Below are 115,343 nucleotides of genomic sequence, written 5' to 3'. Positions count from 1 at the left end.
ACTCCTTTTGCTTGATTGCTTCTTCTAGGCTTCCCATATCTTTTGTCGCTGTATTTAATGTACATACATTTAAATATAGCATAAGGTTTCTGAGGATGAAAACTTTATTGCAATAATTGGAAAAAGGCCATAAATGAGGCCTTGGCATTTGAAAAAATAATTAGAAATAGAAGAATCAACTCTGCTCAATCAACCAATCTCCAATGAGTCGGTTGATTTCTTTGGGCTTCTCTATACAACTGCTATGACCAGCGCCTGGAACCCGGTGCAATTTGGACTTTGCTATTCCCATCTGTATAAACTTTGCTTTCACAGGAGTAGTCGCCACATCTTCGTCTCCTACTATGATCATGGTTGGACAACTGATATACCCCAATTCATTTTCAATACCCTTTCTATATATCACTCCTTCTACTGCTCCCGTAATGTTTTTCTTATTTGATTTCAATTTAGATTTCCAGTAGTCAATTTTCTCTGCATTTATCGGATCACTGAGCCAACTTTCGGCAAACATGATCTTCATTACCTTATTGGCAACTGGCGGAATTAAACCAAACCATTTTACTATGCCATTTAATGTTTTGTATTTGGGCAGATTTTCAACTGGCTCAGCATTTGCCGAAGTCTCCAATAAAATCAGGCTCTTGATCAAGTCTGGATGTCTGGCGGCAAGTCTCATCCCAACAAAGCCTCCCATCGATAGCCCAGCAAAATGCACTGGCCCCTCGCACAATTCTTTGATCAAGGCAGCGGTATCCTCTTCGAGCGTGTCCATATCAAATGGCCCTGTCACCTCACTTTGCCCCTGTCCTCTATGATCATAGGCAATCACACGAAATCGGGTCTGAAGGAATTCGACCTGATCTGAGAACATCTGATGACTCCAAAGTAAACCATGAGAAAAAATGATTGTTTCTTCTCCATTTCCTTGATCTGTGTAGAAAATATCAACTCCATTTACATTGATCTGAGGCATTCTATTCCTAATTTTTGAGTTTTCAGTTTAAAAAGAATTCAACCTGAAAAACTTTATGCTAAATTCAATTTATGCTTACCAATCCAGTCCAGGCTGGGTGATTACAAATCCTTCTTCCACCTTTTTCTTCTCCACCATCACTTTTACATCCTCCAGAAGCTTTTTAGCATCATAGACTATTCCATCCTTCACGGTGTACTTTACGCCACCTACTCGTATTGGTTTATTATTCTCATCTATTCTGATGGCTCCTGTGCCGTACAGGACTTTTAGGTTTTGCAGTGGATTCTCTTCAAGAATGACAAAGTCTGCCAATTTCCCAACTTCTACAGAGCCGATCTCCTTTTCCATTCCCAGCAACTCCGCTCCATAAAGTGTAGCCGAACGGAGCACTTCCAAAGGATGAAAGCCAGCCTCTCTGAGCAATTCCAGTTCACGGATATAAGCAAAACCATAGAGTTGATAGATAAAGCCAGAATCAGATCCTGCAGTCACTCGTCCTCCCTTGTTTTTGTACTCATTGACGAAAGTCATCCATAGCTTATAATTCTCCTTCCACTGCACTTCTTCTTCGGTAGTCCAGTCAAACCAATACGAACCGTGAGACTGCCGACTAGGGGCGTAGAATCTCCAGAGTGAAGGGAGTGTATACACCTCATGCCACTCAGCCGTACGGGCTCGCATCATGTCGCGATTAGCTTCATAGATATTAAAAGTTGGATCAAGGGTGAAATCCAATGCTAGCAATTCATTCATCACAGCATTCCAATGCTCAGAACCTGGCTGTGCAGCTTGCTTCCACAGCTTACCTGCTTCACCAAAACGATGCTGCTCATTCTGATAATTGTAATCCAATCTAAAATCCTGAATGGTGCGATCTTCGAAAAGTGCTTCAGGCAATCCGTACCAATGTTCCATGGAAGTCAATCCTGCTCTGGCAGAATTCATCACATTCCATCTAGCCACATCCAACTGCTGATGGTGCATGGCAGAGCGAAGTCCAATTCTTTTGTTTTCGGATATCGCAGCTTCCATCACATCTGGATTAGCTCCAAAAAACTTAATCCCATCTGCACCTCTATTAGCGTTCTCATTTACCCAAGCTTTTGCTTGCTCAGCATTGGTAATTGGGGCTTTTGCTCCTTGTCCAAAACTGGTGTAAGCCAAAATCCTAGGCGCAGTAATTTCATTTGCAGCGGATCTTTTCTTTTGATCCAGCACCCAATCCAGACCATTGCCCGCGGAAGGGTCACGAATCGTCGTGATTCCATGTGCCATCCAAAGCTTATATACATATTCAGCAGGAGTTCCTTGTCCACGACCACCGATGTGCCCATGAGAATCCACAAATCCAGGAAGTAAATAGTGACCTTCCAATTCATAGACCTTATCATCTGGACCAGCTTTTGGTCTGCGATTTTCATTAATCGGCATCCCTGGATAGCCTACCACCTGAATTTGGGCAATTCTATTATTCTCCACTACTATATCCACTGGACCTACGGGAGGCGCGCCAGTACCATCTATCAGAATCACTCCTCTCAATATTAGCCGTCCATATTGCCCGTCTCCTTCATCTCGGTCTGGAGCAGATTCTATTTGGGAAAAAGAAGAAAAGGAAAGGAAAAAGCCAAAAATGGCAAGGAGTAAAAGTCTTTTTTTCATACAGTGGGGTCTTTTTTCAGTCCAATAAGTTAAGCCAAAAAGTCACAACAAAAAACCGAAACAGGATGAATAGTAGACACAAAAAAGCCCTAAGGGATTTCCAAAGGGCATTTTCAAGGATTGTTGGTGGTTATTACAAATCTTTAAACTTCTCCATGATCTCTTCAGAGACCCCTGTAAAGGAATATCCTCCATCATGAAAGAGGTTTTGCATAGTTACTAATCTAGTGTAGTCGGAAAACATCGTGACGATATATTCTGCACAAGCCTCTGCTGATGCGTTACCCAAAGGAGAAAGCGCGTCTGCAAAGTTGTAAAAGGAATCAAATCCGCCAATTCCTGTACCTGCCGTAGTTTTGGTAGGAGACTGAGAAATTGTGTTTACCCTTACTTTTTTCAGTTTTCCAAATCTATAACCATATCCACGAGCAATGCTTTCAAGCAAAGCTTTTGCATCGGCCATGTCTGTGTAAAAAGGAAAAACTTGCTGTGCAGCGATATAAGAAAGGCCTACGATAGATCCCCACTCGTTCATCACATCTTTCTGCTCAGCTACCTGCATCATCTTATGAAAAGACACAGCAGATACATCATATGATTTCATTGCCCAATCATAATTCAGATCACCATACGATCTTCCTTTCCTGATATTTGGCGACATCCCTATGGAATGCAAAATAAAGTCAAAATTTCCTCCAAGATACTCTTTGGCTTCTGCATAGAGTTTCTCGATATCTTCGGTGCTGGTAGCATCTGCAGGGATTACAATGGTATCACATTCCTTTGCAAGGTCATTGATAGCGCCCATACGCATGGCGATAGGAGCATTGGTCAATACAAATCTTGCTCCTTGCTCTTTAGCTTTAAGCGCTGTTTTCCACGCAATTGAGTTCTCGTCAAGAGCACCGGTAATGATTCCCAGTTTTCCTTTTAGCAAATTATCTGGCATATAGCTCGGGGGTTATTTTCAAAAATATTGCCCAAAAATAGGAAAAAATAATCATTCAAGCCCCTAAATTGATGTAATGCACGAATTACCGACGTAGCAACTCTTTTGCACTTTCTATCGCAGATGCAGATGGTGAGGCCCCGGAGATCATTTTTGCCAACTCCAACACCCGTTCTTCTTCATCCAGCAGCTTGATTTTACTGACTGTCTTCGCCAAAGAATTATCCTTGTAAACATAATAATGTAGATCTCCCTGCCCTGCAACCTGCGGCAAATGTGTGATGCAGATCACCTGATGTTTTTTCGAAATATCCTGCATCATCCCTACCATCTTCAAGGCAACTTCTCCAGAGATCCCTGTATCAATCTCATCAAAAATCAACGTAGGCATAGCCATTTTATCTGCCATTAGGTATTTGATGGCAAAAAGCAACCTAGAAAATTCGCCTCCAGAGGCTACTTTTTTCAAGGGTTGAGGCGCCGAGCCTTTGTTTGCAGAAAAAAGCAATTCGATTTCGTCCATGCCATTAGCAGCTGGTTCAATAGCTTTGTGCTCCATCACTACCTTGGAATTCTCCATGCCTAATCCAGCAAGCAATTTTTCTAAAGAACTCTGGAAATCTTTGAAGCTTCCTTGTCTTTTCTTGCGTAGCAGCTTGCCTGAATCGGTCACTTTTGTCCTACTTTCATCAAGCTCTTGTTTCGCTTTGGAAAGCGTTTCATCCAGATTCTGAACTTGGAAAACTTTATCCGCCAAGTCCTTTTCCAAGTCCATCAGCTCTTCCACAGAAGCCAGCCCATGCTTTTTCTGAAGTTGATAGATTTTACTAAGTCGATCTCTGATTTCATCCAATCGCTCAAAGTCAACTTCCACCCTACTTCCTTCATCTGCCAGACTTTCCTCTATATCTTTCAACTCAATATTCACTGCCTGAAAACGCTCCTTCAAGGCAGCAAACACATGTGCCAAGCGCTCCAAAGATTGCATACCATGCTGAATTTGTGCCATACCATGACTGATCCCAAATTGCTCATCTTGGAAAAGATTAAGCATTTCATTGATCTTCAAATTGATTTCTTCAGCATTCTCAAGAATCTCCTGTGTGGATTCCAGCTCCTCTTGTTCGTTTGCCTTCAAGCCCAAAACACTCAGCTCCTCTAATTGAAATTGATTAAAATCAGCTTCTTTTTGTAATTCTACTGCTCTTTTACTGAGCTCATCAAAAGTCTTTTGTGTCTGTCGAAAAGTTTTGAAATCTGCTTTATAATTTTTGATTTCCTGCTGTGTCTGCGCAAATGCATCTATCAAGCGAAGTTGATAGCTTCCTTCTCCCAACTGAAGCGTGTCATGCTGCGAATGAACATCCATCAAAAATCCTCCCAATGTCTTCAAAGCGTCTAAAAGCACAGGGGTATCATTCACAAAGGAACGGGATTTTCCGGCTGGGCTAATCTCTCTTCGTATGATGCAAGTAGCTTCGTAATCTAACTCAGCCTGGTCAAAGAACTCTTTTAAACCATAATTAGCCACATCAAAAACGCCTTCGATGACGCACTTTCTATCTTCATGCAGCAAAGCCTTGGTATCCGATCTATTGCCCAAAAGCAAGCCGACAGCACCAAGCATAATGGATTTCCCCGCGCCAGTTTCGCCGGTAATCATACTGAGTCCTGAACTAGGCTGCATATGCAGTTGGTCGATCAGAGCATAATTAGAAATGCTAAGGGATTTGAGCATGGGTAAAGATTTCGTTTGGGCAAAACTAAAAAATCGAGCTTAGCTTTTCAGTAGCTCATTGTACTTTCTCGCATTATTCGGATCAACTTCCAGTAATAATTCGACAGCTTCTGTCCGGATCTCCAAAGAAGCATTTTTCAAAACTGCGGCAAGCTCATCACTTTTGGCGTCCATAAATGAAATAGTGAATATCCCATTTGGCTGAGTTTTATTTGCTTCTGCCAAAATCTTCAGTGCTTCGAGAATATTACCATATGCTTCTTCTGGACGAATCAAAAGAATATCCATTCCCTGACGATGATACAAATAATAGGCATCACGAATGACAGAGAATACCGAAGAAATATAAATGTCATTATTTAAGGCATATCGATTTCGGCGATCTGAGGTGCTCTGCGCCCATCCAGGACGTCCAGATTGCTGCGCATTGTTGACGATATCATTGGCTGCAGCAAAGAAATCAGAGCCTCCACGACTTTCGTAGGAATCGTAATCCAAACCCAATGCGATCTGCGCATAAAATGCCAGCAAGGAACTTATGTTATTCAAATATGTAAACCTGTTGAATTCCAAAGGCTGAGATTCTATATAGTTAAAACTCCAGTTCCTATCGGCAAAATTGAAGAGTAAGCTTTCATAATTTGTACCATAAACAGGTCTCACAGTCTGGATCTGCACAGTTGCATTATAAGTCCCAACCTGTGGCACATCATTGATCGTAATTAGCAAATTCCCCTTGATTCTTTCTTCAGGACGAAATTCATCGGTAGTCCAGGATCTACCATTGAGAAATTGCTCAAAACTGGTCTTCATTTGACTAAATATATCAGTATTCTGAATTCGTGCTCGCTCGCTATTGATGGTCACCGTAAAGTTCAGCTCTTGCGAGAAGCTCAGAAAGGAATAGCACAGGAAGAATAATAAGAAAAGTGCCTTTTTCATGTGCCTGAATCTACCATGCAATGGGCCCATAGCCTTTCGCTCCCATACAGCTATCGGGATTAAGTCGGGAGAATCTCGCAAACGACTATTCATCTCTCCACCTGTTGCTTTGGACTTGCTCAATTTCATAGACTTAAAAATAATGAAATATCTAGGTTCAAACCCAAACTGGAAGATTTTTGATTTGATCCAGGATCAGTTCAGCTATTTGATTTTTTGGAGCAAGCTCAGATTGCACCGATAATCCAGCGGCATCAAAAATGTGCACTTTATTGGTATCCAACTGAAATCCAGCTCCAGATTCCTTCATTGAATTGAGTACAATTATGTCGAAGTTCTTCTTTGAAAGCTTCTTTTGCGCATTTTCCGCTTCATTCTCAGTTTCCAGAGCAAAGCCAACATGTACTTGGTTTGGCTTTTTCTTAGCTCCTAAACTTGCGGCAATATCCACGTTCTTTACCAATGAAAGAGATAGTGTGGCATCACTTTTTTTGATTTTCTCTGGAGAAACATCCGCTGGAGCGTAGTCTGACACAGCTGCTGCAAAAACACAAATATCCATTTGAGCATGAATTCTGGAAGCAGCCTCATACATTTCCTTTGCTGATTTGACATCTACCCAATGGAAATCATCCTTGTTCACTTTCAATGATATCGGACCCGCAACTATATAAACCTCCGCTCCTCTTGAAAGAAATGTATTTGCCAATGCAAGACCCATTTTACCACTAGAGTGATTGCTGATGTACCTCACAGGATCTAGCGCCTCTTGCGTTGGGCCCATGGTAATCAAGACTTTTTTACCAGAAAAATCTGTCTTGGCAGTGAAAAACTCCTCAAGCTTGGAGAGGATATGTTCAGGCTCCATCATCCGGCCTTGACCAGATAGGCCACTCGCCAATTCTCCTGATTCGGCGTCAAGAATTACATTACCGAAGGAGGCTAACTTTTGAATATTTGATACAACAGATGGATGCTTATACATGTCTAGGTCCATCGCTGGAGCCAGCATCACTGGACATCTGGCAGACAGATAGACAGCAGAAAGTAGATTGTCGCAGATCCCATTCGCAAATTTAGCTAGGCTATTTGCAGAGATAGGTGCTATCAAAAGTAGATCCGCCCAAAGCCCCAGCTCCACATGATTATTCCAAGCCCCAGTTTCATCCTTTTGGAACTGGCTTAAAACAGGTCTTTTGGAAAGAGTGGCTAAGGTGAGCGGGGTAATAAAATCAAAAGCAGAAGCGCTCATAATGATTTGCACTTCTGCTCCTGATTTAACTAATAAACGAGTAAGAAAGGCGGACTTATAAGCAGCAATGCTACCTGTCACCCCTAATATGATTTTCTTACCCTTGAGGCTCATAGATTATTCGCCCGCTGGTTCTTCTGGAAGTCTGTGATATACTTTGCCTTCCATGAATTCTTCCATCGCAAGCGTGCTTGGCTTTGGCATTCTTTCGTAAAACTTAGAGATCTCGATCTGCTCTTTGTTTTCAAATACCTCTTCCAAATTATCAACCGTAGAAGCAAATTCGGAAAGCTTAATATTCAACTCCTCTTTCAAGGTATTGGAGATTTGCTTTGCTCTCTGCCCTACTACATGAAGAGACTCATAGATATTACCGGTTTTATCGGCGATTTTATCAAGGTCTCTTGTAATGATGGATGGATTAACTGCCATATTCTTATTTGATTATGTTTCTAATTATTTTCTATTTTTTCTAAAGGCTTATTCTCTAAAGCTCTTGCTTTCTGCTCTTCTACTCGAGCAGCATATTCTTTTTGAAGGTCAGTATGCGCCTCTAACTCTTCAGTAGCTTTCTGTTCAATCTCTTTAACCTTTCCTGTGTAAGCACTATCTGGGTACCTTCGGTAAAAGGAAGTAGCATAGCCAAGCGCATCCTTTAATCGTTCTTCCTTTTTAGCGTATGCACTATTCTCTGCATATCCCGTACTCACCTCTACTAACTTGTATGCAAGTTCTTCATTATGCTCACTCTCAGGATAGTCCTTGGCAAAATTCTGAAAGTTTATAATGCAAGCACGATAGTAATCTCCAGGATACAAGCCATCTTTCAATCTATAGTACATGGATGATTCCATGTAGGCTTTCAGCTCAAATCTTTCCTGTAGATCGACTAACATATCCATCGCCCGCTCATAGCTAGCTGAAGCTGGAAATTTGGTCACAAATTGCTGAATAGCAGCTACTGCTTCCTGCGAACTTTGCTGATCAAGATTAGCATCTGGAGCATCCAAGTAAAGTGCATAGGCATTCATAAATAATGCTTCTTCTGCTAATGGACTCCTATTATATGTTCTATAGAACGTGCTGAAATATCCAGCTGCTTCGATATATCTTTTTGTCTTGAAATGGCAATTGGCATAATTATAATCGGCCAATTCTGCCTTCTCAGATCCTCTTATTACCGGTAAAACCTTATCGTAAAGGATAATAGCTTTATTATATTCCCCTTCCTGATAATATTTGTTTGCACCAGCATACAACTCCTCCCAGTTCGTGCTCTTCTCAAGCTTATTGAATGGGCCACAGGAACTTGCAGCAAGTATAATAATCAGTAACAGAATGGATTGTACGCGCATTTTCATTTTCAAGACCGCAAATATACGGGATAATTATTCGGATTCAAATGGATGATGGGTGGATAGTCAAGTCTTACTTCTTGACAACGAGCTTCTTGGTCACTATATTCTTATTATCTAAGAAAAGAGTGTAGAAATATATCCCAGGATTGAAATCAGACACATTAATTGGTAATGTGTTTCTTTCTGGATCAAGTTCAAAATCAGCTATGGGATTACCAATGAAGCTATTTATTGCAATTCTAGCTTTAACAGCCTGATTTTTGATATTATAATCAAATTGTGCGATTCTCACACTAGGGTTTGGATACACATCGCTTAAAACGATATCCTTGTAATCAAACTCATCCACCTTGATAGCTGGATCATTGACTTCGTATCTAGCTTCAACGACAAACAGGTCTCTCAAATTGCTCTCATTTACAAATGATAAGTCAAAAGAGCCTCGGGTCTCAGCTATACCCATTTCAAAATCCAGATACAAATCTGTCAATATTTCACCTGGCTCTAATGTCAATTTGATTTTTGCGATTTCTTTTTTGGGATCGTAACAATCCTCTCCAATACAAATTCTTACTTTTTGGGAAGAACCAATATTACCTCGAAGGCTTTTGAGAATGTAAGTTTTGACTTGGTCTGTCTCGTTCTGAAGGATTACTGTCTTGCGTTTGGTAGCACCTAAATCTCCTCTGAATTCTAAGCCCTCACTCAACACACGCACCTGTTGCGCGTCCGTCAATACCGGAACCGACAGCCAAAGCCATGTAAAAAGTATGAGTAATCGTTTCATGTAGAGTTTTAATCGATACGCCTTCAGTTGTTGTAACTGTATTCAATATACGGACAAAATTAAGCCAATGGCTATCTAATCGAAGAAAAATGCGGTTAAAATCTGTTAACCTCTATAAAATTTTTTCACAGTCAGCACGTTACCTGTTTTCCTCAGGCTCTAAAAATGGCAATAAATCGTTTTTTTTTGGCTTCCAACCGCGTTTTTCTAGTGATTTTAGGATTTCTTCATCAGTAGGCAAAACCAATTTCACATCAGGATCATTAAATAAATTATCTGCATCAAGATCAATTTCTTCTGGTTTTCTCCAAGCAATTATATCATCCATAGTCGGCCGTTCCTCATACCTCCAAATAAACCCTTCAAGCCTAGAATTCTCCTCGTTGATCAGTTGAAAAGGCGTGAATTTCCCATCTGGTTTTATCCCGTAGGTAACACGCTGAATAGCACCATCTTTAAACCTGAGTTTGATATTAGCACTCAGCGTTTTATTGATTCCTTGGGAAAGCGTATCAGCTTGGACAGCAAAGTATAATGACTCTCCATTGCCATCGATGTCGATCTTATCCATTTGCCCAGCTACAAAATAACCGATCATGGTTCGGCCTTTCATTTGATTGAAATTTTTCAAGGTATCCTGGGTGATCACAAACACCTTATCCTTCATAAACACTCGGTCAAGTTCCTCATTGGCCAAGTAAAAAACCATGCTATCTGCAGTGATCTGACTTTTTTGGTTCCACATCACGGGATCTTTGAAAAGCTGTATGGAAGAATCAGGGTAATTGTAAACTAATGAATCCGCCACCCCAGCCAAGTCAGACTTTACCAATTTAATAGAACGAAAGGCTAGCAGATATTTCATGGAATCTGCTTCACCATCTTGAGAGATCAAGGTATCTGCAGCCATAAATAAGGTATCTGTTTCAAAGTATTTTCTAACCAAGGCATTTCCATGAACCAAACTATACTTGCGCTCGTCCCAATACTCCCCTACATCACCAAAAATCTCAACCTCCCTTTCCTTGTTCAACACACTTACATCTTCCTTCCCCTCATAATAAGCCTCTAACTCAGAGTAGTATAATTCTTTTGCTTTTATTCTACTCGTTTCTGTTTCTACCACCCCTTCATAAAACCTAAACTTTTTAGCTTGGGTATCATAAAAACTACCCTCCTGGGCATCTAAGGTATTTCCTTCTTTGGAAATTAGATTGGTCAATCCTATGGTTTCTGCCGTCTTGGGAATCGTCATATAAACCAAGTCATTGGTCTTCATGGTGTAATCCGGATTCACAAGCACCACATCTTTTTTGAATGTAATCTTCTCGATATTCACTTCATAAGTGCCGCGCTCGCTGGTGAGAACATTGACGGAATCAACAACCTTCCCATCGTTATAGTAATAGGCTATATTTCCCAAACGGTCATAATCCAAGTATTCAGTGGTAAGGGTAGTTTCTTTATTAGTGAAAACAACATGATTTCTAAGCTTTGCAAGCTGGGTATTCCCATCGTACTCGGCATAGGCACTGGTGGTCTGTACAGGATCATTCACATCCACTATCCGCACGTTCCCAAATAGTCGTGCTTTATTATCTGCCCTAAAAAAATGTGCCGAATCACAATAAATCAAGGTATTCTGATGCTTCATTTCTACATCACCCAGCAAGCGCTCAAAACCATCAGAACCAATCAAATCATCAGCCATATTAATCTCTAACACAGATTTATCCTGTGAGAAAGCAGGCGTCGCAATTCCCAAAAAGCCCAGAAGAAGAATAAAACTTGTAAGTACTGTAAATCTCATATTGGATCGAATGTGGGCAAAATTAGCAGAAAATGATATTTTTGATCAATGGTTGAAGCTTTTATCCGGCATATCCGGAACAAAACAATTTTAGATCCCTCCAAAACCTACCTATTGGCAAGCAGTGGCGGAATGGATAGCATGTGCTTAGGCAATCTTCTTATCCAAGCAGAAATCCCTTTTGAAATAGCTCATGTCAATTTCCGCTTGCGAGCAAAGGAAAGTGATGAAGATGAAGATTTTCTTGGGATATGGGCGAAAACTAATGGTAAAACATTCCATGTTCATCATGCAGATACTTACGCATTCGCATCAGAACGAAATATCTCTACGCAAATGGCAGCTCGAGAGATTCGCTATGATTGGTTTGAGAGGTTAAGAGCCGAGCGAAAATTAGATGGAATCATCCTGGCACATCATGAAGATGATCAGATTGAGACTATTTTTCTGAATCTGCTTCGAGGTACCGGCATCGAAGGGATATATGGCATGGCCGAGCGAAGAGGCTGGTTGATTCGTCCCCTACTACCCTTTGGGCGACAAGAAATTCAAGACTTTGTTCTGGCAAATCAAATCGAATGGCGAGAAGATTCTACCAATGAAAAAACTGATTACAAGCGAAACAAGCTTCGGCATATCTCTCTACCCGCACTTTACTCCAGCGCTGAGGACGCTAAGTCAAATTTGCTAAACAGTTTTGCGAGATTAAAAGATACAGGGAAGGCTTTTACCGCGCTTTTTGAAAGTTGGAAAAAGGATAAGGTCAAAGAAACTGACGGACTTCAGATTCTCTCCCTAAAAGATATTTTGAGAATAACAGGAGCTGCCTCCTTACTTTATTTTTGGCTTCGTCCCTACGGCTTCAATTCCGATCAGTCACAGGATATTTTAGAATGCTGCCAATCCGGTGACTCGGGCAAATTATTTGAAAGCCCTAGTCATCTACTCAATCTGGATAGGAATCAGCTTATTTTGGCTCCAATTCCGCAGGATTTTGATTCCATATCCATTTCTAAAAACGACATTGACTTTATCTTGCCAGAGGGGAAATACGAAATTCTGAAACTGGAAGGAAAGGAAGATCTGGACAAGACTAGGCAAAACGCAATGCTTGATCTGGAGCGACTAACTTTCCCTTTAGAAATTCGAACTTGGCAAGAAGGTGATCGATTTATACCTCTTGGCATGAAGAATGCAAAGAAAATCTCTGACTTTTTGATAGATTTGAAGGTGCCTGTGGTAAAAAAACACGCGGTAAAAGTATTACTTTCGGAAGGGCAAATTGCCTGGGTTATAGGTTTTAGAATCGCTGATTGGGCAAAATCAACAGCTGCCACCCGAAAATTACTTTATCTAAAAAAACGATAAGAAATGCGCAATCCATTTTCTAAAACATACACTGAGTCAGAAGAACAAATGTTCAGCTTTCTGGGACAGATCAAATTCTTTGAGCGCTTGAAAAACAAGGAAATGTCACGATTCATTCCCGCCATGCATCATCGGAAATATGTGAAGGATGAGGTAGTTTTCTTCAGCAAAGACCCGAGTCAGGCGCTCTATTTAGTCAAAAGCGGAGACATTTGCCTCACCATAGATATCAAGGACAGTTTCGAAACAATCCTCGAAGTGAAGAGAGGTGAAGCATTTGGAGAAAACTCTTTGCTCGAAAATGCTAAAAGGACATACACGGCACTTATTGTATCTGATGAAGCAGAATTATTAGTGATTCCTCATTTTGCGATGCATGAGATTTTTGACAGCAACCCAAAGATCAAAGCAAAGATGATGACATCCCTCACAGAATACTATAATCAGAACAATCAGCGCCTTTTCCGTTCTTACCGAGAATCCTTTGGCTTCTTCTCTCTCCGCCAAATGTTTGAATAGCATCATTTAAACACCTTATTTCGCATTTGTCAAAAAACCTTAATTACTTCCAAAGTATTCGGAGCTCTGTTTCGAATCCTAGGCATTGTTTAATAACTTAGCGCCGCTTTTTAACGCAAAATATTCATATTAAAATCTATAAATCTAATGAGCAAAGTAACCGTAGTAGGAGCTGGCAATGTAGGCGCAACATGTGCTGACGTATTAGCTTATCGCGAAATCGCTGAGGAAATTGTACTAATTGACATCAAAGAAGGTGTAGCTGAAGGTAAAGCACTTGATATTTTCCAAAAGGCGCCTATCAACCAATACGATAGCCGTACCACTGGAAGCACTAATGATTATAGCAAAACTGCAAATTCAGATGTAGTGGTAATCACTTCTGGTCTTCCTCGTAAGCCAGGCATGACTCGTGACGATTTGATCGAAACCAATGCTGGTATCGTGAAGTCTGTGACTGAAAATGTAATCAAGCATTCTCCAAACGCGATCATTATTGTGGTTTCCAACCCACTTGACGTAATGACTTACCAAGCGCATATTACTGCTGGTACTTCTAGAAACAAGGTGATCGGTATGGCTGGTATCTTGGATACAGCGCGCTACAGAGCTTTCCTTGCTGAGGAGTTGAACGTATCTCCAAAAGAAATCCAGGCTATCCTTATGGGCGGTCATGGTGACACCATGGTTCCTCTTCCTCGCTATACTACAGTAGCTGGTATTCCGGTGACTGAGTTGGTAGCTAAAGATAAGCTTGACGCGATCATCGAAAGAACTAAATTCGGTGGTGGTGAGCTAGTGAAGCTTATGGGTACTTCTGCTTGGTATGCTCCAGGAGCTGCAGCTGCGCAAATGGTAGAAGCTATCTTGAAAAATCAAAGAAGAGTATTCCCAGTTTGTATCAAATTAGAATGTGAATATGGAATCGACGATTGCTACCTAGGTGTACCAGTTATTCTTGGCAAAAACGGTGTTGAGAAAGTATTGGAACTAGACCTAAATGCTGAAGAAAAAGCACTTCTTGAGACTTCTAGAGGTCATGTGAAAGAAGTAATGGAAGTTTTGAACAAGCTAGGTAAGTAATTCTAGCAATTTTATACAACAGACCTTAGATTCTCTTGCTTTAGTAAGGGTTTCTTAGGTCTGTTTTTCGTAATATGCCGTCTGAATCATCCTTGAGCCTGTGAAGATCTGGAAAAGCCTACTTATACTTTTTATTACCATTCTCCTAGCTGGAGGTGGATTTTGGATCTACAAATCATACTTTTCTTCCCGTCAAGTCAATAGCTTGGAGGTTATTAGCCAAAATGCAGTTTTCGTCTTCGAAACTTATGAAGGTGCTGCACAATGGAATACCCTAGTCAATGATCCCGTATGGGAAATCTTAAAAGCATTCCCAGCTTTTCAACGATTATCTGATCAACTAATCACCTTGGACAGTCTGAATGGTGGATCGGGGGAAATCGCCAAAACTATAAATGGCCAACAAGCCACGATCAGTCTTCACTCTACTGGTATTGAGACTTTCGAATTGCTATTTACAGTAAATCTCAAGCCATCGACTGCTACAGATTTCATAGACGAAATCAAATCCCGCATCCCCTCGGGCTCCCGGTTTCAAACAAGAAAATACACTGAGCAGGATGTGTTGGAATATTACGATTCTGAGAACAATCGACTTTGGAGCATTGCTTTACTTGGCGATCTAGCCGTAATTTCACCCTCCTCTTTTTTGGTGGAAGAAGCCATCCGCTTTTATGTCAATGAAGATCAACAAAGTCTATTCACTTTGGTAAAATCCATTCCTTATAACACAGAAGCACAAGGAAGACTATTGCTAGAAGGCAAAGGATTGGCTAGCCTCCTCAAAGGAATCGGAGGACAACGAGAGAGCGCTGCTATAGCAGGCTTGGAAATAATGCCAGGGGTGGTTGCCATGGATTTAATGCTATTGGAAAATCAGATGGTTTTCAAAGGACCGGTGGTTTATGACGAGGAAGTGAACTTCACTCCTTCTATTCAAGCTAACCTTGCTGCTTTCGAAGAAGTCATCTCTAATCGTACACTCGCACTCACGCAAATCAATGTGGGTAGCATTTACGAGACACAAAAAATCACCAATCGTGCGTTTACAGCACGGGCAACTTTTAGCGGAGACATTCAGCGAAAACTTCTAGACAAGGGATTTCTAGATAGTTTCACTGGAGAATTATACCTACTCGATCTAGAAAATGCTGGTGGAGTTGACCAGAATCTTGCGCTTCTCGCCAGAACTAGAGATGCCCAACTTGCCATCCAGCAACTCAAAGAGTTTCAAGAAAGCGAAAGTGATGAGGGTTCCGATTTCTACTCAGGACATGAGATACTGTACTTTTCTGAGGAGGATTTTCCTGCGCATTTATTTGAGGGGAAATTCCCAGGATTTGGACAAACCTTCATTACCTCAGAAAATGAGGTACTGATTTTCACTAATTCCCAGCAAGCCATGAAGCTAGTGCTGGATGATATAAATGCTGGAAACACCTGGGGAAAATCCTCCAGAGCTCCAGCTGCTAAAAAGGACTTGAGTCCAACCTCAGGCTACAGCAGAATGTATTTCACTAATCAGATTTGGGACTCCTGGATTAAAAAAGCAAATCCTTCATGGAGTTCTTTCCTACAGAAGTACGCCGAAGCTTTCCAATCTTTCCCATGGGTATCTTTCAAAATCAACCAACTCCAAGACAGAACTGAGGCGACCTTAAGCTTTCCCTATGATGGAGAAGCCAAACCTAACATTGAGACTACAGATGCGATCTCCTTACAGCCAAGCAATCGAATCTCCTTTGATCAGCGCTTAATCTATGGACCAAAGTCCATCATTAATTATCAAGACAATACAGAAGATCTGCTAGTGCAAGATCAAAATAATGTCCTCCACTTGATCAATTCTGCTGGTCAGGAAGTTTACTCCGAGCAACTTACTGGCCCTATTGTATCAGAAGCATACCAAATAGATTACTACAAAAACGGCAAACTACAATTGCTAATTGCTACTGAACAAAAGATCTATGGTATTGACAGACTAGGCAATCCACTCTCTGGTTACCCATTCAGTGTTGATGGTGAAAAGATCAATCAGCTCAACCTGGTCGACTACAGCAATTCGAAAGACTATCGCTATTTCATTAGCACGGCAGAAGGCAATTTGTTTTTGACTGATAAGACAGGGCAAAAACTGGAAGGATGGGACCCAAATCGAATAGGAGCGCAGACTATCGGAGCTCCTGCGCATTACCGAGTTCCTGGCAAGGGAGATTATATGGTGGCTTTGACTGATAACGGCAAACTCCAAATTTTCAATAGAAGAGGTGAAAGTCAATCAGGCTCTTCCGTAAAACTGGGTGAATCCTTTAATTCTGGGTTAGTTTCTTGGAGAGATCCTAGATCCCGATCTACTCAACTCGTAGGAATCACCAAAAATGGAGAGGTAATTCATGTGAATTTCAACGGAGAAATCGGGTATAGGAACCAGTTGATTAAAAATGATCGAGATAGTGAATTCCTACTTGTCCCAGATCAAAAGCAAAATGATTTTGTATATATCTCTCGTCAATTCAACGAGGTAAGTGTATTGGACCGAGAGGAAAAACCGCTGTTCAGCACACGAGTTTCGGATGAGAATCTGATTTATCAATATTATGATTTCGGCTCTGAACGGCAATTATTCGCAATTACAGACCTCAATCAAGGATTTTGCTATCTCTATGATCTCAAAGGTAATCTACAGACCACGATGCCATTGGAAAGCACAGGCAAAATCCAAATCAGCTATCAGTCTTCACTGGGACAGTATCTCATCAGAACTGTAAGTGGATCTACCTTGACCGAATTCCAGTTGGCAGATTAGTCATATTCTTGATTCGCTTGGGCATGGTCTTACGAATGGCTAACTTGCGAAAAATCCCCACAACTTATGCTAAAAAAGTGCTTCCTGCTAGTAACCTTACTTATTTGGATTAGCAGCCATTCTTTTGCTCAGCTGATTTCAGACAATCAGGATAGGTATAAGCCGGGCAGTTCAGTCAACCTGAGTTCTCCTTATCATACTTCCCTTTCATTTTTCTATAATCTAGAGGAAGAACATTACCAGCCTGAAAACGCAGCCAAAACCCTCGACCTATCTGAAATCAGAGATCAAAATGGACAGCGTCTTGCAGTAAAACTTAAGCAGATTTTTGAGGGAAATGGAATTTTAATTCGGACAAACGAAATCCCAAACGAACAAAACTACGCTGATAGCACCTCGACTACAGAAGGGAATATCTATTATTTCGACAAACTCAAATTGCCTGGAATCCTTCTGCAAAAGACTGGAGATAATTGGAAATTTTCTGCATTCACAGTAAGTCGCATTGATGAACTTCATTCAGACACCTATCCTTATGGCACGGCAAAGCTGCTAAACATCTTACCGAAGATTGGCAATCAGGAGTATTTAGGACTTCATCTTTGGCAGTTGGTAGGTTTATTTATCCTGTTGTTGCTGGTATTCCTCTCACATTGGATCTTTACTTTATTGGTAGATAAATTCCTGCTGTACATATTCCAGAGGTATGGTTATGGAAAAGTAGGTGAAGATTACATCCTGCCTGTAGCACGTGTGGTCAGCATCTATTTGATCGTAGTGTTGCTTTCTCTTTTTATTCGGGTTCTGCAGCTGCCTATAGAAATTTGGTCTTGGATTTTGATCGTGCTTCGCACCTTAAAACCATTCTTGATCACCATCATTTTCTACAAGTTGGCTAATGTCGTCGCCGCTTACTTCACCAAGCTTGCGACTAAAACGGAATCTACACTCGATGACCAATTGGTGCCATTGATGCGAAAGACGCTCAAGGCTTTTGTGATTATCGTAGGAACCTTATTTATCCTCAGAGACGGCCTCAATCTAGATATTATTCCATTCCTGACAGGTCTTTCTATAGGTGGTGTTGCTATTGCTTTGGCGGCACAAGACACCATTAAGAATTTCTTTGGCTCGGTTATGATTTTTATCGATCGCCCTTTCCAGGTGGGTGATTGGATCACTTCCGGAGATATAGATGGAACAGTAGAGGAGGTAGGATTTCGATCCACGCGTATCCGGACTTTCAGGAATTCTCTGATGTATGTGCCAAATGGGAAAATAGCTGATTCTATTCTCGACAATCATGGTTTACGCCAGTACAGAAGGTTCTACACGACACTGACTATCACCTACGACACGCCTCCGGAATTGGTCGATGAGTTCGTGAAAGGATTGCGAGAAATCGTATTAGCCCACCCAGACACACGAAAAGACGGATTCCATGTCTATTTCAATAATCTATCATCCTTCAGCCAAGACGTTATGTTTTATATTTTCTTCGAAGTCTCTACCTGGGCCGAAGAATTGAGATGTAAACATGAGATTTTGATCCAGATCGTGAAGCTAGCTAACTCCATCGGGGTACGTTTTGCCTTCCCTACGCAGACCTTGCATATGGAATCTTTCCCTGAGAAAAAGACACTTGTGCCAGACTACGACGGTGGATATGAAGCGAAAGTAACAGACTTCGTCCAGCGAGAATTAAAACGTAAGGGCAAGTAAAAAGTAAGATTCTATTTCACCTCAAAGCTCCGTAAGTAAATCGATTCTCCTTGTGCTGAGATCGTTTTTACTTTTATCTGATATTTCCCTTTTAGATCGGGAACTACGATTTCAATAGCATTAGCTATTGAAGTTTCAGGAATTTTAGACCAATATAGGACTGTCCTCCAATCCATTATATTTTGGTCAGAATTAGGCGCGTTAAAGAGCGATTCAGTTGACACTACTTTGGGTTGAATCCCTTCGTAATCCAAATAGATCGCATTGGAAGGTATTGAAAACCCACCAAAATCGTTCTTATAAGAACTAAAACTCATGACTCCAGGGAATCGCTCCTCATTCAGGTAAAACTCCCTTGTCAGCACATCAAGTTTTTCGAAGCCTGCAGGGTTAAATGCGGCAAGTCTATCCGAATCGAAAATGGGTAATGCATCAACCAGCATCAATGGATTGGAATCAAAACTAGCATTTAAGACATCGTCTAATGCTCGAAATTCTTTCTTCTTTTTGATAGTTTTCACCGATATCTCCTGAATATATTCTTTGATCACCGTCTCTACTGTCTCGAATCTGGTGTAATCATCCAATAGGTAAGTGCGATCTTCCACAAAACCAGTGACAACAGGGGATAAACTTGAATCAAACTCATTAACAAAATAGCCTTCCACTTGCCCACCCTTCAGCAAGTCTTTCAGTAGATCCTGATCAGCAGGACTTATTTCAAGCTCAGGAAAAATAAAACTGCTTTTGAAATGAGTAATGGGAGCCGGTGATATTATTCCAAAATCTAATAAACTTCCATTTTGGTTAGCTTGAGCAACCAGATATTTCCAGTTTTTCATCCCTCCTGCATCAAAGAACATACTACCATCCGCATCAGGCCTGTCTGTGAAGAGTGCAGATTTTTCACCGTGAAGCGACAGGTAGTACAATTGTGTAGTGTCTACAGATGCGCCCTCCACTTGAGCTTCTATTACATGCCCAAATAGCTCAGGAACCAAGCTATGCTCATCTATAGACTCATAAGCCCTCGCTGAGGAAATCATACCTTGTTCACTCAAAAATGGGTTTTCTGCAGCTATACTGACCTCAGCTATCTCACCCTGTGGTAAATCTATTTTCAATAAAGCCCCTGGCTTAGCATCTTCTCGAGACAAATTTATTTGAGTGGACTCTTCGCTGGTAGGAACACTATTTCTCTCCGCAACTACCGTAGGTGGTATTGTTCTATTGAAAACGGTAATGAATTGCTGTACGAGTCCTTCTTCCAAATTTTGGTATGGGCTAACTCTGGTAAAAACACGCAGCAGGTAATTATCCGATGGTAAATTCGTTGGAAGCAGAAGAAAGTTGAAACTCCTTCCTTCTTCCAAAGGCATTTTAGCAATGGCAACAGATTCATTATATCGATTGACCAACTCTGCGTAGATGACCTTAGACTCCGCTGGAGAACTGTCCTTCAAGGCCTCAGCTGACAACCAAACCCGTTCGCCTCCAAAATAAATTGTCTTGGGAGTCGAAAAACTAATGCGCTCAGCATCTTGCCCCTGTGCAGATGATACCTGACAAAAGCTAAAAATGAGTAAGAAGGACCCGAAAATCTTATACGTTAAGCTCATATCAATCTTCCCAAAAGTCAGGTTTTATATTAGTTCCTCGCAAGGTACAGTCCGTACAGCGCCGCAATGCTCCTCGATAACCTATCGGATCATAGGCCCCCTCAAGTACAATAGAAACTACCGGCACAAAAGAACCTGTCCCAAATGCTTGGCGATACCTATCTATCAGAACAGTGTCTTGATCTATGAAGCAGTCAAAATAATCTGGCTCTTGCGCCCTCCATGGGATCACCTCTCTTACATCTATAAATAAACGCTTTTGTTTCACAGTCCCCAGGCTCACATGTCCTATGACCGGTTCACTCGAGTCCTGATCGCTTCTGATGTTCCCTCTGATATTGGATGGTAAGGGACTAAAAATCGAACCTAAGTCATTTGTGTTTTTACGAAGAATCTCCCAAAACTCTGAAGCTTCTTTGTCCAGCGCTTTCTGGGAAATCAAAATACTATAACGGACAGAAAGTCTCTCTTCATCCTGCAATATCTGGGTGATGGACTGTCTAAAAACATACTGATTTTCAAATCGCGAAGATGTTTCCAAAATCAAGTCAGGACTCACTCCTCCCCTATAGCACAAATTAGTTCGTTCATCTTCCTTCCTAATCACTACATCATCAAGCTCTTCATCATACCTATAGGATGATGATATTTTAGGGCGAAAAGCATAGGTCTCTTCATAGGTCCAAAGAAAATCATCAGCATTCTCATCTCCTTTAGTAGTCAAATATACCTCTGCTCCTAGTTCGTTTTTTTCAAAACCTACCTCAATAATATCAGGAGTGAGAATCGGCTTAATCAAATCAGAAGTGTAGCTTTTGCCTTCATTAGTTGAAATATAAAGCCTGTAGTTCTCATCTTCAGGGATATCATAAGCAAATTCAAAGATGCCTAATCCTTTATTAGTTAAAGGATATTCTGCTCCTGCTTCTGATCTGAGGTAAACATCCGCCTCTGGATAAGTAGGTGAAAAAGAATCGTCAGGCTGAATATTCCGAGTATAACTAAGCTTCAATTCACTTGGTATTCCTTGCGTATCCAGATACCCCTCCACTACCAACACAGATAGGTCTGTAGGATCAATGTCGGGATTGAATGGCTCTCTGCATCCGTTGAGGAGTATGACACAGAGCAATGAAATATAAACTAGTCTGTTCATTAGAAACGGAAGTTGTATGTAATAAATGGAATAGGCTGAGCGAAAATCGACAATTGATATCCTCTCAACTGACCTTCCACCGGAGTGTAATACACAGAATAAGGATTACTTCTACCCAGCAGGTTATAAACCCCAAGTGACCAAGAAGAATGAGCAAGCTTTTTAACCTTGTGACTCCCCTCAATATTAATTGACCAATCTATTCTGAAATAATCAGGAATTCTATAGGCATTTCGTTCTGAAAAATAAACACGTTCAGAGCCTGCATAATCGAATTTAGAAAGCGGCAAAGTGATCGGTCTCCCCGTACTGTAGTTTAGATTGAGAGAAGTATTTACACGTTTACTCAACTCATAATTGGCTGTAAGCACCAAGTGGTGAGGCTGATCAAAATTGCTGGAATAAAAATCTCCATTATTGATTTTCTCTACACTCGGCTCATCGGAAGTCTTCATCAGAGATCTAGAATAAGTATAGGCCAATGAACCTTTAAGTAAACCTGTACTTTTCTTCAGCAATATCTCTATCCCATACGCTTTACCATCCGAATTCAATACATCCTGTTCTATATTTTCGTTGAGGATAATATTCGCTCCAGAGCGATAATCCAGCAAATTGGCCATGTATCGATAATATACCTCGGTTGAAAACTCGAGCTTATTTTTGGCAAGACTACGGTAGTAACCTACGGAGGCCTGTCCTCCAGTTTGTGGTTTGAGGTAGGTATCACTCAGCTTCCAAGAATCAGTGGGAGCAATCGCAGCGGTGTTTGACAGCAAATGTATATTCTGTCTCATGGTATTAAAACCAGCTTTCACAGAAGACTTATTGTCTAAGGTATAGCGCGCCGAAAAACGAAATTCTGGCCCACTGTAAGTTTTGACGGTGCTGCCTTTATCGTAAGTTTCCTGACCTATCAAATTGCCTTCAGTAATTGGAGCATCTGGCACATATTGGTTTACTGTCATAGGGCCTACTAATTGGTATAGCATATACCTACCTCCATAACTCACCGATAATTCATCACTAATAGTAAATTCATCTCCGAAATAGATGGAAATTTCTCGAGCATTTTCTGGATCCAACACCTTCTCTATTACGATAGATTCAGACCCATAGGGTTTATTACTCCCCGGGTTCAAAGAATATTGAATCCCATGAACACCAAACGTCATAATATGCTTCTCGTTTTTTCGATATTCAAAATCCGCCTTTAAAAAAAGCTGATTGACATCAAATCCAAAATCGAAGGAATTTAAAGGATTATCCTGCCCTATTATCCCAAATTGATAGCTATCACTTCCTGCAGAAAATCTCCCTTCCAATTCATCATTGAAAAAGTGTTTCCAACTTAAAGCAAAATTTAGATTTTGATAGGAATAAGTAGTGTCTGGGTCAAAACGAAAATCATCTTGACTTAGATATGCTGTAAACTCTAATGAGTTTTTATCATTGAATCTATGCTCGATATTCGCATTGATATCATAAAAAGTTATTTTACTATCATTTAAATCTGCCTCATCTTCCAAAAGATTCAATGCCCAATCAGAGTAAGTTGTCCTTCCCCCTATCATAAAGTTTGTTTTGTCCCCAATAGGTCCATCTAAACTCAATCTGCTCGTTAAGATTCCTATGCCTCCAGAGCCTCCGATTTTCTCTGATCTTCCAAAATTTGGGTCCACCTGCAATACAGAAGAAAGTCTTCCTCCATAGTTCACCGGGATAGAACCCTTATATAGCTCTACACCATTGACGATATCAGCATTGAATGCGGAAAAGAAACCAAACGCATGTGTAGGATTAAAAATTGTGGAATTCCCCAACAAAATCAAATTCTGATCCGCTGCTCCCCCACGCACATTGAATCCAGAGGTAGCCTCACCTACAGTATTCACCCCAGGCATTGTCAAAACCCCCTTGAGTACATCCACCTCGCCCATCACTGCAGGAAGTCTCTTCACCTCTGCAATGGTGATGGACTGCACGCCCATGTCAAGTTTGTTGACATTGGACAAGGCTCCTGAACTCACCACAACTTCATCTAGTGAGAGTATGGTCTCCTCAATACTCATGTTCAAAACGCCGTCTCCTTTCAGATCTATTTGACGCTGCTCTTGAAAACCTCCAATATTTTGTACCCAAATAGTATGTCTCCCCTTGGCCAGTGTCAGCTGGTACTTCCCATTTTGGTCTGTTGATACTTGGTTGTAATCAACTTTTTCCAACACGATAGCGCCATTCATAGGCTTACCGGACTCTATGCTCGTCACCACACCACTCAATACCGCAGTTTTAGATTGAGGATTATCCGATGATTTCCCTATTACAAATCGCTTATTCTTGTCAAAAGCAGACAAGGAATCACCGGCATTTGCCTGCATATCCTGCCTCTCCTGCACCAGGAAATAATCGGATGGAAAGTCTATTTGAATTTTACGGGTTTTGCTGACCCAAATCCGATTAGATGAGTCGATAGAATAGGTCAAGTCTGTCTTAGCAAATACCTGAGAGAGTATCATCTTGATGTCAGAATCAGTCGCCTGGAGGTTGACTTGCAGATTTTCTACATCTTTCTCCTTGAAGTAAAATTTGAAATCCGTTTCAGATTCTACCCTTTCAGCAAATCTTTCAAAAGACATCCCCAGATACATCCCCGTTAGTTTGGGACTTTTTGTCTGAGCATTTACTTCAGCAAAAAAGCAAATAACGAATATCAATAGTAGGATTTTTTTCATTGGACAAAACCGTTAAAACTGTCAGCCTTGCTTTCCCTGATGGCAGCCAATGCTAAAATGAATTTTTCCTTGTCAGTTGAGAAATAGAGTGACTTTCCTTTTAGATATTTTTTCACCTCTTTATTACTTAATCCCAAACTTTTAATGGCTTGCTTTTTCTTTCTGATCAATACAAATTCATTTTCATACCAATAAAAATAATCCGTTTTCTCCTCAAAAAAATGGGTGTATTTGCCCACCTCTCTAGTTGGCTCTTTTGTTTTGTAGTATTTGACAAGAACTTTAATCTTCCCATCATTAATCTCTCGGTAAAATTTATTTTTATCGTGAGCATAGGAATCATTTCCTACGTATCTGCCAAACAAGCTTCCATCTTTAAGTTGAAAAGCTTCAATTTTTTCAGGCTTAATTAGGATTTTTTGACGGTGAATCGGATGAAATGTAATCACTAGGTCTGCATTTTCATCGTATAGTAGCGGGACCTCTGTGTATTTAATCTTATTAATAGACAAGCTTCCTTCACCAAAAACCTTATCAAAATAATATGGATTTCCCTCATAATTTAAAGGTGGCTCTTGATAACGTCCCCCAGTGATTATCTCCTGAAAATAGGGCAATTGCTCCTTGTATAAAGACAAATAAGTCTGTGACTGCCCAAACGAGTTGGCAGATATCAATAAAAACAGAAGAAAAGGTGTAAAAAAGTTTATTTTTAGCATATGTTCGGTACTATACTAGATCAGATTCATCTCTGTTTTATATGGAATAATTTGAACGGCAATAACGGTATTTGAATGGATCACAACTCCAAAGTTTGAATAAACCTAAACTATAGGCTCTGGATAAAAGAGTGTATCGCGCAACCATCACCACATAGGGGGATGATTATATCACAAAAGAGAATCCATAGGGCTCCTAAATAACAAATTATTAATTCATGAAAAGAAGAAATTTACTAAAATCTATTGCAGTAGGAGCAGCAGCTCTCCCTTTAGTTCCCGCATTTGCGTCAAGTACAGAGAAAATCAAGGAATCAACAATCAAGTTCTCCCTAAATACCAGCACCCTACGTGGTCAAAAAGTGGATTTACCTCAACTCATAGAAATCGCTGCTAAAGCAGGATACGATGGGATAGAACTTTGGATATCTGAGATGGAAACCTATCTCAAAACAGGCAAATCTCTGGCTTCCCTCAAGAAACATTTTTCTGATGTTGGAATAATTCCTGTCAATGCTATTGGGTTTGCTCCATGGATGGCTCAGGATGTCGCAAAAAGTAAGGCAGGATTTGAGCAGATGGAAAGGGAAATGAGAATGCTAGAAGAGATTGGATGTGCGAGAGTAGCAGCTCCAGCTATAGGAGCTACTGATCCTGTAGATCTCCTGGCCGCAGGTGAGCAATACGCTCAGCTAATCGCACTGGGAAGAAAAATGGGCGTAATGCCTCAGTTAGAATTTTGGGGATCTTTTGCACCTTTCCATCATCTAGGCCAGGCACTGGCTACTGCCGCAGCAGCAAATGATGCAGATGCTAGAATTCTTCCAGATATCTATCATTTATTCCGTGGTGGATCTGGGTTTGAGGGTTTGAAATTGCTTAACGGAAATGCCATCGAGGTTTTTCACATGAATGACTTCACTGCCGACAAACCAAGGCTAGAGCAAAAAGATAGTGATCGTGTTTATCCTGGTGATGGCATTGCTCCTTTGAAGGAAATCGCGGCCACCTTGAAAGCCATGGGCGGTACTAAATACATGTCACTGGAACTGTTCAATGAAGCGGTTTGGGCTCAGGATGCGCAGGAAGTTGCCAATACTGGTCTAAAGAAAATGCAGCAGTTTTTTTAAGTAAATCTGCAATTACTATCAAACCAAAAAGCAGGAAAGATATCCCTTTCCTGCTTTTTTCATTTTTTTAGACTTCTGATTTCAACCTTCAGATTTTTATACTTTCTCTATCCAATCCACTCCAGTATCCTTCCAGGCTCTTTCATTAGCTGAGTCAATCACAGCTTCGCAAACTTTCTGAGTCTCAAAAGCATCACGGAATGTAGGGTGACAAGCTTCTCCAGTCTCAAGGCTCTTGAAGAAATCAGCCACTTGATGCACAAATGAATGCTCATAACCAATGGAAGTACCAGGAATCCACCATCTATCCATGTAAGGGTGATCTCCGTCAGTCACGTGAATGGATCTCCAACCACGAACCTGACTTTCATCTGCATGATCGAAATACTCCAAACGAGTCAAATCATGTAGATCCCAACGAATGGAGGCATGCTCACCATTGATTTCAAATGTATAAAGAGCCTTATGACCTCTAGCGTATCGAGTGGCCTCAAATAAGCCCAAAGAACCATTATCAAAATGACAGTGGAATACGCAAGCATCATCGATAGTTACTTTTTTCTTCTCACCGGTGCCTTGATGAACTCTTTCCTTGATGAAGGTTTCGGTCATGGCAGAAACGTCCGTGATACCGCCATTCAGCCACATCGCAGTATCTATGCAATGTGCCAGCAAATCTCCAGTCACACCAGATCCTGCCGCATCAGCATCCAATCTCCATAGTGCATCTCCTCCTTGTGGCAAGTCTGGGCTGATAGTCCAATCCTGTAGGAAATTAGCTCGATAATGGAAAATCTTACCCAGTTTTCCCGAGGCTACAATCTGCTTAGCCAAAGTCACTGCCGGCACTCTTCGGTAGTTATACCAAACTGTGTTTTTCACCCCAGCTTTCTCGACTGCTTCCACCATTCCTTGGGCTTCTTTGATAGATCGCGCCAATGGCTTCTCACAAAGGATCATTTTACCGGCTGCTGCTGCAGCAATGGAAATCTCAGCATGTGTATCATTTGGAGTACAAATATCCACCGCGTCGATATCATCACGCTTCAGCAATTCTCTCCAATCGGTTTCTACAGATTTGTATCCCCACTGATCCGCGAAAGCCTGCGCCTTCTCCTCTCTCCTAGAGCAGCATGCCTGCAAAACAGGAACGTATTCGTGCTCTGGAAAAAAGTCTGGAACTCTCTTGTAACCGTTAGTATGTATGCGGCCCATCAGACCTGTTCCGATGAGTCCGATTCTTATATGTTTTTTTTCTTTCATTATCTAAGTTTTTGATTTCTATAATTCACTTCGGAGTTCAATATTCTACATTCTAAATTCATCATTAAATCATTTAAATCCCCTATATATTTAATTTCGAGTGATAAATGGTAAATGTTGAATAATGAAATTTTAAGACTTCCATCCATGAGCATTTCTCACTTTCACGAGGGCAGCAAGAATGTCATTCCAGGTTTGCTGATTGTTCATCACTTCATTTGGGAACATGCATCCATCCCAGCAGATATGCTTGAACGCTTTGGTCAACTCACCCTTTTCATCACGTAGCCAGTAGCCTGCATCATGCGCGATATCCAAAACACCGTTCGGATCGGTAGCTTGACAGTGTCTACCTGTCTTATCGTGAGAACCTTGACCGAATACTGATCCGTCATTTTGAGCGACGTGGAAATCGATGGTCCAAGGTCTAAGCGCGTCAGTTACTATTTTCAAAGCAGCTTTGACAGCTTCACGATCATTTAGATCTGCATCTTTTGGAAGGATTCTATGCTCGGGAGCATTGTATCCCATCGTGTAAAGGAAGGTATGGGACATATCAGCCTGGAAACCAATGTTTGGTCTATCTACCATTTCCAATAGCTCCACCATATATTTCCAGCTGTGCATCGCACCCCAGCATATCTCACCTTCTGTAGCTAGTTTTTCGCCGTAGCCAGCAGCCACGTCACAAGCTTCACGGAATGTCTCCGCAATAATCTTGGTGTTTCCAGCAGGATCTTTTGCCCAATCTTCTACTCCAGCAGCCGAATCGATCCTGATTACTCCATAAGGACGAACTCCTTGGTCTCTCAGCTTTTTACCGAATTCACATGCCTTGCGAACCATATCTACGAAAGTAGCACGCTGATCAGCAGTTCCCATCGCTGATCCTGCCCAGATTGGGGCGACTAGAGATCCAGCAACTAGGTTATTCTTTTGAAGTTTTTCTGCCAAGATTTTAGTCTCATCAGAATCATCCAATTTAAAGTGAGGCTCAAGTAGCCCTAAATCTAATCCATCAAATTTCACTCCGTCCACTTCAGCTGCAGCTGTCATCGCCAGAAGCGTATCGAAAGGAATTACAGGTTCAGAGTCTGCTCCTTTGCCCACGATTCCAGGCCAGGTAGCATTATGTAGTTTCGGAAAATTATTTTGACTCATTGTTATGTGGGTTATTGGTTATTAAAGTTAGAATACCGAAGACTGGAGACAGGAGACGGAAGTCCCCCCTCATTTTATCCACAGTTCACGATGTTCAATAGTTCTTTATTTTAATACAGAAATAGCTGTCTGCCTTTGTAAATATTGATTTCTAATTTGATGATCAACTCTGGTTTGATGTCGTAAATCAAAAATCGTAAATCCGAATTCATTCAACCACTTTCAAATCCGGATTATCAGGCCCAAAGTGTTTCAACATTACGATAGGATCAGTTTTGGAATGGTTGGTAATTTTCACACCAGCTTGAGCAGCTTTTTCAGAGACAAAATACTCATCATGTGTCAACTGGCCAAAGCGGATAAGCGCAGGAGTTTCTATGTCCCAATTATTCATTTTGCCATATCCCTGCATCATGATCATGCCATAGGCAGCGGCATCTGTGATCGTCACTGTTTGGCCAGGGAAAATAGTCAGTTCTTTTGCACTGTAGTCATGAGAACGGTAGCAAATCCACTTGTCATCATATCCCTTAGCATTCATCTCAGCTCTATCTTCTACTGGAATTGGCTCCATATAGTGATTATCCATGATGTTAGGATTCACATTCAATTCCCAATCAATCATTTCAACCAAAAGATCGAAGTCTCCTACTCTATCTTTTGGCGTAGCATTCCAAAGTAATTCATCTGGAATAATTGCTTCGTTCACCAAAGACTGGTACATCGCAAAAATATCCGATGCCTTTTGAGGCTCATAAGTACACAAGGAACCTGGAGCATGAAGCATTCCTGGAGGCACATTCCAACCTGTTCCTGGCTGAAGTCTGAAAGCCTGAGAATAGTTAGTGATTTTATTATCTCCTTTATTGAAATTCTTCAGACATTCCAAGATTGTCTCTTTGGAAGTTCCAGGAGCGATTCCAAAGAAAGTATAAGGGAAATCGCCACCATGATTATTGACTTGAGGAGGGAAATAGTAAGCCTCCGGCTTACCGTTTTGACCGGTTAATTTCCCGAATTCATCGCTTGGGTGAATGTGGTGCGGAAGTGGCCCCATGTTGTCAAAAAACTTAGAGTACATAGGCCAGGACTTATACTTGTCCCAAAGACGGCTACCGATGATTTCAGCACCCAATTCATCAATGGCATCCTTCAATAGAAAGAGCTCCGTCTTATCACCATCTTCAAGTGCGATGTGACTTAAGCCTTCATTCTTGCTAGTTAGCGGGCCGTTTTCAGCTGGTGTAGTAGAAGAGAACCAACGCTCGTCAATTCCTCCACGCTCACCACCTAGGCTATAATAATCATCTGGATGAAGTTTGATTCTTCTTCCCGGCACGCAAAACGACCGAGGCACCCAGGTAGGTGTTAATCTAAGTATTCCTTCTCCTTGTTCGAGAGCTTTTTTTGCTAAACTCATGGGTTTATTAATTTGAAATTTGAGATTCTTTATTTGATTGAATTGGAAAATTGAAATATTGAAAAATTTGAAAAATTGAAAATTCTTCAACCTTTTTCAATTTTAAATTATTTGTCATTTTAAATTTTAAATTCCTTCACTGCTTCTCCTTTTAGAACTTTTAGTTTGATTTCGTAGGTCCTGCTTTCTCCAGGCTCAAGCAAAATCAAGGTTCCGTTTTCACGAGCTGCTGCTTGACCGATGGGAGGATTCGTAGCTGGCTCTAGCGCTGTCACGTATTCATTTTTGCCCCAATGCTGCCAGTTGATGAGCCAAGGCATCTGTTTTTTAGAAAATGAAATACTTAAACCAAGCTCTAAGTTATCATTCATATATCCACAAGTGACCTGATTATTTTCATCCGTAGATGGAACTATGAAAGCCACATCTTCACCAAAAGCAGAGTGCTCATCTAATGGCCCTGCGCACTTAGTAAAACTGTTTTTCTTGTTGAAATCCGACATAGAATCGTCCGATTCTCTTTTCTGAATTTCTCCATTCCAAACTATCCTAGTTTCCTCATCGATCAGCGGCCAACCGCAATTGATATGATATAAAACCATATGAGGTGCAGGTGAATTACCGCGATTGAATACCTCATCTTTGATGTTGATTTCAGCAGAGCCAATAGTTCCTGAGATAGTTCTTTTCAGTTCCAAACTTGGTCCGAAAGTCGTCGTCTCACGGATTATCCCTACGATTTCAAACCCCAGATCTCCTGAATAAATATCTGGCTGCTTAATAGAAATCAGTTCCGCAGGAGTATTGCTGTAGTTGCCATGCAAGCCCCGACTTCCAGTCTCATCGGCATTAGGTGGGCCCATGGATGAAATCCCGCAAGTAGTCAGTAAACCACCACCGAATGTTCTTAGCCAATCAATACCTTGATTGGAAAAAGGCTGTGAAGCCACATGGCCAACATTGCTAATCCAAGAAAGACTATGCTCATTATGAAATGCATCCAAAATATCCATTCCACGATCCAAGACGACTTTGTATCTAAGGCCAGTTCCAGTATTTATCCAGGCTATGCGGGTGCCGCGACCTGCTCCATTATCTAGGATGGAAGTTTCTATTCCCCCAAGCTGGCGGGAATTGGATAATTTATCTTTCCAATTGGATGGATCTGAGAGGTTCATTCTGAGGTTTGGGACTAGCTTGTAATCTATAAAAAAGGGCTCCTGACACTGTCCTGCCCTATATGGGTTGGCTGTAAAAGCTCGGGAATAAGTTATGCAACTTATAAGAGAGAAATATGCCATTGGTAAAAAAATGGCACAAGTTTTTTAACAAGTGCCATTTGCATACTTTATATGGTTCAACATCTTTAGACTTGGACCTAAAACATTGCAAGCTTCAGACTGCTTTTCAAGACAAGTGAAAATCACACTGAGATCAAACTATCACATTGAATGAAAACTTATACTTTGTCAATTAGTTATTTTCACAATCATATCTGAAGACTTGATTTTGAGCAGGAATTCACCTTAGGGATTTCAATCCTCATTCTCATCCTCTTCAAATAGAATCACCTCTGCATCAAACTCTGCCTCTACAAATTCTTCTCTTCCCATCCAGTATTCCGAGGTGGTCAACTCATATTGGTTTTCGCCTTTGCTACTCAAATCCCAAATAATCGAATCTGCTTCTTCGAATTTGACCTCGCCTTTTAAATGATCTGAAAAAAGCCGTTTGATCAAACTTCTTTCATTTAATGCATACTGCAGTGCCTTAAGCGCTACTTCCTTTGTAATTGCTTCTGCGTCAGGATCCTCAGAACTGATCTCAAATTCTACTATCGTTGCTTTGGCAGATGGAAATTTACCATTGTAAGCTTTGTGTAATAACTGATTGATATTGAAAAGTTGATGATGTAGCCCGATTTGAGGATATTCCTCAGAGATTTTATCCAAAAGCATGTCATGTGACATTTGGTCAATCTGACCTTCATTGAGCGCATCCGAGAGTCTATAATCCAACAGAATAGCGGCAGCCTCAGCAGGCTCAAAGTCAGAGATAGCCATATTTAGCAATTCCTTCAGCTCAGCCGGATTTGATTGTTCCGCATCGGAAAAACCGAATCTGTCGAGTAGTTGGATCATATCTTCATTGCTCCAACTTCCTGGCAATTCATCTACTGTTTTTACATTATTGATGATGATATGGTAGTTCATAAGTATTGGTTGTGGTTTTAAAATAAAATTGATTTCTGATTCGCTAGAAAAAGGTAATGCTAGCTCACTTTACTATAGTTTTCTTAACGCAGGTTTATGGCTAGCGTTCGGAGAGGAAGGAGGTCGATAATCTTAAACTAGTAAATCAACTGCTAACTGACTCATTACAAGCGTGGGATTCACATATGTTAATGTTTGTGAGGTCAAGGTTCTCTTGCATTTGGTTTAAGTCTCATGACTTGAACCAAAATCACTGCAGTCTTCAGACTGCCTTTTAAGGAGCGATGTTTTCTATGCGGCTATATTGAAAAAATGATTAACCACATAGAATCGTAGATTTTCATCGTATTGAAATGATAAGATTATACCTCAATAGGAACATCATTTCCTTTGTTCTTATGACTTTTATGGTTCAAAAATTTTCTACCACTAAGTAAAAAAAATGGCCCATGCTTTTCAACAAGGGCCATTTGAATAATGGGTCTAAGCCTAAAGACTTTGAACCAGTTTTCTTTTTACTGCTTCAGCATAACATCCTTATACTGAACTTTCATTGGAGGACCAACATGCACCTGAACACCGAGATAGCCTGATTCCATTCTGTTCTTTGAATCTTCATCATGCACCTCAGACATCAACTTACCATTCACATAATGCTTCAGCACATTCCCTTTAGCGACAATATGAATGCTATTCCATTCTCCTGCTTTGATCAAAGCTCCTAACTCAGCTCGATCTCCAATTTCCTTTTCCAGGTTGAGACCTTTCCAAGCATTTTTTTCTACAAACTCTCGTACACCTACTCCATCAGGTTGAGAAGTAATCTTGGTTTTCTGCCCTCTGTAAGCCAAGGTCGCACGCTTTCTCTCCTCATAGTTTTGTCCAGTGTAATTATTCTTCCCATCAATATCAGCTTGGTAGCCTTTCAAAGCAAAGGGCACATCCTCCACCATTTCACTTCTGTAATTGATTCCAGAATTTCCACTTTCAGAGATTTTAAACTCAGCTTTCAACTCAAAATCGCCTGGTTGCCCATCTTGCCAAATCAGGAAAGTATTGGCTTTCAAAAGCGTCTCAGGAGTGATTTCACCTGTGATTGCCCCATCTTTCACGGACCAGTATACTGGATCTCCTTCCCATCCTGCTAGTGTTTTTCCATCAAAAATAGATTTAAAACTAGCTTCGGTCTCAGTCATCGCCTGAATATCGGTGGAGCTTTTCTCAGCAGACTGCTGGGAATTCACCAATCCAATCACCATCATGGCGCCGACACTGAAGGCTCCAATTTTAAGCCATTTAGATATTACTTGATTTTTCATTCTTCTGCTTGTGCTTTAGTTGAATACACTTCGTGATTTGGATTACCACCTGAAATCAAGTAGGCCATCAAATCTTTAAGTTCTTCTGGATTTAATCTATTGATCATACCAGGCATCATGATGGATATCTTAGAATCCTTGATAGTAGCCACATTGCTTTTGGCAACTTTACGAAGCACTTCTGGAGAGAATGGATTTTGAGAAACTGAATAACTTGTTTCATCTTCATTTACCACTCTACCCATCACAGAGCTACCGTCTTTCAACTCAAGAACAGATGCTACATATTGCTCAGATATTTCATCACTAGGGTTGATCGTAGCCTCTAAGATATCTTTAGCAGAAAAACGTGTTCCTAATTGAGACAAGTCAGGACCTATTATCCCGCCTTGACCACCAATGGTATGACATGAAAGACACTGAGAAGCCGCAAACATTGCTTTGCCCTTGGCTAAATCTCTTCCATGTAAATCTGCCATCAAAGGCTCAGCTTCCTCTACTGTCCATCTCTTGCCTGGGCCTTCTGGTTGAATATCAGTATTCACCAAATCGTTACCGTTTCCAGTTAGCATAGCTGCACCAGATAGCTCATTGTATTTATCAAAATCGCTTTTAGCTACATGTGTAAGTGCCATTTTCCTTGCTCTGTCGATGAAACCAACATAGCTACGACCACCTTTGTACTTAAATGCATCCTGTATCCAAGTGAAGTATTTCTCATGTAGCTCTGGAGTCCAACCAGTAGTCGCTCCACCAAGAACTGTCGCAAGATAAGTCTGCTGTGCTGGAGGAACGTTTGCTAGCATATTAGCAATATCCAATCCGTATTGTGGGTTTCTCATGATCAAATCAGAAGAAGAAGTAAAGGTCTTCTGATAGTCAGGATCATCTTTGGCATTCTCAAGAAGTGCCAAGGTCTTTTCTACTGCATCTGGAGCATCCAGGTAAACCAAAAGAACTGCTAGTGCACGATCTAGGTTATTGTTATTCGCAGGAAAATTCGAATCCAAATAAACTACTAAATCAGACTTCAAAGAACCTGTAGGCTCTCCTTGTCTTGACAAAATCAGCTCAAAAGCTCTAAGTAAATCCTGCTTACCTTTTTCATTCAAGCTCTTGTAATCTATACCCATCAAAGCTTGAATCATAGGAGTTCCAGCACCTTTGGCTGAATGTCGAGACAAAGCGATCATCGCTTGAGTCAAAACAGTTGGGTCCTTTTCTGCCAATGCTTTTGCTTTCCAAGAACTAACTGGCTGATGCTCTACCGCAATTCTTGCAGCATACTGTACATATCTATCCTTGTTATTCAAATTCTCCCAAGCTAGATCAAGTCCAGAAGCAGGAGCTCCATCTACATGAAGCGCTTCTAACTCTCTTCTCAACTTAGCTTCAGCTGGCAAATCAGCTATTTGTAAAGGCTTCTTATCAGAAGCGTTTATGTCTCCATCATAATAAACACGATAAACATCCGACTCCAGTCTTCTTCCTCCAGTCATAAAGTACATCGCTCCATCAGGCCCAATGACTCCATCAGTTAATGGCAGTGGAGATCCTGAAATAAACTCTTCCGCTGTAGCCTCATATGTTCCGCCCTTTGGTGTAAGAGTCATGGAATAAATGATCCCAAAGCTCCAATCAAATGCAAAAAGTGAGGTTCTGTACTTCTCAGGGAAATTAGCTCCCGTTCCAAACATCACGTTGGTCGGAGAACCCTGACCAATATTAAGAACCGCAGGAAGGTTGTCAGGATAATTTGGCGACCACTTTTGGTTACCAGTTCTCCAACCGTACTCACTACCTGAAGTCACATGACAGATCCTGGTTGGGCGATACCATGGCATTCCAAAGTCCCACTCCATATCTGAATCATAGGTAAATAGATCCCCTACTTCATTGAAAGCTATATCAAATGGATTTCTATAACCCGCAGAAATTAGCTCCCAGTCCTTTCCTTCTGGATCAATGTTAGCTACCCATCCACCTGGTGCCATTCTACTATTCGCATGTCCCCTTGGATCCTTGATCTCTGGAAACAAATTATCTTCCTGCCAAACTTTTGGCAGTCTGTATGAATTCATTTCTGGTACATCTGTATGATTTCCCGCTACTATATAAAGCGACTTTCCATCTGGAGAAAGCTTGATACTATGTGGACCGTGTTCGCCAGGCTGTCCTGTGAAACCCTTGATTTTGGTTACGGACTCATACTGATCATCTCCATCCAGATCCTGGATTCTATACAGACCTGTGCTTTCCTCAAAAGTCTCATTACCATTGTGATTTACCATCACATAGATACTATTGAAAGCATAGAGTAGACCTTGGGCATAGCCCATACCTACCTGCGGCTCCGCCACATTACCTATAATTAGTTTTTCTACTTTGGGAGTTAGGTCTGCAGCTCCTATCTCAGGGATTTCCAGTCGATAGAGAAAACCATATTGATCAGCAGTGATCAATCGATTTTTGTCATCGAAAGTCATAGCAACCCATGATCCTTCGTCATTTTCACCAGGGCTTAAAATATGCTCTGCCACAAAACCATCCGGGAGCTTGAGCTTGTCTAACTTCGGGTTTCCGGTGAGCTTTCTTGTTGGGCTTTCTTTCTCTCCTTCTGGCGTGCAGGATACCGAAAAAAGTATCAGCGCAGATAAGAGAAATAAATTCCTTATTGAGTAGTTGAGTCGCATAGGTTAAATGTTAATTGATAACAGTATTAAGGGTTTTAAATTGGGAATTAATTATTCTATTATAAAGCCATCCATGAATTATAATCACTTTCCATCACAAACATTTTGACAACGACTATATTTCTATGAAGCCAAAATTACCCAATGCTAGTAGATGTGAAATCTATAGCACTGGGCATATTTGCATTAGAGAGGTTTAGAAATAAGGACTTAAAGCAGATTCATCTGCTGGTAGTGCATAGAACTTGTTAAGGTTAGTGAACACATTCGGTCTTGGTACCGCTCCTTCCAATGGTGGGTAATAATAATCCAAAGGATTAGCGACTATGCGCTGACCATAAGGAACAATAATCTCCTGGATACGATCTGTTCTCTGAATATCAAACCAACGCTTATTTTCAAAGGCTAGCTCTACTCTTCTCTCCTTGAAAATGGCTTCACCAAGTGCAGTACCAGAACCAGATACTGGATCCAACTCTGCTCTATCCCGAACTTGATTCAGAAAGACAAGTGCCTCACCATCTTTTCCTTGCTCGTTGAGTGCTTCTGCCATAAACAGCAATACCTCAGCATATCTATAGATAGGCCAGTTTGTACCCGTATTGTTATGCTGAGAGTGCTTCTTAGCGTACTTCTTAATATAAGGATAAGTCTTGTCATCCCTGAAACTATTGGATGCGAAAATATATCCTATAGAAGCTTCTTCCCTTGCATCACCATCCTCGTAAGCAGCTATGATATCAGGAGTAGGAATATTATTCCCTTCGCCATCGATAGGCTGTGGGTTGCTAGTACCAGTTATAGTTTCTAATTCCGATGCAAGAAGTGGCCTTGGCAGAAATTGATAAATAAAATTACCATTCAAACCTGCTGCCCCTTCAAGAAACTGTACCTCGAAAACTGACTCAGAATTATTCTTATTACTGTTGTTGTCAGAAAAAGCCATATCATAACTTGGCATCAACATATACTCTCCACTGGCTACCACAGGTCTTAATACTGTTTCCGCATCTGACCACTGCTCCAAATTTATGTATACGTTCCCTAATAAGGTTCGCGCAGCACCAGAGGTTGCACGCCCAGGCTGTTGTTGAGATTTAGGAAGTAAAACAGGAATAGCTGCTTGCAAATCTTGCACAATTTGAGCATAAATCTCCGCTTCAGTAGAAAGTGGCAATGCAGCTTCTTCACGAGTGGCAACTGGAGCAAGATGTAATGGAACAGAACCGAAATATCTTACCAATTCAAAGTAGGCATAGGCACGCAAGAAAAGCGCTTGACCTTTAAGATTTCCTTTAGCATCTTGGTCAAAATCAGCATCATCGATTAAATCAAGAATTTGATTTGTTCGGGCAATGATCTGATAATCCTGTCTGTATTGCTGGAGAACATTACCATTAGCAGTGACTCCATTTGCCTCTGGCACAGAGAAATCCGCCAAATCTTCCTGTGGATCTACCGCACCGAAAAGCACATTTCGAGCATAATAAGTGTTGTCAGAATGCATTTCTCCTAGCTTCCACGCTCTATCATTGACGATAGTTCTGAGTGGTACGTAAGCGGCATTTACCGCCTGTTCAAAGTCAGTCTCGGTTTTAAAGAAAGTAGCCGAGCTCAATTGTGTCTCTGGGACCACCGTGAGAAAATCATCACAGCTGGTAAGCCCCATGCACGCTGATAATAATACGATTATATATTTTTTCATTTTAAATACAGTTTGAGTTGAATAATGTGTATACAGTCTCAGCAAAATCAAAAATTGATATTTGCACCAAAAGTGATTGTACGTGGAACTGGATACGCCGACAGATCTACTCCTTGGCTTAGGTTACCACCGTCGCCTTGACCGTTATTTTGCATACTCACCTCAGGATTTGATCCTCCCCAATAATCGGTGAACACCCACATATTCTGTCCAGAAGCATAAAGTCTAAGTGACTTGATGGTCTTAGGTAGTTTGGTGAAAGTATAGCCAATCGTAATGTTTCTTATAGTCAAATAAGAGGCATCCCATACAAAGTTGCTATTGTTCCAGTCACGCTCTACTCCTGTGACATTTCCTCCCCCTACAGTCGTACCGAAAATACCCTCTCCTGGATCCTCCGGAGATTTGAATCTATCTGAAGCTTTGGCTACCATGTTAAATACACCATCCAAATTGGCAGTAGAATACAAGTGCCTCATATACAACTGATTTCCTTGGGATCCTGAAATAGCAACACTTGCATCAAAACCTTTCCAAGCGAAATTGTTAATCAAGCCATAAGTGAAATCAGGGAATGGGTTACCAATGATAGCTCTATCATCATTGTCACCTCCATAAGTAATCACCCCATCTCCATTTACATCTTTAAGTTTGATGCTACCAACTGTGGAGCGACCTGGAATGATAGGTGAATTAGCCAAATCTTCTGCATTTGCATAGTTTCCTTCCTTTACCAATCCATAGAATTGACCGAATGGCTGACCCACTTGCGTAATATGGTAAGAACCATATACTCTATCAATTCCTTCTGCCAAGTCAACTACCATATTTCTATTGATAGATAAGTTGGCATTGGTAGTCCAGCGGAAAGAACCCGTAGTATTTACCGAGTTTATACCAAACTCATGACCCCAGAAATGGATCTCGCCAATGTTATCATTGTAGTTAGAAAACCCTGACTCTTGAGGAATCTGCACAGCATACAGCAAATTGGTCGTGTTTTTAGTATAAAAATCATAGGTAAATAGCAACCTATCTTCCCAGAGTCCTAAATCCAAACCTACATCAAACTGAGCGGTAGTTTCCCATCCCAGATTCGTATTACTTAATGAAGTAACACCAGCACCAGGCACTACAGTTTCACCAAAAACCGCATTGATCGTGTTATTAACCAAGGCATAGGAAGTGTAGTTACCAATGTTATTATTTCCTGTAATACCGTAGCTAGCACGTAGCTTGGTAAAGGAAATCGTAGAGCTAGTATTCAAGAATCCTTCGTCAGAAAGTACCCATCCCACAGATGCAGAAGGGAAAACTCCCCAGCGATTGTCAGAGCCAAATCTAGAAGAACCATCTCCTCTTACTGAAGCAGTAAAGAGATATTTGCCTTGGAAATTATATGTCAACCTAGAAAACAAGGAAGTTAGAGACCACTCTCCTACACCCGAGTTAGTTCCTCCTCTATTTACATTAATAGCTCCTTGTATAGTCGGAATACGATCATCGGCATAAGTATCCGCTTGAATTCGAGTGCTTTCACTTCTAAATTTTTGATTAGAAAAACCTGCTAACAACTGGAAGTTGTGATCACCAATACTTTTAGTATAAGTAGCAATGTTTTCATTCAACCATGACAAGCGCTCATCCATATCTCGGATTGAAACCGCTACCGTTGGAATAGTAGTGTTGATATTTGCTGTTGCCGTAGAAGGGTTGAACCAGAAATACTTTGAGCTTCCCAGCTCTGCATTAAAAGTAGATTTCAGCGAAAGACCTGGAATTGGCTTCCATTCTATATAGGCATTTGTCAATACATTCAATTGCTTCGTTTCATTCGTAATCTCCTGAGCTGATCTTACCCAGTTTGGATAGGCGAAAATATTACCTGTATTCGAAGGAAGCTGATTAAAAGAGGTTAGCTCTCCATTTTCCTCATAGATAGGCATAATTGGCCAAGTGTGTAGTGCATTAAATAAGATACCCGTACCTCTGGTACCATCAGTTCGTGGAGTATTATCCACTACATAAGAAGGTGCTACATTTACACCAATATTCACTTTATCAGACACTTGATAGTCCGTATTCATTCTCAAGGAAAACCTAGTATAATCAGAGTTGACTACTACTCCATCCTGATCAAAAACACCAGCTATAATTGCCGTATTAACTTTCTCCTTATTTGAAGTAACTGTAAGATTATAGGAAGTGATCGGAGCAGTCTGAAGCATCGCATCATACCAGTCATTAGATTTTCCTCTATACTGAGAAGCATTTTGAAAAACCTCCGGAACGTCCTGACCTGCTGCTGTATAATATTCTTGCTTAAAAATCGCAAATTCCTCAGCATCCATCATTTCCAAACGACCGTTCTCCGGAACTTTCTGGAAACCTGTGTACACATTCAAGTTCACATTCGTCTGTCCTACTTTACCCTTTTTGGTGGTGATCAGGACCACGCCATTTGCCGCTCTTGACCCATAAAGTGAGGTTGATGCCGCATCTTTCAATACTGTAATTTCTTGAATTTCATCTGGGTTGAGCGTGTTGATATCCCCAGTGATCGGAAAACCATCCACTACATATAAAGGGTTACTTCCTCCAGATACAGATAATTGACCTCTTATACGGACACTCATTCCTTGCCCAGGCTTACCAGTGGTTTGATTGATCTGCACACCAGCTAATCGTCCTTGAAGCTTCTGAGCCATGGAGGACACAGGCAAATCCTTCAACTCCGCCTCGTTGACAGATTGTACAGCCCCTGTAACTTCTCGTTTGACTTGACTACCATAACCAACTACTACTACTTCAGATAAATCCGAGGTAGAATAGGCCAGCGTCACCAGAATTTCACCATTGATATTAGTAATGACAACTTCATTTGAAGTAAATCCAACAAAGCTTACCACTAAGGTTTCGCCTACCGAGGCATCGAGTGAGAACTTTCCATCAATATCGGTCACAGTTCCTTTCTGTGTACCCTTAATAGAAACCAAAGCTCCAGGAACTGGCTCATTATCTCCCTCGGAGACGACAGTTCCTTTTACTGTAACAGTCTGCGCATATAAAGGCACAGAAAGTACAAACAACATGAGTAAAAATCCTATAAATCGGATTTTCACATTTTTTTGATAATAGTTTTGCATAGGAATGGGTTTAATGTTAATGATTAAAAATCTCCTCTAATTAACTATTATTAAGACTCAGCCCTATCCTGTACCATCCTGAATAATATCCACTTATATATTTTTACAAAAATTTAAATATAACAGGACACTACAGGATAGTAATATAAAATAAAAGTTATATAACCAGTATTTAAAATAGCTAACCCACCTATTAAACACATTTTCTGTACACCATAGTTGAATATTACCACCCAACCCAATGGAAGCTTTAGCTTAAACTTCATTAATTGATTATCCCATGCTTTATCCCTAATATTAGAGCTCATTTGACAGTAATCAAGAAAATGCTTAAAAAATCCCCCCAACAGCTCCTGGTCCTTGTTATTCTAGGACTCCTTACTTTTCAATGCACTCAAAAGGAAACTATCGAATTAAAACCAAACATGAGAATTGCTCTGATTGGGGATAATTTGGGATCCAGAATGATGGATTATGGAACCTTCGAAACAGAGATGCAGCTCAGAAATCCTGAAAAAAACCTGTTTATCCGAAACATGGCTGATCCTGGAGATACGCCAGGCTTTAGGCCAAGATCTGGAACTAATGACCCATGGGCTTTCCCTGGAGCAGAGGACTTCCAAGTTGAATACGCCACTCCTTCAAACAGTATTGGCCATTTCGAAAAGCCTGACGAATGGCTAACTAGGCTACAAACAGACCTTATTATTTCATTTTTCGGATACAGCGAATCCTTTCAAGGAGTAGATGGTGTGGAAAATTATAAGGCGGAACTTGATGCATTTATCAAGCATACACTTCGTCAAAAATACCACGACACACTTTCTCCTAAACTAGTGATTGTTTCGCCTATAGCTTTCGAAGATCTATCGGCAAAAATCGATGTGCCTGACGGAAAAACAGAGAATGAAAATCTCAATCTCTACACTGTAGCGATGAAGGAAGTAGCTGAAAAAAACAAGGTGCTTTTTGTAGATGCCTTCAACCCAAGTAAAGATTGGTACCTGGAAACGGAGGAGGATCTAACTATTGATGGGTCTCAATTGAATGAAGCTGGATATCAAAAACTAGCGGTACTTCTTGCAGATGAGATTTTTGGAAAACAAAAAATCGCCAGTGGAGCTAACCGTGAGTTGGTACACGATGCAGTACAGGAGAAGAACTGGTTTTGGAGAAATGACTACAAAATCCCGAATGGCGTACACGTATTCGGTAGAAGATATGATCCTTTCGGTCCAGACAATTATCCTTTCGAGTTGGAGAAAATCCGTGAGCTGACTGCCATCAGGGATACGGCTATCTGGATGGCAAATAAAGGCGAGAAAAAAGACCTTGCTGCGGCAGATGCCAATACCAAAAAACTCCCTGAAGTACAAACCAATTACAACCCCGAGAAAAACGGAAACCTAGAGTATCTCTACGGGGAAGAAGCACTTGCCAAATTGAATGTACCTGCAGGATATAAAGTTGAGCTTTTCGCCTCTGAAGAAGACTGGCCAAACCTAGCTAATCCAGTTCAGCTTTCATTTGACAACAAAGGCAGGCTTTGGGTAGCTGTGATGCCGAGTTATCCTCACTACAAACCTGGAGATTCCCGCCCTGCAGATAAGCTTTTGATTTACGAAGACACAGATAATGATGGTAAAGCAGATAAGGAAACTGTCTTTGCGGATGATCTACACCTTCCTATTGGCTTTGAACTAGCCGCAGAAGGAGTCTATGTATCACAAGGCAACAACTTGGTCATCCTTTACGATGACAACAATGACGACAAATACGACAGAAAAGAAATTCTTCTGAGCGGATTTGACGATCACGATACACACCATGCCATTTCAGCGTTCACCACAGATGAATCAGGGTCCATTTATATGGGCGAAGGTGTATTCTTGCATACCAACGTGGAAACTTCTTACGGTACTGTAAGAGCAACCAATGGTGGTTTTTACAGATACACACCTAGCAGACATAAGCTGGAAAGAGTAGCACAGGTAAGCATTCCAAATCCTTGGGGTATTGCCTTTGACGAATGGGGACAAAACTTCTACGCAGAAACTTCTGGACCTAATGTCAACTGGATGGAACCGGGCTCTGTTTTACCTCGCTACGGAAATGCTACTAATAAAGGGTCAAACCTGATTCAACAAGAACAAAAAGTAAGACCTACTTCAGGTTTGGAATTTATTTCCAGCCGTCATTTCCCAGACGATATTCAGGGAGATATGATTATCAATAACACCATTGGTTTCTTGGGTACGAAGCAGCATCAGATGATCGATGAGGGTACTGGCTTCTCTACCAAATGGAGACAAGATTTACTTACTTCTACCGACAGAAATTTCCGTCCTGTTGACATGGAGTTTGCGCCAGACGGCTCACTTTACGTAGTCGATTGGCACAATATCCTAATCGGGCACATGCAACACAATGCGCGTGATCCTTTGAGAGATCATCAGCATGGAAGAATCTACAGAATCACTTATCCTTCCAGACCTTTAGTTACACCAGCCAAAATCGATGGCGCGAGTATTCCTGAACTGTTGGAAAACCTAAAACTTCCAGAATACAGATCTCGATATAGAACCCGTCGTGAGCTTAGAGGCCGTGACCAGCAGGAAGTCTATGATGCAGTGGCGGATTGGGCAGGAAAACTGGACAAAAATGATCCAAGATATGAGCATCACTTACTAGAAGCACTTTGGGTCACTTGGGGCATCAACAAGGTGAACACAGACATCCTTGAGCAAATGCTAAACGCAAAAGACTATAGAGCTAGAGCAGCAGCTGTACGTGTACTGCGCTACACAGGTCACCAAGTTTCTAATCAGAAGGAATTGATGACTGCAGCTGTACAGGATGAAAATGGACGTGTACGCCTTGAAGCTATCGTAGCTGCGTCATGGATGCCACGCCAAGAAGGTCTTGAAGTACTTTCAGCAGCTGAAGACACCGAAATGGAAGAATGGATCACGCCAGCTTATGAAGCAGCAGTGGCCCATATTTCTGGGCTTTCTGTAAAAGAGAAAAAAGAAGAGGATATCAAATCCTCCTTAACTGGTTCAGATAGAGAGCTATTCATTCTAGGCAAGGAAATCTATGCAAGAGAAGGATATTGCGAGACTTGCCATCAGCCAAATGGTCAAGGGCTAACTGCCTCAGGCTTTCCTCCACTTGCAGATACCCCTTGGGTGACTGGCGATGAAGAGCGTTTGATCAAAATAGTTTTGAAAGGCGTAATGGGACCAATTACTGTAAAAGGAAAAGACTACCCAGGTCAAGTTCCGATGACTCCTTTCGAAGGAATGCTTGACGACTCAGAAGTAGCAGCAGTACTGACTTTCGTAAGAAACTCTTTTGGAAATCAGGCTTCAGCCATTTCTCCTGACTTGGTAAAAAAGATAAGAGAAGAAATCAAAGATCACACTGGATTCTACCAGCCTGCGGATTTGCTGAAAGCGCATCCTATGGAGAAATAGTTGTTAGTTGTCAATTGTCAGTTGAATAAAATTTGGGTCAAAAGGAGCTAGTTCCTTTTGACCCATTTTCTTATAGGAATCCCTTACCTGCATCTAACTAGTTGTCAAATCCCTCCTCCACAAGAGCGGCAAGAGAGGGGCTCAGTGGTAGGTCTCAACCTTAGAAAAATCCATAGGCTTAATCAATCCATTAGGACTGAATTTGAGTCCAGGAAAAAGCCGTAGGCTTGATCCATTTTGTAAGGCTGAACTTCAGTCCAGTCAAAACAGATCTAGGCATCACCAAAGTACCATCGGCACGAAGCATTAGAAGATATGCACCGAGCCGATGGCTCTCTCGTTTACTTTTATTACTACTATCCCATGGACTGAAGTCCATGGTTACAATATTGGCCGAGTCTACGACTCTTTCTAAAAAACCCAGTATTCGCTTTCAACCACTTAGCTTACAAAAACCCAAAGCTGGACTCGATCATTAGCGCTAGACTCCAGGCCCAGAAAAAACCATAGGCTAATACTATTCTTCGGGAGAATTTGAGTACTTCAAAAAGCCGTAGGCTTGATCCATTTTGTAAGACTGGACTTCAGTCCAGTTAAAATAGGCCTTGACATCACCAAAGTGCCATCGGCACGATGCATCTATTCACCCATCCGCCCAAGCGAGTGTCCTCACTCGCTTCAACCACCTATCATAAGATTCTCTGGGATTGCCAACTTTGGTAAAGTGTGCCATTGGCACGTTAGTAGTCTCATCGGTCAACACACTTCGAACTGAAAACTGCGACTGACCACTTTACCTCTTAATCCTCCTCAATCAACCTTATCAGCTTCCAATCTCCTCGCATTCTGTTCAAACAACTCACGCATCAAATCTAATTGTTCGGTATAGCCCTTCTTGCCAGCTAGATTCTTTTTCTCCAAAGGATCTTTTTTCAGATTGTACAATTCCTCATGATCCAGATCATCTTGATACCTGAAGTATTTCCAATCTTTCGTTCTTAGTCCCTCGCTCGCAGGTATAATGTCCACCTTCCAAAGATGCTCTGCCACAAATTCCTTTCTGTGAATTGCTGGATTTTCTCCAATTACATAATCTGCCAAACTCAGCCCCTGATATTCCTCTGGAAGCCTTCCATTCGCAAATTCAACTATGGTCGGCGCAATATCGATATTTAAGGCAAAGTCTGTGATCTCTCTATGCCCAGGATTTCTAGGGTCATAGATAATCATAGGCACTCGAAGTGAATTATCATACATCAGCCATTTCCCCGCAAGTTGTCGCTCGCCTTGGAAGTAGCCATTATCGCCCATGAAGATGATCACTGTGTTTTTATCCATTCCTTGTTCAGCCAAAGTTTTCCGGATTTTACCGATTTCCTGATCCACTTCTGAGATCATTCTGTAATAGCCCTTCATACTCTTCTGATATTTTTCAGGGGTATCGTATCTCCAGAACCAACGTGTGCGATTCTCTCCTTTTTGCACATATTCTGGCTGCTGATCGAAATATTTCTGCTGGGACAAAAGTGGCTTCGGGAACTTCATACCTTCATACAAATGATCCATATCGGCTGACCAGAAATACTGATCCTCGGCAGAGTCATGGGCGTGTGGGGCAGAAAAGCTAAGTGAAAGCATAAATGGCTTTTCGCTAGATTGATTCTTGATGAATTCCTGCGCTTGGTGAGAAGTGTACTTAGTCAGGTGAACAGTGTCCCCATCGATTGTTTTATAGAAATATCCACGTCTATCAGCGAATTTACCATTTCTATCGTAGCTATCGCCTACGTCAAATAGACCTGAAAATCCAGGATAATTCACACCAAACTTCCCAAAAAACCCTGTTTCATAACCCAAACTTCTTAACTGAGCAGGATAGGAATTTTGTGCATAAGCTTCGTTTAGCACTTGCCCAAAGGTATACCCATGAGTTCTTTCGTAAAGCCCCGTCAATACACTGGCCCGACTTGCTGCGCAAATAGGCGTGGTAACAAAGGCATTTTTGAAATATATCCCCTGCTCCGCCAACTTGTCCATTTCGGGGGTTTGAATAATGTCATTGCCTGAGTATCCCAGCGCATCCCAACGCTGATCGTCTGTGAGGATAAAGATGATATTCGGTTTTTCCTGCTGCGCAATAGCTGTAGTATTTAACAGCATTAAAAGGCAAAAAAGCAGTTTCGCAAAGGGTAGGTTATTCTTCATAGGTTCTAAAATAGCTAGAAAAGCCCAACGATCGTATCCTGTAGAGTCCTAGTATGACTGATTTTTTAGACTATCCAAGACCAAAAAAAACAGGAATGCTCTACAAGAAGATTACTAAATTACTCTCAGTTTAGGCAACTCAAACCCACCATAAAATGCATTTTATCAACGTATTATTTATTTCTCTTTTCCTTTTTTCCACACATGACAAAGAGAGTAAGTATGATTATCTGAATGAGCTAAAAACTGAACTTCAGCAAAAATGGCCAGAAAACAGAACCATCAACTTGGTTTTCCATGGTCATTCTGTTCCAGCAGGATATTTCAGAACGCCAATTGTCAAAACCCTAGATGCCTACCCCTACCTAGTAATGCAAGAATTGACTTCCCAGTATCCTTACGCGGTAGTTAATATTATCAATACATCGATTGGTGGTGAGGATTCCAAAAGCGGTGCGCAGCGCTTTGAAGCGGAGGTATTAACTCACCAACCCGACGTGCTTTTCATAGACTATGCCCTCAACGATAAGAGAATTGGTCTGGATAGTGCCAAAATAGCTTGGGAAAACATGATCCAACTGGCATTAGAAAAGGACATCAAAGTCATTCTGCTCACGCCTTCTCCAGATAAAAAACTGCCTTTAACAGAGGATGACACCCTATTGGGCCAGCATGCCATTCAGATTCGTGGATTAGCTGAGAAATATGAGATAGGACTTGTGGATAGTTACGAACTGTTCAAAAAGGAGACAGCAGCCGGCGTCAGTCTTGCCTCTCTTATGGCCCAAGGAAATCACCCGAATAAAAATGGCCATACTTTGATTGCCAAAGGGATAATGGAGTATTTCTATTAGTAGAAATAAAGAATATGCCCGGAGCCTACGGCTCTCTAGTTGATTTTGGTCACCACTACACCACGGACTAAAGTCCATGGTTACAATATTGACCGAGCCGATGGCTCTCTTTGCTAGAAGCCATTGCACACAAGCTCAATTAGGCAGTATATTGACTGAGCGTATAGTTCTCTATGTTTGCGTATCTAATGCCCATTCCCAACAGGCCTTCATACTAAAGCCGTAGGCTTGGCTCATGTTGTAAGGCTGGACTTCAGTCCAGTTCAAACATGCTTACTCTATCCAAATAGTGCCATAGGCACGGTGCATATCCTTAGTCAGTACATCATCTACTATATCAAATCCTGAAAGACATATCGTTCATCATACTCCACTTTAAACTGTTTAAGTAACTCCAGATACTCCTCCTTAAAGGTCTGGTTCTTATGATGTTCCTCTTGATTTGAGATGTATTTATATACACTGTCAATCTGCGATTGACCATAGGAAAAAACTCCATAACCAATCTGCCACTCAAAGTGACTACTCGTCAATTGATGATCATTGATGTCTTTAGATGACTTTGCCTTCACTGTTTTCATTAATTCTGAGACTGAGATTACTGGTTTCAATCCCAAGAAACAATGTATATGATCTTCAACCCCATTGACAATAAGGGTCTTGCAACCAGTTTCATTGATTAGATTACCTAAAACTCCTTGGAGTTTAGTGCGCCATGATTCGTGCAATACTGCATTTCTATATTTTACTGCGAACACTGCTTGGAGGTAGATTTGATGATAAGTATTTGCCATGATTTTATAGTTTATATGTTCCGAGCCTACGGCTCTCAAGTTGATTTTGATTCCCACTACACCACGGACTAAAGTCCATGGTTACAATATTGGCCGAGCCGATGGCTCTCTTTGCTAGTAGCCATTGCACCAAGCTCAAATGGGCACTATATTGACCGAGCCGCTGGCTCTTCACTTTTCAAGCCCAAGCTATTTATAAAAGCCGTAGGCTTGAACCATTTTGTAAGGCTGGACTTCAGTCCAGTTTAGATATGCTTGCCCCGCAACATAGTGCCATCGGCACGGTACATATCCTTTGCAAATACTTCCAAAATCCCCCGAGCCTACGGCTCTCTAATGGATCTTTCACGGTCTATCTCATGGACTAAAGTCCATGGTTACAATATTGACCGAGCCGCTGGCTCTCTTTGCTAGATGCCATTGCACACAAGCTCAAATGGGCACTATATTGACCTAGCCGCTGGCTCTTCGCTTTTCGAACCCAAGCTATTTATAAAAGCCGTAGGCTTGACTCATTTTGTAAGGCTGGACTTCAGGCCAGTGCAAACATGCTTACCTTATCCTAATAGTGCCATAGGCACGGTACATGTCTATATCCGAACTCTTAACTAATATAATAACATTAAGTGCTATTCAGATAGACAAACATCTAGTATTTTACCAGTCCAAAACCTCACAAAATGAAAGCACATAAGCTCGCAATCTTACTCCTTTGCCTGATAAGCCTTGGTTGTTCTGCTAAAAAAAATATTGCTTCAAAAAACCCACATAGCATGAGCTCAAAAGAAAACCTCCACCTCTATCTACTTATGGGGCAATCCAATATGGCTGGCAGAGGAAAAATAGGAGCACTTGACACCTTAACTCATCCTAGAGTTTTTATGCTGGACAAGGCAGAAAACTGGGTACCCGCCCAAGACCCAATGCATTTCGATAAACCTGTCGCGGGTGTTGGTCTAGGTTTGACCTTTGGGAAAATCATGGCTAATGCTGATAATGACATAAAAATTGGTTTGATCCCAACCGCTGTAGGTGGCAGCTCTATCAATTACTGGTTTGCTGATTCTCTTTTCCATCAGACCAATACTTACCCGTATGACGACATGATTCGTAGAGCCAAAAAGGCGATGGAATCAGGTACATTGAAAGGAATACTGTGGCATCAGGGTGAATCTGACTCCAATACTGAATCCTCTGTAAACGAGTACAGGCAAAAATTCGAAGCCATGCTCACTGCTCTCAAAACTGATTTAGGGATAGAATCCATACCGATTGTCATGGGAGAAATTGGCTACTTTTTCTACCCAAAAGCCCCTTATGCTGAACGACTAAATGAAATATTCTTCGAAATCGCAGCTTCTCAAAAATGCATTGGCTTAGTAAGTTCGGAAGACCTAAATCACAAAGGAGATGAAACGCATTTCGACTCGAACTCTTATCATGCTTTAGGCATTAGATATGCTGCCAAAATGCAAGAAATTCAAACCGAATGTACGGTAATTTTGAACAGGTAAATTCACTGGTTAAAAAGTAAAACACTTATACACACTCAAACTTTTTCCTCCACACAATAAGATAACAAGATGGACAAATGGCTTAATAATTTAACGCTTGATGGCGACTTAGTGAGATTGGAACCACTGACACTAAATCACATTAATGACCTAACTGACGCCGTAAAGGATGGCAAACTTTGGGAGCTATGGTACACTTCTGCCCCGAAACCCGAAAACGTAGAAGCTTATATATCTAAAGCTATTCAGGAGTACGAAGCAGACATCTCCATGCCCTTTGTGATACTTGATAAAAAGAGTAACAAAGTAATTGGCACTACACGCTATATGAATGCCGTAGCGGCAAATAGGCATATAGAGATCGGGACTACCTGGTATTCCAAATCATATCAACGGACTGGAGCAAACACAGAGTGCAAGTATCTATTACTGAAATATGCCTTTGAAAATCTGAACTGCATTGCCGTAGAATTCAGAACTAATTGGCACAATATGCAATCTCGGAATGCTATACTTCGACTTGGAGCCAAACAAGATGGCGTATTGAGAAATCACATAATCGACAGTACTGGCTGCCTGAGAGATACAGTTGTCTTTTCCATTTTAAACTCCGAATGGCAAATGGTGAAAAAATCACTGGAGTTTAAAATGAGCAGAAAGTACGACAACTAACAAAGTGATAGTAACAGACCAGTAATTGAGATATTATCTAATCTACTTGAAACTAATTGCTCAATAAAATGCTCAAGACAAGAACTCCATCCTCAAATACCTTTTGGGTGCAAAGCTGCATGATCTTGATATGTATGCTAAGTTTTTCTTGCGATGCACAGCAGCAGCAGCGCGTCATTATTTCCACAGATATCGGTGGAAGCGATCCTGATGATTACCAGTCCTTGGTTCATTTGCTACTCTACGCAGACACCTTGGATATTGTGGGACTGGTTTCCTCTCCTCCTTACGAAGGCAGAAAAGAACACATTCTGGAAGTGATAGATGCCTATGAGCAGGACTATCCTGAGTTGAAACTTAGATCGAAAAAATATCCATCAGCTGATTACCTCCGGTCCATCACTGCGCAAGGTGCACTTGATTCACAACAATCAAAATTACCTGATGATGAAATCTCTGAAGGCGCACAGTTGATAATTGATGAGGCCAAAAAAGAGGACAACAGGCCACTTTACATTCTGGTCTGGGGCTCGATTACTGATATCGCACAAGCATTGAACGCCGCGCCGGAAATAAAACCAAATATCAGAGTTTATTCCATCGGATCCTGGAATACTACCCAAGACACAAGTGCTCGAAATTATGTTTATAATGAACATTCAGACCTCTGGTTTATAGAATCGAACAGCACTTTCCGAGGCATGTATATGGGAGGATTTCAGGATGAGGATTATGGCAATCTGAGCTTTGTAAATTCTCATGTAAAAGGCTTTGGCGCACTAGGAGAGTTATTCTATCAAAAGAAAACTGACATTAAAATGGGCGATACACCTTCGTTTTTGTATCTACTGAATGGAAATCCATCAGATCCTGAGTCGGAAAGTTGGGGAGGACAATTTGAAAAAACTGATCATGGACGAAATTACTGGACAGATATCCAAGATCCAGCATTTTCTGAGAATAACAGGCAGGGAGCAAAAACGGTAAATAAGTGGCGGAAAGACTTTTTGAATGATTGGAAACTTCGGATGAGTTACTTGAAATGAGGCAAATTTTGAATCGAAAATTCCTTTACGAGCTCAATCATTCAAGCCTTTCCCATCAAGTATCTGTGGGATATATTTCTCAACTCTGCCCTCTCTAGTTTTGCTTTGCTTAGCTGATGCAAAATGTAATAGATAAGCCCGCTGTCGCCCGGGTGTCAATGCTTCAAAAGCAGTTTTCAACTTCGAATTGTTTTCCAGTTTTACCTGAAATTCATCTGGAACAGCATACTCCTTGGTCTTTTTCAATTCCACTTTCAACCCTGCTTTTTCCACCTCAATAGCCTCAAAAATATAGGCTTTCAAAACAGCCTGCAATGCTACTATTTCCTGAAGATTTCTAAAACGGATCTGCCGCGCTGCCTGCACATTTTCTGTTTGCTGAATCAAAATCCCTTCCCGATCATTGAGCAAAACCCCTTTGTGGAACAACAGCGCACAGTATTCTTTGAAGCCATGTATCAACACCACATTACTCCCCTGATAAGTATAGCAAGGCACTCCCCATTTCAATTCTTCAGTCAGCCCACAATCCAGCACTAGCGCTCTTAATTGCTTATATTCCTTCTGCCAAAACGAGGGTTTATCAAAGTAGAAATCAACTTTAGAATTCATCTGTTTGATGGTTTTAATAACAATAAAGTCTACTACACGATAATAAAAAAGAATCTCATTCTCTACAAGCCTAGCATAGGTAATTGCTTCACTTGATGATAGCATAAGGCTGCTTTGATACAGTTCTTCAATGCTGCTTCTGGGATTTCATCATCCAATTTGAAGATGATCGCTCGGTTTCCTTCGTAATCAAAAATCTCATCATAAGCTAAGCGGAAACTAGGGACTAGTTTGCTGGTACACTTGAAATACATCGCATATTGATCTGGGCTCTTTGCCTTCCAATCCATCCGAATAGTACTCCCTTTTTTGGCTAAGAAGCTTGGCTCACCCCACTTGAGCGTTTCCTCCAAACTGGACAATCCAATTTCTGTTGCAACCTCTAGCACCAACTTGCGAAGGTGAAGCATTTTATCTTTTACGAAGTCAGGGTATTTCGCGAAAACTGATGCGACTTCAGAACTTGTATTCAAATCCATATTCAGATGGTTTCACTCATTACTTAATATCAATAATCTATTTACAGCTTGATTCTAGGTCAGTTCAGTCCTGCCTCTCTAAATATTTCTTTGATATCTTCTGATATTTCAAAGGATTTTAGGGACGGAACATTTGCTCCTCCAGGATTTCCTACCGGTACTTTACCCACAAATGATTTTACACCACCCACCAACAACCTTGGAATTTGGCCGATGATTTCATTGCTGCTCTTGATCCGAATACCAAACAAGAGCATCTTCCAATGCACATAACTATGGGCAAATGGGTAGCGCTGTCCAATTATATGCGCTCGTTCCAAATGACCCCAAGCCTTTTGAAGTTCGCCCAATGCATAGTTATCCCTATACTTTTGAAGCTCTAGTTGAAAATAGACACTGAGAGAATCAGGGATTTTCGTGTAAAAATTCATAAACATGTATTATAGCTAACAAGCATCTCAATTCACTACTTTTATCAAACTCAAACACAGGTCTCTAATAAGGCTGAATATGCTCTAAAATCAAGGGATTGGAGTTAATCATAATTAATTAAATCCAAGTTAATTACAATTCAAAAACATCCCTAATTCTGGCGATTCGAAACCCTTTGGAAAGTACCATTTTAGACTCCTCGCTAGTCGGATCAATCACAGGGTTAGTATGGTTGAAATGAATGAAAACCACCTTTGCTTTATCCTCCGCAGACAAGGTTTTAAATTTTTCCATGCTTTCTAAAATGAAAGGATGGGGAATCTCAGCCATATCACGATTATTCAATTCTTTCCCACTAAAGAATGTAGCATCTACAAAAGCATAATCTACCCTCTTAATCTCATCAATGATATCGCGCTCCCACTTTTCCCATTTGTCAATATCAGGGATGAAAAGCGCCGTCTTACTCGGACCAATTATCTTGTAACCTACCGTTTCAGAGTACTCATCACGATGAGGAACTCGAATCGGAATCACGGTTAACTCCGCAGAAAGCCTTATAGGCACCTCATTTTCCAATGGGACCAAGTCAATATTCTCATTGCTGACCAACTGTGCCCAAGGCCCATTGTTAGTTAGAAATTCTCTCATTTTCGGCATGGCAAAAACCGGAACCTTATTCGCTCCACGAGCCTCTTTCCCTAGAAACATCAAGCCCGCATAATGTCCAATATGTGCATGTGTCAGAAAAATCCCATCGGGCATTTCGGCTGTACTTTCTGTGCCAAAATGGTTTAGTTCTTTACTTTGTCTGCTGATGTCAGGAGTTGCCTCGAATAGGTATTTCTTCTTGCTTTCAGCATCAAATAAGCCCAAAGAAACCACTTGTCTATCCTTGTCTGGATTTTCAAAAAGATCCCTGCAACATTCCTTATCACAACCGATATGGGGCGAACCTCCATCTTGAATCGTACCGAGAACGATTAGCGAAGTTTTCCCAGCAGCTGACTTCTGAGCATCGGCAACTTGGTTTACAGAAGAATTATCGGAGCATGCATTTAAAAAAAGTAGGATTAAAATAACTGGAAAAAGGGTTTTCATGTGTGAAAAGAAAATTTGTGCAGGTGAAGACTGTCTAGGATTGGAGATTAATTAACAAATTTATAAGAATATCCCTTCTGCCACTTCCCATTCAAACATCCTCCCAAAATCGGATATTCCCTTGGGAGCTTCCTTTATTTTTATGGAAGTGTTAGATTCATTTTCACCTGAAATATTACCGGATCGAGACATTATTATTCCTTTATAGAAATCAAATTCCTGGTAATGAGAATCACCACTTCCTGCACTTATACCATTTGTCTTTGCACCTACAATTTGCATATCTGCATCAAAGAACTTGAAATAGTAGGATACTTCCGACCTAACAAACTCATAGCTGATTTCCAGTATTCCGCCATCAATTTTTAGTTCAGGTATCAGATTAGAAATCATTCCTCCCTCATCTGAGCGTGCAATAAATTCATTATTTTGAAGTATTACTTCTTGTTGACCGTCCATATCTAAAAGAATAAGTAAGACTCTTGGTTTACTTTTCGTCGCCAAGCATTCCTCACATCGCCCTTCGGTCATATCTTCAGTTGACTCTAGCACAATAGCCAAATCAAGCTTTTGATCTGCGTTCAAATCACCAGAAACACTAAGCAGTTCCTCCCAACCTGATACCAGCCTGAGAGTCTCAATAGTTTGCCCTCTGAAATCTGGTAAAGCACCACCTATATTTTGAGACATACCCTGATCATAAATCAAGGTAAAAATCAAGAGTAACACATTGAATTTCATAAATTCTAGCATTGAATTATAAAACAAATTTTTTTGATTCAAGATACAAGTCAGGAAGATATCTAGACGCTATAGAATAAGTTTAAAGCTAGTACAAAGAACCTAGTAAAAAATGGAACCCTCCACAATTACATGTAGTTTTGACTACAGTTCGCATCCGTGAATCAAAGATTTAAATTAACCTCATCATGAATAATTCAGAATCAATCATCAATTCTATCAAGGAAACTTCAGGGGATATCAACTGGAAAGAATTGCTAGAAAGCATCATTTCGGCATTTGATTGTTCCACAGGAACCCTCCACAGGCTTGACACTGAATCCAATCTTTTGATGCTCAAATCCCAAGTAGGCATACCGGATTTCCTTTTACCAAAAATGTCTTCTATTCCAATCGGAAAGGGAATGGCTGGTATAGCCGCTGAGCGAAAGAAGCCTGTGGAAATGTGTAATCTGCAGACCGATGATTCGGGTGTAGCTCGGCCGGCCGCCAAAGAAACTAAGGTAGAAGGGTCCATCGCCGTTCCTATGTTGTTGGAAGGCAAACTTTATGGGGTTTTGGGTATTGCCAAGTCGGTACCTTATGATTTCACTGAGTCAGAAAGTGAGGAATTATTGAAAATTGGAGAAGAGATTGCCAGAAGTATTAGCTCATCTTAAGGCAAATCAATACAACCACCCGACAGACACTGACAGAATCTATCTGCAGTCCCACGATACAGCAAGCCTATACCCACTATTCATGGATTTCACTTATGCAATTCTAAATGTAAAATTGGATAAGGTTTGCCTGTACCATCCAGTTCAGATCGGCCGAGGATTTCAAAACCATTTTTCAAGTAGAACTTGATTGCTTTAGGATTCTGCTCATTCACATCCACTTTGGTGACAAGTTGATGCTTAATAGCATGATGTAGGAGGGTTTTGCCTATTCCCTTCCCCGCAAAATCAGGATGCACAAAAAGCATTTCCAAGTTTCCCTCTGCCACACCAGAAAACCCTAGAATCTGCCCAGAATCAGCTCTTACACTGTTCAGCTCCACTGCATTCAAATACACATTTAAAATCAATGGCTTGAAAAAGGCTATATCTTCTTCCTTTAAAAAACCATGCGTAGCCCGGACAGAGAGTTCCCAGAGATCTACGACTTCGGGATATTCTGTAACCTGGATTTGATCAAGGTGATAGTTCATAGAATATAAAAATGTAGGTTTTAGCAAAGTCTGCCAAATGCAGAGTCAAAATACCTATCCTCAAAAATAGTCTAAATCAATCTCCTTCGGCAGACACCACACCAACCATACTATCTGCAGTCCCATAATACAGCAACCATTTACCTTTGAAATACACCAAGCCCTCTAGAAAAGTCGTTCCTTCAGGATATTGCCCTGATTTTTCAAAGGCTAATGTGGGTTGAATAAAAGGCTTTTCTACTCGATCTAAAAGTTTCCAAGGCTCCGTAGCTGAGAAAAGTGCCTGTCCACCAGTGTAAACGCGATTACCAAGGTTCTTAACTCCTACCTGCTGGGAATTGCCAGCATTATAGAGCACAACGATTCCATCTTCGGTCAACACAGGTGGAGGACCAGCCTCTACCAACCAAGAATCAAAGTATCCTGCACGAGGGCTCAAGACAGGCACCCGATTTCCCTCATGATTTTCTACTGGTTGCCAATGGATCAAGTCATCTGAAGTAGCTAGCCAAATGTGCGGCACTCCATAATACATCCAATATTTGCCAGCTATTTTGGCAGCTATCAACTTTCCATCCTTCAATTCGGTCACAATAGCACCAGATTTGGATTCTGTGTTATGGTATTTTCCATCCTTCCAATCTTTGAAAATCGGCCCATGCTTCTCCCAATGGCGAAGATCCTTAGAAATGGCCACGGCAAGTCTAGGAACATCCCTATTCCACTGTGTGTAAGTCATAACATACACCCCATCCTTAGTTTCTATGATTCTAGGATCCTCGGTGCCGCCAGTCCATTCAAATTCCTTTTGATTATCATCTTTGGGATAAAAGATCGGTTCTGACTCTCGTACAAACGCAAATCCATCTGCAGATTTTGCCAATCCTATTCTCGAAGTATGTCCACCAATCCCCGTATCACCCAATTTTTCCTCCGCTCGATAGAGCACATATACTTCGCCATTTCGAGCGATAGCTGCAGGATTAAAGGTGGCCATAGACTCCCAAGCCACAGTCCTAGCTGTCATGGGATCTTCGAAAGTACTACCAGCCTGAGGAGAAATTATAGGCTTGGCCGCTTCAGGTCTTTGAAAAGGCCCGAGCATCCAGGTTTTATCCTGTGCTGTTACAGTCAAAAAAGAAAATATCAGCAGGATAAATGATAGGGACTTCTTCATGGGAGCAGGGTTTATTCACATAAGGTAGACTCTCGAACGCTGAGAAAAAAAGATATGTGCAGCATAGACACTAAAGAATTTAAAATCGACCCTAAACCCATCTCAGTTCTTCACAATACACCAAAAAAGAATGAAGATTTTTGATGGGAATAACAGCTTGATAACTTGGAAGTAATTGCTTCCATTTATTCAGCGCTGTCCAGGTCTCTTCAACTCAATAAAGCAACACTTTTCGAATAGCATACAAATCTACCTTTCACATTCAAAAAACTATTAATTACTTTCGGATAGAATTATCAGTGGCTGCAGCCATATCATCTCCTTGATTCAATTTCCCCAGAACCAACTCATAAATGAAGAAATATAAATTGTCGATTGAAGTAGCTCTGTTTGCAGTCTTGGTAATTTTCGCCGCTGCCTGTGCTAGCAAAGAAGAAGAAAAAACGATTTCTCCTCCTAATATTATTGTGTTTTTGGTAGATGATATGGGGCTGATGGATACTTCACTGCCTTTTCTCACAGATGATCATGGCAATCCTGTCAGTTATCCATTGAATGAGTTTTACAACACTCCAAACATGGAGAAACTAGCCAGTCAGGGAATTCGGTTTTCAAATTTTTATGCCCATTCTGTCTGTTCCCCATCCCGAACATCCATACTCACTGGGCAAAACTCTGCGCGCCATGGCGTCACCAATTGGATCAGATCTGAAGAAAACAACCGAACCGAATTTGGTCCAGCAGACTGGAACTGGAAAGGACTCACCCAAGCTTCCATAACACTGCCACGACTATTACAACAACATGGCTACAAGACTATTCATGTAGGAAAAGCACATTACGGACCCTTCAATAGTGAAGGCGAAGATCCGCTCAATCTGGGATTTGACATCAATATTGCCGGGAGCTCAATTGGGCAACCGGGGAGCTATTTGGGCACGGAATCCTTTGGACTGACGGGAGGAAATAAATCGAGAGCAGTACCCGGTTTGGAAAAATACCATGGACAGGACATATTTCTGACAGAGGCATTGACACTGGAAGCCAATGCTGCTATTGATCAAGCAAAAGAAGAAGGCAAGCCTTTTTTCCTCAACATGGCGCATTATGCTGTGCATGCACCTTTTTATTCTGATCCACGATTTGCAGAAAAGTATAAGGATTCCGGTATGCCAGAAAAAGCCCAGGCCTATGCGACACTGATAGAAGGAATTGACAAATCCTTGGGAGATATCATACAACATGTGAAGGATCTTGGCATGGGAGAAAATACACTTGTAATTTTCCTAGGTGATAACGGTTCGGATGCACCATTACCTATAGAAAATGATTACAGCAGTTCAACTCCAATAAAAGGCAAAAAGGGTAATCACTGGGAAGGTGGAATGCGAGTTCCCTTTATCGCTGCTTGGGTAAGTCCGAATGCCAGTTCACCAAATCAATTGAGATTGCCAATAGCCCAAAATGCTATTCAGGAGCAAGCTGGAACCATCATGGACTTATTTCCTACCCTGACAGCCTTAGCAGATATCCCTAATCCTGAAGGACACATCTTAGATGGTTCTCAATTGCAGGCTCAGTTTAACTCCAAACAAAACAGCAGCAGTGAAGAGCTTTTTCTAAATCATTTCCCTCATGGAGATCATCGCTCAAATTATTTCACAAGTTTGGTAAAATCGAATTGGAAAGTCATTTATCATTATCCCATCGAATCGAAACCTAGGTATGAACTTTTCAATTTGAAAACAGATCCTTTTGAAACTGAAAATCTCGCAGAATCTAATCCTGCCCAACTCATAACAATGATGGAGGTACTTTCCGAAGAAATGATGAACAAAAAGGCTCAGTATCCAATGAAAGATGGACAGGTATTGGAATTAGTAATACCTAAGTGAGGAGACTCGAGACAAGCAGGTGAACCCTTGTTTTCGATCTATCGTGTTGCGCGAAAGGCTGAAACGCCCAATTACAATTTCTTACGTAGCGACAAGCCCCCAACTAATATTGAAATCCCAGCTACAACAGGCCCATATACAATCAGAAATGAATCTCCTGTATTGAGAATTCCTGTATAAGTCCCAATGGTAATAAGTGCCCCAACGAATGTTAAGACAGCTCCTATCCCAATCATCTCTTTTGATTTATCCCGATATGAAGTCTGAACAAGTTGTCGTTGGATTTGATTATCTAGTAATCTAATGATGATTCGAATCTCCTCTTCTTCTATGTCGTTCTTTTCTAGTTCCTTCCTAACGTCATACAGATCGAAGTCTTTGTCGCTAATTTTTTGAAGGTAATAATCTATGATTTTCGCTCTATCCATAGTTGCCAAATGGGATCATATAAAAACTTAAAGTAACAAAACTTGAGATACTCACTTGCATGAATCAGACAAAAAAACCCAAGCCCACTCGAGCTTGGATTTTTTTCTTGAACCCTATCTATGCATCTTTAAATTCATCTCTGTAATTGGTATTAAACAGAAACAATAAGTGCTTTCTAATCTAATTGATAGCTTAAAATCTTTGTCTACCTCCTTCTACCTCCGCTAAATTCCATCGCTTCTCCTTTACCAAAACCATAACTCACCCCTAGAGTCACAAAGCGACCTCTTTGGCGGTAGCTGTATTGATAGAAATCAGGATTCAATGTTTCACTTTCAGAAATTCTGGAAGCAAACACATCTCTCACGCTGAGGTTTACGATAACCTTTCCATTTATGATTTTCTTACGGACACCAATATCGGCCATGGCATAGCCACTGATATTTCTTTGGAATGTTTGATACGAAGAGCGGTAATCACTGACAAGTTCCAAGGAAAAATCTGCTGGTAAGTCAAACTTATTGGTCAGACGGCCAGTCCATTGATTGGATTGAAATCCGAAAGGAGCAGACTCATATGTCCCTGATCTGTCGAAATAATTATAATTAAAATCTGCGCTCAAAGACCACCAATCTGTAGGCGTCATTTTACCATTGACCTCCAGCCCTGTGACCTTGTTAGTCCCAATATTCATGGGCTTGGTGATGTTGATACCATCTTCGAGAATCGTCACGTCTTCTACCGTTTGGGTGATGTATCTATGGTATATGGATGCACTCAGCGAAAATAGAGAATGATCCAAAATCCCTGTCACTTCATAGCTATCAGTGTACTCCGGTAGCAGATCTGGATTTCCCGTGGATACGCTGTAAGTGTTTCGGATATTATAAAATGGATTCAAGTCAAAGAATCTTGGTCTGGAAATCCTTCTTGAATAACCACCTTGCATAGAGAAGGTTTTGGCTACCTTATAGGAAGCATGAACAGTCGGAAATAGATTAGTGAATGCCTGATTATTTTCCTCATCAGTTTCCTCCAACAAGGTATGAATGTTCGTATTTTCCATTCTCAGCCCCACCTTCAACCCGAATTTATCTGCTTCATAAGCCCCCGTCCCATATATTCCCAATACTTTTTGAGTGTAAAAGAAATTATTGGAAAGCTCAGGAATCACCACCCAATCACCTGATTCAAAGTCAGAGATAGCATAGTCATTTTTTACGTCTTGGATAAAATACTGACCTCCTGTTTCCAATGTGAATTTCTCCGCTATTGGCTTGGTGTAATCTACCTGAAAAGTGTATTCAGCTTGGCTAAAATCATTGTCGCTCAATTGCTCCAGCGACTGTGCTCCGTCACCATATGTAGGGATATTGATATAGCTGGATGATTGATCTTTTGCAAAAGAGCTTCCTATCGCACTAACTAGGAGAAAATGATCTCCATCTTCAGTGAAATCACTTTTGAACTGCATTTCATACTGCCACTTTGGATTGGAAGCTTCGGTTTCTTCATTTCTTTGCCAACCAGACAATCGCAACCCCTGTCCATCATAGGTGCTAAAATCCCCTGAAGATGTTTCGGATTCCCCCTCGAATGCATAATTACCTGATGCGGTAATGACATTTCTATCATTGAAGTAATAATCAGTACCTAAAATCAGGTTGAAAAAATTCTCATTCTTTTCCACTTCACCCACACTTTGCACTTCTGCTCCTGTACTCAAATTTCTATTGAGTGACTCAAAATCCTCGGGCATAGTTCGTTTTCCCACTCCGATTTGACTAAAGAGATTGAACTTCTCGGTGCGTTTATTCAGGCTAAAACCTAAACTGTGGTTGTTCGGAACACCAGTGTTTAACGAGACAGATCCATTCACGCCCTTCTTATCCTCCTTTTTCAGGACGATATTGATAATCCCAGAAACGCCTTCTGCATTATATTTGGCAGAGGGGTTAGTCATCACTTCTACCCGATCTATCATATCAGCAGTCAAGGTACCTAGTGCATTTCCGCCGTCACCAGTAAGAACTGATGGTTTACCATTAATCAAAACCTGCACTCCACCTGTTCCGCGAAGGAGAATTTGTCCTTCAATATTTACTGTCACAGAAGGCACGTTATTCAGTACATCCAAGGCGCTGGCTCCCGTGCTACTCAGATCCTGTCCTACGTTGAATACTCGCTTGTCCAATTGAAATTCAGTGGTAGATCTTTCGGCCTGCACCACTACTTCGTTCATCTGCTGCGTATCTTCTTCCAAGGCGATTGTCCCCAGATTAACTTTACTATTTACGACCTGAATATCTTTGATCTGTTGGCTGATAAAACCTATAAAACTCACTTCAACAGAAAAATTCTTACTCTCAGTGGATAAGATTAGAGTCCCATCAGCCAGTGTAGTAGTACCGGCGATCATCTGTCCAGAATCTTCATCCAGGAGTTTGATAGTTGCAAATTCAATAGGATTTTGGCTCTTGGCATCTACTACTTTTCCGGTAACTTCTATACCTTGTGAGTAGGCGGAAGTTGTTCCCAGTCCAAAAAATAAGATCCAAATAAGTATGCGATTCATGGTTTAGCAGGTTTATTTAGCTCAAAATTGGGGCATAGAATCTGTCTAAAAAAATATAACCGATGAACGACCAGACTTTCCCGACAAACTACAAAAAGCCTATTACCTTGTCGTTTGTCGGTAAAATATGGCTGTTTACCGACTTGATTCTTTATTAATATTTTTGAGGAGTTAATTTGATTTATGGATTCAAGCGCCACCCAACATAAGTCTGTAAAAAAGGAATGGATCTTCCAGATCATCATACATCTGCTTGTGTTCCATTTTGTGATTATGGATCATGAAAAGGGACAGCTGAGATACGAGCTTCATTGGTATCAACTTTGGTTTTTCCTAAATTATGTCTGGGCAAATCTCCTGATCAGTTACGTGTTTTTGCCTAAGTTTTTTTACAGCAAAAAGTATTTACAATTCGGATTATACACCTTGTTTGTCCTGGTGGGAGTTTTATTCATCGAGGAATTTTTGCTTGACCCTTATGTTTTCCCAGGAACAAGAATGGCGGATTTCAAGGGAGTCCTTTTAAGTAGTGGAAAGATTCTGTCTGTGTTGGTCGCTTTGGCGGGGATGAAAATCGCCTGGGATGCCACCCAAAGACAACGGGAACTAGACGAGCTGAAAGTGATGGTGAAGGAAAGCGAGCTGTCCTATCTGAATTCTCAGATCAACCCTCATTTTCTATTCAACAATCTTAACAATCTCTATTCTTATGCAGTAGAGCAATCTCCTAAAACACCTGAAATCATTCTAGGACTCAGTGGAGTCCTTCGTTACATGCTCTATGAATGCAGGGAAACCACCGTCCTGCTGAGCAAAGAAATAGAGCATCTTCGCAACTTCATCCAACTCTATGAATTGCAAATTGAGGGTAGAGGAACAGTGGAGTTTGATACAGAAAACATAGCCGAAGACTACCAGATTTCGCCTTTGATTCTGAATGTTTTTGTGGAAAATGCATTCAAACATAGTCAGTCAGGTCAGTCGGATCAAATCAAAATAGCTGTATCCATCAAAGTAAATGAGAGCGGCGAACTTACTTTCATTTGCCAAAATAATTACTTTCCAGTGGAATCTCCTTTGAAGGGCATCGGTCTGGAAAATGTAAAGAAAAGACTCAATTTGCTGTATCCTGAGCAATATGAATTAAAGATTGATCAGAATGGAGAGGAGTTTTTCGTCAAGCTTAAGATCAAACTGAGCAAGGCATGAGGTGTATCATCGTAGAAGATCAGCAACCTGCGCAGCGAATCCTTAAAAAATACATAGCCGATATAGGTTCACTGACACTGGTGGGCACTTTTGGAGATGCTATGCAGGCTATGGATTTTCTCCAGAACGAATCTGTGGATCTAATGTTTTTGGACATCAATTTACCCAAGCTTTCTGGAATTTCTTTTCTTAAGAGTCTTTCCAAAAGACCACAGGTAATTATGACCACAGCCTATTCAGAGTATGCTCTGGATGGCTATGAGCTGGATGTGGTGGACTATCTGCTGAAGCCTTTCTCTTTTGAGCGATTTGTGAAGGCCGTGGGAAAAGTGAGAAGACACACTGAGCTCTCAGGCGAAACTGAAAATCAATCTAAAAAAGAACACTTCATCAAGATCGGTTATGAACATATCCGTATAGCTTTTGATGACATTATTTACCTAGCCGCCGATGGTGATTATTGTGAAGTATGTCTTGCAGACAAAAAGCACCTTTCCTCTGAACCAATGAAAAAATGGTTAGAATTATTGAATCAAGATGATTTTTATAGAATTCATAAATCCTACGTGGTAAATATCCACAAAATCATCAAACTCAGCGGCAACCAAGTTCACCTCCAAGACGACGCTGTTCTACCAATCGGCAGAACTTATCGAGAAGAGTTTATGGAGAGGTTCCTGAAATAATTAAGTCTGATCAAGCTAGAAAATATGCCCCGGCCTGCGTCTCCACATACCGGAAATTCAGCTGTTATGGATTGTAACCTCGAAATTATTAAAGAAGATTTAAAATCCCTGCCTATACACTTTGAACTGGTTTTGGCGGAACCTCGATTCTTTGATTGACTGCAAATCGGCCAAAACAACAGTAAAGCAATCACCCCGGTCTGTGTCCTCACAGACCGGAACCAAAAAGGCCCCTTTCCTAAAAATTGTCAATACTCTGATTGCGCGCTCCGCGTTATCCTTCGTGAACTCGGCGGTTAAAAGATTGAAACACGAGGCTATAAAATCTATCGTCCCGAATGGGACTTATCCATAAATCAACAGCTAGAAACCAACACTTTTTTCACTTCACTCAATGTTAACTTTTCTATTTTAAATTCTCTCAGGCCTCTGTGCGCCCTCCCTGATTTCCGCGCTTAAAACGCCTTAAGGGAGCAGGTTAAAACCACCATGAGTCAAGATCAGCGTATTCTCATCCAAGGCTTCATTCGGCAAAAGCTCTATCAAGGCATCGCTTTCAAGTCCAGTTTTCACGGCTACTTTCTCCAGTTTGAATCCAGTGTCGGTCTTTTCCCGCTGAACCAATACATAGCTTTCTCCTTCTGACACTACCACAGCAGTTACGGGAATCACCCAAGTTTCTTTAGGATCCTGAATAAGCTTTGCTTCCAAAAACATCCCCGGCACTAGTAACTCCTCATCAGATTCATTAATCAAATGTGCATGGACGTTGATCTGCCGCTCATTATTAATGGATTGCCCAACGACAAATACCTCCGCTTCCAGAGTCTTACCAGGTATGTCTGGTATAGAAACCAGCACTTTTTGTCCTTCGTGAACATGTGCCGCATCCTTCTCAAAAACCACCAATTCCATATGCAAATGCTCCTTGCTGATGATGGTCATAGCCTTTCCCGCCACAGGTAAAAATGAACCTTGCACCAAATGAATCCCATCTACAAAACCTGCTATAGGAGAAAGCACTGGTACTTTGGAGCGGATATTCTCTGGCTTCAACTGATCTGCATTGATATTGATCAGTGCCAACTGACGCTTCAGACTCTCTGCTCTGGCTTTGGTCGACTGATAATCTGCCTCTGCTTTTAGATAATTTTTCTGAGATGAAATATTCTCATCATACAAGGTTTTTTGACGCTCAAAATCTGTCTTCAAGTAATTCAACTGGCTATTTGCCTCTAGAAAATCTTGCTGTAAACGGATAAAATCAGGATTTTCTAAATAGAAAAGAACTTCGCCTTTCCGTACAGGTTCACCTTCCAACTTATTCAAGCCTGAGACATAGCCCCCGAAATAGGCTGAGATCTCCTGAATTCCCTCCACTGGAACTTTCACCATTCCTTGCACAGCAATACCTTCGGAGAACTCTTCCAATTTTGGACTACCCCATTTCATCTTCATGGTTTCAAACTGCTTCTGAGAAACCATAATAAAAGGACCTGAAGAAGTGCCTGCTTCGACTTCGACTCCTCCAGATTGGGCTTCATCGGCACCTTTGCATTGAAAGAACAAGAGCGAACCCACCAAAAGCGTAGCGTTCATTAGTGATTTTATAGGAAATTTTCTCATCAGTTCAGAAGGTAGTTGATGTCCAAAATAGTTTGTTGATAGGCAAATTTGCTTTGCAAGTATTGTAGCGTGATCGTCCTGGAATTCTCCATGAGCTGCACATACTGGAGAAAGTCAATTTCGCCTTCTTGGTACGATCGCTGAGCTTGTTCTAGAATTTGAAGCGAAAGCGTTTTACCCTCGGCTTCGTAATAGGTTATCACTCGGATATTCTGATCCATTTGCCGGTACAGTTGCTGCGCTCGTGTTTCCAACTGATTCCGATATTGCTCAGCCTCGAGTTGGATTTTCTGTTGCTGAAATTCGCTCGTTTTCACATGAGATTTTTGCGATCCGAAAAACAGCGGAACAGCAATTCCCGCCTGAAATCCTGGATAAACCTTGGCATTTGCACCTGGGTTTGTGCCACGGAATACCTCCACATTGATATCCGGTAGCAGCTTTCTCTTCTCGGTCTGAATTTGATATTCAGATTGTAGGACAGCGCTTTCATAATATTCTACACCAGGATGAGATGACCATTCTTCATTCACCGGAAGATCCATTTCAATATCCTCCTTGGAAAGTATCAATTCTCCTTCCCAATTCAGCACTAATTTCAGTTGATCCAATGCCATCAGGTAATTCTCATCCGCTTCAGATTTCTTCAGACTGATCTCCTGGCGTTTCCCTTCAGCCGTCAATTTCTCAAGGTAATTACTTTCTCCCGTTTCAAATTTCCGCGAAGCAGCTCGGCTAAATTCGGTATAGAGAGAATCCAAATACTCATAGTTTTCAATCAGCTCCTGCCAATACCTCACTTCAATAAATCCCTTGCTAATCTCCCCTTCCAGCTTTCTCTTTTGAAGTTCAAACTGGCTGAGTTGCATGGCAGCCCCAGCTTCCAAAGCATTTTTTTGTGCTCCGTAGAGGGTAGGAAAAGCAAAACTCTGACTTAGCCCCCACTTTCTGTTAAAGACTCCATTTTCGGCAATGTCATTTTTATCTTCCGCATAATAGACATTCGTCTTGTCGAGATTCCAGCCTTGACCGATTTTGGCATTGGCCATCTCCAGCGACTTGTCCGCAGCCTTCAGTGTAAGATTTCGCTCCAATCCGATCTCAACTGCCTGTTCCAGCGTCAGCGGAGTTTCCTGAGCCTTGGCAGCAAAAGATACCATAGAAATCAGGACTAAGGAAGTCAGGACTTTTTTGGAAGAGGAAGAAGATGATCCTGATTTAGTTTTGAATAAAACATACAAAACAGGAAGCACGATCAGGGTTAGGAAAGTAGCAGAAATCAATCCTCCTACGACCACCGTCGCCAGTGGCCTTTGCACCTCAGCTCCTGCAGAATTGGAAATAGCCATAGGCAAGAAGCCTAGCGCAGCCGCGGAAGCAGTCAGTAAAACTGGTCTCAAGCGCTCTTTGGCACCTCTGATTACCAGATCTTTGATATTTGTATAGTGTGATTCCATGGATTTGAAATGTTCAATCAATACGATTCCGTTCAACACGGCTATGCCGAAAAGTGCGATGAATCCCACGCCAGCAGAAATACTAAAGGGCATATCTCTAGCCCAGAGTAACAAAACTCCTCCTATGGCCGAAAGTGGAATAGCTGAGTAAATCATCAAGGCATCTTGACTAGAAGAAAAAGCAAAGTACAACAGCACGAAAATCAAGAATAAGGCTATCGGAACAGCGATCATCAATCTATTTCTGGCCTTTTGTAAGTTTTCAAACTGTCCACCATAATCAACTCTATAGCCCTCAGGCAGTATAATTTCATTAGCAACAATTGCCTGTATATCATCCACCACAGACTGCAAGTCACGATTTCTCACATTCACACCGATCACTACTCTGCGATTGGTATTGTCACGGGAGATTTTCGAAGGGCCTTTGGTATAGCTGATCGTCGCCAATTCGGATAGCGGCACCGAACCACCATTGGGAAGTTGGATGGAAGCTTGCTCCAAGTGACGGATATCCTTTCGGAAAGGATCCGCAAATCTCACAACTAAATCAAATTGCTTCTCCCCTTCAAACACTTTACCTGCACTCATCCCCGCAAAACCCATAGTCACAACCTCATTCAAATCAGAAATATTCAATCCAAACTTGGCGATTTTGCCTCGGTTGTACTCTATCTTCATCTGTGGAAGACCATCTACTTTTTCCAAAATAATATCTGCGGCTCCCTCTACCCCTTGGATTGCAGCTTCTATTTCTTCAGCCGTACTCAGCAAAACATCGAGGTCCTCACCGAAAACCTTGATCGCCAAATCCGCCCGCACACCAGTGATCAGCTCATTGAATCGCATCTCTATAGGCTGGGTAAATTCATATTCCATCCCTGGTATCACTTCCAGCGCTTCTTTGAATTTCTCTGCAAGCTCATCTTTAGTCTCTACTGTCGTCCATTCGGAGCGGGGAATTAGGGTCACGATCACATCACTTTCCTCCATAGACATGGGATCTGTAGGGATTTCCGCCGCTCCTATTCGGGTCACGATTTGATTTACTTCTGGAAATTGCTTCAGGATTTTCTCTATCTCCGTGATGGTTTCCACTGTATTAGTCAGTGTAGTTCCTGTTTTCAAAAAAGGCTGAATCACAAAATCTCCCTCATCTAGCGTAGGAACAAACTCAGATCCCATAGTGGAGAAAATCAAAATCGTACCCACCAACAAGCCAACAGCGCTAATTAAAACTACCTTCGTATGATCCAAAGCCCAGGTAATCGCCGGTTCATATACCTTGTTTATTCCATTGATTATTATGGTGGAAATATTTTTTGGTCCTGGAGGAGTAGTCTTCAGAAAAAGGGCTGAAACTACTGGGACGTATGTCAAACCCAAAATCATTGCCCCAATCAAGGCAAAGGAAAATACTTCTGCCATAGGGCGAAACATCTTGCCTTCTACACCTGTCAAAGATAAAATCGGAATAAATACGATGATGATGATAATCTGCCCAAAAATCGCTGAGTGCATCATTTTGCTAGCACCAGTAAAAGAAATCTCATCCTTCTTTGCTTGCCGTTGTTTTTTCGACAGCCCAGCCAACTGATGGTCAGCACGCGTGAATTGAAAGGCAATAAATTCTACAATGATCACTGCTCCATCTATGATAATCCCGAAGTCAATTGCTCCCAAACTCATCAAATTGGCATCGACTCCGAAGATATACATCATGGACAACGCGAAAAGCAAACTCAGCGGAATCACAGAAGCCACTACCAATCCAGATCGGAAATTACCCAGTAGCAAAACCACCACAAAAACAACAATCAGACAACCTAAAATCAAGTTCTCGGCAATGGTAAATGTGGTTTTCCCTATCAATTCCGAACGATCCAAAAACCCATTGATAACAATCCCTTCGGGGAGTGAAGACTTCATCTCTTCCAATCTCTCCTTGACCCGATCAATAGTACCTTTAGAATCCGCCCCTTTTAGCATCATCACCTGACCTAGTACTTTTTCTCCCTCGCCGTTGGCAGTAATAGCACCAAATCTATTCGCATGCCCAAAGCCAACCTCGGCGATGTCTCGAATGTAAATAGGAGAGCCATTTCTAACCTCTACGACTATATTCCCAATATCCTCCAAGCTAGAAACCAGACCTTCTCCTCGGATGAAAAAGCTTTCGTTTGTCTTCTCAATATACCCACCCCCAGCGATGGAATTATTCTGTTCAAGTGAATGATATACCTCAGCGATATCAATCTGCATTCCCTTCAATCGCTCAGGATTAATGGCAACCTCATATTGCTTCAAGTAGCCTCCCCAGGTATTTACCTCCACCACTCCTTCGATGCCTGAAAGTTGTCGGCGAACTACCCAATCCTGAATCGTCCGAAGATCAGTGATATCATACTCAGCTTCGTAACCTGGCTCTACGTCGATTACATATTGAAAAATCTCTCCGAGACCCGTTGAGATTGGTCCCATAATCGGCGTTCCGAATCCTTTAGGAATACTTTCTTCAGCTATTTTGATCCGCTCCGCAATGAGTTGCCGGGGAAGGTAAGTGCCCATTTTATCCTCAAAAACTATGGTAACGACCGATAGCCCAAACTTAGAAACAGACCTGATTTCGATAACCCCAGGAAGATTGGCCATTTCCAACTCCACGGGGTAGGTCAGGTATTTCTCCACATCTTCCGTCGCTAGATTCCTGGAAGTGGTAATCACCTGAATCTGATTTGTCGTGATATCAGGCACGGCGCCTATGGGTAGGTTGCTGAGGGCAAACACACCAAAACCTATCCAGGCGGCAATAAAAATGAAAATGATGAGCTTATGCCCAATACTCCATTGTATAATTCGATCTAACATGGGAGGGTCAAATTTGAATTACAAAAATGACCCAAAGGCTTCGTAAAGCCCGAAAAACTCCCTTAAGATTGCCTTAAATCTCTGGGCTGAAAATCAATCTAAAAGCAGATCCTTTACCCTTTTCGCTCTCCACTTCCACCTGAATATCAGATTCGAGTGCAAGTTTTCTCACGATTGCTAGCCCCAGTCCAGTACCCTGAACGGTAGCTCCAGCATCATCCTGTTCTCTATAGAAAGGATCAAAAATCTTATCCCAAGATTCCTTTGCAATCCCTTTCCCTTTATCTCTAATCTCTATAAATGGGGAACCTTCATGACTACCAACCTGCACTTGGATACTAGTTCTTGGCTCAGAGTATTTGATCGCATTTTGGCTGAGATTACTCAAGATCATCTGCAGTGACTGCTCATTGACCAGCGTAAAAAGCGGCGTAGAAAGATTGGTCTCGAATACAATTTCCCTCCCTGACTCTTTCTGTATTTGCTGCGCAAAATTCTGAGTAAAAGAAATCAACCCTACTTCTTCCTTACTCATTTTGCCTTTCCCTGCCCTAGCGAGAGAAAGCAATTGATCAATCATCTCCGACATCCGGTCTATACTCCCTAATGCCATTTTGACCTTTTCTACATATTCCTCCGAGGTCCTCGGCTTGCGAATCAACACTTCAAGCGTCCCCCGCATCACAGCCAGTGGCGTTCTCAACTCATGCGATGCATCAGAGGTGAATTGCTTTTCTCTATTCAGTGACTGTTCCAATCTCGCTAGCAGCTCATTGATGGAACGTGTCAGCTGGGCAATTTCATCGTTAGGTTCAGCTACTGGAATGCGCTCATTGAGGTTGCTTTGAGAAATAAGATTGGTCTTCTGGATGATCTTCTGAATAGGCTGAATACTCTTTCCTGCCAAAAAACGCATGGCCAAAAACAAGGAAATCAGGATCCCAGGGTATAAAATCAGCAGAATATTTCTGAGATTAGTGAGCAATTGCCGGGCATCTTCAAATGACTTTGCTACCAGCATAAAACCCTCTTGATTTCCTCCGTGATTAAGTGGAATCTGCATCTGACGCACCTCCCTACTTCCAGTTTTGAGCGTCCAAGCTTCATGATTTTTTGCTCGGTCAGGATAAAAACTCAAATGATTCTCCCCAAGATTGGGAGATCTATCCATGGAGTTTCCCTCCATATCTACAATCTCAATAAAGATCGGATTGAGCTGAATCTGACTATGTTCCTGCTCCAGCCACTCGTCTTTGTGCACAAAACGAATCTCCCCATTCACCAAAAAAATCTGACCAACATGCTTTTCAGTCTCTAGCTTTAGCTCACGATCGATGCTTTGAACCACCGTGTAATCCACTACCAAGTAAATGATCGCAAATACCAGCAATACGATCAGAGCCGTGACCAAAGTCAGCCTACGAGCTATGCGTTCTTTGTAGGAGACTATCATAGATCCTTTGCGATATAGCCTACACCACGCACTGTCTGTATGTAATCTTCGTTGGTGTTGAAATGCAATTTCTTTCGAAGTGAATTCATGAAAACGTCAATCACACCGGTGTTATAGTCAAAATGAATATCCCAAACATCCTCGATGATCTGCGTGCGTCGGCAAACTTGGTTTTTGTTTTTCATGAGGTATTCCAGTAGTGCAAACTCTTTTTGCGTCAGCTGAACTTCCTCTTCTCCTTTGAGAACCTGATGTCTGTCTGTGAAAAGCGTAATCGGGCCAAGTGTATATTTTTCCTCCGAACCGCCTTTAGCGCGTAGTTGAACTCGAATTCTCTCTAATAATTCTTCGAAGTGAAAAGGTTTTTTGATGTAATCGTTCGCTCCAGATTGTAGTCCGATGATCGTCTCGTCCACCGTATCTTTTGCCGTGAGAAAAATAATAGGCGTATTGGAAAACTGGGTTCTGAATTCCCGACAGACCTCTACTCCACTTTTCAAAGGCAGCATCCAATCCAGAAGCAAGAGATCATAATCTCCACTTAGTGCGAGCTGAAGGCCTTTTTCACCATTTTCAGCTACATCCACTGCATAGGATTCCTCTTCCAAGCCTTGCTGTAAAAATCCGGCAATCCCCGGTTCATCTTCTACGACTAGAATTCGCATGTTCTTCTTAAAATTTTACCACGGAGCACAAAGGTCACAGCGACACTACAAGCCTTAAGGCAAGGCGATTCTGTTTCTTCATTTGGCTTTACTCCTCGTTTGTTGTGCTTTGCTTCGCAAAAGTTAGCAAATCAATCCAAGCTCTGTAATTCAAAGGCTTAAGATTCTCTTAAAGTTTTTTTATCCAAGCCCACAAACAGCCTGTTTTCTAAAATCAATTGTAGATGATCAAATTTGGCCACTCCCCCTTTTCTAAAGGGGGCAAGGGGGATTTCTCAAAACATGTAACCTAAATCAAGTCCAGCTTCTGGAGACAACTATACATTGCGCCCTCTGAGAAACCTCAGTGGCCTTCGTGGTAAAAACAAAAAAGACCTTCCGAAATCAGAAGGTCTTGAATGCTTTATGCCATTTCTGCCACACGCTGTTTAGTTGGTTTTTTCTTAGTAGGTTTCTTTTTTCTCTTATTCCACCAGATCAAAGTACCAGTGATCGGCAGAGAGGTCGCAATCAAACAAGCTACAAACCATAGAAACTTGGAGAATTGTCCAAAAATATCTCCAACATGAAGAGACTTGACCGATCTACCTACCTGCTGGCGGAATGGCAAATCAGAAAACAAATTAGCCTCTGTAACAGACAGATCTGCTGAAGATAATTTCAACTGATCCGAGCCTGCTCTAGCGAAAAAACCTGTTCTATACTTACTTATGCTAATTGGCTCAGAAGCTTTTGAAGGGAGCGTAACTCTAATATTACCGGTATACGGAAGTTCAGCATTCGTTTTTGCAAAAATTTCTTCCAAAGAAAGGACAGCTAGCGCTCCTTCTTCTATCGGAGTTGCAAGTTCTGGCTTAGCATCAGCTTTTGGCTTTGTAGCAGTCTTTCCTTGAGGCGCAGGAGCCTGGTAAGTATCCCAAGTTTTTTGCCAACCTTCTCTATACCAGGTATAGGACCAGAATGGACCAGTAGCAGCCATGATAAAAAGGAAAATCAGAGAATAAAAGGCTAAGCTATTGTGTAGATCATGATTGACACGCTTCCAATTTCCAGACCATTTGATCTTCAAGCCCTGCTTCCAATTCTTTACTTTATTTGGAACCCAGATCACGATACCCGTAATCACTCCAAGTAAAAAAAGTAGCGTAGCAACACCATTGATAAACCTTCCCAAATCACGATTTCCCATGCTCTCCAGGATAGGAGTTTCTATTTTATCCAGCAACAACCACCTGTGGAGACTAAACATATAGCCCATAAATTCTGCAGTCTGAGTACGATCGGAAGTGTTCCCCAATACCTCAGCAGAATAAGGATTCACATAATAAGTACTTCCTCTTCCCTCTTCTCCTTCTTTCTTCATCGTAAACTGCACGCTACGATCAGCCTCCTCATTCCACATCAAGCCTACCACATTCGAATCAGTGCTTTTCTCCAAAGAACTCTTCAACTCATCAGCAGACATACGTTGACCAGCTTCCTCCACGAAGTAAAGCTCCGAATCCATCATCTCACGGATCTCAGTGTTATACACGTATATAGTACCGCTTAGACATACTGCGATCACCACCAAACCAGAAATTAAACCCGCATACAAGTGTACTTGGTCAAAAATATTTCGGATGCTTTTCCAAGCAGTAGATTTCTTTGGCTGCATAAAATGGTCAGTTTAAAGGGAATGGAATTAATAACTGGACGCAAAAATAAGGAAGTATTTTATTATTTAGATTTAATCTAAGAAAGAATTGAAAATTCTTAGCGAAACCAGTACCTGAACTATATGTCGATAAAGCAAAAAAAATAAAGCTTCTTAATAATTTAAATCGCCTCAAACAAGTACTAAATCCTGATTTTCAGTTATTTAATTACAAATCGAGTGATTAACGATCAAACAAACGATATTTTACCCTGATTATTGATTTTTGAAACAAAAATTGAGATCATCTATTTCATTTACAACCAGTATTTAATAGTTTAACAGAAATTATTGCGTTTAGATAAATATTTTAAACCAACTTTCGCTGAATTAGTAATTTTAAAAGATCAAATTCTAAGTAGAATACCCTATGCCCGAAGAAGTGCTAAACGAAAAGGAAATCATAGAAAGAATAAAGAATGATGATGAGTCAGCATTTATTGAGGTTTACGACCTTTTCTGGAAGCGCCTGTTCAATTACGGCTACAAAAAGCTCGGCAAAAAAGAAATTGTAGAAGGGATAGTACAGGAAGTATTTATTGATTTTTGGACCAAGAGAGCTAAGCTAGAAATTCACACCTCACTCTCCTCCTACCTGTTTACCTCGGTGAATTACCGGATAATCAATCAATACAAATCCCAAAGCATACGGGATAAATATTCAGCGACAGAAAAAACAAAAGGAGAGCAACTTAGCTCTGGATCTGACGAAAAAGTTCTTTTCAACGACCTGAAGTCAAACATCAAAAAAGTAGTACGGGAATTTCCACCACAGCGCAAAAAAGTATATCAACTCCGATTCAATAAAGGGCTGAGCTATATAGAAATCGCCGAAACTCTTGAAATCTCTGTGAGCACCGTGGAAAAACATATCATGCGCGCGCTTAAAGATATACGAATCAGCCTAAGAGAATTTATTCTTTCTACAATTACCCTTATTGGATCAGGTTCACTTTTCGAAATACTCATCGTCACACCCTATATCAGCTAACAGCCCCTAGCCCAATACCTCCTCTTTTAAAAAATTTCATTATTACACTTTTTGTGCACAATTAATTTTTAGGGTATAAAAAGCATCAAAACCAACATTAAACGAGCACAAAATAAAAAAGTTGGTTTATTTTTCATTTACTATGGAGGATAATTCTGTCTGAGTTGACATATATAGTATAACACTGAACTTATGAATGAAGAGGGTTCCAACATATTTCGAAAAGATGCTAAAAAGGCTTGCGCCTGGGCTGAAGAAACCAGTGAATCGGATTATGTAGACCAATTGGACATTGAAGAACAAAAGGCACTAAAGAAAAAATTACTAGCTGAAATAAAGAGCGGAATCAGAAAACAAGCTAAGCAAGCAGAGAAAAGGAAGATGATTTTCCGATACTCCAAAATTGCAGCTTCTGCACTTTTAATACTGGCAATGAACATCGGACTTTGGAGCAGCCTGAAATTAGAAATACAAACTTATCAAACCGGAGCAAATGAAACCCTTCAAATAGCATTGCCAGATGGATCTTCAGCTCTTTTGAATTCCAACTCGAGCTTATCCTTCTCATATACCAAGGCATTTGGATTTGATAGAAAGGTGCAACTGATAGGTGAGGCATACTTTGATATAGCCAAAGACACGGAATCAAAGAGATTCGTGATCAATGAAGGAGATGTAATGGAAGTTGAGGTTTTTGGAACAGAATTCAATTTCAAAAATCAGCCCCCTATTCACAAACTTACGCTAATAGAAGGAAGTGTGAAGCTTGGGTATCAAGGAAAAGAAGGCGATGCTAATCTAATGGTATCACCAGGGGAAACCATTAAACTAAACTTAGAAAATCATCAAATAGAAAGTAAAACAACCAATAAACCAACTAGACTACTTGCATGGAAGGAGCGGAAATTACGGATGCAAAACGAAAGCCTTGATGAGGTCTTGAGTATAGTAACTGAAATGTATGACCTAGAACTGATTGAGCAAAAAATACCACTAACCAATCAGCTTATTTCAGGGAGCTTACCGCTAACAGACAATCCAACAGAGGTGATCGAAAATATCGCAGCACTTTACGATACTCCGATTGCATTCGAGCAAAACACAATTCGAGTTCAATAGATTACCGCCTGCCTTTCGGCCGGATAGCAGGCAAATATAATTACTAGTAAACTTAGTTCGAGCAACGACTCTGGCAAACACCACAGTCGAAAATTACACTAGTGAGATCAGGATATATACCATATCCGGATCTATGAATGATTAGCAATTGACCCAAAATAAACGCGAGGTATCATTCTAACCACTAACCTGTTAATCTATGCTCATCAAATTTACCCGTTATCTATTGGTAGTTGGGCTGACTGGAGTGCTAGCACTCCCAGTCACCGTAAAAGGCCAAAATCTTACACAATTTGCCAAAGCCCCAGTTTCAGACCAGAAGCTGGACCAGAAAAATCTGGAATCAACACTCAAAGAACTCGAGGACCTATATGCTATATCTATAGCATATCCGTCAGCTCTAGTGGACTCAGAGAAAAGATTCCCTGCAGCGATCAATACCAAACTTAGTGCTGAAGAGAATCTGCAGCGAATCCTGAAAGGAAGTCAGCTGAATTACAGAAAAGGTTCAGGTAGTTTTTATATGCTTGAACAATCAGAAAATCAAGAAACTGTATCTATACCTACACCTTCCATTCTCTCTTACCATCTCTCTTCACCATCCATCGAAAAATTAGAGAGAACTATACAAGGTTTGGTGATGGATGATGATCAAATCCCTATTCCTGGAGCAAGCATACTGATAAAAGGAACCATGAACGGCGTGGTAACTGACGTCGATGGAAAATTCTCCTTAAACCTTCCAGATAATAGTGAAGAAGCAATCTTGATGGTTTCTTTCATTGGCTTTACTACTCAAGAGATCAAAGTTGGGTCTACCTCTTTTTTCAATATAGAATTAGCATCATCCGATCTAGCACTGAGCGAAGTAGTCGTGACTGCCTTCGGACTAGAGCGAGACAAAAAAGCGCTAGGCTATTCCACACAAAGTGTAGACGGAAGTGCGCTCACAGAGTCACGCCCTACTAATGTGGCGAACAGCCTTTCAGGTCGAATATCCGGAGTTCAAGTAACAGGAAACTCTATGCCAGGTAGTGGCGCCCATGTCGTAATCAGAGGCTCGTCTTCTGTTGCCGGAAATAATCAGCCGCTCGTAGTGGTGGATGGAGTGCCTTTAGAACAAACTTCCAGTAGAACCTATGGAAATGGTCTATCGGAAATAAGCCCTGACAACATTAAAGAAATGACAATTCTTAAGGGCGCAACCGCAGCAGCCCTATATGGCTCTCGTGCAGCGAATGGGGTCATTATGGTTACTACTAAAAATGGTTCAGGCACCAAAGGCTTGGGCATAGAATTCAACAGCAACATGACTTTTGACAATCCATTGATCAAACCGGATTTTCAAAATACCTATGGTGGCGGTTCTGGCTATAGAACTTGGTATGTAGACGGGAGGAATGGCTACGATGCAGACGGAATCCGTGGTACCGCAGGTGTGGATGAAAGCTGGGGAGCCCCAATGGATGGAAGTCTAGTACCGCTTTGGTATTCTGCACCAGAGAAAGTCGCGCTTTTACCACAACCAAATAACTGGGAGGACTTTTGGGAGACTGGACACAGTTTCTCCAACTCAATAGCACTCTCCGGAGGAAATGAGCAAGGAAGCTTCAGAGCTTCCATTGGCAGACTGGATCAAACCAGCATCATGGCCGACAATGACTATTACAGGAACAACTTCAAACTTAACACATCTTACAAATTCATCCCTCAGCTTCAAATGAGTGTGAATGCTGAATATGTAAAATCAGGTTCAGACAACAGAAGCTTCTCAGGAAGCCAGGATTTTATTTGGGCACACAGACATACCGATTATACCAAGCTTAAAAATTGGGAAGATTACTACGATGTTCAAAGACTCACTTTCAGAGATGGTGATGACTACCCTTATGCCAACTGGCAGCACGAATATTTCTCCAACCCATTCTTCAACCAAAAATATCTTCCTTCTTCAAATGAAAAAGACCGCTTGGTAGGAAGCATTGCTTTGAATTATGACATAAATGAGAATTTCAGCATCATGGCTCGATCTGGTACGGATTACTGGAGTGACAGCAGAATAAATATTCACAGTGCAGAGAGCTACAAAAACAATGTAAAAAGATTCGGCTCTTATACCGAATCCGTCCTTAGTAGTCAAGAAACAAACAGTGATGTAATCTTAACATACGACAAAGACATCACTCAAAGACTTTCACTCAAATTTCAAGCTGGTGCAAACAACAGAGTTAATCACTACAAAAGCAACTCTGTCTATGTGGGACAATTAACGATTGATGGCCTTTATAATTTAGGTAACTATGCTAGCCCAGTTACTCCATCCAGCTCTATCAGCGAGCAAGTTGTAAATAGTGTTTTCGGCTCAGCGCAATTTGGGTTCAACAATTACTTATTTCTTGATGTAACCGGAAGAAATGACTGGTCAAGTACTCTCCCAACGGATAATAACTCCTTCTTCTATCCTTCGGTGGCGATGAGTGCTGTCTTGACTGATATTTTCGATGTTCAGTCTGGCTTTCTTTCATTTGCTAAAATCCGGGGAAGTATCGCTCAGGTAGGCAATGACGCAGACCCCTACTTATTGAACCAAGTTTATTCTTCTGAAGGGCTGTGGGCTGGTGCGATTCCTACTTACGCTGAGTCAAACGAGATAGCAAACAGATCTCTAAAACCTGAGATTACTACTGGAAAAGAAATAGGATTAGACTTAAGGTTTCTAGAAGGCAGAATTGGAATTGACTTCACATACTACCATCAATCTACAGTCAACCAAATCCTTGCTGTATCGATATCTACTGCCTCAGGTTATAGTAGTCAGATTCTAAATGCTGGAGAAATCACCAACCAAGGAATCGAGCTTACCATCAACGCAACACCTATTAATACAGCATCCGGATTCAGCTGGTTTACCGCTTTCAATTTTGCCAGAAACCGAAACCAAGTAGTAGAACTAGCAGAAGGGCTTGACAACTACATCCTAGCAACTCAAAACTCCTTGACTTCTGAAGCCAGAGTGGGCCAGCCTTACGGTTCCCTATACGGAAGAAGATACTTAAGAAGCCCAGAAGGAGAGATTGTTTACAATAATGGACTCCCAGTAATTGATGAAGGCACATATGTTCTAGGGAATATCCAGCCTGACTGGATAGGCGGATGGAGCAACTCGCTCGCTTACAAAGGATTAGAACTCAACACGCTGATCGACATCAAAATGGGTGGCGACATCTTCGATGTGGGAACTGGCCTAGCTCGAAAAACAGGTCAATACGCCGAAACTGAAACAGGCAGAGAAGAAGGTGTGATTGGTGAAGGAGTCAAAAATATTGGCACTACTGAAAACCCGGAATATGTACCCAATGACGTAATAGCAGCAGCTAGCACTTTCTGGAATGCACAAAATCCTCGAACCTATCATGAAACGGGAATATTTGATGGATCCTACGTGAAGCTTCGTGAGCTCTCCTTGGGTTACGTTTTCCCTAAAAACTTCCTAGGAAACAAATTCATACAAACCATGAAACTTTCATTCGTTGGACGAAACCTGGCGATACTTTATAAAAATCATCCGCATATGGATCCTGAGGTTGATGACAAAGGAGGCAACGGGCAGGGGTTTTCCTATGGCGAGATGCCTTCTACACGGAATTTAGGATTCAATCTTAACGTGACATTCTGATCAATCTTTCACACCTAAAGAACAAATCATGAAAAGACTATACATATACAGTATCGCAATACTTCTTCTGACTTTTGGAACGATGACTTCCTGTACCAAGGATTTTGAAGAAATCAACACAGATCCCAACAACCCAGTATCCATATCCCCTTCCCTGCTTTTACCTAATGCAATCCAGGTGACTGTAGATCGATATTGGGGACATAGCACTAGATATCAACGCCTAAATATCGATGCCGCTATGTGCTGGATTCAGCACCTATCACGAAATATCTACATCAATGCTGAAGGCGATAGCTACGAAATCCCACTTACCATTTCATCTGGAACTTGGAACAGTATATATAATGAATCGCTCATCAATTTCGAAAGAGTCATAACACTCTCGGAGGCAGGTGCAGAGTTCGAAAACTCCAATTATCTAGGAATAGCAATGACCATGCAATCCTTTGGTTTTGCTTACCTCACAGATGTATTTGGCCCTATTCCATATTCAGAAGCACTTAACGGTACAGCAGAAGAAGCTATCAACTCCCCGAAATACGATTCCATGGAAGATGTTTATGCCGGAATCCTGACTGACCTAATGGAAGCGAATGATCTCCTATCAACTTCGGGACCGGAGGTAGTCGGAGATATCCTTTTCGACGGTGATATCATGAAGTGGAAAAGATTCACGAATTCACTTGCCTTGAGAATAGCCAACAGACAAGCTTCCAAAAAACCAGCTGAATCAAAAGCACTTATGACTCAGATTTTATCTGACCCTGTGAAGTACCCGATAATCGAAAGTAATGACCAAGCCGCTGAACTAATTCACTTCGATGTAATAGGAAGTAGAAACAAAATGTTTGATGTTTTCTCTACCCGATCCGATTGGAATATTAGCTCAACACTGATCGACAAGTTGCTTGAACTTGACGATGAGAGAATCACTGTTTATGCTCAGCCTTTAAGTGATGGATCTTATGCAGGACTGCCTAATGGACTCACTGATGCTGCTGCAGGGACTTACAACGCTTCTGTTATTGGACTGAAATATCTAGATCCTACTGCTCCAAGTGTACTCATGACTTATGCAGAAGTGGAGTTCATCAAAGCTGAAGCTGCTCTGGATGGAGATATTGATGGAAATGCCGAAGATTTTCTTGAGAATGCTATCAAAGCATCCTTTCAGCAACAAGGATTGGTTATGCCGGACGATTATATGAGCAGGATTGGTGGGGTAACCAAAGAAAGCATCATGACACAGAAATGGATCGCTTTGTTCGGTCAAGGAGTGGAAGCTTGGAACGAATTCCGCAGAACCGGATATCCTGTGATGCCTGCTCCAAATGCTAGCTCAGCATTTTCGAATGAAGGAATTCTGCCTACTAGAATTGAATACCCTACTTCGGAATACTCTCTAAATAGAACAAACCTGGACGAAGGCGTGAGTATGCTCGGAGGTTCTGACAATATGCGAACCCCTCTTTGGTGGGTAGATTAAGAAGTAACACATCCAACTTTCAAATGCACTCAATATGAAATCAAGCCGAATTAAAACGTCAGACTTAGGAATGAATGAAAATGATTCAGAATCCCTGCAATAAGTAATCAGCTTGACCACAAAAAACACATAATCACATGAAAAAGTCATTCAATACATATTTAGTACTGGCAGCATTAGCCACTCTTTCCTTCTCTCAATCCTGTGTTGAAGCAGAAGATTTGGCTACTCCAAATGTAGCATCACCGGTCCTGGTGTTGCTGGAGGGAAGCACCTTTGATGCCACGTCTCCAGTGACCGTTGGGTCAAAGTTCCTTGAGCTTGACAAAACCAATATTCTAGACTACACCAAGGGAATAGACTCCATCCCAGTCCCAAATTTAAACATCGCTGTCTACATCAATAACACCAATGAAGTGGCAAGCTTGGTAACTGGCTCAGATGGCAGTGCCGATCTAGTAGTTTCCTGGGCAGACCTTGGGTTGTCTGAAGCTGCAAGCGGCAATTCGGTTCAACTAGAATTTGCGGGAACCTACAAAGATGTAGCCTTTCGAAAATACCACACCGTGAGAGTCAATTAACAAGAATCTTAATCAATAGTAAATACAACTACACGCTAAATCTTTCTACAACCTTATTAACATCATTATGAACCACTCTATTAACAGAAGAAATTGGATCAAAACCAGCCTAATGGCTGTGGGAACCATGGCCGCGGCACCTGCTTTTGCTCTACCAAAAAACAAAGCACTAGCCGCCTACCAACCTAATTCAATTCTTAACGAGCATATCCCCCTATTTAATTACGATGAAGCTCGTTTAGTTGCAAAATTAAATTCAAACGAAAACCCTTATGGACCTTCCCCAAAGGTGATCAAGGCGATTTCAGATTCTATCACATTAGGAAACAGATATGGTCACGGTCAAGCTAAAGTGCTTATAGAAATGATCGCTGAAAAGGAAGGGGTTAGTACAGATCACATTATGCTCTCACCAGGCTCTTCAGATATTCTTGAAAAGACTGCTTTCGTACAATTTATGAATGGTGGAAATGTAGTATCTGCCGATCCTTCTTACATGTCGTTAATGAATACTGCTCAAAGACTTGGTGCTACTTGGAAGCCTGTATTATTGACAGGAGACTATCAGCATGATCTTGACGGTATGGCAAAAGCCGTAGACTCAGAAACTAACTTAGTGTACATCTGTAACCCTAACAATCCTACTGGTTCCATCACTGATGCTGCTAAGCTTAAAGCTTTCTGTTCTTCAGTCTCACAAAAAACGCCTGTCTTCGTAGATGAAGCCTATCTTGAGTTTATGCAAGACCCGGAAGCAAATACAATGGTCGGCCTTGTCGCAGAAGGTAAAGATGTAATGATCGCAAGAACATTCTCTAAGGCACATGGAATGGCAGGCCTTAGAATCGGGTATTTGGTAGCCCTTCCAGAGCGGATAGAAAGTATTACTTCCAAAGTAAGAAGTACTATGGGCTTATGTGTCACTTCATTAAATGGAGCTATAGCAAGTATGAAGGAGCCTAGCTTTATCTCTAGCTGCAGAAACATGAACACAGAATGTAGAGAATATACCAAGGGTGAGATTGCATCTTTGGGTTACGACATCATTCCTTCTGAAACCAGCTTTATGATATTCCCTCTTCGCATGGAAGGCCAGCCCTTCATGAAAGGAATGTATGACAATGGAGTAGGTGTCAAAGTATTCAACATAGAAGACAAACCATGGTGCCGTGTAAGTATGGGTACTAAGGAGGAAATGGAAATTTTCGTCGATACTTTCAAAAAAGTAACAGCCTAGAGTTAAAGAGCTATGAGTATTGCACTTCAGAAGACCCTATCGCTGCTCCTTTTGATAGTAATCGGGATATTACTCCAGAAAAAACTACAAAACGAGGATCAGAAAAAAGGGTTAAAAACCATTATTCTAAACATCGCCTTGCCGGCAATGATCTTTGTCGCTTTATTAAAAATCGAAATCAACCCGGATTTATTAATTCTTCCGGTGTTGGCTTTGGCATTCAATATCGTGATGATAGTCCTGACCAAATACTCCCTGCCATTTTTTGGCATCAAGTCAGACAGCCCGGCTATGCGAACACTGATGTTGCTGCTACCTTCTTTGGCTCCTGGATTGACCTGTTTCCCATTTATAGTAGAATATTTGGGGGATGACGTGCTTGCCTGGGCGGCTTTAGCAGACATAGGAAACAAACTCTTTGTTTTGGTTTTAGCCTATTTGCTAGCGATGTCCTGGTATTACAAAAACCAGAATTTGAAAGCTAAATCAAATGGTCAAAAAGTGAAAGAACTGCTGATCGCTATGGTGAGTGAGCCAATAAACATGGTAATTCTTGTAGCAATTGTACTTCTGAGTTTCGGATTCCACATGGACAGTATGCCTGGATTCCTAAGTGAATCCATCCTCATGATGAAAGACATGATGACTCCCTTGGTTTTACTTTTCATAGGAATAGCCGTGATTTTCAAATGGGATCAACTGAGAGTTATTACATCTCTACTCACATTCAGGGCTGGATTTACCTTTATGTTGAGCGGTCTCTTCATTTGGCTTGTACCCATGCCCTCTGAGGCAGCCATACTACTAGCCGTAGTATTTCCTCAAAGCGCTGTGAGTTTTTGGCCATTTGCACATATGTCTGCAATAAGGAAACTCGAGTATGACAACGAAAGGCAAAAAGACAATCCCACATTTGATCTGGAACTAGGAATAAATGTTCTGGCAGTATCCATGCCTTTTAGCACGCTGTTGATATTAGGTGTATTTACTTCAGGTAGCTACTTTACTTCTCCTCTCCACATCATATCCATTGGCGGATTGTTAGTTGGAGCGGCGTTGTTGCCAAAAGCCATACAGTGGGTAAGAAGCACAGATTTCAGCTTTGAAAATATGAGAGAAAAGGTTCTGAAAGACAGTCCAGTTGAATAACACAATGTAGGTTATCTAGAATAACCGATAGGTCTGACCAAACGAAAACGCCCAAGCATTGCTTGGGCATTTTTTGTATCTAATTGTAAATAAACTTTTGAGAAGTACAATGAAATTTCCAGCTTGGGTAAAATCCGATTTCCTTTTAAATTGAACACCCAAATATGATTCAATATGCGTAAACTCAGTCAGGCATTAGCTTCTCTAACAATTCTAGTCTCCATCATTTCCTGTCAAAGCAAGGTAGAAAAGCCACTTCCGGATCTATCCCCTGATTTCAAGTCTGTACTAGAGGCACATGGTGATTGGCAAAAGTGGTATCATGCCAAAGCAGAAAGTTATGTCATGATACATGAGGGAGTGATGACTGAGGAAGATGCGTTTATCAATCTGAATAGCAGAAAAATTCGTCTATCTAATACTGAGTTTGAAATTGGTTTTGACGGAGAGCAGACCTGGATTAGTCCAAATAGAGCGGCTTACAGAGGACAATCCGTGAAGTTTTACCACAATCTCTATTTCTATTTTTTCAATATCCCCTATGTATTTACAGACCCAGGAGTGACTGTAGTGAAAATCGCAGATAAATCCATTAATGGGAAAAAGTACCCGACTTATCAAGCCAAGTTTAATCCTAAGACTGGTGACAGTCCCGACGATCAATTCTTTATGCTAATCAATCCTGAGACCAATAGATTGGAATACTTACTCTACACCGTCACCTATTATGGTGATGAAAATCCAACACTTAGTGCTTTGAAGTATGAAGATTACCGAAATGCAGATGGTGTGTTTTTCCCTAGAATCCTGACTGGTTATACTTTTGAAAATGACTCTACTAAGAACATAAAGTACCAAGTGACCTTTGCAGATGCACTACTTTTGGATGAGGAGTTTGATGCAGAGATATTCGAAAAACCCAAAGATGGGGTTTATGCAGATTAGTGAACAAATGAATTCAGTTGGGCAGAGGCATAACTGTAAATTAAAATACTCTACTTTCGAGTCATGGTTAAACGACTTTTAAAAATACAGGACAATGCGATAGTGAAGCGAATCACAATTTGGAGACAAATCAAGGATGGACTTTTCATTGCTATAGGAGTTGTGATGGCGAGTATAGGCCTGAAAGGATTTTTGTTACCCAATGGATTCTTTGACGGTGGAGCGATGGGAATGTCCTTACTCTTGGAAATGCTCACTCCAGTCAACCTGTCTGTACTGATCATCCTAGTAAACCTGCCATTCATTTTACTTGGTGCTAAGCAGGTTTCGGTACAGTTCGCGATCAAAAGCACCATAGCTATTTTCGGACTGGCACTTATGGTTCACTTTATAGAAGTGCCTGCGATTACGGCGGATAAACTACTGATTGCGGTTTTTGGTGGTTTTTTCTTAGGATCTGGAATTGGCTTTGCCATCCGAGGTGGAGCTGTCATAGATGGCACTGAAGTGCTGGCGATTTCTGTGAGTAGAAAATCCAGCTTGACCGTTGGTGACTTTATTACTGTTTTCAACGTCTGTTTATTTATAGTAGCAGCGATTTTTGTGGATTTAGAGACAGCCATGTACTCCATGCTAACCTATTTCTCAGCTTCCAAAACTGTAGATTTTATTATCAACGGGGTAGAAGAATACCTTGGTGTAATGATCATGTCCTCTCATAATGAGGAGATCAAACAGATGATATCTTTTGATCTCGGACGTGGCGTGACGGTGCTGAAATCTGATGGGGGCTATGGAGATAAGGCCAATCAACTTCCAGATAGAAAAGTGTTATTCTGTGTAATCACAAGATTAGAAGTCACCAAAATGCTGGTAGAAATCGAAAAAATTGATTCTAAGGCATTCGTTATCCAGTATCCAATCAAAGACACTAAGGGTGGAATGATTAAGAAGCGGCCCTTGCATTAGAAAATAGTAGCAAGATTCAAGTAGCAAGACATTAGATTTTAGGATATGAAAAAAGGGCGAATGAATATTCGCCCCTACCTATATCTTAAATCTAGATACTTGATATTAATGTCTTACTACTAAGATATCCCCGATCCACTCGCAGTGCCTTCATGTGGCACCAAAAGCTTCAACTTGCCGTCTTTATCTTCAGCCATCAGGATCATACCTTCAGAGTCGATGCCCATCATCTTGCGCGGTGCAAGGTTGATTAGCATAGTCACTTGCTTACCAATTAGAAACTCTGGCTCAAAGTGCTCTGCCACACCGCTAAGAACAGTTCTGTTCCCAAGCCCAATATCCACTTTTAGCTTAAGCAATTTCTTGGATTTTGACATTTTCTCCGCTTCCAAAATGGTAACAACACGCATATCTAGTTTTGCAAAATCATCGTAAGTAATGATTTCCTTCATGGCTGGAACTTGTGCGTTTTCTACTTCATTCATCTTCTTGGCATCTAATAGTTTTTGTACTTGTTTTTCTACGGTTTCATCTTCGATTTTTTCGAAAAGCAATCCCATCTTTCCTAGTGACGTCCCTGCTTTCAATAGCTCACTTTGACCAGCCTCAGACCAATCTATCTTTTCCATTCCAAAAAGGTCTACCAGTTTCCCAGCAGTAAATGGTAAGAATGGCTCAGAAACGATCGCAAGATTTGCAGCGATATTCAAGGCAATATTCAGAATAGTAGCCGTGCGAGCTTCATCTGTTTTGATGACTTTCCAAGGCTCCGTATCCGCTAGGTATTTATTTCCCAATCGAGCCAATTCCATCACAATACTCAGAGCCTCACGGAATCTGTAGCGCTCTATAGAAGAAGCAATTTTCTCAGGAAATTCTGCCAAAGCATCCAATATCTCCTGATCGTAACCAGTCAATTCACCTCGCAGTGGGATAATTCCCTGATAGTATTTATGCGTCAAAACCACTGCGCGATTCACGAAATTCCCGTAAATGGCAACCAGTTCAGAGTTGTTTCTAGTTTGAAAATCCTTCCAAGTAAAGTCATTGTCCTTCGTCTCTGGAGCATTGGCAGTAAGCACATAGCGAAGCACATCCTGCTTGCCTGGAAATTCTTCCAAATACTCATGCAGCCAAACGGCCCAGTTTCTAGAAGTAGAGATCTTATCTCCTTCAAGGTTCAAAAACTCATTGGCAGGCACATTTTCAGGAAGTATATAATCGCCGTGAGTTTTAAGAATTGCTGGGAAAATAATACAGTGGAACACGATGTTATCTTTTCCGATAAAGTGCACCAGTTTGGTATCCTGATCTTTCCAATATGGCTGCCAATCAATTCCTTTTTCTGCCGCCCATTCTTTTGTAGAAGAGATGTAGCCAATCGGCGCATCAAACCAAACATAGAGAACTTTGCCCTCTGCATCCTGCAAAGGCACTTTTATCCCCCAGTCCAGATCTCTGGTCATTGATCTTGCTTGAAGGCCATCCCCAGCTTCTAGCCAAGAGCGACACTGCCCCAGCACGTTATTTTTCCAATCATTCGCATGATCTTCCAGTATCCATTTTTTCAAGAAATCCTGATACCTCGCCAAGTCTAAAAACCAATGCTTGGTTTCTTTTAAAACAGGAGTTCTACCACTGAGTTTTGACTTGGGATTGATGAGCTCTGTAGGGCTAAGAGAGCTACCACACTTTTCACATTGATCTCCGTATGCATGCTCGTTGCCGCATTTTGGGCAAGTCCCTTCTATATATCGATCTGCCAAAAACTGGTTGGCTTCCTCATCGTAATATTGCTCGGTAGTTTCTTCTAAGAATTCACCTTTTTCATACAAATCCTTGAAAAATCCCTGTGCCGTCTCATGATGAATAGGTGCTGAAGTTCTTGAATAATGATCAAAGCTGATCCCAAATTCCTGAAAGCTACCCTTCATGATTTGATGGTAATGATCCACCACTTGCTGAGGGGTTTTACCTTCCTTTTTTGCCTTGATAGTAATCGCTACGCCGTGCTCATCAGAGCCACAGATATAGGCTACATCCTTGCCCAGGCTTCGTAAATAGCGAACGTAAATATCTGAGGGAATGTAGCATCCAGCCAAGTGACCTATGTGAAGTGGTCCATTGGCATAAGGAAGCGCGGAAGTGACTGTATATCTTTTGAAATTTTTATCGCTCATGATCAATCTAAGATTCGAAATAGTATGCCCCGATTTGAAAACAAATTCTTCACAGGATCAGGGCGCAAAGATAGGGAAATCAGACAAAGCGAGCCTTAAGCATTTGCAAATTCATTGCGCGCTTCATCCGTCAAAATACCATTGTATATAATCGTGATCGCTTGATCGTAAATATCCGCATGAGGTATCTTCATGCCTTTTTGAATGGGCCCCGGGAACTGACTGATGAATTTGGGATCCATAAGCGATTGTACCGCAGTAGCATAAAGCATTACGACCAAATTGACATTAACGGAGGGATTGACCAAACCCTCAGATATGCCTTGATCCAGCAATTGTTTGAAGCGCGTATAGGCAGATTCATTGATATACTGCTCCAGATCTTCCCAGATTTCTGGCGCATGCTCTCTTAGATCCTCGAAAAGCTCAGGATTAATTGGCCCGAGTAGGGAAGCCATCACAGTCAAGGTGGACTTCAATTTGAGCGGAAAGGAAATATACCGATTGTCCACAATTGCCTCCACTTTGGCTGTTAGCTTGGTTTTGGTTACTTCAAATGACGCTCCTAACAGCTCCAACTTGCCTGGATAATACTTATAAAGTGTCTTTTTACTCATGCCCAGCAGTTGGGCTATATCATCCATGGTGGTATGACGGTAACCTTTCTCTAGAAAAAGCTTGTAAGCTGCATCCAGAATTTTGCTTTCGATATTGGCTTTCTTAGGCATGGGTGGGTTGAGGAGAATCAAAAAGTAAAGGTTTAAAATAATAAAAGGATATGCAATGGAAATAGTTCTACTGGCGTAATGAGGGTAAGCTTTGAGTTTTTGTTCGAACCTCGAAGGTTTCGTTGACAAAACGATTCAAATGATTGGAGTTTTTGATACAGGTCATTGAATTTACTAAAATGCTTTTCTACGCGAAGAAACTCGGTGAGGTATGATATATCAAGGAAAAACTATCAGACGGATAGATTAGGTAATGGAAATTAGTATTTTGGGTTCAGAATATTTTCCCACACATTTTCCCATTATTCCGATTAATTCTTAAAATGATAATAAGAAGCCGAATTAATACTGTGAATGCCGTAGTATTACCAGTATTGCTCATTTTATGGCTGGCCGCAATAGCCACCTTCATCTGCTTCCTTTCTATTGAAGATGTAAACAACGGAAAAGCAGATTCAATTTTCAAAACGCCAATCTATGGAAGTCTTATTCTATTTGTAGCGATTATTGGTACTGCCATACATTATATAAAAATGTACAAAACTATCGCGATTGATAGCAAAGGCATAAAAATCAGCAACTTCTTCTACAAAAAATCCTTAGCCTGGAATGAAATTGATGAGATTGAATTGATCGGAAAAAGTCAAGTTGCGAACTCCCCCGTGGACGCAACAATCCTTATCCTCAAAAATGGCAGGAAAATAGACCTTATAGCTTCCCGTTATGAAAATATGCCTGCCATCAGAAAAACGCTCCAGCAAATAATTGAGTGTATTGAGAGCAATGATCAAATTTTGCTCAGCCCACTTAAGGCAACTTCGAAAGTTGACACTGCTGACGCTATTCACCTCAGTAAAATGACAAAATACAGCGGAAACCATATCCTATCATTTAATGGATTTCTGCTTTACGGATGGATAATCTTTTCAGTTTTTATAGTATTTACTTATCCTAATTCTGGAGGTATAATTATAGGACTCGTTATAATGTTTGGTGTCTTATATGGTTCTCTGGGCCTACAACTTCACTATTTTTATATGGACCAAAACCACCTAATAATTAAAAATCATGTATGGCCTTGGGTGAATGATAAATACCGAATAGAAGATATTAAACAAGTCACAATAGAAGCGCCATATAAAAAGTCAACCTCATTAAGAGTTATCACAAATGGCTTCATCTCAAAACTGTATTCGGGGGGAAGTTTGAAATTCAGTATGTGGAAAAAGTTCTTAAAGGATATTCAAAATTTTAATATTGACGCAAAAAATGAAGCTGGCTTTTAACGCTCTATAATTCCTTCGTGCATGTTTCAGCTCATTATGTTTTGTCCTTTCATCTAATCGAATTAAGATTTCCATTTCTCCTTTCTTGGCGATCTCTGCGACTTTGCGGTAAGTATATATTATTTTTACAAGCCCAAATTTTTCTATAAAAGCTATGAATCCACAGGAAGCCGAAAAGCGAATTACCCAACTGACCCAGCAGATCAACCATCATAATAATCTCTATTATCAAGAGAGTTCCCCAGAAATATCTGATTTTGAGTTCGATAAGTTGTTAGAGGAATTGATAGAATTGGAGACTAGCTTTCCTGATTTACTTGATCCGGATAGCCCAAGCCAGCGTGTGGGTGGCACAATCACCAAAGATTTTCAGACAGTGGAGCACAGCACTAAAATGCTTTCGCTAGGAAACACCTATTCTGTAGAAGAGCTTATCTCCTTTGATGAGCGCGTAGTAAAGGGACTCGGTCACCCCAACTTTGAATATTTCTGCGAGATGAAATTCGATGGAGTTGCGATCTCTCTGGTTTATGAAAATGGTAGGTTTGTAAGAGCTGTGACTCGAGGTGATGGATATAAAGGAGATGATGTCACTGCTAATGTGCGCACGATCCGAAATATTCCTCTGGAAGTAAAAGGAGACAATATTCCTGCAACTTTCGAAGTCCGTGGAGAGATCTTTTTGCCGTTGAAGGAATTCCTGAAAATTAACGCTGCGCGCGAAGAAGCTGGGGATGCCCTTTTAGCCAATCCACGAAATGCAGCTTCGGGTACGCTGAAGATGCAGGACTCATCCGTAGTAGCCAAACGCAGATTGAATTGCTATTTCTATCAGTTACTCGGAGATGAACTGAGCGTAAACACACATTCTGAAGCGATATCACTGATAGAAAATTGGGGATTCAACGTCTCCCAAACCTATAGAAAAGTTGCGGACATTCAGGAGGTAATCCAATACATAGAAGATTGGAAAGAGAAGCGCTTTTCTCTTCCTGTGGATACCGATGGTGTAGTCCTAAAAGTTAATAATTACGATCAACGCGAGGAACTGGGCTTCACTGCCAAAAATCCCCGCTGGGCGATAGCATACAAATACAAGGCAGAAAGCGCTGAGACGGAACTGCTGTCTGTGACTTACCAAGTTGGGCGAACGGGCGCCATCACTCCAGTGGCGAATCTGTCTCCTGTGAGTTTGGCGGGCACGACCGTGAAGCGGGCTTCTCTCCACAATGCCAACGAAATTGAGCGATTGGATCTGCATGAGGGCGACTTTGTCTTTGTGGAAAAAGGAGGAGAAATCATCCCAAAAATCACGGCTGTAAATCCAGAAAGAAGAACTTCTGATGCAAAGCCAATCGCTTACATCACGCACTGCCCGGAATGTGGAACGGAACTGGAACGAAAGGAAAGCGAAGCCAAACACTATTGTCCAAATGCAGAATCCTGCCCTCCTCAGGTGCTGGGAAGAATAGAGCATTTCGTATCCAAGCGTGCCATGGATATCGACTCCATGGGAACGGAGCGAATCAGAGCCTTGATCGATCAGGGATTCATCCGCAATCCAGCGGACATTTATGAATTGGAAGCGAAAAAGGATGAACTACTAGGGCTGGAAATGTCCCAAGATCAGTACGAAACTGAAGGTGATGGCTTGCTGTATATTACTTTAGAAAAGGCGCTCTATGCCTTAACTGAAGGTCTTACATCAAAACAGGTTCATGATTTCCTAGCCGAAAACACAGAATTACCATTAGCGGAAGTACTCATTGCTTTTAAGGAATATATCAGAAAATTGAAGAAAAAAGTCCCTTCCAATACTGGGATGATCGATTATTTGATTTCAAACCTTAAAGAACACAAACTTCCCAAACTCGAAGACTACGTGCCTGTAGCGGTGGTTTTAGATTTGTTCCTCAGCAGAAAAGTTGATTTCCAGCAAGTGCTCGAAGTCAGCAAAAAGGAAGGAACAGTACATGGCATTTTGCTAAAACTCAACCTTGATCTCAACCAACAACTAACAGATCGTATCAAAAAACTTAAAGCCAATACCTTCCAGGATGGTGTCATCAAAAACATGATGGAGGGAATTGCTGTGTCTAAAAATCAGCCTTTCGAAAAAGTGCTTTTTGCTTTGGGAATAAGAAATATCGGAGAAAACACCGCTCAATTGCTTGCCAGACATTTTGGGACAATCGAAAAACTCCAAGCTGCTACCTCAGAACAATTACTCGATATCAATGGTGTAGGCGAAACGCTTGTACTGAGTCTTCAGGACTTTTTCGCTCAGCCAAAAAACCAGGAGATCATTGATAGACTGAAAGACTTCGGATTGAAGTTCGAGGTGGATGAATCCGAGTCCAAACAATTAGGGAATTCCCTTGAAGGTAAAAGAATTTTAGCCAGCGGAAAACTAGCCCATTTCAAACGTGACGAGATCAAAGATACAGTCATCGCACATGGAGGACAGTACATTTCCTCCGTTTCCAAAAACCTGGATTTCATCATCGAAGGTGAAGATATGGGCCCAAGTAAAAAAGAGAAGGCCGAGAAGCTCGGAGTCCCGATGATTAGCGAGGAGGAGTTTTTGAAGATGATAGGTATGTAGAGATTACAGTCATCAGTCTCAGTTAGCGAACCCCCAACTGCGACTGGAAACTGTGACTGAATACTAGAAAACCCTTTTTTTCAAAAAACAGAATGTCAATTCCTATCATCCCCTTATCTTTAGCCTCCCAAACCTTATATCCATGAATAAACTTAAAGGAACCGGCGTAGCCCTTGTCACCCCATTTCACGATGATTACTCTATAGATTTCGATGGTCTCAAACGACTGGTTGATCATGTAATCGACGGTGGTGTGGATTATTTGGTGGTTTTGGGCACAACTGGGGAAACGGTTACTCTTTCATCTTCTGAGAAAAAACAGGTCCTTAATGCTTGTATAGAATATAATGCTGGGCGTGTCCCTATAGTCTATGGCATGGGCGGCAACAATACCATGTCTGTTCTTAGTGATATCGCAAGCACTGATTTCACTGGTATCACTGCCATCCTTTCGGTGAGTCCTTATTATAACAAACCTACTCAAGCAGGAATAATCGCACATTACAAAGCGATTGCTGATGCTTGCCCAGTACCCGTGATTTTGTATAATATTCCAGGCCGAACTATGTCAAATATCACGGCGGAAACCACCCTGAGTCTAGCTGAGCATTCTAATATTATCGGAATGAAAGAAGCTAGTGGAAACCTAGAGCAATGCATGCAAATCGCTGCAAAAATGCCGAAAGATTTCTTATTGGTTTCTGGAGATGACCTGATGACCAAAGCGCTTTACAGCATCGGTGGATCGGGGATTATTTCTGTGATGGCAAATGCACTTCCAGCTACTTTTAAGGCCGTGTGCCATGGATCAGAATCCGAAAGTCTCGAAGCAGCCTTTTCGCTATTGCCGCTAAATAGCCTCATGTACGAAGAAAGTAACCCTGTAGGGATCAAAAACCTGCTTTGTCATATGGGTATCTGTGATGACCAGGTAAGACTTCCTATGCTTCGAGCTAGCTTAGAATTAAATAAAAAAATCAAGTCTGAATTCCAAAAACTGAAGTAAGCATGCAAAATGCCAGATCGATATCTGAACTCAATCGGCTGATTCAACAGGCCATAGAGACGGAACTTGATCCGGTGATTTGGGTGATTGGTGAAATTGCAGATTTCAGAAAAGCACCTCAGGGCCATGCATATTTTGAACTGGTAGAAAAGCAGGGAAATCAGGTTCAGGCTAAAATAAGAGCTAATCTCTGGTCATTTGCTTATAGGTCTATAGCGGCGAGATTTGAATCCATCACCGGATCCAGCATCAAAAACGGTATGAAAGTACTCGCTCAAGTAGCGGTAAACTTCCACCCACTTTATGGTCTTAGCATCAATATAAAGGATATTGACCCCTCTTTCTCTTTGGGAGAAAGAGCAAGAATCCGCCAAGAAACAATCGACAGGCTTACCAAAGAAGGTTTACTTCGGCTGAATGCTCGCCATCTACTTCCCGCAGTTATTCAGAAAATCGCGATTATCTCTAGTCCTACCGCGGCCGGCTATGGTGATTTTGTCAATCAACTAGCTAGTAACTCCTATGGCTATCAGGTTTATCACAAGCTTTTTCCTTCGGCTATGCAGGGAAATGAGGCAGTTGCTTCCCTAAGCAGAAGTCTGGAACAGATAGAATCTCTGAAAGACGAGTTGGGAATAGAGGCAGTGGTAATCATACGCGGAGGAGGAGCCCAATTGGATCTTGACTGCTTTGATGATTACAGGCTTGCTGCCAAAATCTCAAATTTCTCCCTGCCTGTGCTCACAGGAATAGGACATGAACGGGATGAAAGCATCGCTGATATGGTAGCGCATACCCGACTCAAAACTCCAACTGCCGTGGCTGAATTCCTGCTTTCTGGTTTTCGGGAATTTGAGGAAAATCTAGGCATCGCCATGCAAAGACTAGATCGAGCAACTCGCCAAAAACTCTCTGAGGAACAAACAATAATACACCAAATCGCACATCAGGTAAGAGCATTTTCAGAAAGCCGGCTAAAACTAGAGGCAGAGAAATTGAATTCCTCCATAAGTAGGATTCGTATTTCGAGCAAAAACATCCTGCAGATTCAGGAAAATAGCTTGGCCTCTTTTGAAAAAAATATGAATCGGGGATTAAATGGCTTTTTGCAAAAGCAAAAACAACAGCTAGATTCTATGGACTTACTGCTACGCCAGTTGAATCCTGAGAGCATTTTAGCCAGAGGCTATACCAGAACTGAGATCAATGGCAAGCCTATAGATCCTGCAAAAATCCAACTTGGGGATGAATTGCGGACACATACTTCCAAGCAAAAAATCAGTAGCACAATTACACTAATTGAGGAAAAATGAGCGATTTAAAATACAATGAAGCCATGAGTCGTCTGGAAACCATCTTGGCAGAACTCGAAGAAGGAAAGAAAAGTGTGGACGAGCTTTCAGACTTGGTCAAAGAAGCTGCAGAGCTGGTAAAAACCTGCAGAGGCAAGTTAAAAACCACCGAAGAAGACATTCAAAAGGCGTTTGAAGGAGCCTGATTTTTTGACACTTTTATACTATTTTTTCCAATTCTCTGTTTTAAATATAATTCCCTAAAGGGTATTGGCATATTTGTTGCCAAATTTGCATACAAGTTCTAGCCTAAGGCCAATTTCTCTTTAGTAGAACCCTTCGATATGTCAACACGATTTAAGATCTCTACCTTTATTTTCTTCTTTTTTGCAAGCATTAACTTGTCTGCTCAAAGTTTCTATAAAGAGAAAAATTCTAGAGACAATATTGTGTCCATAGGTATCGGGCCTTCTTTTGCCTATTTGGATAATGGTGGCCCATACAGAGATTTCAGCTTTAATATCAAACCATCGGTATCGCTTTCACTTACCAAAAGGTTAACGGAACGTTTTGATTTGAGAGCTACTGCCGGAGCACAATGGATAGAAAGCACCAAAAATGCCTCGCCTACAGTTCAGGGGATTTGGTTTGAAAATAATGCCGCCTACACTGCCGTTGGTGCGGCTTATTATTTTGATGTAATGCCGAGTGTAAATTTGGTTGCATTTGAAAACCACATGAATCGAAGTATAGTTAATCTCTATGGGGGACTTGGGCTTGGGGTCATGTACAGCGTTACAGACCAAACAAAATCCTACAGTGAGGATGCACAAATTTATAGAGAGAAGCTGACTACCGCCTATATACCGCTTCGAGCTGGCTTGAGCTACACCTTAGGCCCATATTCTGATATTGCTATCGAAAGCACTATGATGGTGAATTTTTCTGATAATATTGATGGAAATATCGGCTTCAATAAATTTAACGACAATCTTATTCAAGGTCAGATAGTCTATAGAAGATACTTTTTCTCCAGCTTTGATCACTAAGATAAGCCTATTCACCACTTAAATAGGGAGATATTCAAGCTGTAAGACAGGCCTTCGCTAGACCGAGATTATCAGCCGGTGACCTCCAAAAATTTCCTAGGCACAGAGATCAACAAATTCTGGTAGATACCTGGAATTCGAATTAAGAAATAATCTTTATTTCCTTTCTCTATCACTTCGCCTGACATGTGTTGCAGCGGCCCTGCAATGACTTTTACCTTTTCGCCGGGTTCTATGGATGATCCATCAGACTCTACGTCTACGCCTGTTTCGATAACGCGCTTGATGATATCCAGATCTTCTTCCCGAACAGTAGCATGCTGTCCAGAAAAATGAACAAACTTCACTGCACCTGGTACTTGCAGGCACTCCCACAACTGGTTCCGACGGGTCTTCACAAACACGTAACCATTAAACATAGCACGCTGCACTTTTTTCTTTCGATCTGACCATTGGCGAAGTTCCTCCACCATAGGCAAGTAAACTTCCAATCCATTTTCTTTCAATCGATCAGCCACTTTCTTTTCAGAGCGTGACTTGGTGTACATCACAAACCACTTCAATTCTTCCATTGTACTCGTATAATTTCGGGTTGGCGAACTTACAAATTCCATGCTTGAAAGGGAAAATATACTTCGCTAAAAAACAAAAAACCTCCGAGACATAGCCTCGGAGGTTTTAACAAAAAAAACCACCAACCTTAATCCAATCAAGATTTAAGTTTACTGATTCTCATTGTGAGTTTATCTGCTAACAAATACATGACTGGTACGATCACTAACGTAAGGAAGGTAGCAAAGGTTAACCCAAATATTACTGTCCAAGCCATCGGTCCCCAGAATGCAGCATTGTCTCCTCCTACATAGAATTGTGGATCAAAAGAACTCAATAATGTGCCGAAATTGATGTTCATCCCAATAGCCAGAGGAATCAATCCAAGCACTGTGGTAATCGCCGTTAGCAATACTGGACGTAGTCTTGTTTTGCCTGACTCTACCACACTTGCTATCATCAAATTGAAAGGCAAGTAATCCTTTGGCCCTATTCCAAGCTCATCTCTTTTTCGCTCACGAACTAGGTTAGTGTAATCAATCAATACAATCGCATTGTTCACCACTACTCCAGCAAGGGAAATAATTCCAATTCCTGTCATGATCACTACAAAGTCCATATTGAATATCACCAATCCTAAGAAAACACCGATAGTACTTAAGACTACCGAAGCCATGATGATAAATGGAGTGGTCACTGAGTTAAACTGCGCTACTATAATTAGGAAAATCAAGGAAATCGCAATTCCCAAAGCTCCAACTAGGAAGCTCATAGACTTCTGCTGCTCCTCCTGCTCTCCTGTATATTTCACCGAAATACCATCTGGAACTTCATAGTTTTGCAATACTGCCTGAATCTGGGCATTTACTGCCGTGGCATTGTATCCCGCTAAAACATTGGAATAAATAGTAATCGCTTTTTCCAAGTCTTTTCTTTTCACAGAACCATAAGTAGAACCGTACTTCACATCAGCTACAGCTGAGATAGGTACTTCCCTCTTTTCACCAAACTTATCTCTAAAACCAATTTTCTTGTTAACTAGCGTGTTGATATCATATCTGAAACCTTCCTTCAGTCTCAACTGAATAGGATAATCATCCTCTCCCTCCTTGTACTTGGAAACCTCCAAGCCGAATAATGCAGTACGAAGATCAGTGGCAATTTCCGAAGTAGAAAGTCCAAATCTTCTTGCCTTGTCTCGGTCAATATCTAAGACTACTTCCGGGTTGCCAAGAGACAAATCAGACTTCAATTCCTCTACTCCTTCTATATTTTGATTGTTCAGGTACTCCCTAGTCTTATTCACAAATGCAATCAACTGATCGTAGTCTTCGCCAGCGAATTCCAAATTTATAGCCTTTCCTACTGGAGGTCCATTGCTTTGCTTATCCACCGTCACCAATACTCCTGGATATTTCACCGCCAACTCACGGATTTCCTCCATTGCGCCGTTGGTATCGATTCCTTGTCTATCAATGTAATCCACAAAGCCAATAGTAATTTTAGCTTTGTGCGGAGTCGGCTGATTACTCGGTCCTTCCATTGGATCGCCAGTTCCTTCTCCTACCTGAGAAATTACTGATTCCAAAATATCCTTGTAATCATCCAACGCTATCATCAGCTCATCTTCCATCCCATCCACAAATTCATTTGTAGCCTCGATATCCGTTCCTATCGGGAACTCTATAAAGACATTCACCAATTGAGGCTGGTTATCTGGGAAGAAAAGTACCTGTGGGGCTCTTACTACTAGCAAGACTAAAGAGAGCACCAACAGTAACACCGTACCTCCTAAGAAAGCGTAAGGCCTCCTACCTCCTAGAGCAAATTCCAAAATAGCTTCATAGCCATTCTCCATCTTAACCAATAATACGGTCTGGAACCAACGAATCGCTTTTCTCAGCACAAAGACATTGAATATTGTAAGCACACAGGCAATCAGCATCAACGAACCAATAGCTGTCCACCCTACTAGGTAAAATAAAGCTGACAGGGTCAGAAATACTCCTGCTACAATAATTGGCTTTCTCTTTGGCTTATCCTTAGTAACATCTTCCACTTTCATGAAAAGTGCCGTCAACACAGGGTTGATCACCAATGCCACAAAAAGCGAGGAAGAAAGAACGATAATCAAGGTAATCGGTAGGAACTTCATAAACTCCCCAACCGTATCCTGCCAAAAAGCAAGTGGAAGAAAGGCTGCTAATGTCGTAGCTGTAGAAGTAATAATCGGCCAGGCCACTTCGCCCACGCCCTCTTTGGCTGCCTGAACAGCACTTTTGCCTTCCGACATCAATCGGTAGATATTTTCCACCACCACGATCCCGTTATCCACTAGCATACCTAGTGCGAGGATCAGGGAGAAAAGCACCATCAAATTCAGCGTGATCCCAAAGGCATTTAAAATCAGGAATGAAATAAACATGGAAAGCGGAATCGCTATCCCCACAAAAAGTGCATTTCTAAATCCTAAGAAAAACATCAAAACCAAAACCACGAGAATAACCCCGAAGATGATCGAGTTCTCCAAATCACTCACCTGCAGTCTCGTGGCCTTGGACTGATCATTGGTGATACTGATTTCTAGATCCGGCGGGAATCTATTAGCTTTTGTTTTGTCAATTATCTCCTTGATCTTATCGGCAGCATAGAGCAAATTCTCTCCACTACGCTTCACCACATTGATCGTGACTACAGGAAGATTTTTGCTTCGCGCATAACTAGTTCGCTCCTTATAAGTATCCTTTACTTCTGCTACGTCTCGTAGATAAACTATTTTCTGATTATCAGTTTTGACGATGATATTGAGAATATCCATCGGGTCGGTAAATTCACCATCCACACGAAGTGTACGCTGGAAATCTCCCGAGCGAATATTACCGCCTGAAATAGTTACGTTTTCCGTTTGTACGGCAGTAGCAATATCATTGAAACTCACGCCTACAGACTCCATTTTGTATGGATCGGCATTGATCTGAATTTCACGCTCTACGGTTCCTGCTAGATCTGCTTTTGATATTTCAGATAGCTTCTCTATCTCATCCTCTAGGTATTCACCGAATTTCTTCAGCTCTGCCTCAGAGTAATTTCCCGAAATATTCACGTTCATGATAGGGAAATCAGAGGTATTGACCTCCACTACATTGGGATCTTGATCCAGATCTGTAGGCAATTCGCTTTTGGACTTGTCCACAGCATCCTTCACATCCTGGATCGCTTTTGAGATCTCCACTCCTGGGTTAAACTCAATTACAATGGATGAAAAATCCTGAACTGAAGTAGAAGTGATGTTCTTGATATCATTAAGTGACTTGAGCTCCTTCTCGATTGGTCTGGTGATCAAGTTCTCCATATCTACTGGCGAGTTGCCAGGATATGGGGTTCCTACATAAACTGTAGGAATTACAATTTCAGGAAAGCTTTCCTTAGGCATATTGCGATAAGCACTTAGACCTAGGAAGGTAATTATCAGCGTAAGAATCACCACTGAGGTGGAATTATCCACACACAAACTGGATAATCCGAACTCACGCGTTTTTATTGGTTTTTGATTTTCCGCCATTGTATTACTGCTGAACTATGTTGACGTTGAAATTATCTCCTACTTCACGGAAGCCTTTATCTACAAGTACTTCGTTGCCTTCCAGACCTTCTAGTATCTCAGTATGCTTATCATAGGTTTTACCTCTTTCCACATATTTTTTCTTGGCTACTCCAGCCTCAACTACAAATATGTAATCACCTCTGTTGTCGCTAAGAATCAAATAACTTGGCACCGTGACAGCGTCATTGTGCTCGTAATCCTGAATTTTCAACACAGAGATCATATTAGGCTTCACCATAGGAAGGTTAGGCAAAAAGACTTCTACTTTGAAAGTACGGTTGTTTGGGTTGATGATAGCACCTACAGAAGATACTCTGGTATGAAGATCCTCATCAACGGAAGGAAAGCTCACATTTACAGAATCTCCCTTTTTCAAGACACCTACATAACTTTCAGAAATATCTGCTTCTATAAAGAGGTCACTATCTCCTACAAATTGGAACATAGACATGCCAGGCTGAACTAATTCCCCTAAGCGAACATCAATAGTTTCAATAGTTCCTGAAAAAGGAGCTCTTACCTCTGCTTTGTCCAAGTTGGTACGGGCCGAAGCCAAGTTTCTCTCCAGTCCTTCTTTTCTATTTTTTGCTTCCAAATACTGCACTTCAGTACCAATCTGCTGATTCCAAAGTCTCTCCTGCTTCTCAAATAAGGTAGTAGCTAGACTGAGTGAATTTTCCAGTTCGTCAATGTTTCTTTCGATCGATTCAGCATCTATTCTAGCTAGCACAGCACCTTTTGCAATTCGCTGCCCTTCACTCACTGGCACTTCAAGGATTCTTCCTGAAGTTTCGGAACTGATTATCACATTCTTCTTAGACAACACAGAACCTGTTACCTCTACGTAGTGCTCAAATCTTCCCTTCTTAGCATTGGCTGTAGTAATAAGTATAGACTTATGATTTTGCTTCGCAAATTCAGGATCCAATGTCATCAACTCTGCCTCCAAGGCTTTAATCTGATTCGTGATTTCATTTGACTGGGTTTTGAGTTGTTCCAACTCTGCTTTTTTAGCCTCCACTCCATCTTCTGTAGCACAAGAAATAGCTACGAAGGCAAGTGCGATTAGGGGCAAAAATTTATATGTTAGTTTCATATTATTTCGTATCTGTAGGAATTAAAATTATTTATTAGGAAGGGCTGGTTTATCTAATCCATCATGGATGATACCCAATGCTTTCTCCAAATCTACCTTGGAGATCAAACCATCATATAATGCACTTAGGAAATTAATCTCAGCCTCAATAAGGTCAGAATCAGCTTCTACCACCTCGAAATTTGAGCCCACACCTTCATTGTATTTGATCTTGGACATATCATATACTTCCTGTGCCAAATCCATACTTTCCCGCTGCACCTTCAATACTTTTAGATCATTGCTGAGGTTTTGCTTTGCCTGAAAAATCTCCAGGTCTATATTTTGGTCTAAATAAAATTTCTGGTTTTCCAACTGACGTAGTTGCAGTCTATTACGCTGAATTCGTGCGCTTTTTGACAAACCATCAAAAATTGGAATATTCAAGGAAATCCCTACCATGGATGAACTAAACCAGTTTATACTTTCAAAAGTAGTCCCAAATGAATCTCCTGCTCCTGAACGAGTAAAGCTGCCATTAAAATCCAGAGTAGGCATGTACTGGGAGGTGTTGTTTTTAAGATCTAAGCCAGTCAGCTCAATATTGGTATTTAACTGATCCATCTCCACCCGATGTTGTCCTTCCAGAGCCAGTAAGGCATTAAGCTCATCCTCTGGATTCAATTCACGAAGTGTCTCCGTGATCACGATATCATATTCTTCCGGCAATCCCATCTGGACTTTGAGTAGCTGCTTCGAAATTTCGTAAGCTGTTCTGCTTCGCTCATATTGAGAATAGGTATTGTTGCGCTGAACCTTAATTCGAGAAACGTCTATTTTCTCCGAAAAACCTGCCTCATACAAGGCAGTAGTCTCTTGAAGAAGGGAGTCAATTCTTGAAAGGTTAGACTCTGAAAGCTTGATCCGCTCAGCATTTACCAAAACACCGAAATACGCCTTCTTAACATTTTCAATCACGTCATTCTCCACTTTGACACGGTCATATTCCGTCAATGCCTTATAAGTCTTGGCAGCCCTTAGCCCTATGAAGAAAGAACCGTCAAAAATCATCTGGCTTACCGTCACTCCTAGATTACTGCTATAAGCAACTCCAAATCGTAGAGGTATCACATCAGAAGGATTATTAGGATCAGCAAACGGCCCCTCGTTCGGCACAAACATCACCGGAACCATGGGATTATACGTAAAGCCGTAAGAGCCATTGATCTGCGGAAGACCAATAGAAGTCTCTTCCTTGATCGTAGTTTCAGAAACCAGAATCTCCAACCTGGCATTCTTTGCATCCACATTATTTTCCAGGGCAAACTCCAAAGTCTCCCTGAGATTGAGTTGCAATACCTCCTGTGGAGGAGCTTGCTCTTGCGCATAAACTTCAGACCTGAGCATGATCAAGGCTAAAATTGCAGCAAAATAAATCTTCATTCTAAACATATTAAATTCTAAAAAGGATCTGTAGTTGTATTAGTTAGTATAGATAGGGTTTCTTTTTAGGTGATTAGCTGACGTTTTGCTTTTGCAAATAAGATTGTCTGCCTTTCTCCGTGAAGATGCCATACAGAAAATGATCGAGTGCAGAAACTTGTAATTCCATAAGGTTGAATTCATTATTCCGAAAATTCACCATATTAAACCCCGCACTAATTTGCTCTACTCTCATTTTCGCCAGAATCGTTGAATTAATTTCAGGGCGAAAATACCCCAGTTCTTTACCTCTTTCAAGTACATTGACAAGATCTGTCTCAATTACTTCAGAACGATACTTTTCAAATACTTCCCAGGTATCAGGAAAATACCTTTGAATTTCTATAATCACCAAAGGATTCATCTTACTCATTCGCTCTCTGACCATTTTGGAAGTATAAACTAAGTGCTCTATTACGCCATCACCTGTCTTCATAAATGATTGAAGACTTTGGCAGTCTTGTTCTAAAACCGTGGAAAAAGCAACTTTCACCAACTCCTTCTTGTCCTTAAATTCCTGATAAATAGTCTTCTTCGACATCCCAGCAAGTCTAGCTATATCTTCCATGGTCACGATTCTAACCCCGTAATTACTAAACTGTTCGATAGCCACCTCCAAGATTTTATCCTTCATATCTTCTTCACCTGTTAATTCGCGTGCAAAACTACGGAAACTTTAGAAACCGTAAAAGTTTCCTTTGCTTAGATTCCGAACAATATTCGGCTTTAATAGAAAAATATTGGAAATAATCGAACGATTATGAACAGTAAATTAATTTTTAGTGAATTTATTCTGTCGTAAACTGCACTTTACCAGGTTCAAGGACGAAATAATAAACTTGAAAATCATTTGGAGGGGAAGCTCAATTAGCTAAAGGTAAGATTAGTTCTTCAGTCCTGTCCGATGCCAGGTGAGCTTGGACTCACAAAATTGAAGTCTCCTGACATCTGTTTCAGTTTCAAAACCCAGAAATCTGAAGACAGCATTTGGTTAGGCACAAGTCATAAGACTTGCGCCAATCAAGACTGAAAACTGAAACTGACCACTGAAAACTGATCACTATATTTTTCAATCTACCCCCCAATTGCTTACCTTTGCATCTTACCAGCCAAAGGACATGATTTTCTTCTTTGAATCCCCTCTAAAAACCGTTTACGCTGTACAATCTCCACAACCTTTCGCACCCGAAGACTTAGAAAAGCTAACTTGGCTTTTTGGTGGAGCTACTGCAATCAGCAAACCATCGCTCACCGGAAACTATTCAGGACCTCGCAAGGAAATGATTACTCCATGGTCAACCAACGCAGTGGAAATCACCGCAAACATGGGTGTCCCTGGCGTTATCCGTGTCGAGGAGTTCTTTCCGTTAACTGAAGGTGACAGCATTGACCCAATGCTTCAGCATAAGTTTGATGGATTGGATCAGGAGATTTTTGACATTCACTTGCAGCCGGAAGCAATCGTAGAAATCAACGATATCGCGGCATACAGCAAGGAAAATGGTCTGGCGCTTAGCCAGGAAGAGGTAGATTATTTGGACAATGTTTCCAAGCAATTGGAGAGACCACTGACGGATTCTGAGGTTTTCGGATTTTCTCAGGTGAACTCGGAGCATTGCCGACACAAGATTTTCAACGGTACTTTTATCATAGATGGAGTAGAAAAGCCACAGACGCTTTTCCAACTCATCAAAGAAACTGCAAAAGCACATCCTAACCGTATCGCTTCTGCTTACAAGGACAATGTGGCCTTCGTAGCAGGACCAAAAGCACAGCAATTCGCACCGAAAACAGCACATCAAGCGGACTTCTTCGAAACCCGTGACATCGATACGGTTATCTCCCTGAAAGCTGAAACACATAACTTCCCAACTACCGTGGAGCCATTTAACGGTGCTGCCACTGGAGCTGGTGGAGAAATCAGAGATCGTATGGCTGGCGGAACTGCCTCTATTCCTTTGGCGGGAACGGCAGTTTATATGACTTCTTATCCTCGTTCCGAGAAAGGAAGATCTTGGGAAAGCAAGCTGGAAGAACGTCCTTGGCTGTACCAAACGCCAATGGATATCCTGATCAAAGCTTCCAATGGAGCTTCTGATTTCGGAAACAAATTTGGTCAACCGCTGATTTCAGGATCTCTCTTGACCTTTGAGCATGAGGAAGACGGCAAGCACCACGGTTTTGATAAAGTAATCATGCTGGCTGGTGGCGTAGGTTTCACCAATGCCAAATACACTAAAAAAGACGAGCCAAAAGCCGGCGATCAGATTGTGATCATGGGCGGCGACAACTATAGAATCGGAATGGGCGGTTCGGCGGTTTCTTCCCTGAACACCGGTGAACTTTCCAATGCAATCGAGCTTAATGCAATTCAGCGATCCAATCCTGAGATGCAAAAGCGTGTTTCCAATGTGATCCGCGCTATGGCAGAAAGCGAAAACAATCCAATCATTTCCATCCACGATCACGGAGCTGGCGGACATTTAAACTGCCTTTCTGAATTGGTGGAAGATGCTGGGGGAACTATCCACATAGACAAATTGCCGGTGGGAGACCCTACCCTTTCCGCTAAGGAAATCATCGGAAATGAATCTCAGGAACGTATGGGATTGGTGATTGGCAAAAAAGACGTAGATACCTTACATCAGATTTCTGACCGTGAGCGCGCGCCATTCTACGTGGTGGGCGAGACAACCGGAGATATGCATTTCAAATTCGAAAATGGCAAAACTGGCGAGAAGCCGGTGGATTGGAACCTGAGCTACATGTTCGGTTCATCTCCTAAGACTATTTTGGAAGATGATACAACCAACGCTTCTTTTGCGGAAGCAACTTATGAAGCCGATCTGATCCAAGCATATATCCGCGAGGTATTGCAGCTGGAAGCGGTGGCATGTAAGGATTGGTTGACAAATAAAGTAGATAGATCCGTGACCGGTCGTGTGGCAACACAGCAGACCGTCGGTGAAATCCAACTTCCGCTGAATGACGTGGCTGTAATGGCGCTTGACTTCACCGGAAACAAAGGAATCGCAACTTCCATCGGTCATGCGCCAGTGGCAGCCCTGGCAGATCCGGAAGCAGGTAGCCGATTGGCGATTGCTGAGGCGATGACAAACTTGATTTTTGCACATATTCAGGACGGATTGCAGGGAATTTCCCTTTCTGCCAACTGGATGTGGCCAGCAAAGAACAAAGGCGAAAACGACAGACTATATAGAGCAGTTGAGGCAGTTTCTGAGTTTGCGATTGATCTGGGTGTGAATATCCCTACGGGAAAAGACTCCCTTTCCATGACTCAGAAATATCCTGACGGAAAGACAGTTTACTCTCCGGGAACGGTTATTATCTCCTCCGTGGGTGAATGCTCTGATGTGCAGAAAACAGTAAAAACTGCCTTGAAGCCTATCAAAGGAAGTAGAATCCTCTACATAGACTTCTCTAAGGACGAATTCAAACTGGCTGGATCAAGCTTCTACCAGGCCTTAAACAAGGTTGGGACAGAAACTCCAGACGTCAAAAACCCTAGATACTTTGCGAAGGCATTTACAGCTGTTCAAGATCTGATCGATCAGACTTGGATTCTTGCAGGACACGACATCTCTTCCGGTGGATTGGTAACAGCCCTTTTGGAAATGTGTTTCCCAGTGCAGAATATTGGTTTGAAAGTGAAACTGGATCGTCTGCATGAAGCAGATCTAGTGAAAGCACTATTTGCCGAGAATCCAGGAATCCTGATTCAAGTCGAAGATGATCACGCAGTGGAAGCCTTATTGGTGGAAGCTGATATTGATTATGTGGAGCTGGCGAAAGTGACTGATTCCGGAAACATTGAGTTTGCAGGAAAAGACCTGACGCTGGACATCGCTGAGCTTCGCGATGTATGGTTCAGATCTTCTTACTTATTGGACAGAAAGCAAAGCGGAGAGCAACTAGCAAAAGACCGCTTTGACAATTATAAAAATCAGCCGCTTGCATTTGAGTTTGCAGAAGGCTGGAAAGGCAGTTTCGAAACTGCTGGACTAGATCCTTTCCGCACTACCAAAGGCAAGGCGAAAGCAGCGATCATCCGTGAAAAAGGTGTGAATGGCGATCGTGAGATGGCTTATTCCCTTTGGTTGGCTGGATTTGAAGTGAAAGACATTCACATGACCGATCTAATCGCAGGTCGTGAAACCCTGGAAGACGTACAAATGATTGTCTTCGTGGGTGGATTCTCCAACTCCGATGTACTGGGATCGGCAAAAGGCTGGGCAGGTGCCTTCCTTTACAATCCTAAGGCTAAGCAAGCACTGGACAACTTCTACGCAAGACCTGACACCTTGAGTTTGGGTGTATGTAACGGTTGCCAACTGATGGTAGAGCTTGGCTTGGTCACTCCTGACCATGCGGACAAACCAAAGATGCTTCACAATGCATCCCATAAGTTTGAATCAACTTTCGTGAACGTAACCATCCCACAAAATGAGTCTGTCATGCTAGGATCATTGAGCGGACAGAGACTAGGCGTATGGGTAGCACACGGAGAAGGTAAGTTTGCACTTCCACAGGCAGCAAGCGACTACTACTTCGCGATGAAATACAGCTACGAAGCTTACCCAGGCAATCCAAACGGTTCCGATCATGCTACGGCAGGTATCGCATCTGCAGACGGTCGTCACTTGGCGATTATGCCACACATCGAGCGAAGCCTGAAGCCTTGGAACTGGGCTCACTATCCAGCTGACAGAAAAGACGACTTTACGCCTTGGATGGAGGCATTTGTGAATGCGAGGAATTGGGTTGAAGAGAAATTGTGATTTACGAAATACGATTTACGAGATAAATTGAACCTCTATCGTAAATTGAGACCCAAACACTTTCGATATAGATTTACAAATCCCTTGGAGCAATCTGAGGGATTTTTTTTGTTCAGAATTTAAGATATCTTGAAACCTCGAATTACAGCAGACAAAATCCACTTTTAACCTCAACCAAGCATGATAAAATACGACCTACCGAAATTCCTGTTGGTCTGCTATATGTTGGTAGGGGTAAGCATGGACATTCTAATTAACAATAAATTCAGTTCGATTTCAATTAGCGATGGATTCGTGCTTTTGATTTTAGTGACGCTAGTGGTGGTATTTTTAAGGAAGCAGAAAGGTGTTCTTTCGTAAGGTAAAGGGTAAAGTAGGTCTGAAAGATGGCATGGAATTGTCTTTGAAAACATTTCAAACGCCATACTTTGATCTCTTTTTCTTAACCTACCCCAGTAGTTCTCATGCTTAATTTTATTGGATTGGTTTTAGTACCTGAATAATACTTTTACTGCAGATCAACAGTAACACAATGTAAAAACAACCATTTATAGGAAAAAACATAATATTCATAAACCAATCCTTGGATCTACTCTACATTTTTAGTATTATCAAATACATTTTTAAAGAGCATTGTATGGAAGATTTTTCAAGTGACAGCATTTTGCAGATGTGGAAAAAAGGATATTCATCCCAACTTAATAAATATTCAAAATTTAGAGATGCAGAACAATTTCACCGGATTGCAGAGATGTGTGCACCTGGACAATCATATTACTACATTCTAAATTTTACAGATATAAGTTTGGATTTTATTCACCCAAATGTAGAACATGTAATAGGAATAAACCCTGTTAATGTGACAATGGCTACACTATTGAAAAACTGTCTAGAAAATGAATTAAAGAGTATACACATCAAGGAAGCAATCTGCACAGATTTCATCACTAATTACCTAGCACAAGAAGATTACTTATCGTATAAAATCATTTACACCTATAAATGCACAGGTAGAAAAGGCAAAAATCAAACTATGCTAATCCAGTCAACCCCACTTTCACTGACAAAAGAAGGTAAGATTGAACATGTTTTTGGTTTACACACAGATATAAGCCATCTAGGAAATATTACCACTGACTGGATTTCCTTTATAAGCCTAAATGGCAAACAATCCTACCTAAACATCAAAGCAGAACAGGTAAGCTTTGACCCCAGATTTGCGAATCTCAAGAAGGAAACTATCACAACTGATCTCACCAAACGCGAGAAAGAAATCGTGAAATTGATGAGTCAAGGCCACACCGCCAAAGCCATTTCCGAAAAACTTTTTATCTCTTTCAACACCACACGAACCCATCGAAAAAACATTCTATTTAAAACTAACTGCTCAAATACAGCAGAATTAATGGCAAAATGCTTAGCTGAAGGGGTGATTTAAGGGAAAATACGCTTTTTGAGTGAAGAAATCAAATTGGAATAATTAACATATTTAAGAAGAAAAGATAATAAATATCAAAAAACATAGCTCATAAATATTTACTGAAACATAAATTAAAACTATTTCAAATGAAGATTCACAAATCATCATTACTAATATCCACTCTATTAGTAGGATGCGCAACTATTCATATACCAATCACTCAAAATATTGATGAGTTCAGTGGAGCCAAAACCATAAAGATGGATAATTGTAAATTAGAACCTAATTATCCATCGAGAATCGAAGGCTTTATATTTAATATAGGAGACAAAGATTTCGAATTAAATCTAGAATATATTACTTCAAAATCAGGAGAAGAGCAATTATCTGTAATTGCAGAAATAGAAACTAACGATCCATTTATGATTGATCAAGGCGAGTCACTGATAATTCTTATTGATGAAGAGCCTATTAAGTTATCCACAGAAGGAGCCTACAATTCAGATTCAGACATTAAGAATACCGGATACAGTATTAAAGCATTATTTAGTTCTAAGGCAAAATTTCCTATATCGCGCGAAATCATCAGTAAAATCGCAAATAGCAATGTTGTTAAAGCTAGGCTTTTGGGTTATGACCCAAACTCATCACAAGATGACAAGCCTGCATTGGAAGGAATATTTGTGGAAATAAATAAAAATGCTTATCGGGATTTTTTAGCCAAAATCCCAGTAGGTTAAAAGTTTTACACCTTAGTTATGGAAATAAAAAGTATAATAAAAAACACCAATAAGAATTCACCCTCTAATCCACTCTTTACTGGATTATTTAAATCGAAGTCATAAACATAAATCATAATTTATGGAGTTTATATACATAATATTTGTAGCCATATTTGGATTTCTAATCTTTTTATTCTTCAAAGGATTTTCCAATTCCAAACATATGGCAAGCGATACTGAGTACAGCCAGGCTGGAGTAACAGTAAATTTCAGTGAACAGTCTTTAACCCTAAAAAACAAAAAGTTTAATGTGAGCCAAGTAACTGGGATTAAAATGAAGCATAATGAGTCGGGAAGAAGAGGGAATAGCAAAGCTATGAATGTGTTTATTGAATTAGATGATTTCGACTACCCATCTCACAAAATTATGTTTCTTTCTAGTGGACAAGGCGAGAAATTCATGCAAAGACTTTCAATAGCGCTCAGGAAGGCAGGAGGCCCAAACTTTAATTAGAATGTCTGGTAAGCTTTAGTCTATATAACTACTAAGATGGCTACTGTTAATCTCCTATAAGAAAGTAACTGGAAACTTCAAAGATGATGATTAAGACAAAAACTCATACACAATATGAAACAGGAAAGATTCGACATGCCTTTGTAATCTATTTGATATAATCCATATCGGAAATGTAACAACTGACTGGCTTTTATTCATGATTGTCAACAGTAAACAATCATATCTTGAAATCAAGGATGAGAATGATCGATTTAATCCAAAACTTGCTAATTTGAAATAGAAGCCAGTCACCGCAGATCTCACCAAGCGGGAACTCGAAATCGTTAAACTGATGAGTCAGGGCCTCACCGCTAAAGCCATTTCCGAAAAACTTTTTATTTCTTTCAACACCACACGAACCCATCGAAAAAACATTCTATTTAAACTAACTGCTCAAATACAGCAGAATTAATGGCAAAATGCTTAGCTGAAGGGGTGATTTAGAGAAAAATACGCCTTTTGGGGGATGTCAAATCATGGTGTTTTCAGACATATTCCCATCGGGAATATAGAACAAATTGATTTTAAGAAATCCTTTCCACTCAAAATACAAATCCCATTTAAATAGGTACCCAAAATAGAAACTCACAAAAAAATGAAAAAAGTAAGAATATTGTCAATAGATGGTGGAGGAATTAGAGGAATATTACCAGGAATAATAATAGATCAATTAGAAAAAAAGTTTCAGAAGAAAAAAAACAACAGTAATCTCAGAATAGCAGATATGTTTGATTTCATGGCAGGGACAAGTACTGGTGGAATTCTAACATTGTGTTATCTTATTTCAGATGAGGCAAAGAGACCAAAATTTAAAGCAGAGGAGGCAGTAAGTATATACCTAGATAGAGGTGATGAAATATTTGATGTCAATATTTCACAAAAATTTAAAAGTGGCAATGGAATAACTGATGAAAAGTACGATGCAAGCGAATTAGAAGAAGCATTACAAGATAATTTTGGTGAAGTAAAATTATCAGAACTATTAAAACCATGTATAATAAGCTCATATGACATCAGAAATGGAAAACCACATTTTTTTAAACAGCATATGGCAAAAAATGAAATCTACGATTTCAAAATAAAAGATGTTGCTAGAGCAACTTCAGCTGCACCTACATACTTTGAAACAGCTAGAATAAAAAATGAAATAGGAACACCATACCCTCTCATAGATGGTGGTGTATTCGTAAACAACCCTGCTCTTGTAGCCTATTCAGAGGTTCGTTGTATGAACTTTGAAGGAATAGAAAAATTCCCAACAGCAAAAGACATGATGATTGTTTCTTTGGGAACTGGGAGTTTTGGTAAATCTTACGAATATAAGAAAGCAAAAGATTGGGGAGCAATTGGCTGGATAAAACCAATATTAGAAATAATGATGTCTGGAAATTCAACTACGGTTGATTACCATTTGAAACAAATTTATGGCACTCTAAATCAAACAGACAGTACTGATTACCATAGACTAGAACCTGTTTTGAAAGAAGCTAACCCGGAGATGGATGATGCATCTCTTGAAAATATCATTAAATTAAAAGAGGATGCATTATCATTTATCTCTCAACCTCAAATTGACGCAGAACTGGACATCATTATAGATAAATTATTAAAATACGAATGAAAGTGCTCAATTTCATAAAGAGCATCTTACTTCTTGACAAGTTTCTTCAAGGACCTGATTTTGATAGCCAGTTTTTTGACATATTACTTACTACCCCATCTAGGTGTAGTTATACAATTGTTAGGTCTGAGTGTAGTTCCTAGCATTGGCAGTAAATGTTTATAATTTGTACTTTAATAGAATTAATTTTATGAAAAAAAATTATAAAGAAAATAGGAATGGATTTCCATATCAAAAATACTTAAAGATATTTTTGCTTTTAAGTATTTGGTCAGTACTGTTTTCATGCGCAACCAAAAGGGATTTAGTAAGAATAAACAAAGAATCAAGTTCTGAAATAGCTCAATTGCGTGGAGAAATACTAGCTATGTTGAAAGATAGTGATGGGGACGGGATTGCAGATTATTTAGATTCGGAGCCAAATACTCCAAGAGGGGCAAGAGTTGACGCTTCAGGTAATACATTGGATTCTGACGGTGATGGCACACCGGATCATAGTGATAAGTGTCTTTTCCTTCCAGGACCAGCATCAACAAATGGATGTCCTGTAGAAGAAGTTCGAGAGGATAGAACTTTAAGAGACCCGAATAGACCAGATCAATTTTGGCCAATTCCAAACCCAACATACGTTGAAGATATCTCAGATGGGTTTATTGAAAAGGATGATGATTTAGAAACAGTCTATGGAAAAATAAGGAAACATTTACAAGAAAAGGGAAGACAGTTTAATAGGATTATGTTTGTTCCAGAATCTGGTTTTGTGGTTTTTTCAAATTTAGAAAGGATAAATGATTCGGGAACTAGATTAGATTTACCCATTGAAATTGAAAGAGGAGGATGTGGTATTTTAAATATTTTTCATTGTCTCTACGGTAGACCAAGTGCTAGATATATGTTTTTTGGATATGTTGTAAATACCCGGATAGGTTTAACTACTACAGATGACATTCAAGAGTACAATGAGATAATGAAGGTTGTTAATCGGGGGTTTATTAATCTTGACAAAAGTTACGTTAGGGATATTTACAATAATTCCATTTCGGCAGATGAATATACCATATCTTTAATTGTTTACGAATATGAAACTTACCCTGGCCAGGCACCAAAACTGGTGTCAAATACAACTGTTGATTACTTAAAATTATTATTTAAATAAGCTTTAAATGATTGAAAAGTTCAAAGCACAAGAACATTTGACAATTCTGTGGATTAGTTCTACTATAGTAATTGGCTTGTTTCTGTTTTCATTTTCCTCAGATGTTATCACTGAAAATAATGAAGCAATTTGGTCTTGGTATACAAGGTCTACCCTACCATTTAACACGCTTATAATTACAGCAATGTTTGCTATAAAAAGAACGCAAAATTTAAAAGAAATTCATATTCAAAAATCTTACTATTTCATTACTTTGGGAGTTTCAGTTTCATACTTTCTCCTAATTATCGTTTTCATATTAAAGACCCAAACTAATGCTTCCTTAGAAACAATTCAACTCATCTCGAATCAGTCAAACCATATCCAAACTTTCTTTGAGGCATTTGTTACAGGTACTTTGGGTTATTTTTTCGTAACCAGCGGAAAAATTGAGGAATAAAAACTTTTGTTTTCCCCCACCTGAGCGTAGTTGGATAGCACAGCCCTAAGAGTTTGCCTGCCCCCCGCTCGGCGTAGTTTGATCGCTCGAGGCACTGGGTGTAGTTTGCCTGCCCTACTACCCGCCTGGGTGTAGTCAGATCGTCGTCTAAGCGTAGTTTTTAACTACGCTTTACTATCCTTAGCAATTTTGTAATTGGTTCAACTATACCATTTACCCAGAGTTAGCTGGAAGAAATACATTGAAATATTCTGCCAATTTTTTTATCTTGTTTTTTTGTAGAAAACAATCAACGAACTGTAAATCAAACCCTTAGAAAAATGGAAGAAGAAGAAGAAGAAGAAGAAGAAGACCAGACTATTTACACCGTAACAGTAAACTACGAAGGTCAATACAGCATATGGCCAGTTGATAGAGAGCTCCCGCTCGGATGGGAAAGCGTGGGGAAGCAGGGGTATAAGCAAGAATGTTTGGAATATATCAAGGGAATATGGACTGACATGAGACCACCCTCCCTCTAGGCGTAGTATACTTTTCTCTCGGTCAGTTACCAAATAGGCGTTGGTCTGGGTGTAGTTTGTAACTACACCCAAATATCCTAACCGATTTGAAATCGGAAATTACTGCAATCTAGCGTCCAACGATGAAATCGAATAGCAAATTCGTTGGGAGAGAAAGGATTATAAAATCCGCAAGGGGGTTAATATTTTATTCTGTAGATAATCTTTTTATATGTTTCTTCACCTCAGAAACTTCTTTACTCTCTTCAAATATTTTCTTCAAAACAAAATCAAGAACAGCTCTTAAACTCATTGCTTGTTCAAAACAATCTGAGTCGGATAATTTATGGACTCCAACAGAAAGAGTCCCATAAAGTAATTTAAATGGATTAACCCCTAGCCCTTTTAACGAATCAGGTAAAAAATTAAACACCTCCTCTAATAAATCGGCAGTTTTATGGGATTTCTTATGTTCATCCAATAGCTGTCTAATTTTTGAACTTTTCGGATCATTTAAATCAGCAACTTGTTCCAAAAGATTTATCAATTCTGTTTCAACTATTCTCCTGAAGTATACAAATGACCCTATCCCATAATTTGATGATAGGTTCATTAATGCTTTTTTAGAGGTAACCATATAAGTTCATATATTTATGTAGTCAAAAGCGCAAGTAATGGATATTTTCAAAGGTCAAGAGATCATAGAGTTCAGTAGAAGCTTCCAAACTGATTTGGATTGCAAGAAATATTTGGCAGATCTTAAGTGGAAGGATGGGTTTACTTGCCGAAAATGTGGTCACCACGGAAGTCAAATGCGAAAAGATTACGCAAGAACATGCAATAAATGTAGTGATACAGAAAACCCAGGTGCAGGCACTTTGTTTCATAAGGTCAAATTTGGTCTTTTGAAGGCATTTCACATTTGTTTTGAAATGAGTACGAGTACAAAAGGCTTGTCAGCATTGTATGTTGCAAAACGTTATTCTATCAATCATAAGACTGCAATG

Annotated in this window: 86 protein-coding genes and 2 pseudogenes (1 of these 88 running past the window's edge); 40 read left to right on the top strand and 48 right to left on the bottom strand. The window is 40.9% G+C overall.

Annotation, left to right across the window (positions count from 1 at the left end; genetic code table 11):
- The 11 genes from LV85_RS16515 to LV85_RS16465 form a co-directional block, all read right to left on the bottom strand.
- Positions 1-37 carry the 5' portion of a MarR family winged helix-turn-helix transcriptional regulator gene (locus LV85_RS16515; RefSeq protein ID WP_111321443.1) on the bottom strand. 416 nt of this gene lie to the left of the window's left edge, so the window shows 37 of its 453 coding nt (coding positions 1-37); its start codon is at positions 35-37; its stop codon lies beyond the left edge, outside the window.
- A 138-nt stretch (positions 38-175) separates the two neighbouring features.
- Positions 176-976 (bottom strand): alpha/beta fold hydrolase, encoded by an 801-nt coding sequence (locus LV85_RS16510; RefSeq protein ID WP_111321441.1) that lies wholly within the window; start codon positions 974-976, stop codon positions 176-178.
- 75 nt (positions 977-1,051) lie between these two features.
- Entirely contained in the window at positions 1,052-2,641 is a 1,590-nt protein-coding gene (locus LV85_RS16505; protein ID WP_111321439.1) for an amidohydrolase family protein, read from the bottom strand.
- Positions 2,642-2,774: 133 nt separating this feature from the next.
- Entirely contained in the window at positions 2,775-3,590 is an 816-nt protein-coding gene (locus LV85_RS16500) for an enoyl-ACP reductase FabI (RefSeq protein WP_111321437.1), read from the bottom strand.
- A gap of 85 nt (positions 3,591-3,675) precedes the next feature.
- Entirely contained in the window at positions 3,676-5,328 is a 1,653-nt protein-coding gene (gene recN / locus LV85_RS16495) for a DNA repair protein RecN (RefSeq protein WP_111321435.1), read from the bottom strand.
- Between the two features lie 39 nt (positions 5,329-5,367).
- Positions 5,368-6,270 carry a type IX secretion system protein PorD gene (gene porD / locus LV85_RS16490; protein WP_111321484.1) on the bottom strand — a complete coding sequence of 301 codons (903 nt, stop codon included), beginning with the start codon at positions 6,268-6,270 and terminating at the stop codon, positions 5,368-5,370.
- Between the two features lie 157 nt (positions 6,271-6,427).
- Complete coding sequence (gene coaBC / locus LV85_RS16485) at positions 6,428-7,636, bottom strand: bifunctional phosphopantothenoylcysteine decarboxylase/phosphopantothenate--cysteine ligase CoaBC (RefSeq protein WP_111321433.1); 1,209 nt, start codon at positions 7,634-7,636, stop codon at positions 6,428-6,430.
- 3 nt (positions 7,637-7,639) lie between these two features.
- A complete protein-coding gene (locus tag LV85_RS16480; RefSeq protein WP_111321431.1) occupies positions 7,640-7,954 on the bottom strand; it encodes a DNA-directed RNA polymerase subunit omega in 315 nt (104 codons plus the stop codon).
- Positions 7,955-7,974: 20 nt separating this feature from the next.
- The gene (locus LV85_RS16475; RefSeq protein WP_170125630.1) at positions 7,975-8,883 is read right to left on the bottom strand and encodes an outer membrane protein assembly factor BamD; all 909 of its coding nucleotides are present in this window, start codon (positions 8,881-8,883) and stop codon (positions 7,975-7,977) included.
- 67 nt (positions 8,884-8,950) lie between these two features.
- A complete protein-coding gene (locus LV85_RS16470; RefSeq protein WP_111321429.1) occupies positions 8,951-9,667 on the bottom strand; it encodes a T9SS type A sorting domain-containing protein in 717 nt (238 codons plus the stop codon).
- A gap of 139 nt (positions 9,668-9,806) precedes the next feature.
- The gene (locus tag LV85_RS16465) at positions 9,807-11,477 is read right to left on the bottom strand and encodes an OstA-like protein (protein ID WP_111321427.1); all 1,671 of its coding nucleotides are present in this window, start codon (positions 11,475-11,477) and stop codon (positions 9,807-9,809) included.
- Between the two features lie 48 nt (positions 11,478-11,525).
- On the opposite strand from LV85_RS16465, the gene tilS reads away from it, so the two are divergent.
- From tilS to LV85_RS16440, 5 genes are all read left to right on the top strand, one after another.
- Positions 11,526-12,845, top strand: coding sequence for a tRNA lysidine(34) synthetase TilS (tilS, locus tag LV85_RS16460; protein WP_111321425.1), 1,320 nt, complete (start codon positions 11,526-11,528; stop codon positions 12,843-12,845).
- A gap of 3 nt (positions 12,846-12,848) precedes the next feature.
- Entirely contained in the window at positions 12,849-13,364 is a 516-nt protein-coding gene (locus LV85_RS16455; protein ID WP_111321423.1) for a Crp/Fnr family transcriptional regulator, read from the top strand.
- Positions 13,365-13,511: 147 nt separating this feature from the next.
- Entirely contained in the window at positions 13,512-14,447 is a 936-nt protein-coding gene (gene mdh, locus LV85_RS16450; protein WP_111321421.1) for a malate dehydrogenase, read from the top strand.
- Positions 14,448-14,547: 100 nt separating this feature from the next.
- Positions 14,548-17,253 carry a hypothetical protein gene (locus LV85_RS16445; protein ID WP_111321419.1) on the top strand — a complete coding sequence of 902 codons (2,706 nt, stop codon included), beginning with the start codon at positions 14,548-14,550 and terminating at the stop codon, positions 17,251-17,253.
- Positions 17,254-17,319: 66 nt separating this feature from the next.
- Positions 17,320-18,975 carry a mechanosensitive ion channel family protein gene (locus LV85_RS16440; protein ID WP_111321417.1) on the top strand — a complete coding sequence of 552 codons (1,656 nt, stop codon included), beginning with the start codon at positions 17,320-17,322 and terminating at the stop codon, positions 18,973-18,975.
- An 11-nt stretch (positions 18,976-18,986) separates the two neighbouring features.
- On the opposite strand, the gene LV85_RS16435 is transcribed toward LV85_RS16440, so the two are convergent.
- Genes LV85_RS16435 through LV85_RS16420 form a run of 4 tightly spaced genes read right to left on the bottom strand, consistent with a single transcriptional unit; the run spans position 18,987 to position 25,204 of the window.
- Positions 18,987-20,594 carry a hypothetical protein gene (locus tag LV85_RS16435; RefSeq protein ID WP_111321415.1) on the bottom strand — a complete coding sequence of 536 codons (1,608 nt, stop codon included), beginning with the start codon at positions 20,592-20,594 and terminating at the stop codon, positions 18,987-18,989.
- 1 nt (position 20,595) lies between these two features.
- Positions 20,596-21,750 (bottom strand): DUF4249 domain-containing protein, encoded by a 1,155-nt coding sequence (locus tag LV85_RS16430; protein WP_111321413.1) that lies wholly within the window; start codon positions 21,748-21,750, stop codon positions 20,596-20,598.
- Entirely contained in the window at positions 21,750-24,485 is a 2,736-nt protein-coding gene (locus LV85_RS16425) for a TonB-dependent receptor plug domain-containing protein (protein WP_111321411.1), read from the bottom strand. Before LV85_RS16425 ends, LV85_RS16430 begins: the two co-directional genes overlap by 1 nt.
- A complete protein-coding gene (locus LV85_RS16420) occupies positions 24,482-25,204 on the bottom strand; it encodes a hypothetical protein (protein ID WP_111321409.1) in 723 nt (240 codons plus the stop codon). Before LV85_RS16420 ends, LV85_RS16425 begins: the two co-directional genes overlap by 4 nt.
- Positions 25,205-25,422: 218 nt before the next feature.
- On the opposite strand from LV85_RS16420, the gene LV85_RS16415 reads away from it, so the two are divergent.
- Positions 25,423-26,334, top strand: coding sequence for a sugar phosphate isomerase/epimerase family protein (locus LV85_RS16415; RefSeq protein ID WP_111321407.1), 912 nt, complete (start codon positions 25,423-25,425; stop codon positions 26,332-26,334).
- 96 nt (positions 26,335-26,430) lie between these two features.
- Here the strand turns inward: LV85_RS16415 and LV85_RS16410 are convergent, their stop codons facing one another.
- From LV85_RS16410 to LV85_RS16370, 9 genes are all read right to left on the bottom strand, one after another.
- On the bottom strand, positions 26,431-27,597 hold the full coding sequence (locus tag LV85_RS16410; protein WP_111321405.1) for a Gfo/Idh/MocA family protein: 1,167 nt from the start codon (positions 27,595-27,597) through the stop codon (positions 26,431-26,433).
- Positions 27,598-27,729: 132 nt separating this feature from the next.
- Positions 27,730-28,758, bottom strand: a complete 1,029-nt coding sequence (locus tag LV85_RS16405) for a sugar phosphate isomerase/epimerase family protein (protein ID WP_111321403.1) — start codon at positions 28,756-28,758, stop codon at positions 27,730-27,732.
- 208 nt (positions 28,759-28,966) lie between these two features.
- Positions 28,967-30,178, bottom strand: coding sequence for a cupin domain-containing protein (locus LV85_RS16400; protein ID WP_111321480.1), 1,212 nt, complete (start codon positions 30,176-30,178; stop codon positions 28,967-28,969).
- A gap of 119 nt (positions 30,179-30,297) precedes the next feature.
- Positions 30,298-31,356, bottom strand: coding sequence for an aldose 1-epimerase family protein (locus tag LV85_RS16395; protein WP_111321401.1), 1,059 nt, complete (start codon positions 31,354-31,356; stop codon positions 30,298-30,300).
- Positions 31,357-31,713: 357 nt separating this feature from the next.
- Positions 31,714-32,391, bottom strand: coding sequence for a hypothetical protein (locus LV85_RS16390; protein WP_111321399.1), 678 nt, complete (start codon positions 32,389-32,391; stop codon positions 31,714-31,716).
- A 515-nt stretch (positions 32,392-32,906) separates the two neighbouring features.
- Positions 32,907-33,710, bottom strand: coding sequence for a 3-keto-disaccharide hydrolase (locus tag LV85_RS16385; RefSeq protein ID WP_111321397.1), 804 nt, complete (start codon positions 33,708-33,710; stop codon positions 32,907-32,909).
- Entirely contained in the window at positions 33,707-36,403 is a 2,697-nt protein-coding gene (locus LV85_RS16380; RefSeq protein ID WP_111321395.1) for a c-type cytochrome, read from the bottom strand. Before LV85_RS16380 ends, LV85_RS16385 begins: the two co-directional genes overlap by 4 nt.
- A gap of 196 nt (positions 36,404-36,599) precedes the next feature.
- Entirely contained in the window at positions 36,600-38,108 is a 1,509-nt protein-coding gene (locus LV85_RS16375) for a RagB/SusD family nutrient uptake outer membrane protein (protein ID WP_111321393.1), read from the bottom strand.
- Between the two features lie 47 nt (positions 38,109-38,155).
- Positions 38,156-41,254: a SusC/RagA family TonB-linked outer membrane protein gene (locus LV85_RS16370; protein ID WP_111321391.1), complete on the bottom strand. Its 3,099-nt coding sequence runs from the start codon at positions 41,252-41,254 to the stop codon at positions 38,156-38,158.
- 326 nt (positions 41,255-41,580) lie between these two features.
- On the opposite strand from LV85_RS16370, the gene LV85_RS16360 reads away from it, so the two are divergent.
- Entirely contained in the window at positions 41,581-44,730 is a 3,150-nt protein-coding gene (locus LV85_RS16360; RefSeq protein ID WP_111321387.1) for a PVC-type heme-binding CxxCH protein, read from the top strand.
- An 810-nt stretch (positions 44,731-45,540) separates the two neighbouring features.
- Here the strand turns inward: LV85_RS16360 and LV85_RS16350 are convergent.
- Positions 45,541-46,935, bottom strand: coding sequence for a sulfatase family protein (locus LV85_RS16350; protein WP_211318428.1), 1,395 nt, complete (start codon positions 46,933-46,935; stop codon positions 45,541-45,543).
- Between the two features lie 155 nt (positions 46,936-47,090).
- Between LV85_RS16350 and LV85_RS16345 the strand changes: the two genes are divergently transcribed.
- A complete protein-coding gene (locus LV85_RS16345) occupies positions 47,091-47,789 on the top strand; it encodes an SGNH/GDSL hydrolase family protein (RefSeq protein WP_111321381.1) in 699 nt (232 codons plus the stop codon).
- A 332-nt stretch (positions 47,790-48,121) separates the two neighbouring features.
- Here LV85_RS16345 and tnpA read toward each other — a convergent pair whose 3' ends face one another.
- A complete protein-coding gene (gene tnpA / locus LV85_RS16340; RefSeq protein WP_111321478.1) occupies positions 48,122-48,583 on the bottom strand; it encodes an IS200/IS605 family transposase in 462 nt (153 codons plus the stop codon).
- A gap of 773 nt (positions 48,584-49,356) precedes the next feature.
- Between tnpA and LV85_RS16335 the strand changes: the two genes are divergently transcribed.
- The 3 genes from LV85_RS16335 to LV85_RS16325 all read left to right on the top strand — a co-directional run bounded on the left by LV85_RS16335 (position 49,357) and on the right by LV85_RS16325 (position 51,815).
- The gene (locus tag LV85_RS16335; RefSeq protein WP_158531196.1) at positions 49,357-50,097 is read left to right on the top strand and encodes a sialate O-acetylesterase; all 741 of its coding nucleotides are present in this window, start codon (positions 49,357-49,359) and stop codon (positions 50,095-50,097) included.
- A 69-nt stretch (positions 50,098-50,166) separates the two neighbouring features.
- Complete coding sequence (locus LV85_RS16330) at positions 50,167-50,769, top strand: GNAT family N-acetyltransferase (RefSeq protein WP_111321377.1); 603 nt, start codon at positions 50,167-50,169, stop codon at positions 50,767-50,769.
- Between the two features lie 68 nt (positions 50,770-50,837).
- The gene (locus tag LV85_RS16325; protein WP_211318427.1) at positions 50,838-51,815 is read left to right on the top strand and encodes a DUF1593 domain-containing protein; all 978 of its coding nucleotides are present in this window, start codon (positions 50,838-50,840) and stop codon (positions 51,813-51,815) included.
- Positions 51,816-51,848: 33 nt separating this feature from the next.
- On the opposite strand, the gene LV85_RS16320 is transcribed toward LV85_RS16325, so the two are convergent.
- The 5 genes from LV85_RS16320 to LV85_RS16300 form a co-directional block, all read right to left on the bottom strand.
- A complete protein-coding gene (locus LV85_RS16320) occupies positions 51,849-52,427 on the bottom strand; it encodes a YdeI/OmpD-associated family protein (RefSeq protein ID WP_111321476.1) in 579 nt (192 codons plus the stop codon).
- A gap of 62 nt (positions 52,428-52,489) precedes the next feature.
- Complete coding sequence (locus LV85_RS16315) at positions 52,490-52,906, bottom strand: DUF1801 domain-containing protein (RefSeq protein ID WP_111321373.1); 417 nt, start codon at positions 52,904-52,906, stop codon at positions 52,490-52,492.
- 59 nt (positions 52,907-52,965) lie between these two features.
- The gene (locus tag LV85_RS16310; RefSeq protein WP_111321474.1) at positions 52,966-53,337 is read right to left on the bottom strand and encodes a DUF3703 domain-containing protein; all 372 of its coding nucleotides are present in this window, start codon (positions 53,335-53,337) and stop codon (positions 52,966-52,968) included.
- A gap of 133 nt (positions 53,338-53,470) precedes the next feature.
- Positions 53,471-54,439 (bottom strand): MBL fold metallo-hydrolase, encoded by a 969-nt coding sequence (locus tag LV85_RS16305; RefSeq protein WP_111321371.1) that lies wholly within the window; start codon positions 54,437-54,439, stop codon positions 53,471-53,473.
- A 60-nt stretch (positions 54,440-54,499) separates the two neighbouring features.
- Complete coding sequence (locus tag LV85_RS16300) at positions 54,500-55,192, bottom strand: hypothetical protein (RefSeq protein WP_111321369.1); 693 nt, start codon at positions 55,190-55,192, stop codon at positions 54,500-54,502.
- 176 nt (positions 55,193-55,368) lie between these two features.
- Here LV85_RS16300 and LV85_RS16295 point away from each other — a divergent pair, with 176 nt between their 5' ends.
- Positions 55,369-55,839, top strand: coding sequence for a GAF domain-containing protein (locus LV85_RS16295; RefSeq protein ID WP_111321367.1), 471 nt, complete (start codon positions 55,369-55,371; stop codon positions 55,837-55,839).
- An 89-nt stretch (positions 55,840-55,928) separates the two neighbouring features.
- Here LV85_RS16295 and LV85_RS16290 read toward each other — a convergent pair whose 3' ends face one another.
- Together LV85_RS16290 and LV85_RS16285 are read right to left on the bottom strand one after the other, a co-directional pair.
- Positions 55,929-56,372 (bottom strand): GNAT family N-acetyltransferase, encoded by a 444-nt coding sequence (locus LV85_RS16290; RefSeq protein ID WP_111321365.1) that lies wholly within the window; start codon positions 56,370-56,372, stop codon positions 55,929-55,931.
- A 76-nt stretch (positions 56,373-56,448) separates the two neighbouring features.
- Positions 56,449-57,549, bottom strand: coding sequence for a glycoside hydrolase family 130 protein (locus LV85_RS16285; RefSeq protein WP_111321363.1), 1,101 nt, complete (start codon positions 57,547-57,549; stop codon positions 56,449-56,451).
- A gap of 353 nt (positions 57,550-57,902) precedes the next feature.
- On the opposite strand from LV85_RS16285, the gene LV85_RS16280 reads away from it, so the two are divergent.
- Positions 57,903-59,444 (top strand): sulfatase-like hydrolase/transferase, encoded by a 1,542-nt coding sequence (locus tag LV85_RS16280; RefSeq protein ID WP_111321361.1) that lies wholly within the window; start codon positions 57,903-57,905, stop codon positions 59,442-59,444.
- 71 nt (positions 59,445-59,515) lie between these two features.
- Here LV85_RS16280 and LV85_RS16275 read toward each other — a convergent pair whose 3' ends face one another.
- Both LV85_RS16275 and LV85_RS16270 read right to left on the bottom strand, forming a co-directional pair.
- Positions 59,516-59,872 (bottom strand): hypothetical protein, encoded by a 357-nt coding sequence (locus LV85_RS16275; RefSeq protein WP_111321359.1) that lies wholly within the window; start codon positions 59,870-59,872, stop codon positions 59,516-59,518.
- A gap of 206 nt (positions 59,873-60,078) precedes the next feature.
- Positions 60,079-62,448 carry an outer membrane beta-barrel family protein gene (locus tag LV85_RS16270; RefSeq protein ID WP_111321357.1) on the bottom strand — a complete coding sequence of 790 codons (2,370 nt, stop codon included), beginning with the start codon at positions 62,446-62,448 and terminating at the stop codon, positions 60,079-60,081.
- A gap of 183 nt (positions 62,449-62,631) precedes the next feature.
- On the opposite strand from LV85_RS16270, the gene LV85_RS16265 reads away from it, so the two are divergent.
- Both LV85_RS16265 and LV85_RS16260 read left to right on the top strand, forming a co-directional pair.
- The gene (locus tag LV85_RS16265; protein WP_111321355.1) at positions 62,632-63,657 is read left to right on the top strand and encodes a sensor histidine kinase; all 1,026 of its coding nucleotides are present in this window, start codon (positions 62,632-62,634) and stop codon (positions 63,655-63,657) included.
- Positions 63,654-64,343, top strand: coding sequence for a LytR/AlgR family response regulator transcription factor (locus tag LV85_RS16260; protein ID WP_111321353.1), 690 nt, complete (start codon positions 63,654-63,656; stop codon positions 64,341-64,343). The genes LV85_RS16265 and LV85_RS16260 overlap by 4 nt, the downstream gene beginning before the upstream one ends.
- Positions 64,344-64,808: 465 nt before the next feature.
- On the opposite strand, the gene LV85_RS16255 is transcribed toward LV85_RS16260, so the two are convergent.
- The 5 genes from LV85_RS16255 to LV85_RS16235 all read right to left on the bottom strand — a co-directional run bounded on the left by LV85_RS16255 (position 64,809) and on the right by LV85_RS16235 (position 74,069).
- The gene (locus tag LV85_RS16255; RefSeq protein WP_158531195.1) at positions 64,809-65,942 is read right to left on the bottom strand and encodes an efflux RND transporter periplasmic adaptor subunit; all 1,134 of its coding nucleotides are present in this window, start codon (positions 65,940-65,942) and stop codon (positions 64,809-64,811) included.
- A 26-nt stretch (positions 65,943-65,968) separates the two neighbouring features.
- Complete coding sequence (locus LV85_RS16250) at positions 65,969-70,294, bottom strand: CusA/CzcA family heavy metal efflux RND transporter (protein WP_111321349.1); 4,326 nt, start codon at positions 70,292-70,294, stop codon at positions 65,969-65,971.
- 73 nt (positions 70,295-70,367) lie between these two features.
- Positions 70,368-71,747 (bottom strand): sensor histidine kinase, encoded by a 1,380-nt coding sequence (locus tag LV85_RS16245; protein ID WP_111321347.1) that lies wholly within the window; start codon positions 71,745-71,747, stop codon positions 70,368-70,370.
- On the bottom strand, positions 71,744-72,412 hold the full coding sequence (locus tag LV85_RS16240; RefSeq protein WP_111321345.1) for a response regulator transcription factor: 669 nt from the start codon (positions 72,410-72,412) through the stop codon (positions 71,744-71,746). The genes LV85_RS16245 and LV85_RS16240 overlap by 4 nt, the downstream gene beginning before the upstream one ends.
- A 403-nt stretch (positions 72,413-72,815) precedes the next feature.
- Positions 72,816-74,069: a PepSY-associated TM helix domain-containing protein gene (locus LV85_RS16235; RefSeq protein WP_111321343.1), complete on the bottom strand. Its 1,254-nt coding sequence runs from the start codon at positions 74,067-74,069 to the stop codon at positions 72,816-72,818.
- Positions 74,070-74,478: 409 nt separating this feature from the next.
- Between LV85_RS16235 and LV85_RS16230 the strand changes: the two genes are divergently transcribed.
- The 9 genes from LV85_RS16230 (at position 74,479) to LV85_RS16190 (ending at position 86,264) form a co-directional block, all read left to right on the top strand.
- Positions 74,479-75,099: an RNA polymerase sigma factor gene (locus LV85_RS16230; RefSeq protein ID WP_111321341.1), complete on the top strand. Its 621-nt coding sequence runs from the start codon at positions 74,479-74,481 to the stop codon at positions 75,097-75,099.
- A 192-nt stretch (positions 75,100-75,291) separates the two neighbouring features.
- Positions 75,292-76,218 carry a FecR family protein gene (locus LV85_RS16225; protein WP_111321339.1) on the top strand — a complete coding sequence of 309 codons (927 nt, stop codon included), beginning with the start codon at positions 75,292-75,294 and terminating at the stop codon, positions 76,216-76,218.
- A 199-nt stretch (positions 76,219-76,417) separates the two neighbouring features.
- Complete coding sequence (locus LV85_RS16220) at positions 76,418-79,894, top strand: SusC/RagA family TonB-linked outer membrane protein (RefSeq protein ID WP_111321337.1); 3,477 nt, start codon at positions 76,418-76,420, stop codon at positions 79,892-79,894.
- Positions 79,895-79,922: 28 nt separating this feature from the next.
- On the top strand, positions 79,923-81,383 hold the full coding sequence (locus LV85_RS16215) for a SusD/RagB family nutrient-binding outer membrane lipoprotein (RefSeq protein ID WP_111321335.1): 1,461 nt from the start codon (positions 79,923-79,925) through the stop codon (positions 81,381-81,383).
- Between the two features lie 137 nt (positions 81,384-81,520).
- The gene (locus tag LV85_RS16210) at positions 81,521-81,964 is read left to right on the top strand and encodes a hypothetical protein (protein WP_111321333.1); all 444 of its coding nucleotides are present in this window, start codon (positions 81,521-81,523) and stop codon (positions 81,962-81,964) included.
- Between the two features lie 67 nt (positions 81,965-82,031).
- Positions 82,032-83,201: a pyridoxal phosphate-dependent aminotransferase gene (locus tag LV85_RS16205; RefSeq protein WP_111321331.1), complete on the top strand. Its 1,170-nt coding sequence runs from the start codon at positions 82,032-82,034 to the stop codon at positions 83,199-83,201.
- A gap of 12 nt (positions 83,202-83,213) precedes the next feature.
- A complete protein-coding gene (locus LV85_RS16200; protein WP_111321329.1) occupies positions 83,214-84,350 on the top strand; it encodes an AEC family transporter in 1,137 nt (378 codons plus the stop codon).
- A gap of 174 nt (positions 84,351-84,524) precedes the next feature.
- Positions 84,525-85,295, top strand: a complete 771-nt coding sequence (locus LV85_RS16195; protein WP_111321327.1) for a DUF6503 family protein — start codon at positions 84,525-84,527, stop codon at positions 85,293-85,295.
- 63 nt (positions 85,296-85,358) lie between these two features.
- Positions 85,359-86,264: a YitT family protein gene (locus tag LV85_RS16190; protein ID WP_211318426.1), complete on the top strand. Its 906-nt coding sequence runs from the start codon at positions 85,359-85,361 to the stop codon at positions 86,262-86,264.
- A 119-nt stretch (positions 86,265-86,383) separates the two neighbouring features.
- Here the strand turns inward: LV85_RS16190 and metG are convergent, their stop codons facing one another.
- Both metG and LV85_RS16180 read right to left on the bottom strand, forming a co-directional pair.
- On the bottom strand, positions 86,384-88,444 hold the full coding sequence (gene metG, locus LV85_RS16185; RefSeq protein ID WP_111321325.1) for a methionine--tRNA ligase: 2,061 nt from the start codon (positions 88,442-88,444) through the stop codon (positions 86,384-86,386).
- A gap of 95 nt (positions 88,445-88,539) precedes the next feature.
- On the bottom strand, positions 88,540-89,172 hold the full coding sequence (locus LV85_RS16180) for a TetR/AcrR family transcriptional regulator (protein ID WP_111321323.1): 633 nt from the start codon (positions 89,170-89,172) through the stop codon (positions 88,540-88,542).
- A 323-nt stretch (positions 89,173-89,495) separates the two neighbouring features.
- Between LV85_RS16180 and LV85_RS16175 the strand changes: the two genes are divergently transcribed.
- From LV85_RS16175 to LV85_RS16150, 6 genes are all read left to right on the top strand, one after another.
- Positions 89,496-90,458 carry a hypothetical protein gene (locus LV85_RS16175; RefSeq protein WP_111321321.1) on the top strand — a complete coding sequence of 321 codons (963 nt, stop codon included), beginning with the start codon at positions 89,496-89,498 and terminating at the stop codon, positions 90,456-90,458.
- A 154-nt stretch (positions 90,459-90,612) separates the two neighbouring features.
- Positions 90,613-93,063 (top strand): NAD-dependent DNA ligase LigA, encoded by a 2,451-nt coding sequence (gene ligA / locus LV85_RS16170; RefSeq protein ID WP_111321319.1) that lies wholly within the window; start codon positions 90,613-90,615, stop codon positions 93,061-93,063.
- A gap of 142 nt (positions 93,064-93,205) precedes the next feature.
- The gene (dapA, locus tag LV85_RS16165) at positions 93,206-94,069 is read left to right on the top strand and encodes a 4-hydroxy-tetrahydrodipicolinate synthase (protein WP_111321316.1); all 864 of its coding nucleotides are present in this window, start codon (positions 93,206-93,208) and stop codon (positions 94,067-94,069) included.
- A gap of 2 nt (positions 94,070-94,071) precedes the next feature.
- On the top strand, positions 94,072-95,382 hold the full coding sequence (gene xseA / locus LV85_RS16160) for an exodeoxyribonuclease VII large subunit (RefSeq protein ID WP_111321314.1): 1,311 nt from the start codon (positions 94,072-94,074) through the stop codon (positions 95,380-95,382).
- Positions 95,379-95,567, top strand: coding sequence for an exodeoxyribonuclease VII small subunit (gene xseB / locus LV85_RS16155; RefSeq protein ID WP_111321312.1), 189 nt, complete (start codon positions 95,379-95,381; stop codon positions 95,565-95,567). Before xseA ends, xseB begins: the two co-directional genes overlap by 4 nt.
- Positions 95,568-95,705: 138 nt before the next feature.
- Positions 95,706-96,410, top strand: a complete 705-nt coding sequence (locus LV85_RS16150; RefSeq protein WP_111321310.1) for a hypothetical protein — start codon at positions 95,706-95,708, stop codon at positions 96,408-96,410.
- A gap of 71 nt (positions 96,411-96,481) precedes the next feature.
- On the opposite strand, the gene LV85_RS16145 is transcribed toward LV85_RS16150, so the two are convergent.
- The 5 genes from LV85_RS16145 to LV85_RS16125 form a co-directional block, all read right to left on the bottom strand.
- Positions 96,482-96,982: a UpxY family transcription antiterminator gene (locus LV85_RS16145; RefSeq protein WP_111321472.1), complete on the bottom strand. Its 501-nt coding sequence runs from the start codon at positions 96,980-96,982 to the stop codon at positions 96,482-96,484.
- A 137-nt stretch (positions 96,983-97,119) separates the two neighbouring features.
- Positions 97,120-100,524, bottom strand: a complete 3,405-nt coding sequence (locus LV85_RS16140) for an efflux RND transporter permease subunit (RefSeq protein WP_111321308.1) — start codon at positions 100,522-100,524, stop codon at positions 97,120-97,122.
- 4 nt (positions 100,525-100,528) lie between these two features.
- The gene (locus LV85_RS16135) at positions 100,529-101,662 is read right to left on the bottom strand and encodes an efflux RND transporter periplasmic adaptor subunit (RefSeq protein ID WP_111321306.1); all 1,134 of its coding nucleotides are present in this window, start codon (positions 101,660-101,662) and stop codon (positions 100,529-100,531) included.
- A gap of 27 nt (positions 101,663-101,689) precedes the next feature.
- On the bottom strand, positions 101,690-103,084 hold the full coding sequence (locus tag LV85_RS16130; protein WP_317046455.1) for a TolC family protein: 1,395 nt from the start codon (positions 103,082-103,084) through the stop codon (positions 101,690-101,692).
- A 73-nt stretch (positions 103,085-103,157) separates the two neighbouring features.
- Entirely contained in the window at positions 103,158-103,757 is a 600-nt protein-coding gene (locus tag LV85_RS16125) for a TetR/AcrR family transcriptional regulator (protein WP_111321302.1), read from the bottom strand.
- Positions 103,758-104,241: 484 nt separating this feature from the next.
- On the opposite strand from LV85_RS16125, the gene purL reads away from it, so the two are divergent.
- From purL to LV85_RS16080, 9 genes and pseudogenes are all read left to right on the top strand, one after another.
- Positions 104,242-107,922 (top strand): phosphoribosylformylglycinamidine synthase, encoded by a 3,681-nt coding sequence (gene purL, locus LV85_RS16120; RefSeq protein WP_111321300.1) that lies wholly within the window; start codon positions 104,242-104,244, stop codon positions 107,920-107,922.
- A 637-nt stretch (positions 107,923-108,559) separates the two neighbouring features.
- On the top strand, positions 108,560-109,360 hold the full coding sequence (locus LV85_RS16115; protein ID WP_111321298.1) for a helix-turn-helix transcriptional regulator: 801 nt from the start codon (positions 108,560-108,562) through the stop codon (positions 109,358-109,360).
- Between the two features lie 128 nt (positions 109,361-109,488).
- The gene (locus LV85_RS16110) at positions 109,489-110,082 is read left to right on the top strand and encodes a hypothetical protein (protein ID WP_111321296.1); all 594 of its coding nucleotides are present in this window, start codon (positions 109,489-109,491) and stop codon (positions 110,080-110,082) included.
- Positions 110,083-110,203: 121 nt separating this feature from the next.
- The gene (locus LV85_RS16105) at positions 110,204-110,578 is read left to right on the top strand and encodes a hypothetical protein (protein ID WP_111321294.1); all 375 of its coding nucleotides are present in this window, start codon (positions 110,204-110,206) and stop codon (positions 110,576-110,578) included.
- Positions 110,579-110,891: 313 nt separating this feature from the next.
- Positions 110,892-111,032 (top strand): annotated as a pseudogene (locus LV85_RS16100) (response regulator transcription factor); the annotation flags it as partial.
- Positions 111,033-111,215: 183 nt separating this feature from the next.
- On the top strand, positions 111,216-112,241 hold the full coding sequence (locus tag LV85_RS16095; RefSeq protein ID WP_111321290.1) for a patatin-like phospholipase family protein: 1,026 nt from the start codon (positions 111,216-111,218) through the stop codon (positions 112,239-112,241).
- 349 nt (positions 112,242-112,590) lie between these two features.
- Positions 112,591-112,806 (top strand): annotated as a pseudogene (locus LV85_RS16090) (thrombospondin type 3 repeat-containing protein); the annotation flags it as partial.
- Between the two features lie 598 nt (positions 112,807-113,404).
- A complete protein-coding gene (locus LV85_RS16085; RefSeq protein ID WP_111321288.1) occupies positions 113,405-113,836 on the top strand; it encodes a hypothetical protein in 432 nt (143 codons plus the stop codon).
- A gap of 320 nt (positions 113,837-114,156) precedes the next feature.
- On the top strand, positions 114,157-114,357 hold the full coding sequence (locus LV85_RS16080; RefSeq protein ID WP_111321286.1) for an MbtH family protein: 201 nt from the start codon (positions 114,157-114,159) through the stop codon (positions 114,355-114,357).
- A gap of 187 nt (positions 114,358-114,544) precedes the next feature.
- Here the strand turns inward: LV85_RS16080 and LV85_RS16075 are convergent, their stop codons facing one another.
- Entirely contained in the window at positions 114,545-114,973 is a 429-nt protein-coding gene (locus LV85_RS16075; protein ID WP_111321284.1) for a hypothetical protein, read from the bottom strand.
- A gap of 37 nt (positions 114,974-115,010) precedes the next feature.
- Between LV85_RS16075 and LV85_RS16070 the strand changes: the two genes are divergently transcribed.
- On the top strand, positions 115,011-115,343 hold a 333-nt coding region (locus LV85_RS16070), incomplete at its 3' end, for a transposase (RefSeq protein WP_146260489.1).

This window comes from Algoriphagus chordae, assembly GCF_003254055.1.
Classification (GTDB): Bacteria; Bacteroidota; Bacteroidia; order Cytophagales; family Cyclobacteriaceae; genus Algoriphagus; species Algoriphagus chordae.
This window is presented reverse-complemented; position numbering and strand designations above follow the sequence as displayed.

Bases quoted from the DNA above. Each gene is read 5' to 3' on its own strand.
- LV85_RS16510 (WP_111321441.1), bottom strand. From the start codon at position 976: ATGCCTCAGATCAATGTAAATGGAGTTGATATTTTCTACACAGATCAA.
- LV85_RS16505 (WP_111321439.1), bottom strand. From the start codon at position 2,641: ATGAAAAAAAGACTTTTACTCCTTGCCATTTTTGGCTTTTTCCTTTCC.
- LV85_RS16500 (WP_111321437.1), bottom strand. From the start codon at position 3,590: ATGCCAGATAATTTGCTAAAAGGAAAACTGGGAATCATTACCGGTGCT.
- recN (WP_111321435.1), bottom strand. From the start codon at position 5,328: ATGCTCAAATCCCTTAGCATTTCTAATTATGCTCTGATCGACCAACTG.
- porD (WP_111321484.1), bottom strand. From the start codon at position 6,270: ATGAAAAAGGCACTTTTCTTATTATTCTTCCTGTGCTATTCCTTTCTG.
- coaBC (WP_111321433.1), bottom strand. From the start codon at position 7,636: ATGAGCCTCAAGGGTAAGAAAATCATATTAGGGGTGACAGGTAGCATT.
- LV85_RS16480 (WP_111321431.1), bottom strand. From the start codon at position 7,954: ATGGCAGTTAATCCATCCATCATTACAAGAGACCTTGATAAAATCGCC.
- LV85_RS16475 (WP_170125630.1), bottom strand. From the start codon at position 8,883: ATGAAAATGCGCGTACAATCCATTCTGTTACTGATTATTATACTTGCT.
- LV85_RS16470 (WP_111321429.1), bottom strand. From the start codon at position 9,667: ATGAAACGATTACTCATACTTTTTACATGGCTTTGGCTGTCGGTTCCG.
- LV85_RS16465 (WP_111321427.1), bottom strand. From the start codon at position 11,477: ATGAGATTTACAGTACTTACAAGTTTTATTCTTCTTCTGGGCTTTTTG.
- tilS (WP_111321425.1), top strand. From the start codon at position 11,526: ATGGTTGAAGCTTTTATCCGGCATATCCGGAACAAAACAATTTTAGAT.
- LV85_RS16455 (WP_111321423.1), top strand. From the start codon at position 12,849: ATGCGCAATCCATTTTCTAAAACATACACTGAGTCAGAAGAACAAATG.
- mdh (WP_111321421.1), top strand. From the start codon at position 13,512: ATGAGCAAAGTAACCGTAGTAGGAGCTGGCAATGTAGGCGCAACATGT.
- LV85_RS16440 (WP_111321417.1), top strand. From the start codon at position 17,320: ATGCTAAAAAAGTGCTTCCTGCTAGTAACCTTACTTATTTGGATTAGC.
- LV85_RS16435 (WP_111321415.1), bottom strand. From the start codon at position 20,594: ATGAGCTTAACGTATAAGATTTTCGGGTCCTTCTTACTCATTTTTAGC.
- LV85_RS16430 (WP_111321413.1), bottom strand. From the start codon at position 21,750: ATGAACAGACTAGTTTATATTTCATTGCTCTGTGTCATACTCCTCAAC.
- LV85_RS16425 (WP_111321411.1), bottom strand. From the start codon at position 24,485: ATGAAAAAAATCCTACTATTGATATTCGTTATTTGCTTTTTTGCTGAA.
- LV85_RS16420 (WP_111321409.1), bottom strand. From the start codon at position 25,204: ATGCTAAAAATAAACTTTTTTACACCTTTTCTTCTGTTTTTATTGATA.
- LV85_RS16415 (WP_111321407.1), top strand. From the start codon at position 25,423: ATGAAAAGAAGAAATTTACTAAAATCTATTGCAGTAGGAGCAGCAGCT.
- LV85_RS16410 (WP_111321405.1), bottom strand. From the start codon at position 27,597: ATGAAAGAAAAAAAACATATAAGAATCGGACTCATCGGAACAGGTCTG.
- LV85_RS16405 (WP_111321403.1), bottom strand. From the start codon at position 28,758: ATGAGTCAAAATAATTTTCCGAAACTACATAATGCTACCTGGCCTGGA.
- LV85_RS16400 (WP_111321480.1), bottom strand. From the start codon at position 30,178: ATGAGTTTAGCAAAAAAAGCTCTCGAACAAGGAGAAGGAATACTTAGA.
- LV85_RS16395 (WP_111321401.1), bottom strand. From the start codon at position 31,356: ATGAACCTCTCAGATCCATCCAATTGGAAAGATAAATTATCCAATTCC.
- LV85_RS16390 (WP_111321399.1), bottom strand. From the start codon at position 32,391: ATGAACTACCATATCATCATCAATAATGTAAAAACAGTAGATGAATTG.
- LV85_RS16385 (WP_111321397.1), bottom strand. From the start codon at position 33,710: ATGAAAAATCAAGTAATATCTAAATGGCTTAAAATTGGAGCCTTCAGT.
- LV85_RS16380 (WP_111321395.1), bottom strand. From the start codon at position 36,403: ATGCGACTCAACTACTCAATAAGGAATTTATTTCTCTTATCTGCGCTG.
- LV85_RS16375 (WP_111321393.1), bottom strand. From the start codon at position 38,108: ATGAAAAAATATATAATCGTATTATTATCAGCGTGCATGGGGCTTACC.
- LV85_RS16370 (WP_111321391.1), bottom strand. From the start codon at position 41,254: ATGCAAAACTATTATCAAAAAAATGTGAAAATCCGATTTATAGGATTT.
- LV85_RS16360 (WP_111321387.1), top strand. From the start codon at position 41,581: ATGCTTAAAAAATCCCCCCAACAGCTCCTGGTCCTTGTTATTCTAGGA.
- LV85_RS16350 (WP_211318428.1), bottom strand. From the start codon at position 46,935: ATGAAGAATAACCTACCCTTTGCGAAACTGCTTTTTTGCCTTTTAATG.
- LV85_RS16345 (WP_111321381.1), top strand. From the start codon at position 47,091: ATGCATTTTATCAACGTATTATTTATTTCTCTTTTCCTTTTTTCCACA.
- tnpA (WP_111321478.1), bottom strand. From the start codon at position 48,583: ATGGCAAATACTTATCATCAAATCTACCTCCAAGCAGTGTTCGCAGTA.
- LV85_RS16335 (WP_158531196.1), top strand. From the start codon at position 49,357: ATGAGCTCAAAAGAAAACCTCCACCTCTATCTACTTATGGGGCAATCC.
- LV85_RS16330 (WP_111321377.1), top strand. From the start codon at position 50,167: ATGGACAAATGGCTTAATAATTTAACGCTTGATGGCGACTTAGTGAGA.
- LV85_RS16325 (WP_211318427.1), top strand. From the start codon at position 50,838: ATGCTCAAGACAAGAACTCCATCCTCAAATACCTTTTGGGTGCAAAGC.
- LV85_RS16320 (WP_111321476.1), bottom strand. From the start codon at position 52,427: ATGAATTCTAAAGTTGATTTCTACTTTGATAAACCCTCGTTTTGGCAG.
- LV85_RS16315 (WP_111321373.1), bottom strand. From the start codon at position 52,906: ATGGATTTGAATACAAGTTCTGAAGTCGCATCAGTTTTCGCGAAATAC.
- LV85_RS16310 (WP_111321474.1), bottom strand. From the start codon at position 53,337: ATGAATTTTTACACGAAAATCCCTGATTCTCTCAGTGTCTATTTTCAA.
- LV85_RS16305 (WP_111321371.1), bottom strand. From the start codon at position 54,439: ATGAAAACCCTTTTTCCAGTTATTTTAATCCTACTTTTTTTAAATGCA.
- LV85_RS16300 (WP_111321369.1), bottom strand. From the start codon at position 55,192: ATGCTAGAATTTATGAAATTCAATGTGTTACTCTTGATTTTTACCTTG.
- LV85_RS16295 (WP_111321367.1), top strand. From the start codon at position 55,369: ATGAATAATTCAGAATCAATCATCAATTCTATCAAGGAAACTTCAGGG.
- LV85_RS16290 (WP_111321365.1), bottom strand. From the start codon at position 56,372: ATGAACTATCACCTTGATCAAATCCAGGTTACAGAATATCCCGAAGTC.
- LV85_RS16285 (WP_111321363.1), bottom strand. From the start codon at position 57,549: ATGAAGAAGTCCCTATCATTTATCCTGCTGATATTTTCTTTTTTGACT.
- LV85_RS16280 (WP_111321361.1), top strand. From the start codon at position 57,903: ATGAAGAAATATAAATTGTCGATTGAAGTAGCTCTGTTTGCAGTCTTG.
- LV85_RS16275 (WP_111321359.1), bottom strand. From the start codon at position 59,872: ATGGATAGAGCGAAAATCATAGATTATTACCTTCAAAAAATTAGCGAC.
- LV85_RS16270 (WP_111321357.1), bottom strand. From the start codon at position 62,448: ATGAATCGCATACTTATTTGGATCTTATTTTTTGGACTGGGAACAACT.
- LV85_RS16265 (WP_111321355.1), top strand. From the start codon at position 62,632: ATGGATTCAAGCGCCACCCAACATAAGTCTGTAAAAAAGGAATGGATC.
- LV85_RS16260 (WP_111321353.1), top strand. From the start codon at position 63,654: ATGAGGTGTATCATCGTAGAAGATCAGCAACCTGCGCAGCGAATCCTT.
- LV85_RS16255 (WP_158531195.1), bottom strand. From the start codon at position 65,942: ATGAACGCTACGCTTTTGGTGGGTTCGCTCTTGTTCTTTCAATGCAAA.
- LV85_RS16250 (WP_111321349.1), bottom strand. From the start codon at position 70,294: ATGTTAGATCGAATTATACAATGGAGTATTGGGCATAAGCTCATCATT.
- LV85_RS16245 (WP_111321347.1), bottom strand. From the start codon at position 71,747: ATGATAGTCTCCTACAAAGAACGCATAGCTCGTAGGCTGACTTTGGTC.
- LV85_RS16240 (WP_111321345.1), bottom strand. From the start codon at position 72,412: ATGCGAATTCTAGTCGTAGAAGATGAACCGGGGATTGCCGGATTTTTA.
- LV85_RS16235 (WP_111321343.1), bottom strand. From the start codon at position 74,069: ATGCAGCCAAAGAAATCTACTGCTTGGAAAAGCATCCGAAATATTTTT.
- LV85_RS16230 (WP_111321341.1), top strand. From the start codon at position 74,479: ATGCCCGAAGAAGTGCTAAACGAAAAGGAAATCATAGAAAGAATAAAG.
- LV85_RS16225 (WP_111321339.1), top strand. From the start codon at position 75,292: ATGAATGAAGAGGGTTCCAACATATTTCGAAAAGATGCTAAAAAGGCT.
- LV85_RS16220 (WP_111321337.1), top strand. From the start codon at position 76,418: ATGCTCATCAAATTTACCCGTTATCTATTGGTAGTTGGGCTGACTGGA.
- LV85_RS16215 (WP_111321335.1), top strand. From the start codon at position 79,923: ATGAAAAGACTATACATATACAGTATCGCAATACTTCTTCTGACTTTT.
- LV85_RS16210 (WP_111321333.1), top strand. From the start codon at position 81,521: ATGAAAAAGTCATTCAATACATATTTAGTACTGGCAGCATTAGCCACT.
- LV85_RS16205 (WP_111321331.1), top strand. From the start codon at position 82,032: ATGAACCACTCTATTAACAGAAGAAATTGGATCAAAACCAGCCTAATG.
- LV85_RS16200 (WP_111321329.1), top strand. From the start codon at position 83,214: ATGAGTATTGCACTTCAGAAGACCCTATCGCTGCTCCTTTTGATAGTA.
- LV85_RS16195 (WP_111321327.1), top strand. From the start codon at position 84,525: ATGCGTAAACTCAGTCAGGCATTAGCTTCTCTAACAATTCTAGTCTCC.
- LV85_RS16190 (WP_211318426.1), top strand. From the start codon at position 85,359: ATGGTTAAACGACTTTTAAAAATACAGGACAATGCGATAGTGAAGCGA.
- metG (WP_111321325.1), bottom strand. From the start codon at position 88,444: ATGAGCGATAAAAATTTCAAAAGATATACAGTCACTTCCGCGCTTCCT.
- LV85_RS16180 (WP_111321323.1), bottom strand. From the start codon at position 89,172: ATGCCTAAGAAAGCCAATATCGAAAGCAAAATTCTGGATGCAGCTTAC.
- LV85_RS16175 (WP_111321321.1), top strand. From the start codon at position 89,496: ATGATAATAAGAAGCCGAATTAATACTGTGAATGCCGTAGTATTACCA.
- ligA (WP_111321319.1), top strand. From the start codon at position 90,613: ATGAATCCACAGGAAGCCGAAAAGCGAATTACCCAACTGACCCAGCAG.
- dapA (WP_111321316.1), top strand. From the start codon at position 93,206: ATGAATAAACTTAAAGGAACCGGCGTAGCCCTTGTCACCCCATTTCAC.
- xseA (WP_111321314.1), top strand. From the start codon at position 94,072: ATGCAAAATGCCAGATCGATATCTGAACTCAATCGGCTGATTCAACAG.
- xseB (WP_111321312.1), top strand. From the start codon at position 95,379: ATGAGCGATTTAAAATACAATGAAGCCATGAGTCGTCTGGAAACCATC.
- LV85_RS16150 (WP_111321310.1), top strand. From the start codon at position 95,706: ATGTCAACACGATTTAAGATCTCTACCTTTATTTTCTTCTTTTTTGCA.
- LV85_RS16145 (WP_111321472.1), bottom strand. From the start codon at position 96,982: ATGGAAGAATTGAAGTGGTTTGTGATGTACACCAAGTCACGCTCTGAA.
- LV85_RS16140 (WP_111321308.1), bottom strand. From the start codon at position 100,524: ATGGCGGAAAATCAAAAACCAATAAAAACGCGTGAGTTCGGATTATCC.
- LV85_RS16135 (WP_111321306.1), bottom strand. From the start codon at position 101,662: ATGAAACTAACATATAAATTTTTGCCCCTAATCGCACTTGCCTTCGTA.
- LV85_RS16130 (WP_317046455.1), bottom strand. From the start codon at position 103,084: ATGAAGATTTATTTTGCTGCAATTTTAGCCTTGATCATGCTCAGGTCT.
- LV85_RS16125 (WP_111321302.1), bottom strand. From the start codon at position 103,757: ATGAAGGATAAAATCTTGGAGGTGGCTATCGAACAGTTTAGTAATTAC.
- purL (WP_111321300.1), top strand. From the start codon at position 104,242: ATGATTTTCTTCTTTGAATCCCCTCTAAAAACCGTTTACGCTGTACAA.
- LV85_RS16115 (WP_111321298.1), top strand. From the start codon at position 108,560: ATGGAAGATTTTTCAAGTGACAGCATTTTGCAGATGTGGAAAAAAGGA.
- LV85_RS16110 (WP_111321296.1), top strand. From the start codon at position 109,489: ATGAAGATTCACAAATCATCATTACTAATATCCACTCTATTAGTAGGA.
- LV85_RS16105 (WP_111321294.1), top strand. From the start codon at position 110,204: ATGGAGTTTATATACATAATATTTGTAGCCATATTTGGATTTCTAATC.
- LV85_RS16095 (WP_111321290.1), top strand. From the start codon at position 111,216: ATGAAAAAAGTAAGAATATTGTCAATAGATGGTGGAGGAATTAGAGGA.
- LV85_RS16085 (WP_111321288.1), top strand. From the start codon at position 113,405: ATGATTGAAAAGTTCAAAGCACAAGAACATTTGACAATTCTGTGGATT.
- LV85_RS16080 (WP_111321286.1), top strand. From the start codon at position 114,157: ATGGAAGAAGAAGAAGAAGAAGAAGAAGAAGACCAGACTATTTACACC.
- LV85_RS16075 (WP_111321284.1), bottom strand. From the start codon at position 114,973: ATGGTTACCTCTAAAAAAGCATTAATGAACCTATCATCAAATTATGGG.